A 115,343-nucleotide genomic window follows, 5' to 3' on the forward strand; every position below is an offset into this window, starting at 1 on the left:
GATTAATGCTTCGAGTTTCAGTAAAAAAGAAATAGGCACTGTAATAACTGAAATTGACACATCTTACTCAAATATTGACAAGCAAAATATTTTTGATAAAATCAAGACCGAATTTGAGGAAATTTTAAATAATTCGGATTATGAAGGTATACTACGAGTATTCAACCTTAAAAATGCAATCATTCCTGAATCAAAAGTCTGTTCTTTAATTAAATTAAACAATAGAGAATCATATTTGAAATTGGTTATTACACTACTAAAAAAACGTAATACAATAAGTGAGGAAATAGCAAATGATATTGAAAGTAAAATAATAAAAAACGCCACATAACACCGTATATAAGCTATGGCTTGGTCTGTCCATATTTGGAAAATCTACGGATTTCCCAAAGTTAGTTTATATTTGGAGAGGTCTGTGCCAAAACACGCCACAGCTCATATACAAACACGTTGGCACAAATATGAAAAAACAATTCCTGATAATAATTACTTTATTAATTTCAACTTTTACCTTTGCTTGTAGTTGTGAAATTCCAAAACCAATTCTTGAATTTAAATCAGCCGACTATGTTTTTAAGGGAAAAGTCGTATCTAAAGTTTATGCAATCGATTCTTTAAATTATACAGTAACATTTGAGGTTTTTGAACACTATAAAAAGGGGAAAAAACCAAAAAGGTTGGAATTTACTTTTTCATCTGAAGGAGAATATACAGGAGAATTTACATCTTGTGACTGGCACGTAAACAAAAATGAAAAATGGCTTGTTTATGCCTACTATTCGAATAAGAAACTAACTTTTAGTTATTATTGTTCAAACTCTAAACGAATAGATAATTGGAATATTTCAAAAAATGAACAACGAATTTTAGATTACGGAAATTCATTTAAGTTAGAAAATTACATTTATCAATTTGAAAGCGGATTTAATATTACAAAGCCAATTGCAAATATTGATTCTATTTTTAAAAACGGGAAAATTAAGAATTATACAAATCCATACACTTGGCTAGAATTATTTATAGATAAAAAAGGAAATCTTAATTTTGTTACAGCAGGTTTGAATTATGAGTTTAAAGCTGATTCAATTTATAACTTGAAGACAGAGTTTAAAATAAAATTAAAAAAGCAAGTGACTGAATTCGAAAAAGATGCAATGGAATTAATAAGAAAAATGCCAAAATGGGAAATAAAAAGGCATATAAAAAGTAATATTCCTGTATCACAAATTTGTCATTTAATAATTCAATTTGACAAAGAAAAAAAAGAATGGAGTTACGAATTATAAAATACTTGTGCCAACACCATATATAATTTATTGCTAGCTTTTTGCTTACTTACGAAAATCCTCGCGTATTTTCTTTGTCCTTAATTATTTAGTAAATTTATTGCTAAACCACGCAACTAACCTTGCACAAAACCGCTAGCAAATATTTATGAAAAAAACGATTATAATAATTATAATTATTCTAGGGAATTTTATTTCTTTTAAATCATATTCTCAAAATACTAGTTATATAATAACTTCGTCAAATGATACAATTAACATAAGTAGATTTGATATTTTGAACAGAAGTATAAAAGTGAAAATTAATAAAAAGAAAAAAAAATATAATTATAAAGATATAATTGCAATATATGACTTTAAGAAAAAAATGTTTCTTGAAAAAATAACTCCAAAAAATGTAGAGTATAAAGACTCTTATGGAGAAACCTTCTTTGCTGAAAGACTAACAAATGGAAAAATATTGATTTACAAATATTTAACAAATAGATCTCACTCTCATCTATCAGCTCCTAACGCTGAAAAAAAAATAAATTATATTGAAGGAAATAATCCAAAAGGGAGTAATATTACTGTTCCATTTGTAAAAAGAGGTAATACTGACAGATTTGGACGTAGCTCATCTATTGGAAAAACCTATTCTTCTGGAAGTAGTAGAAGTTTTTTTTCTTATTATATAGGAATTAAAGGTTTTAAACAAAAATTACTATGCTATAATGAGATACAGATGACAAAAAATACACACAAAATATTAAACTCATATTTAAAAGATAACAATATTATACGTTTGGCACTTGAAGACCTTTTCTTTTCTGAAGAAGAAGTTAAAGAAAGTTCAATAATTGAATTAGTTAATAAATATAATGAACAGATGCCAAAAAGGAAATAACATTAGCCAACATCCCAATATGATAAATAAAAATTCTAAGAATAAGATTTATAAATTCTTAAAAATTTGAGAACATTTTTAATTTTTTCTATCATTTTTACACCAGCATCAGTTTACCAATAACTTCTTCTCCTAATTCTTCGTTCATCATTTTTATAATTTTTTCTTTTCCATAACTTAACTCTTCTCTTAAAACAGAAGATTTTAACTGAATAATTAGCGTTTTATTATTCAACCTAACAGAAGTTGTGTGTGTTGCTACTCCTGGTCCCATCATTTTAAACCAAGTTTCTTCTACCTTAATTTTTTGCATCCCTTTACTCAAGTTATTTTCCTTGATAAAGTTTTTCATTAAATCTTCTATCGAAAAAGAATCGTTTTCTCTTTTTGCCATACTTTGGGTTTTAAGGTTTAAAGTTTAAAGTTTAAAGTTTAAAAATATTGATTTTCAATTCAAAACTCTGAACTCTGAACTCTGAACTCTGAACTCTGAACTCTGAACTTAAAGCTTAAAAATCTGATATTCTTTAGTTCCTTGTTTTAAAATATTTTCAGTTCTATCTGCATGTGTATCTGTAATAAAAATCTGTCCAAACTCATCATTATTTACCAAATCAATAATTTGCGAAACTCTATTTTCATCTAACTTATCAAAAATATCATCTAATAATAAAATAGGTAAAACATTTGATTGTTGTTTGATAAACTCGAACTGCGCCAATTTTAACGCTATTAAATACGATTTTTGCTGACCTTGAGAACCAAACTTTTTAATAGGATATTCGCCAATCTCAAAACTTAAATCGTCTTTATGAATTCCTGAAGTGGTGTATTGTAGAATTTTATCTTTTTCTAGTGATTTTTTCAGTAAATCTGTCATTTCAAAATCATGCAACTGACTTTTATAGTTTAAGTTCACTTGTTCTTTATCACCAGAAATTATTTGATATTTTTCATTAAAAATCGGTATAAATTGTTCTAAAAAATCTTTCCTAACCTTATAAATACGAGTTCCATATTCAGAAAGTTGTTCATTATATACACTCAAATTTAAAGCATCAAAAGTTCGATTGGCTGCAAAATATTTTAACAATGCATTTCTTTGAGAAAGTACTTTGCTGTAAGAAATTAAATCTTGTAAATACGTTTTATTTTGTTGAGAAATTACACCATCAATAAATTTTCTTCTGGTATCACTGCCTTCTGTAACCAAATCTCTATCTGCTGGAGAAATGATCACCAAAGGAAACTGACCAATATGTTCTGAAAACTTACTATAGGCTTTGTCATTTCTCTTTAAAACTTTCTTCTGACCTTTTTTTAAACTGCAAACAATTTTTTCATTTCTATCATTTAAAAGATAATCTCCTTCAATCATAAAAAAACTTTCTCCATGCTTTATATTCTGAATTGCGACAGCATTAAAGTAACTTTTTGTAAAAGAAAGGTAATAAATGGCATCTAAAACATTGGTTTTACCAACACCATTAAACCCAACAAAACAATTTATTTTCTCTTGAAAATCAAACGTTTGCAAGGCAATATTTTTAAAATTAACTACTGAAATTTTTTGTAAATACATGAATTTAAAACAAGATTGAAAATGAATTGCAAATTATTGAAAATTTAGCGAATTATAGGCTTTTAAAATCCAATTAAAAAAACTATTTTTGTCGCCACTAATTTTTAAGGAAATAATGGCAACATACAAGAAAAAATACAAACCAGAAGGTAAAAAAGAAGAACAAACTGCACAAGAAATGGAAAGCACAACAGCTGAGGTTTTTAACACTTTAGATGAAACTGCTTCTAAATCTGAACAATGGATTGAGAAAAACAGTAAAGTTTTATTTGGTAGTTTGGTAGCAATTGTTTTGGTTTTTGTAGGCTATTTAGCATATAATAATTTTGTTGTTGAACCTAATGAATTAGAAGCTTCTAACGAATTGGCGTTTCCAAGAAAATATTTTGATGAAGCTGCAACTGCTGGTTCAGGTATCGATTCTTTATTAACGTTAGGTTTAGAAGGTGCAGATGGTAGATATGGTTTTTTAGATATTGCAGATGTTTATAGTGGAACTGATGCAGGAAACTTAGCAAATTATTACGCTGGTGTTTCTTACTTACAAATGAAAAACTACGAAAAAGCAATTGAATATTTAGAAAAATTTAATTCTGACGACGAAATGTTAGGTCCAGTTTCTTTAGGTGCTATTGGTGATGCTTTTTCTGACATCAATCAACAAGAGGATGCTTTAGAATACTATGAGAAAGCAGCAAATAAAAAAACAAACGAATTTACGACACCATTATTTTTATACAAAGCAGGACAAACTGCAATGCTATTAGAAAAATATGGTAAAGCAGAAGAATTATTCTCGAAGATAAAAGAAAACTACCCAACATCTGACCAAGGTAAAGATGTGGAGAAATTTATCAACGCAGCAAAATATGCTAAAAAATAAATTATGAGTTAAGAGTTATGAATTAAGAGTAAAAACTCTGAACTCTGTGCTCTAAACTCTGAACTTGAATATATGGCAACAACAGATTTATCTTATTACGATAAAGCAACAATCCCAAATGCGAAGTTTTTTCGATTTGGGATTGTTGTTTCAGAATGGAATCCTGAAATTACACAAAACCTAAAAAAAGGCGCAATTGAGACTTTGTTAGATTGTGGAGCAACCAAAGAAAACATTATTTCTTGGGATGTTCCTGGAAGTTTTGAATTGGTTTACGGTTGTAAAAAAATGATTCAATCTCAAAAACTAGATGCAATTATTGCGATTGGCAATGTAATTCAAGGGGAAACAAAACATTTCGATTTTGTTTGTGAAGGTGTTACACAAGGCATCATCGATTTAAATGTTAAGTTTGATGTTCCCGTAATTTTCTGTGTTTTAACAGACAATACAAAACAGCAATCTTTAGACAGATCTGGAGGAAGTTTAGGTAACAAAGGCATTGAATGTGCTGTTGCAGCCGTTAAAATGGCAGCTATTAAAAACTTAGATAGATCTTCTGGAAGTGTTGGTTTTTAAGGTAAAGAAAACCTAAAAAAACACCAAGAAAAATAATATTGAGTTAATTTGTCATTTCGCCTTTAGGAGAAATCTCATAAATCTCTCAATTTTGTGTTCGCTATTTTATGTGATTTCTCCTTCGTCGAAAAGACAAAACTGAAAGTGAAATAGATTAAGGAACATTGTATTTTTAAGAATACTTTTAACATCATTTCTTGATGTATTCCTTTTATTTATTTAATTTTGAGTTCAGAAATTTTGGTCTGAATTTTGATTGATACCTAGTCTAATTTAAAATTAATATTATGTTTGGAAATGCTTTTAAAACAAGATCATACAATGTTTTTGATTATAAACCTAGGTACTATAATGAGAGAAAAGAAAGAATTAAAAAGCTTGAAGAAAAATACGCTAAAAATAGAGCGTTAGGAATTGATGAAAATTTATCTCGTGTAGATTTTTCACCTAACAATTTAAGAAAAGCTTGGAAAAGAAGTAAATCTCCAATATCTAATCGTAAATCAACATTAAGACTAGCTGTAATTATCACAATTCTTGTAGGTATTGCTGCTTATATTTTAGACTTTCATACATTATTTTAATGTCAGATATTATTCAACTTTTACCAGACCATGTAGCCAACCAAATTGCTGCTGGAGAAGTCGTGCAAAGACCAGCTTCTGTGGTAAAGGAATTGTTAGAAAACGCTATTGATGCTGGTGCCACAAGTATAAAACTGCTTTTAAAAGACGCAGGTAAAACTTTAATTCAAGTTATTGATGATGGCAAAGGAATGAGTGCCACAGATGCTAGAATGTGTTTTGAAAGGCATGCAACTTCAAAAATTAAAAAAGCAGAAGATTTATTTAATTTATGCACCAAAGGTTTTCGAGGCGAAGCTTTAGCATCGATTGCAGCAATTGCGCATGTTGAATTAAAAACCAAACAAGAAAACGAAGAATTAGGAACTTGCCTAAAAATTGAAGGTAGTAAAGTAATTTCGCAAGATTTTATTTCTACTTCTCCAGGTGCAAGTATTGCTGTAAAAAACTTATTTTACAACATTCCTGCTCGTAGAAATTTCCTAAAGTCAGACACTGTAGAAACCAGACATATTATAGACGAATTTCAAAGAGTTGCTTTGGCACATCCTGCAATTTCGTTTTTAATGCACCACAATAACAACGAAGTTTATCATTTAAAAGAAGGCAATTTAAGACAGCGAATTGTAGCTGTTTTCGGCGCTAAAATGAATGAAAAACTAGTTCCCATAAACGAACAAACTGATATTTTAACCATTCAAGGTTTTGTGGCAAAACCAGAGTTTTCAAAGAGAAAAAGAGGTGAACAATTCTTTTTTGTGAATGATAGATTTATAAAAAGTTCGTATTTAAATCATGCAGTTGCCAATGCTTTTGATGGTTTGCTGGAACATGGTTCACATCCCTCCTATTTTTTGTATTTAGAGGTGCCTGCAAGTTCAATCGATATCAATATTCATCCTACAAAAACAGAAATTAAGTTTGATAATGAAAAGGCCTTATATGCCATGCTAAGAGCGACTGTAAAACACAGTTTAGGGCAATACAATGTTGCTCCTGTTTTAGATTTTAACAGAGATGCTAATTTAGATACTTCTTATCATCAAACTAAAAATATTGTAAAGGGTTCCACACCAAAAATTACAGTGGATCCGGATTTTAATCCTTTTAAAGAAGCTAAACAAAAAGAAATTACATTTCCATACAAAAGAGAACAAAACACGCAAAGTTGGGAATCATTATATACTTCTGTTGCTATTACTGATGAAGAAAAGCAAGAGGAGTTATTTAATCATCAGCAGGAAATAAAAACACAAAAAACGTTTCAAATTCAGCGTAAATATGTGTTGAGTTTGATAAAATCTGGTGTGGTTTTAATCAACCAATCTTTGGCTCATCAACGTATTTTGTATGAAGAATTTTTAGAAAGCATTACTGTAAAAGAAGCGAATAGTCAGCAATTATTATTTCCTGTAAAAATATCTTTTTCATCACAAGAAATAGAAATGATTTACACCATTAAAACCGAATTAGAGAATGCTGGTTTTTCTTTTGATGAATTTACAAAAGACAGTGTTACCATCAAAGGAATTCCTGTTTCTGTTACCGAAAGTAAAATCACTATTATTTTAGAAGAGTTACTAAATGATATAAATTTAGAAGTACCAGACAGCAGTTTTAGTCATTTTGATGTGATGGCTAAATCTTTTGCAAAAACATTATCTATAAAAACAGGAACGCAACTTTCTGAAAAAGAGCAAGAAAGCTTGGTAAATAATTTGTTTTCTTGTAAAGAACCTACTATTTCTCCTTTTGGAAAATCAACATTTAAAACGTTGACGTTAAACGAAATAGACACTATTTTTAATCGCTAAAAATGAATAATAAACTAACAGGTGTCATAAAACATCTTATCATTATAAACGTAATTGTATTTCTTGTTCCGCAATTATTACAATTAGATTTAACCAATATGTTGGCACTGCATTTTCCAGAAAATGAAAATTTTGGTTTTTGGCAATATGTAACGCACATGTTTATGCACGGAAGTTTTCCACACATTTTATTTAACATGTATGGTTTGTGGGCTTTTGGAACTCCTTTAGAACAAATGTGGGGAAAAAATAAATTTATATTTTTCTACTTTTCTGCTGGAATTGGAGCTGGACTTATTTATACTTTAGTTAATTATTATCAGTTTAATAGTGCATTTGAAAAACTATTGGAATTAGGCTCAACAAAATCAGAAATAATGGAGCTAATGAATCCTACTTTAGTTTATCAAAATGAATATTTACAAACAGTAAATTCATTATACACAACTCCAGCAGTTGGAGCATCTGGAGCAGTGTATGGAGTTTTAGTGGCTTTTGGTTTGTATTTTAAAGATGCAAAATTAGCATTGATATTTTTCCCAGTGCCAATTGCCGCAAAATATTTTATTCCTGTAATGATTTTAGGTGATTTATTCTTTGGAATGACAAAATATTCTGTGGGTAATATTGCACACTTTGCGCATATTGGAGGTGCACTTATTGGTTTTATCATCGCTTATTATTGGAAAAGAAATCATTTTAAATCGATATAAATGAGTTTTGTAGACGACATAAAAAGAAGATATATTTCTGGAAATATAGTTGAAAAACTAATCATTATAAATATTGCTGTTTTTATTTTAGCTTTGTTAATGAGCGTATTTTCTGGTCTTTATAATAACGAAGCTAGTTTTATTACTACGTGGTTTTCTTTAGACGATGATTACAGCTCTCTCTTTACAAAACCTTGGTCTATAGTTTCTTACGGATTTTTACATGCAGGTTTTATTCATATCTTATTCAATTTAATTGCTTTATATTTTATTGGGAATCTCTTTTTAGAATATTTTACACAGAAACAATTATTAAGTTTTTATTTAATTGGTACTTTTTTTGGAGGCGTTTTATACCTGGTAAGTCAAAATTATTTTCCGCTTTTTGAAGGAAGAAATTCTTATTTAGTAGGAGCTTCTGCAGGAGTTTCTGCGATTTTTATAGGTATTGCAACTTACATTCCAAATTATCAACTTAAAATACGTTTTATAGGTTTTGTAAAATTGTGGCATTTAGCTGCAATTTGGATTGGCTTGGATATTATTGGTTTAGTTGGCACAAATGCAGGTGGAAGTTTCGCACATTTAGGAGGCGCTTTATTCGGTTTTTTATATGTTCGAAAAGCAAGTAATAAAGATATTAAACTATTTGACACTCTTGGAAATCTATTTAAAAAGAAAGAAAAACCTTTAAAAACGGTTTACAAATCGAAAGAAAAAAAGCAAAAAACTTCAAATACAAATTTAAATCAACAACAAATTGATGCAATTTTGGATAAGATTAGCAAATCTGGTTATGACACATTAACAGCATCAGAAAAAGAATTTTTATTTAAACAAGGCAAAAAATAGTTCCTAACCAACTTCCCCAACTGTGAAAAAGTTATCATTTATAAATAAAATTATTTATATTCTTAATTCGTTGTTCGCAACGTTTTTATTGTTGTCTTATCTTTTGCCTTTTGTATCTCCAAACACAATGCCGAGTTTTGCAATTCTGAGTTTGTTAGTGCCTATTTTAATCTGTGTTAATATAATTTTTTTAGTGTATTGGCTCATCAACCTAAAAAAACAGTTGCTTTTATCAACTATAATTTTAGTGATTGGTTGGTTTTTTACACCTCCATTTTATAAACTTACAGAAAATACATCGTCTTTAAATGATGATTTAAAAGTGATGACCTATAATGTAAGAATGTTTAACCATTGGAAATGGATTGATGATGAAACTATCCCTAAAAAAATTAATGCTTTTATTGAAGATAAATCACCTGATATTTTATTATTTCAAGAATACTACAGTTTAGAGAAACAACAGTTTTCATATCCTTACAAATACATAAAAACAAAAAACGAAAATGCAAAAATTGGCTTGGCTATTTACTCTAAATTTCCAATAATAAATTCAGGTTCTTTACAGTTAGAAAACACATCAAACAATATTATTTTTGCAGATATTCTCAAGAAAAAAGATACTATTAGAGTTTACAACTTGCACTTACAATCTTTACAATTAAGACCTGATGAAGAAAATTTTGGAGAAGCAGATTCAGAAAAATTACTAGCAAGATTAAGAGATGGTTTTAAACAACAAGCTTTACAAACTGAAGTTTTTTTAGCGCATGAAAAAGGTTGGAAAGGTAAAAAAATTGTTGCTGGCGATTTCAATAACACTTCTTATTCTTGGGTGTATAATCAAATTTCAGAAGATAAAAAAGATGCTTTTATTGAAGCTGGTAAAGGATTTGGAAAAACATTTAATTATTGGTTTCCTATGAGGATCGATTTTATTTTAACGGATGAAAATGCAATCATTAATACATTCCATTCTTTTTCAGAAAAAAATTCAGACCACTTTCCTATTCTTGCTAAAATAAATTGGTAAACTCCAAATAACTAAGCTTATAATAACTATTTATAACTTCTTTTCTTCATTAATGCTTGACTTTTACTTTCTATGGTAGATTTTAATAAGCTAGCCAAATAATAAAAAGGCTTTTTAAAATTCGCAAATCGTAATGAATAATGACTAAATTTTAATAATTTATGAAATTCATTTTTTATTTCTTCCTCATAATTCCTTAGAAAATTTTCACTAAAATTATTTTGAAGTAAACACTTTTCTATATTTTTTGCAGCAATAATTCCAGACATCATTCCTGTACCAATACCTTCTTTGTAAAACGCATTAGACAAACCTGCTGCATCTCCTACCAACAAATAACGATCTCCCACAATTTTTTGAGTACCAAAATGAAACGGAATCGTCCAACCTCGCCAAGAACCAACTTTGGTTGCTCCTAAAAATTTATCCTTTACTTTATTATGGGTTTTTATAATATGTTCTATCTCTTCAACTAAATTGATTTGATGCTTTTTAATTTGATCAGACCTACCACCTAAACTTACGTTAACATGACCATCAGCCAATGGAAAAACATAAAAAAATAAGAGAACATTTTTATAAATTAACCTGACTTCTGCATCGTTTTTTAATGGTAAATTTTTAACATCTTTAAAATATGCACAAACAAACGTGGACATTAATTTACTGTTTGGCTTATTTTTCGCTAATTTTCTAGCCACAATAGATTGTGCTCCATCTGCACCAACAATAACCTTCGATAAAATTTCCTTTCCATTTTTTAGCGTAAGAAAAACACCATTTTCTCTATTTTCGATTGTTTTAACAGCACTTCCGAAATTTTTGTGAGCATACTTTTCAGACAAATGATTCACTAAAAAATCATCAAAATCGATTCTTTTAGCATAAGAAATCACCATATTTCTATCGTTACTTTCTTTAAAATTCACTCGGAAATTATCTGCTATATGTAACTGAATATTCTTGCTATGTATAAATTTAGGATTTTTTAAAAAGTTTTGAAATAAATTTCCACCTAAAAGCTCCATAGACTTATAGGCGTATAAAATTAAGCCATCACCACAAGTTTTATCTCTTGGAAATACTGCTTTGTCAATAATATAATGATGAATTTTTAAATTGGACAACATCATAGATGTTGCAGCACCTGCAGGACCTGCTCCAATAATACACACAGCTGTTTTTTCAATAGTTTGCATAGTCATCACAAATATATAAAAGAAAAATTCTAAATCTTCTTTTCAAATCCATATTCAAGTTCAACTTTACAAATACGCAATTGGTATTTTTTATACCATTTTTCTCTACCTAAGTTTCTAATTTCTGTATGTTCAATATTATTTTTCCAGGCAGTAATATCCTCTAAAGATTGCCAATAAGAAACTGTAATCCCTAACTCACTTCTTGCAGATTCAATTCCTAAAAATCCTTTTTGAAGTTTTGCTAAAGCTTCCATTCTTTTGGCTGTTTCTCTATAGTTTTCTTGATTATCAGTCAGTATTGTGGTAAAAATAACAGCATAATAGGGCGTTTTTAAATTATCAACAATCATAATTCTAATTCGTATTTTGTTTCTAGTAATTGTAAACCTTCACTTATAAATTTCTTGACAATTTTAAAGTCTAATTTTTCTAAAATCTTGACAGAAGCTTTATTTTCATCAACAACATAGCCCACTAACTTTTTAAATTTTAATTGTTTACAATATGCAATAGTTCCTTTGCAAACCTCAAAACCATAGCCATTTCCCCAATATTTTTCTAAAAATCGATACCCTATTTCATCATCAATTCCATCTTTTACCAAGGCTAAAGTGCCTATAAATTTTTTATCGGATTTTCTTTCAATAGCATAAATCCAAAAATCGTTATAAGTTTTTTGGTATCGTTCTATTAAATCTAACAACTCTATTTTATTTTCAGAAAGATTTTTAACTTCTCCAGTTGCATATTTTAAAACATTTTGATTACTTTCTAGCTGATGAAAAGGTGCTAAATCGTCTAAAATCAGTTTTCTAATAAGTAGTCTTTCCGTCTCAAAAATCATGAATAATGTTGTAAATTTGCGGAATCAAAATATTATTTCAGTAAGTCTAAAGTTTTTATAAAAAATTTAAAAACTAAAACGAATTAATAGAATTATAAAACCTCGATGATCGAGTAAAAGTACAAGAATGATTGCAGATAAAAAAGTAGCTTTTTATACATTAGGTTGCAAATTAAACTTTTCTGAAACCTCTACAATAGCACGTAATTTTGTAAACGAAGGTTTTGAACGTGTTGATTTTAATGAGGAAGCAGATATTTACGTAATAAATACCTGTTCTGTTACAGATAATGCTGACAAACGTTTTAAAGCCATTGTAAAAAATGCCTTAAAGAAAAACGACGAAGCTTTTTTAATTGCTGTAGGTTGTTATGCACAATTAAAACCTGAAGAATTAGCGGCTGTTGATGGTGTAGATTTGGTTTTAGGTGCTACTGAAAAATTTAATGTTACTTCTTACATTAACGATTTAACTAAAAATAACGTTGGTGAAGTGCATTCTTGTGAAATTGGTGATGCCGATTTTTATGTAGGTTCTTATTCTATTGGCGATAGAACTCGTGCCTTTTTAAAAGTACAAGATGGTTGTGATTATAAATGTACGTATTGCACAATTCCTTTAGCTCGTGGAATTTCTAGAAGCGATACTTTAGAAAATGTGATTGAAAATGCCAAGGAAATAGCATCCAAAGGAATTAAAGAAATTGTTTTGACAGGTGTGAATATTGGCGATTATGGAAAAGGTGAATTTGGCAATAAAAAACACCAACATACTTTTTTAGATTTGGTAAAAAAACTAGATACTGTAAATGATATTCATCGTTTGCGAATTTCATCAATAGAACCTAATTTACTAAAGGATGAAACGATTGAATTTGTTTCTGAATCTGAAACTTTTGTGCCTCATTTTCATATTCCTTTACAGTCTGGAAGTGATGCCTTGCTTAAGAAAATGAAACGCAGATATTTGCGTAAAACCTATACCAATAGAGTTGCAAGAATTAAAGAAGTAATGCCAAATGCTTGTATTGGTGTTGATATTATTGTTGGTTTTCCTGGTGAAACAGATGAATTATTTTTAGAAACCTACAATTATCTAAACGAATTAGATATTTCTTATTTACACGTGTTTACCTATTCTGAAAGACCCAATACTGAAGCTGTAAATTTAGGTGGTGTCGTTCCTAAAAAAACACGTGCAAAACGTAGTAAAATGCTGCGTGGTTTATCAGCTAAAAAAAGACGTTCTTTTTATGAAAGTCAATTAGGGAATTCCTTGACTGTTTTATTCGAAAATGAGAATAAAGAAGGGTACATCAATGGATTTACAGAAAATTACGTAAAAGTAAAAACTCCTTGGAATCCTGAACTTGTAAACAAATTGCACAAAATAACTTTAACTGAAATTGATGACGATGGTTTGGTTAGATTTGATTTTGTAAAAGATGCAATTGCCATATAACTTGGCATTAATTTTGAGCTAAAAATAATTAATAATTTACGTATAAATTATTACAAAAACCTACATTGATTACATGTCGAAAACTCCCATATATTTTATGCCAGGATTAGCTGCTGGCCCAGAAATTTTTTACAATTTAACATTGGATCCAGCAATTTACGAGTTTCATTATTTAACCTGGAAAAAACCTTTGGCTTTAGAAGAAAGTATTGCTAATTACGCCATGAGAATGACAGAAGAAATTCATCATGAAAACCCTGTTTTAGTAGGCGTTTCTTTTGGCGGAATTATTGTACAAGAAATGAGTAAGTTTATTGATGTTAAAAAAATTATTATTATTTCTAGCGTAAAATCAACAGGAGAACTTCCAAAAAGGTTTAAAATAGCCAGTAAAAGTAAAATCTACAAATTATTTCCTACGCAAATTGTAACGAATTTTGAAAGTTATGCAAAATATTTTGTTGGAAAATCATTAGAAAAGAAAGCAAAGATTTACAAGAAATATCTTTCTGTTAGAGGGAAAACCTATATAAAATGGTCTATTCATAATGCAATTAATTGGAGACAAGAAAAACCGATCGAAGGAATTGTGCATATTCATGGAGAAAAAGACGAAATATTTCCTATTAAAAGTATTAAAAATTGCATCAGAATTAAAAATGGAAACCATTCTATGATTATTTTAAAAGCTAAAGAAATAACAAAAATAATTCACGAAAATTTAACTTGTTAAAGCTATTTCTTATGCGTACTTTTATTGTGTAAAATTAAACTATCATGAATAAATCATTCAGAATTATATCTCTTTTAAGCGTTGTTTCAATTACTATTTTATTTATAAATGCCATGAATAAAGATGAAGTAAAAGTTGAGCCAGCTTCAAACACACATAAAAGCTACAAAATAAAATCTTTGACATTGCCTACAAATTTAAATTTGGCTGGTGAGCGAGTTCCTGTAGAAATACCTGATGTTAAAGAAAGAATGGAAAGGGAATTGTTGGTAAATACCTATTGGCAATCTAATGGTTTATTACTTTTAAAAAGAGCAAATAGATATTTTCCAATTTTAGAACCTTTATTAAAAAAATATGGTTTGCCAGACGATTTTAAGTTTTTAGCCTTGGCTGAAAGTGGTTTTACGGATGAAACCTCTAATGTTGGTGCAGCAGGAATGTGGCATTTTATGAAAGGAACAGGGAAAGAATATGGTTTGGAAATTAACGATAATGTTGATGAACGATATGATATTGAAAAATCTACAAAAGTAGCTGCTGAATACTTAAGAAGCTCTTTTGAACGTTTTAATTCTTGGACTTTGGCAGCAGCTGCCTACAATGCTGGTAACTATGGGGTTTCTAGAAGATTAGAAGCACAAGAAGTTACCAATTATTATGATGCTAAATTACCAGATGAAACTGAACGTTATGTGTTTAGAATTTTGGCATTGAAAGAAATTATAAACAATCCAGAAAAGTATGGTTTTGTTTTTAATAAAGAAGATTTATATACTTCTCAAAAAACAACAACTGTAAAAGTTGATACAGCTATTACAAATATTACTGCTTTTGCCAAAAGATATGGTATGAATTATAAAGAGTTTAAAATTCTTAATCCTTGGTTAAGAGAGCATCACTTAAACAATAAAAGTAGAAAAATGTACGAAATTAAAATTCCTGTAAAGTAGTTTTTATACAATAACATTTTTAACTCTACCTACCAAACCAGATTCTAATTGTACTTTTATTCCATAAGGGTGTTGTATAGATTTTGTTAATATTTTAGCAACAACACCTTTCGTTAATTCGCCACTTCTTTGATGTGGTTTCTGAACAATTTCTACAAACAAACCTATTTTAATGTTTTCTCTTTTTCTACCATCAATAATCATAACTTAAATTTTTATAAAAATAAAAAAAGCCTCGCAATTTTGCGAGGCTTTTAGATAAAAATTTAACTAGTGTAATAAAATATATATTATAATACTCTTACGTTTACTGCGTTTAATCCTTTTCTTCCATCTTGTAAGTCAAATTCAACTTCATCGTTTTCACGAATTTCATCGATTAATCCTGACACATGTACAAAATGTTCTTTGTTTGATCCTTCTTCAGTGATAAATCCAAATCCTTTAGATTCATTGAAAAATTTTACGGTACCTTTATTCATTATAAAAAAATTATTGTGTTGTTAAATTAAGTCCTAACAACGTTTTATTAAAGTGCAAATATAATGCCAATAAAAATATAAAACGATAAAAACTTTAAATTATTTATAAAAAACTTTTAAAAACTGTTTTTCAACGCTTTAACCTCATTAAATTCGTTTACAATTTCGTCTAAAACATCCTTAGCTGATTTTATTTCGTGGATTAAACCTGCTATTTGCCCAATTTCAAGTTCTCCATTCTCTAAATCACCCTCAAACATTCCTTTTTTGGCTCTTGCTCTTCCTAATAATTCTATTAATTTCTCTTTCGTTGGATTTTGCAAATACAATTCCTGAATTTCTTGATAAAATTTATTCTTTACCAATCTTACTGGCGCTAATTCTTTCAAGGTTACATGTGTATCTCCATCTTTTACATCAACAATTGTATTTTTAAAGTTGATGTGAGCAGAAGATTCTAAAGTGGCAGCAAACCTACTTCCTATTTGAACAGCATCTGCTCCTAAAACCATTGCTGCTAACATTCCTCTTCCTGAACCAATTCCTCCAGCTGCAATTACAGGAATTTTAACCTGTTCTTTAACCATTGGTATTAAAGTGAAGGTTGTAGTTTCTTCACGTCCATTATGTCCTCCAGCTTCAAAACCTTCGCAAACTACTGCATCTACACCAGCTGCCTCTGCTTTTAAAGCGAATTTTACAGAGCTTACAACATGTACCACTGTAATTCCTTTTTCTTTTAAGAAGGATGTCCAAGTTTTTGGATTTCCAGCAGAAGTGAACACGATTTTCACTCCTTCATCAACAATAATATTCATGATTTCCTCAATTTGAGGATATAACATTGGCACATTTACACCAAAAGGCTTGTCTGTTGCTTTTTTACATTTTTGAATATGTTCTCTTAAAACTTCAGGATACATAGATCCAGCTCCAACTAAACCCAAACCACCAGCATTCGAAACCGCTGAAGCTAATTTATAACCTGAAACCCAAATCATTCCTCCTTGAACAATTGGATATTTTATATTGAATAATTCTGTGATTTTATTTGTCATATCTAGATTTATGAAATTACTCCTGAACCTAACAATTCTTCGTTTTTATACCAAGCTACAAATTGCCCTTCTTGAATTGCAGATTGTTTGTTTTCAAACTCTACATACAAACCACTTTCAACTTTGTACAAAGTCGCTTTTTCTAAAATTTGTCTATATCTAATTCTTGCTTCAACTTCCATAGTCTCTCCAACTTTTAAAGTTAAATCTTCACGAATCCAATGGATTTCATCATTAGAAACAAACAATACATTTCTATATAAACCTGAATGATTTTTTCCTTCTCCAGTGTAAATTATATTTTTAGTTACATCAGTTTCAATAACATATAAAGCTTCTTTTGTACCACCAACATCCAAACCTTTACGTTGTCCTTTTGTAAAATAATGTGCTCCTTGATGTTTCCCTACTACTTTTCCATCTTCTTTTTGATACGAAAACTTCTTGGCAAAATATTTTAATTCAGCCTCCTTATTTTCAAAAGTTGGAGTTTCTTTTACATACTCAGAAAAATCTGAAGGAATTGTTACAATAACACCTTCTTTTGGTTGTAATTTTTGTTGCAAAAATTCTGGTAATCTTACTTTACCAATAAAACACAAACCTTGCGAATCTTTCTTTTCAGCTGTAATTAAATCGGCTTCTTTAGCAATTTCTCTTACTTCTGGCTTTGTTAATTCACCAATTGGAAACAATGCTTTTGCCAATTGTTGCTGAGAAAGTTGACATAAAAAATACGATTGATCTTTGTTAGTATCTTTTCCACCCAATAATTTATAAACGGGCTTTCCGTTGATAATTTCCTCGCCTTTTCTACAATAATGACCTGTTGCCACATAATCTGCACCTAATTTTAAAGCGATATCCATAAAAACATCAAACTTAATTTCTCTGTTGCATAAAACATCAGGATTTGGTGTTCTTCCTTTGGAATATTCATCAAACATATAATCTACAATGCGTTCTTTGTATTGTTCACTTAAATCTACTACTTGAAAAGGAATCCCTAATTTTTCTGCAACAATCATGGCATCATTAGAATCCTCTAACCAAGGACATTCATTAGAAATTGTCACAGAATCATCGTGCCAATTTTTCATAAAAAGTCCTATAACTTCAAAACCTAGTTCTTTTAATAAATGCGCTGTAACACTAGAATCTACTCCACCTGAAAGCCCAACAACTACTCGTTTCATTTTTTATTTTTGAGAGTGCAAAGTTACGAAAATTGAGTGGAAATATTTAGGTACAGATATTATGGATTTTACAAAACTTTTGACACGAATTTCACGAATTTTCGCTGATTATTGTGAGTAAATATCTCAAGGATTTTCGCTAATTATTGTGAAAATAAAATATGGAAAATAGAGACACGAATTACTCAAATTTCATAGATTTAAAAAAATTGTAAAAATGTTACACCTAAAATATTACACAAAGATGCACAGAGAAAAAAAAACGGAGATTCACAGAGATATTTGAAAAAAAATTACATTTTAACCATTTTTTTTTTAAATAATATTAAAACTTACCTTAAACTTAAACTTGCTAAATTTCCCCTGAGTTTATATTGAGCGAAGTCGAAATAGGGAATTAAAAGGGGCTTTCTAATTCTTTCTAGTAAACGTTTTTTTCTTATTCATCTCCTCATCAGAAGCAACTTCACCATCAATATAATATTCCCATTTACCAACTCTTTTTCCGTTTTCATAAACGCCAGTTTCTTTTAAAAGTCCTGTAAGTTCAAAGAATTTAGCAACGCCATTGGGTTTTCCGTTTTTATACGTTACTACTTCAATTAAAATTCCATTACTAGAATATTTTTGAGATTCACCGTTTTTTAAACCGTTTTTATATTCAGTAATTTCAGCAGGTTTTCCATTTGGATAATAGTTAAATAATTTTCCTTCCAATTTTCCATCAACATACATTTCTTTTGACATGATTTTACCATCAGGAAAAAAATATTCCCACTTCCCTATTCTTTTTCTATTTTCCATAAAACCTTTGCTTTGTAAAACACCTTTCAAAGTAAAAAACTCTACCAAAACTTGGTTATTATTAGATGAATAGGTTTTAATTGTAGTTGGATTTCTAGAATCTGTAATATCATAAAACTTAAAAACACCAATTTCTTTTCCGTTTAAAAATTCGCCTGTATATCGAATTCTTTTATTTGGATAATATTTTGTCCAAACACCGGTTCTTTTATAATTTTCATCAAATTGATTGATTTTTTGCGCGTTTGTAATTTCACTCATAAAAAAACAAGCAAAAAAGGAACAAACAAAAAAGAGTCTTTTTATATTTAACATTTCAATAGAATTTTAAACAAATATACATTAATAGTGCCAGAATCAAATTTACAATTCGTAACAAACCAGCTTTATAATTTAGGGAATGCTGGTAAAGAAAACCGACAACGAGTTGCAAATATTGTGTTGGAAAATCAACTTTTAATGAAAGATTTGGTTACCATCACTTTTAAAGTTGATGATAAAATATCTATAAAAGCTGCTTGGATTTTAGAATGGATTTGCACTCATCATCATTTAGATTGGATGATTCCTTATTTAGAGGAGTTTTCATCAAAAATAAACACCTTAAAATATGATAGTGCTATAAGACCTTGTGCTAAAATTTGCGAACATTTAGCAAATGCTTTTTACACATCCAAAGAAAATGATATCCAAAAAAACTTGAAAAATACTCAGATTGATAACATAATTTCTTGTGGTTTTGACTGGTTAATTACTCCTCAAAAAATTGCTGTGAGAGCTTATACAATGAATACTTTATATCTTTTTGGATTAAAGAAAGATTGGATTCACCCTGAATTAAAACACCTTATTGAAACTAAAATTATTCATGAAAGTAAAGGTTGTAAAGCTCGTGGAAAACAGATATTAGAATTGATTGCAAAACGCAGAAAGTAGACACGAATTTTCTATTTTCTCGAATAATATTTTGACACGAATTACACAGATTTACACAGATGAATTTTACACAATCTAATCAGTGAAAATCCGTGAAATCTGTGTCACTCTTTTCATCAGGTTTGATTTTATGAAATTCGTATCTAAAAAAAATAATTTGATTGTAGAGTTTCTTAGATTCTAGATTTTAATTAAAAATTTTTTACTTTTTTTTGCCACGAATTCACGAATTAAAAAAAATATCATTGAAAATGGAATTTCACTAATTTTAAATCCTTTGGATTTTTTGAGTTTAGAGAACATCTCCAAACTAAAAAGAAAAAATTCGTGAATTTGTGGCATTAGAACTTTTATTTTTTATCATATGTTTTTTTTGCGGAATTCGTGAAATTAGTGTCTAGAAAAAGATAATTCGATTCTAAATTTTAATTAAAATTTCTGATTTTTTTGCCACGAATTCACGAATTAAAGAAAATCATCCTTGAAAATAGGATTTCACCAATTTTAAATCCTTTGGATTTTAAATTTATAAAATTAAAATTTGATTTAAAGAAAAATTCGTGAATTCGTGGCATTAGAACTTTTATTTTTTATTATATATTTTTTTTTTTTTTGCGGAATTCGTGAAATTAGTATCTAGAAAAAGATAATTCGATTCTAGATTTTAATTAAAATTTTTGACTTTTTTTGCCACATATTCACGAATTAAAAAAAATATCATTGAAAATGGAATTTCACTAATTTAAAATCCTTTGGATTTTTTGAGTATAGAGAACATCTCCAAACTAAAAAGAAAAAATTCGTGAATTCGTGGCTTTAGAACTTTTAATTTTTTTGAAATTATTTTTATGAAATTCATAAAATTAGTGTCTAAAAAAACAATTCAAATCTACTGAAATCCTTATTTTTGCATCTAACAACACAACTAACATGAACTTGACACAATTAAATGCGATTTCTCCAATTGATGGACGTTACAGAGGTAAAATATCGAAACTAGCAGACTATTTTTCTGAAGAAGCCCTAATAAAATATAGAGTACGTGTAGAAATTGAATATTTTATTGCACTTTGTGAAATCCCTTTGCCACAATTAGCTGATTTTAACACTAATTTATATGAGGATTTACGTAAAATTTATACTAATTTTACTACTGAAGATGCTCAGAAAATAAAAGATATTGAAAAAATAACGAACCATGATGTAAAAGCAGTTGAGTATTTTATCAAGGAAAAATTTGATGCGTTAAGTTTACAAAAATTTAAAGAATTTATCCATTTTGGATTGACTTCTCAAGATATTAATAATACTGCAATTCCTTTATCAATTAAGGAAGCTATGAATGATGTTTTTGTTCCTCATTATTTTGAGGTTTTAGAAAAACTTCAGGAATTAGTTGTGGAATGGAAAGACATTTCTATGTTGGCGAGAACTCATGGTCAGCCTGCTTCACCAACAAGATTAGGAAAAGAAATTGATGTTTTTGTAGTGCGTTTAAAAGAACAATTTAATTTATTGAATGATATACCAAGTGCTGCAAAATTTGGTGGTGCAACTGGTAATTTTAATGCACATAAAGTTGCTTATAAAAACATCGATTGGAAAGCTTTTGGAACTGAGTTTGTGCAAGAAAGATTAGGGTTACAACATTCTTTTCCAACCACTCAAATTGAACATTATGATCATTTAGCTGCGTTGTTTGATACGTTGAAACGTATCAATACAATTATCATAGATTTGGACAGAGATTTCTGGACCTATGTTTCTATGGATTATTTTAAACAAAAGATTAAGGCTGGTGAAGTAGGTTCTTCTGCAATGCCACACAAAGTAAATCCGATTGATTTTGAAAATTCTGAAGGAAATTTAGGAATTGCAAATGCCATTTTAGAACATTTATCAGCAAAATTACCAATCTCTAGATTGCAACGTGATTTAACTGATAGTACAGTTTTAAGAAATGTTGGTGTTCCTTTTGGTCATACCATTATTGGTTTTACATCTACCTTAAAAGGATTGAATAAATTATTGTTGAACAAACAAAAATTTGTAGACGATTTAGAAAATAATTGGGCTGTTGTTGCAGAAGCAATTCAGACAATTTTAAGAAGAGAAGCGTATCCAAATCCTTATGAAGCTTTAAAAGGTTTAACAAGAACTAATAGTAAAATCAACCAAAAATCAATTGCAGATTTTATTGATACTTTAGAAGTTTCATCAACCATAAAAGAAGAATTAAAAGCAATTACACCAAGTAATTACACAGGAATTTAAATCGATAAAAAACATATGGCAAAAGACCTTGGTAAAATTATTGAAGACGCAATTAACAAAGCTATCAAAGACAGAGGCGAAGTTAATGTACTGATTGCTGGGAAAACTGGCGTTGGAAAATCGACTTTAATAAATGCTGTTTTTCAAGGTGATTTTGCAACTACTGGTCAAGGAAAACCTGTTACACAAAAAACGCGCGAAATTAAAAAAGACGGAATTCCGTTAACATTATTTGACACAAGAGGTTTAGAATTAGAAAAATATAAGGAAACTTTTGAGGAATTAGAAACGTTTGTAAAAAACAGAAACAACGATTCTAACCCAATGAAACATATTCATATGGCTTGGATTTGTATTGATGAAGGTTCCAGACGTGTAGAAGATGCAGAAATTGAATTGTGTAATTTACTTTCTAAATATATGCCAGTAATTGGTGTAATTACAAAAGCAGTTTCAGACCAAGGTTTTAGAGCAAAAGTATTGGAACTTTTGCCTAATCTTAAAAATGCAGTTCGTGTAAATTCAATTTCGGAAGTTTTAGATGATGGACATGTAATACAAGCTTCTGGTTTGGAAGATTTGGTAGATTTAGCCATGGAAATTGTGCCTGAAGCTCAAAAACACGCTTTTGTTGCTGCTCAGAAAGTGAGCTTAAAGCAAAAAAAAAATAAAAGTCACGCCATTGTTGTAGCTGCAGCAACTACTGCTGCTGGAACTGGAGCTGCACCTATTCCCTTTTCTGATGCTGTTGCATTAATTCCAATTCAAGTGGGCATGTTAGCAAGCATTACTGCTGTTTTTGGTTTCGAATTGAAAAAAGCATTTTTATCAACATTAGTTTCATCGACAATTACAGCAGGTGGAGCAACACTTTTAGGGAGAACAATCATATCGAATTTATTCAAATTATTTCCAGGAGTTGGTAGTATTGCTGGTGGTGCAATTGCAGCATCTACAGCATCTGCATTAACAATTGCTTTTGGTGAAGCGTACATTTCTACCTTAAGCTACGTTTTAAAAGATAAAGAAATATCTGAAGTAAATGAAACCGATATTTTAAGTGAATTTAGAAAACGGTTTAAAAAATCAAAAAAATAAATATATATAATGACTCAAAATAGTAAAAGTACAATCCGTTTTTTTTCTATCATCTTTATGCTCGTTTTTGTTATTACAAGTTGTAATTCAGGCGTGGAAGATAATTCAGATAAATTTAAATTAGGTGTTTTTGAAATTCCTGCTGGTAAAGATTTTGTAAAAGAAACCATCATCAGAAAAGATAGCATTCAGATTAGTAAATATGGAGACCATATTGATACACTTTCAATTGAATGGAAAAATAATTTTTTCTACACATTAAAGTATATCAATCCTAAAAACGATTTACAAAAAGACCCAATGTATGTTCAAATAAATAAAATCAAAGAAGATTCTTATGACTTTACTGTAAAAATCGGTTTTTCGAAATTTTCAAAAAAAGGAACAATTTATAAAGTAAAATAAAATGGAAATATTTTTACAAGCAGAAACTTGGGTTTCTTTGTTAACGTTAACTTTTTTAGAAATTATTTTAGGAATTGACAACATAATTTTTATATCAATTTCAGCGAATAAATTACCGGAAAATCAAGTTAAAAAAGCCACAATGTTAGGGTTAGCTTTGGCAATGATTACAAGAATTGCGCTTTTATTTAGTGTATCTTACTTAATTGCCATGAAAGATCCTTTCTTTTCTGTGGATTTAGGTTGGTTTAAAACAGGTTTAACTGGCCAAAGTATTATATTATTTTTAGGAGGAATTTTTCTGTTGTATAAAAGTACAAGTGAAATTCGTGAAAAAATGGAAGATACAAATGAAGATAAAGTGATAAAAACACCAAAAGTAATATCTTTTAAAAACGTAATTTTTCAAATTATTTTGATTGACATCGTTTTTTCTTTTGATAGTATTTTAACAGCTGTTGGTATGACAAATGGTATTGATGGCGCTTTAACAATTATGGTTATTGCAGTAATTATTTCTATTTTAATTATGATGCTTTTTGCACAACCCATTAATAAATTTGTGAATAGAAATCCAACTATCCAAATGTTAGCATTATCGTTTTTAATTTTAATTGGGTTTATGTTAATTACAGAAGGTGCACATTTATCGCATACTGAATTTTTTAACAAAACTGTAGGCGCAATTCCAAAAGGATATTTGTATTTTGCAATCGCTTTTTCATTAGGTGTGGAAATGCTAAATTTAAAATTAAGAAAAAAGAGCGAAAAACATTAAAACAGCTAAAAAAAATATAGGCATATTACTACTGTTAATTTTTTTATTACCAGTAAGTATCAACTCATTGCATGATTTAATGAATCATGAACATGCTGTATGTAACTCTAAAACTGTAAAACATATTCACGAAAAAGATATAGATTGTGAGCTTCATTTACTGAAACAAAGCAACTCTTTTTTAGCTGAAAATACATTCGAAATTTTAACACAAACTATTATCACTAAGAATAATAGTATTGCATATAATTATTTAAAAAACCATTCACAATTATCGTTTTCATTAAGAGGGCCACCTCAAAGTATTTAAATTAAGTCTATTAATTTACATATTGAAAACAAAAAATAATGAAACTATTTTATTATTGTGTTTTTGTGTGTTGTTTATATGCAACTGCATCAGCACAAAATTGCACTCTTTCTTTTAAAGGAAAAGTTACTGATTTTCACGATAGTTCTATAATAATTGGAGCTTCTTTACAAATTGAAAACACCAACAAATATGCCACCACAGATTTTGATGGCTTATTTGAATTCAACAACATTTGTGAAGGAAAATATATTGTTATTATAAAACATGTTGCTTGCGAAACCAAAAGGATCAACATCAACATTAGCGAAAATACATTTAAAGAAATTACTTTAGAACATCACTTAAACGAGTTGAATGAAGTTGTTGTTAAAACGAACACTAAAACTGAAATAACAAGTATTGAACAATCTTTGAAAAAAGGTGTTATAGACAATTTTACAGACAAATCTTTAGGAGATGCTCTAAATACTTTAAGTGGTGTATCCTCTTTAAATACAGGAAATTCTATTGTAAAACCCATGATTCATGGGTTACACAGTAGCAGATTGTTATTAATTAATAATAACGTAAGAATGTTTGACCAAGAATGGGGAGATGAACATGCACCAAATATCGACATTAATGCTAGTGAAAAAGTTACGGTTGTAAAAGGCGCAAATACTTTAAAATATGGTAGTGATGCCATTGGCGGTTTAATTTTAATTGAGCCAAAAAAGTATGCTGTTATAGATTCTCTTTTTGGAAGCACAATAACTTCTTTTAACTCTAATGGTTTAGGTGGTAATATAAATTCGGAAATTGTAAAAACCTACAAATCTGGTTTGTATGCAAAATTACAAGCCAATTATAAACAGTTTGGCGATTTTAAAGCTCCTGATTATTACTTAACTAATAGTGGTTTAAAAAGCATCAACACTTCTTTTAGAATCGGTTACAATGGTTACGAAAAAGGTTTTAGTGCGTATTATAGTTTTGTTGATAATGAATTTGCCATTTTACAATCTTCTCATATTGGGAATGTAAATGATTTGGTAAACTCGATTAATAACAGAGAACCAAGAGTAATTGAAGATTTTTCTTACGATATAAATTTTCCAAAACAAGAGATAACGCATCATTTAGCAAAAATTGAAGCGTACAAAAGAATTAAAGGTTTAGGAAAATTATCGATTCAATATGATTTACAAATTAATAGACGAAAAGAGTTTGATTTAAGAAGAGGAGACAGAAGAGATACACCAGTTGTCGATTTACGATTATTTACAAACTCCTTACAGACGGATTTAGAAATAGATTACTCTGATGCACTAAAATTAAACACAGGTATTTTAGCTCGTTATCAACAAAACGATGCAGTTGCAGGAACAGGAACCAATCCTTTAATTCCTGATTTTGATAAATATGAAGCTGGCGCTTTTGCAACAGCCAATTATAAATTAAATGTTGATACTGAATTGAGTGCTGGTGTTCGATATGATTTTTCTAGAATAGAAGCCAGAAAACAATACAATGTTACAGATTGGCAAGAAACCTATAATTATGATGAATTGTTTCCAGAATTTGAAACAGGCGAAATTCGTGGAACTACCATTTTTACTAGACCAGAATTCTCGTTTCATAATTTTTCTGCTAGCTTAGGTTTTAGCAAATCTCTTGATAATGATATTTCGTTATTTATCAATTATGGTTTAGCTTCTAGAATGCCAAATCCATCAGAATTATTTAGTGATGGTTTGCATCACTCTGCAGCTCGAATAGAAACTGGTTTGCTAACCATCAACAAAGAAATTGCCAATAATTTTATTGTTTCTTTAGAACGAAATAATGACAACTTTGGGTTTGTAATTAGTCCTTATTACAAACACATAAATGGTTTTATTCAGTTGATTCCTGTGGGCATTACCACAACTATTAGAGGGGCGTTTCCTGTTTGGGAATACAACCAAGTTGATGCAAGAATTTTTGGAATTGATATTGATGTAAACAAAAAAATTAGTAAAAAATTCAATTTTAAAGGAAATGTAAGTTTATTAAAAGGCGATAATATATCAGACGATATTGCATTAATCAACATGCCTTCAACAAACTTTACAAATGCTATTTCTTATAAAAACGAAGAATTGAATCAATTAACAATTAGTTTACAAAACAGGACAGTTTTACAACAAAATCATTTTCCAGATTACAATTTTAACACTTTTAATGCTATACAACAACAAGACGTTTTTGTAGATATTAGCTCAACACCTCCTGCATATTCATTATTTAATATTCAAACATCTGCAGTTTTTAAAGCTTTTAATAAAGGAAGCCTAAAATTAGAATTTAATGTAGATAATTTGTTTAATGTTTCTTACAGAGAAAACTTAAACAGACTCAGATATTTTGCTGATGAATTAGGGAGGAATTTCAATTTAAAAATAAAAATAAATTATTAAAAAAACACACATTATGAAAACTTTAAAATCAAATACAATAAAATTATTCGCTTTATTATTTATCTCTAGTGTTGCACTTTCTAGCTGTTCAGAAGATCATGATGATGATCATGACCATGGATCCGAAGGAGAATTAATTACAACAGTAACCTATACTTTAACAAATGGTAATGATATTGTAAATCTTGTTTTTACAGATTTAACAGGAGGTAGTTTAGATGATGCAACCTATGATGTTTCTGGTTCTTTAACTGCAAACACAACATATACTGGTGTTCTTAAATTAGAAAATGCAACTGAATCGCCTGCAGAAAATATTACTTTAGAAGTAAAAGCAGAAGGAGATGAACATGAGTTTTTCTTTGCATCTAGCATTGCTGGACTAACATTTGAAAAAACAGATACAGATATAAATGGAAATCCGATAGGAATTGAAACTTCTGTAACTACTGGAAGTGCAGGTTCAGGAACATTAACTGTAGTTTTAAAGCACGAACCTACAAAACCAAATAACGGAACTTCTGCAAATGCTGGTGGAAGTACAGATGTAGAAGTAACTTTTAATATTGCTGTTCAATAATAAAGACATTATTTTACTAAAAAAGCGGCTAATTTATTAGCTGCTTTTTTATTGGCTATTATTCCGATTATTCTCTATAAATTTATCCTATTTTAAAATTATTTATATGGCTGAAGAAATCTTATTAAATGAAATTATTATTGGTTACAGAAACTTAATTGCAGAACGTTATCAATATAAAATTTTAAAAGAAAAGTATGATTTTCCAGAGACAATAAATGAGGAGGTTGTAGAAGATATTAAAGCCTATTTTTTAACGTATGTGTACCCTGATTTAGAAAAAAGAGCCGAATTAAATGAAGCCTTTAGCACTTTAGACGATTTTATAAAACATCCTGAAAAATTATTAAATTTAGTATTGCCATCTTTAAAATTAATTTTTACGCATGGCAAGCATTTACCTAAAATTTTTAATGCAGGCTTAAAAGCAATGAAATCTTTTAGAGGAGCTACAAAATTTGAAAATGCAATTGTTCAAAAAGCAAAACAAGAAAATAGTAAACCGCCTTTTACAACTAAAAAAATCAACAAACTTATTCAACTTTTGCCTTATAGCGAGTTGGAAGAGTTTATGAAAAATACCGAAACTTTTTTCAATATTATTTATGACAAAGAATTGGTAGAAAAAATTAAGGAAATTATTAGTTTTTTAATCTCAAAGATGAAAAGCAAACCTAAAGTATTCTCTATTAAAGAGATTAAAGGTTTAAGTTTAGCATTAGAAACCATATCGAAAGGAGAAGAAATGCTAAATAAAATAACACTAAAAGATCAAGAAATTTTAATTGGTTTTGTGTTGCAAATAGAAAAAGATCATTTACAAGCTATTTTTAAAACTCATTAAAAATTAAATTTAAGAAGATAAAAAACACAAAAAAGTATTCGCAATTAAAACAACATTGCCTATTTTTGCCAAAAAATAATTTGTGCTGTTTTATAACTTTATAAGTGATAAAAATGCTCGCTAAAAAAGCATTTTTATGTCTAAATTACCAAAAGAAAATCGATTTATTGATGTCTCTGATTATGGAAGACCAATTGCGAGAATTATTGCAAACTCTTTAAAAGAAACTTCTTATACTCCAATAGATGTTACAATAGCCTTTGTAATTTCTGGTTTAATTGCTGTGTATTGTATTTTTAATGGTTATTATTTTGCAGCAGCTTTCTTTTTAATTTTTAAATCTATTTTAGATGCTGCAGATGGCGAATTAGCAAGATTAAAAGAAACACCTTCTTATACTGGCAGATTTTTAGACTCTATATCTGATATTATCCTGAATTTTATCATTTTTTACACACTTTGGATTATAACAGATACCAACGTTTTATTTGCTTGTCTCGCTTTTTTCGGCATTCAATTACAAGGAACGTTGTACAATTATTATTACGTAATTCTTAGAAATAGGTTTGATGGAGATACCACAAGTAGGGTTTTTGAAAATAAAACACCTATAGCTTTGCCTGGAGAAAGTCAAAAAAACGTAAATATACTTTTCTTTTTATACAAAGCTTTCTATGGCATATTTGACAAAATAATTTATGCTTTAGATAAAAATGCTTCTCAAGGAAAAACACTTCCAAATTGGTTGATGTCTTTAATTTCTATGTTTGGTTTAGGTTTTCAACTTTTAATAATAAGTGTTCTTTTAGTTCTAGGATTAAAAGAAATTATTATTCCTTTTTTTATAGGATATTCTGTCTTAATCTTTCTTTTTATATTTATAAGAAAAAAATTTTATTAGCTTACATATTTTGTTTTCTTTATAGTACTTAACGTAATAAAAGCGCCTAAAAAGAAAACACCTAAAGCCAACACACTCGATTGAATTGTAAAGAAAGAAGTTAACAAACCAAATGTAACCATGCCAACAACCAAGGCAATTTTTTCTGTTACATCAAAAAAGCTAAAGTAAGAGGCTGTATCATCTGTTTTTGGTAATAATTTAGAGTATGTAGATCTAGCTAAAGATTGAATTGCCCCCATTACCAAGCCTATTAAAGCTCCTAAAATATAAAAGTAAAGTTCGATGTTTGGTGTATCTTTTGTTAAATTAAAACCGATAAAACAAACCAAACCCCAAATTGCAATGGTAATTTTTAAAGTTTTTATATTCCCGATTTTATCAGAAAGTCTAGAAAATAAAAAAGCTCCAAAAATTCCTACAAACTGAACTAATAAAATAGTTCCGATTAAATTAGCAGTTTCTAAGCCTAAAATGGTTCCGAAAATACCTGCCATTAAAATTATGGTTTGTACACCAATACTCAACATAAAAAAAGCAATTAAGAAAGTTTTTAACTCACTATACTCAAATAATTCATTGGCTACTTTTTTTAATTCTTTAATTCCCTTTGTAAAATAATTATCTTTTGGTAACGTAACTTTTTCTGTATCTGGTAGTTTTCTATACGTAATTTGAGCAAAACCTAACCACCATAAACCTACTAGAACAAACGAAATTTGAGAGCCAAATTGTTTATCATAAAATCCAAAAACTTCAGTTTCAATTATAACTAAACATATTCCTAGTAATAAAATAGAACCTGAATACCCCAACATAAAACCTTTTGCACTTACTTTATCTTGCTGTTCAGGATGTGCAACTTCTGGCAAATACGCATTGTAAAAAACAATACTTCCCCAAAAACCAATACTCGCTAAAATGGTAAATAAAATACCAACCCATAAAGTTTCTTTTCCTGTAAAAAAGAACAGACACATTACTGATATAGAGCCCAATAAGCAAAACCCTCTTAAAAATTTCTTTTTATTCCCTGCATAATCTGCAATACCAGATAACATTGGCGACATTAAAGCCACCACTAAAAAAGAAAAAGCCAAAGCATAATTATACAAAGAAGTAGGATTCCAAAGCATTCCTAAAAACTCTATTTTTCCAAAAGTATCTGCAAATCCTTCAGAAGCTGTTAAACCAGCATAATAAATAGGAAAAACTGCAGTACTAATTACTAACGAATACACAGAATTTGCCCAATCATAAAATGCCCAAGCGTTTATTAATTTTTTATCCCCTCTTTTTAACATGAAGTCGTTTTTTAATGATTAAATCTCGTTTTAAAAAAACGAAAATGGCAAAAATTATATTTTTAGTATTCTTTTTTAGTATTTCAAAAATTGTCTCACTAAAAAAGCCGTTCAATAAAATATTGAACGGCTAAATATATGAAATCTAAATGCTATTTAATTAATTCATTTGCGTATTTCCTGTTTTATTAAATTTAGCTGCATATTTTCTAGCAGTTGGTAAATAGGTTCTCAAATCTTGAATTCTAGATTCATTTGTTGGGTGTGTACTTAAAATTGCTGGCTGAGAACTTCCTCCAGATCTTTGACTCATTCTTACCCAAACTTCAGCAGCTTCTGTACCATCATAACCAGCCATAATCATAAAAACCAACCCTAACCTGTCTGCCTCTTGTTCGTGAACTCTACTAAACTTTAACATTCCCAAGCCAGAACCAACTCCAAATGCTGTATTCCAAATTTGTTGTGTTTGTGAGCTTTCTCCAGAAGTTCCTAAAGCAACTGCTAAACCACCTATTTGTTGCAATTGTCCTTGAGACATTCTTTCTTGACCATGTTTTGCAAAAGCGTGTGCAACTTCATGCCCCATAACTGCTGCTACTCCATTTTCATTATCACAAATTGGCATAATACCCGTGTAAAAAACAACTTTTCCTCCTGGCATACACCAAGCATTTACAGTTTCGTCTTGAATTAAATTAAATTCCCATTTATATTGATTGGCATCTTCTGCCATTCCATTTGCTCTCATAAAACGATCTACAGCAGCAGAAATATTTTGACCAACATTTTTAACTTGATTCGTCATTTCTCTATTGGTAGATAGTTTATTTTCTTCTAAAAAACCTTTGTATTGCGCAAAACTTGCAGGTAAAACCTGGGCATCGCTTACAAAATTTACACGCTTCCTTCCTGTAATTGGCACAGTACTACATTCTGTAAATAGAAATACAAATAATAATAAGGTTGTTATTTTTTTCATTTTTAAATATCTTTTGATTTTCGGTAGCAATTTATTAATTATTTAATTAATATTTGTGCTTTATTAGTTCTTAAAGTAACTTCAATACATATTATGGAATCTTTTTTCGATAAAGAAAAATTAACATCAAGCTTAAAAATTCCAAAAGCAGTTCAGTTTTTTTTTAAAACTACGTACTTTTTTTCTGAAAGCATCACTCTATATTTTGCTTCAAAATTATTTACAACGCCCATCAATTTTAAAACACCTAAAAGGGAATTAGGTATGGAAGAAGCTGCACAGAAAAAGACATTGCATGTTGCATCTATAAAAAAAGACATTCATATTTTGTCTTATGGTTATTCAGATAAAAAAGTTTTATTTGCTCATGGTTGGGCAGGAAGAAGAACTCAACTATTTTTGATTGCCAATTTGTTACTAGAAAAAGGGTTTATGGTTATTGCTTTTGATGCACCTTCGCATGGAAAATCAACAGGAAAAACAACGAATATATTAGAATATATAGAAAGTATAAAAGCTATAAACAAAGAGTTTGGTCCTTTTGAAGCTGCTGTTGGGCATTCTTTTGGAGGAATGGCAATTACGAATGCACAAGCAAATCAAGAAATATTTAAATGTTTGATTACAGTTGGTTCTGGTGATAAAATTGAAGATATTTTAATTAATTTTGCACAAAATATAGGTCTAAACACAAATTTTGGTCATCAGCTTAAAAAATATTTTGAAAAAAAGTGGAACATCAAACTCGTTGATTATGACACGAATGAAGTTGCAAAAAAAATAAACGTTCCTGTTTTGGTAGTTCATGATGTTTTAGATGGAGATGTGGCTGTAAGTTGTGCCATAAATATTCGTCTAAATTTAAAGAAAGGAAAATTGTTAATTTCAGAAGGATTAGGACACACAAAAATTCTTCGAGATCAAGAAACAGCTAACAATATTATAAATTTTATAAAACAAAACAAATGAAAAAATTAGCAAGTATATGTATTTTAGTATTGATGATCAGTTGTGTTGGAACTGCGCAAAATTCATCCAAAGAAAAAAAGACATATAAAGTAGAAAAAACAAGTGCTGAATGGAAAGAGCAATTATCGCCAATTGCCTATAATGTTTTACGCGAAGCTGGTACAGAAAGACCTTTTACAAGTCCATTAAATGATATAAAAAAGCCAGGAACTTTTGTTTGTGCAGGTTGTAAAACACCTTTGTATAAAACTGAACATAAATTCGATTCAGGAACTGGTTGGCCTTCTTTTGACAGAGCTATAAAAGGCAGTGTAGAATTAGATGTAGATTATAAAATTGGTTATGCAAGAACCGAATTAAAATGTAATACTTGTGGTGGTCATTTAGGGCATTCGTTTGATGATGGCCCTCAAAAAACTACAGGAAAACGCCATTGTATTAATGGTGCTGCTTTAGAGTTTATTGCAGAAAAATAGGTTATAAATCTCTTTTAAAATTATTATAAATACCTTCAAATATTGTTTTGGAGGTATTTGCTTTTTACATCGTAAGTGAAGCATGATTTTTACTATACTTAAAGTAAATTTATTTCTGTTTATAAAAAAGCAAATTGAAAATCTATTTTTATTTCTTACATTTAAAGTCTTAATATCAAGTTGATGGATAAAATTGAAATTGCAGATTTATTAGAAGAAAAACATAAAGATTTGTTTTTATGGATCAACAATCAGCCTATAGAAATTTGGGAAAAAGGCCCAAAAGATAAATGGACAGCAGGTCAACATATTCAACATTTGGTTGATAGTTTGCAATTGTTAAATAACGCGTTAAGTTACCCAAGGTTCTTTTTAAAATATAAATTTGGTTTGGCAAACAGACCTTCTAGAGACTATAAAACTGTGGCAAAAAGGTATGATGACAAATTGGAAGAAAATCAAGATAGAGCTACAAAATTTAATCAAAATTTAAAAAAACCAACGTTAAAAGGAAGAGAACATTTATTAACAAGGTTGCAAATTCAGCAGAAAAAATTGCAATATAAAACTAAAAAAATAAGTGAGAAAAATTTAGACACGTTGGTAATTCCTCATCCATTAATGGGAAAAATGACTGTGAGAGAAATTATTATGTGGACAGCTCATCATACAGAACATCATACAGAAACCTTAAAATTATTATATTAATTGACTAAGATAATTCGTAAACCCTATTTATTTTTCTTTGGATTATCGATAATAACATTTATAGCTAGTTTTATTTTTAGTGATAAAAGTTTAGATTTTTCATTTTACGACACTTATTTTGGTATTTCGTATCAATATTTTTGTCAATTTTCGGCCATTTTTTATTTGATGATAGCCTTGAACTATTTTGCGCTACATTGGACGGAAAAACAACCCATAAAATGGTTAACAATAACTCATATAATTTTTCAATTACTCTCTCTACTCCTTTTGTTTACAAAAGATCATTGGAATTGGATTGGCGATACAACTTCAACAAATTATAATATTCCAAATAACAATGCTAATTTTTTAGTATTCTTATCCATCTTTTTATTTATAGTATCCATTTTTATTCATTTAGTGAACTTTTTTGCAAGTCTGCTTTTAAAAAGAAATTAATCTTTTATAAGCGAGTTGTTATAATTATATTTGTATCTACTAAAAAAGAATACAAATTATGTTTAATAATTTAAGTGAAAAACTAGATAAAGCCTTACACACCTTAAAAGGTCATGGGCAAATTACAGAAATAAATGTTGCAGAAACTTTAAAAGAAGTTAGAAGAGCACTTTTAGATGCCGATGTTAACTTTAAAATTGCCAAAGAATTTACTAAAAAAGTACAAACTGAAGCTTTAGGACAAGATGTTTTAACAACTTTAAATCCTGGACAATTAATGGTTAAGTTGGTTAAAGACGAACTTACAAAATTAATGGGTGGTGAAACTGTTGGTATTAATTTACAAGGCTCACCAACTGTAATTTTAATGTCTGGTTTGCAAGGTTCTGGAAAAACTACTTTTTCTGGAAAACTAGCAAATTACTTAAAAACCAAAAAATCTAAACAAGTTCTTTTAGTAGGTTGTGATGTGTATAGACCTGCAGCAATTAACCAATTACAAGTTGTTGGAGAACAAATTGGTGTAGAAGTATATGCAGAAGTTGGCAACAATAACCCTGTAGAAATTTCTAAAAACGCCATTGCACACGCAAAAGCAACTGGCAAGAATGTTGTAATTATTGATACTGCTGGACGTTTAGCTGTAGATCAAGAAATGATGACAGAAATTTCTAACATTCATAAAACTGTAAATCCACAAGAAACTTTATTTGTGGTAGATTCTATGACTGGGCAAGATGCTGTAAACACTGCAAAAGCATTTAACGACATTTTAAATTTTGATGGTGTTGTACTTACAAAATTAGATGGAGATACAAGAGGTGGTGCTGCATTATCTATTAAATCTGTAGTTGATAAACCAATTAAGTTTATTGGAACTGGAGAAAAAATGGAAGCCATTGATGTTTTTTATCCAGATAGAATGGCTGACAGGATTTTGGGAATGGGAGATGTTATTTCTCTTGTGGAAAGAGCCCAAGATCAATATGATGAAGCAGAAGCAAGAAAATTACAGAAAAAAATTGCTAAAAATCAGTTTGGTTTCGACGACTTTTTAAGTCAGATTCAGCAAATCAAAAAGATGGGAAGCATGAAAGATTTAATGGGCATGATTCCAGGAGCAGGAAAAGCAATGAAAGATGTAGATATAGATGATGATGCTTTTAAAGGAATTGAAGCAATAATCCATTCTATGACTCCTGCAGAAAGAAGCACACCTTCAACAATAAATGCTAGCAGAAAAAAGAGAATTGCAAAAGGCTCTGGAACTTCAATTACAGAAGTAAACCAGTTGATGAAGCAATTCAACCAAATGAGTAAAATGATGAAAATGATGCAAGGTGGAGGAGGCAAAAAGATGATGCAAATGATGAAAGGGATGAAGTAATTTGAAGTTAGGAGTTAGGAGTTAGGAGTTAGGAGTTAGGAGTTAGGAGTTAGGAGTTAGGAGTTAGGAAAAATAAAAAAGAACTTTGCGCTTTTGCCACTTTGTAAGAAAAATTTAAGGTTTAAACTTTTAATCTTGAACTTTGAACTTTGAACTTTGAACTTTGAACTTTGAACCTTGAACCTAATTACGTTAATAATAAAACAAAACATTTAATTCAGAACACTCTTAAATTAAATATTCTATAAAAAACATGACAATTTTAGACGGAAAAAAAACAGCAGCAGACATTAAAGAAGAAATTGCTTTAGAGGTTCATGAATTAAAAAATAATGGACAAGACTCTCCACATCTTGCTGCCATAATTGTTGGGAATAATGGCGCTAGTATCACTTACGTAAATGCAAAAGTAAAAGCTTGCGAACGTGTTGGTTTTGAATCAACATTAATAAGACTTCCTGAAGATATTACAGAAGAAGAACTACTAAATGAAATTGCAGTTTTAAATGTTGATAATGATATTGATGGTTTTATAGTTCAATTGCCTTTACCAAGTCATATAGATGAACAAAAAGTAATCATGGCAATTGATCCTAATAAAGATGTTGATGGTTTTCATCCAACAAATGTTGGTAAAATGGCTTTAAACTTACCTACTTTTATTTCTGCAACTCCTTTTGGTATTTTAGAATTATTGGATAGATATAATGTTGAAACCTCAGGAAAACACGTAGTTGTTTTAGGAAGAAGTCATATTGTTGGTAGCCCAATGAGTATTTTACTGTCACAAAAAAGAAAGGTTGGAAATGCAACTGTAACTATGTGCCATAGTAGAACTAAAAATTTGAAAGAAATCACTTTGCAGGCAGATATTATAGTTGCTGCCATTGGAATTCCTGAATTTTTGAAAGCAGATATGGTGAAAGACAATGTAACAGTTATTGATGTTGGAATTACAAGATTGGCAGATTCTAGCAAAAAAAATGGCTATAGATTAGCTGGTGATGTTGCCTTTGAAGAAGTTGCCAAAAAAGCTGCATTTATTACACCAGTTCCTGGAGGAGTTGGCCCAATGACAATTGCTATGCTACTAAAAAACACATTATTGGCTTGTAAAAGAAGGAATTAAAAATAAAAACTAAATGGAATATAAAAAGACCAGTGATCACTTTTTTGAATATTTTCAAGTACTAATTGGAATCTTTTTAACTAGTTTAGGTTTAAAAGCTTTTTTATTACCCAATGGTTTTTTAGATGGTGGAGTTACAGGAATTGCGCTGTTGGTTAAAACTCAAGTAGATATTAACATGTCTTATTTACTGGTTATTATAAGTATTCCATTTTTAATATTAGGCTATTTTACAGTATCTAAAAGAATAGTTATCAAATCTGTTATTAGTATTCTTGGTGTAGCTTTATTTATTCATTTCGAAAACTTTCAAACCATTACCAATGACAAATTACTAATCTCCATCTTTGGAGGATTATTAGTTGGCTCTGGAATTGGTATTGCTATTAGAAACGGTTCTGTTTTAGACGGTTCAGAAATTCTTGGAGTTTTTATTAACGATAAATTCGGAATAAGTATTGGACGTGTTATTTTAGTTTTTAACATTATATTATTCTCTATTACAGCTTTTGTAATTTCTATTGAAATAGCACTCTACTCTATTTTAACTTATATTATCGCTGCAAAAGTTACAGATACAGTTATAGAAGGTTTTGAAGATTTTATTGGTATTACCATCGTTTCTAAAAAATACGATTTAATTAAAGTTGCAATTTTAGAAGAATTAGGCGTTGGTTTAACTGTTTATAAAGGGAGTTCTGGTTTTGGTAGTAAAGGTCATGCAGAAGACTTTGATATTATTCATACTATTATTAATAGAATTGATATCAAAAAAATGTACTCAACTATAAGCGATATAGACAAAGAAGCTTTTATTGTAGAATTTGATGTAAATAATGTAAAAGGTGGTGTTTTAAGACATTATTTAAATAAAAAGAAAAATGCAAAATTTTTAGACTTGAAATCTTCAGTTTTAAACGAAGAAAAATAAGTAATAAATTAAACTAAAAAACGCTATTTAAATTAATTTAAATAGCGTTTTTTTTATTATGTTTTTAACCTTATTTAATAGCCGGATTTAAATAATCTGGTAATGTTGGGTTGTTTGGATCACTAAAATCGTTTGTTGGATCTCCATCATTATTAGCATCTTCATCTTTTGTTAAAACTCCATCTCCATCATCATCTACATCAAAATAATTAGGAAAACCATCTCCATCAGTATCATCATTATTAACATTGCCATCATTATCTAAGTCTTCATCAATTGTAGGTATTCCATCATTATCATGATCTGTATCCTCAACAAAAGTTAACAAATCTATATAAAATAATAAATTTGTATCGACTAAATTATTGGTATAATTTTGAACATTAGAAGATGGATATGCCAATCCTGAAGGAATAAATAACACTCCTTTACCCCCATTTAAATAGGTAATAGGGCCATTAAAAACTCCTCCAGTTGCTGGATCTTTTTTTAATTCACCTCCTTTTAAGTTCGTATAACCATAAGACCAACCTTTAATTACAGATAAAAGATTAAACCATGTTCCAGTTGTATTACTATCAAAATTAAACTCACTAAAAGTTGAACCAGACATTGTTCTTCCTGAATATTTTACAAAAACAGAATCTACAGAAGTAGGTTTTCCTTTATCAGGATCTGCACCAGAATTTCCTTCCTTAGCAACATAAACATACAATTTATAATCAATCTCATTTTCTGTAACAGACATTGTTTCTAGTTTATTATCCTCAAAAATAGGAGTTTTACCAGTAACAAGTGGTTTTACAGAATCTACATCTAAATCATAATAATGGTTCTTTAAAAACTTTACCAAAGAATCATTATCTGATAACGCTAAAGCTTTATGATCTATATCAGCAAACGGATTGTTCACCCCAAAGTTATCATCTCCACAAGCATAGATAATGGTTGCTATAAATACAATTGCAAATATGTTTTTTATTTTATTCATTTATTCATAAAATTAGTGGGCGCAATTTACCATTTTTATACCTTTGTAAAAAGATAATAGATAGATTTTAACTTTTTTTTTATGAGAATAGACAGATACTTATGGTGCATTCGTTTTTTTAAAACAAGAAGCATCGCTACAACCGCTTGTAAAAAAGGGCAAGTTAAAATTGATGGTACAAATTTAAAACCTTCTAAAGATATTTTTGGAGGCGAATTGATTGTTGTCAGAAAAAATCAAATTAACTATCAAATAAAAGTTTTAGATTTACCACCAAGCAGAGTTGGTGCAAAATTGGTTGATATTTACAGAAAAGATCTTACACCAAAAGAAGAATTTGAAAAGAACGAACTTTTAAAATACTCTAAAGACTATTATCGCAAAAAAGGAGCAGGAAGACCAACCAAAAAAGATCGTAGAGACATAGAAGATTTTACAGAAGACCCTTTTGAAGATACCACAGAAAACTTATGAAAACAGAAAACAATATTATATTAGATACCCTTCAAATTAATCAAAAAATTAAAAGAATTGCGTATCAAATTTACGAAAACAACACCAACGAAAAAGAGGTTATTATTGCTGGTATTGTTGGTAATGGATTTGTTTTTGCTGAAAAATTAGTGGCTGCTTTACAAGAAATTTCTACTTTAAGAGTAGTTATTTGTGAAGTAAACATCAACAAGAAAAAGCCTTTAGAAGCTGTTTCTACTTCTTTGGCTGTTGGCGATTACAAAAATAAATCATTAGTTTTGGTTGATGACGTTTTAAATTCTGGTACAACTTTAATTTATGGGGTAAAACACTTTTTAGAAGTACCTTTAAAGCGATTTAAAACTGCTGTTTTAGTTAATAGAAATCATAAAAAATATCCTGTAAAAGCAGATTTTAAAGGTGTTTCTTTATCAACTTCTATCAAAGAACACGTTCAGGTTACTTTTTCAGAAAAGGAATCAAGTGCCTACTTAGTTTAACAATATAGCTAACTCTTTTGCGATTTCTTTTTTTGTTTTATCATCAATTTTGATTGTCATTTTTGCTTGTTCGTAAAAAAAACGTCTTTCAAAAAGGTGTTTTGCAACAAATTCAGGAATTTTATCATCTTCTAAAGAAGCAATTATAGGTCTTTTTGCTTTCTTTTGAATCAATCTTTTTACCATTGTAGGAACATTACCTTGTAAATAGATAGATGTTGTTGCCTTTTCATTAATAAGATTCATGTTATTTGCATAACAAGGAGTGCCACCTCCTAAAGAAAGTATAAAATCTTCTTCTTTAAACAAGATTTCTTTTAAATATTTACTTTCTATATTTCTAAAATAAATTTCTCCTTTTTGTTTAAAAATTTCGGCAATTGTTGCTTCTTCTTTTTGAATAATATAGTCGTCTAAATCTATAAAATTCATTGTCAAACGTTTAGATAGTTTTTTACCAATGCTAGATTTTCCTGAGGCCATATAGCCCAACAACACAATTTTCATTTCTTATAATTTTTTACAAATATCGCTAAAATTTATTCAATTTTATATTTCTAGTTTAAATGATAGGTAGTATATTTGCACCTCATTTAATTTAAGACTTGGTAGCTCAGTTGGTAGAGCATCTCCCTTTTAAGGAGAGGGTCCTGGGTTCGAGCCCCAGCCCAGTCACAGATAAAAAAAGTTAAGCGAAAGCTTAACTTTTTTTATTAAAGTTCATACCAAAAAAAATCGGTAAATTATTATTTTTTGCGCACGTGGCGAAATTGGTAGACGCGCAGCCTTGAGGGGGCTGTAAACGCAAGTTTGTGGAAGTTCGAATCTTCTCGTGCGCACTTTTTAAAAATGAATTATTTTTAAACTTCTTCACAAAAAATTAACCTTTTTAAACTGTTTTATACTTAATTTTGTTTTTATGCAAAGAAACCTGTTTATTTTGTGCTTATTCTTAAGTTTAAGTGCCTTTTCTCAAAAAGATAGTATTCCAAACACAATGCTAAAAGGTCAAATTATACATGCTATTGATGATAGTGTTTTAAGTGCAGCACATGTTTTAAACTTAAATACTGTTCAAGGTACAATTACTAATGATAAAGGTTATTTTGAATTAGCCACTAAAGTAAATGACACGATTTTAGTGTCTTATTTAGGATACTCATCAATTAAAATAAAAATTACCAACGATTTATTAAAAGCAGACAATGAGTTAGAGATTGCTTTGTATGAAAAACCCGAAGAAGTTAAAGAAGTTATTATAAAATCGACCAAATTAATTGGTGTTTTAGAAATTGATGTAAAACAAGTACCTAAAGACAGGTTTACAAGAATTCATATTAATGGACTGCCACAAACCTATGAAGTTGGAAAACCAAACAAAAAAGATTTCTCTTCTCCTGTTGCTGCACTCTTTCAACCTGTAGATTTCTTATATAATCTTTTTGGTAAAAAACCAAAACAACTAAAAAAGTTACAAAAACTAAAAAAAGAAGACGATTTACGTAAAATGTTAGCTGGTAAATTTGATAGAGAAGTAATGATGGAGTACCTACAAATGGACAGCCAAGAGTTATCTGAACTTTTAATTGATTGTAATTATTCTGAATATTTTATTAAAAAAGCATCTGATCTGCAAATGATTGAAGCTGTCTTATCTTGTTACGAAAATTACAAAGCATTAAAAAAAGGAAGTATTCAACGTGATAAAATTCCTTCTAAAAACTAATTGCTAGTTTGTTTTCTTGTTTATTTAAATCACTATTTTATAAACTGAAAAGAGTCAAAAACAAACTGCTTTTGACTCTGATCAACTATTAAAACTAACTAAAATTCTTCTAAAGATTTTAGCTCTATAATAGTAAGACGATTCTAAATATAAATCGTTACAAATATTTAACTGATTTACAGAAGTTACATAAACTTACAACAGCTCAAGTAGCTATTCTGAAAGAATTCATCTTTTAAAAACCACATCTCCTCTATTACTATTCTATATGAGTTAAATATTTTATAGATAGTTATTATAAAATAAATTGTTTGTGATTAATTTTATATTCTAATTATAAAATTAACCAGTATGAAATCTAAAATATTCTTATCAATAATCATTGCTATTGCATTTTTTGTGGTCTTTTATTACGTTTTAAAATTCGTATTAATAACATCCTTAATAATTGCTGCAGCCATAATAATTTTACCAATTCTCTACTTTACATTTAAATCTGGGAATAGTAATTCTTAAAATTTAAGCAAAAAAAATCAGTCAAAATTTTGACTGATTTTCTTATAATAAATTATATAATTCTTACTGATTTCCAAGTATAATTGGCATTCCTGATTTACCAGAACCAATAACAACTACTTTGCTATTTGGCGATTTAGAAAGTTGAATTGTAGCTTCAATTCCTTTTTCTTGTAAAATCTTGTCGGTTAAAGACTCACTTAAAATCTTGTTTGCAATCGCTTTTCCTTCTGCATCAATTTTTTGTCTTTCAGCCTCTTTTTTTGCTTTAGATAATCTAAACTCATATTCTAAAGACTCTTGCTCTTGCTTTAATTTCGTTTCAATTGCAATTCTAATAGTACTTGGTAATTTAACATCTTCTACCAAAACCCTTTTTACAGTTAAATACTGATCTTTTAAAACCAACTGAACTTCATCTAAAATTTCTTGCTCAATAACATCTCTTTTGCTAGAATATAATTGCTCTGGCGTATAACGTCCTACAACACTTCTTGCAGCTGCATTTACTGCAGGATCTAACAATTCGCGCTCATAATCTTCACCTTTTGTTTTAATTAAACTTCCTAGATTTTCAAATTCTGGTTCGTACCAAATCGTTCCATTTACTTTTACCTCTAATCCGTTTACAGAAAGTACATTCATTTCATCTGAAATAGATTGCTGACGCACTTTTCTTACAATCATTCTATTCCAAGGTGCTACAATATGAAAACCTTCTCCATAAGATTTCTCTGTATTGATACCATCACCCAAAGTTTCAAAAATTACACCTCCTTCTCCAGGACCAATAGTTACTGTAGATTTTGAGAATAAGATAATCACTGCAATTGCTATAATAATAAAGAAAACTCCACCTTTTGGGAAGTTAAAATCCATTTGGTTATTTGCCATTTTTACTGTTTTTTAAATTTTATCAAATTTACGACTTATAACTATCAATCACAATCGATACTAATTATAAATTTCTTAAATTTTTCCATGGTATTTTCTAAGAAACCATTCCACAGTAAATAAGCCAATTACAATAAATAAAATCCATCTCCAGTCAATTAAATTTTCTTGTTTTATGGATGATTTTTGAACCGTATAAAATGATTCGTTATCTATTAAATTTTTAGAAATTTCATCAACTTGATTAGTAAAAAATAGCTTTCCTCCTGTTTTATCTGCTAACTTTTGTAGTTTATTTACATTCGCATTTGTAAACTGTTCCTCAACCTCATAATCCGTTATTTTAAAACGCCCATTTTTATTGATATTCTGACCAGCAACTGAAACTTTATAAGTGTAATTTCCAGAAGCAAGATTCTCAATTTCAGTTTGATAAGAATTATTAACCAAAGAAAAAGGAACTTTTAAAACATTGTTTGTTTCTGTATTTGTAATACTAATTTCAAGAGATGCTCTTGCATCAAATTGATAATTTTTGTCCGTATAAAAAGCTGATATACTAATGGTTGAGTTTGCAGGATATAAACTTTCTGCATTTACTTCTAAACGATTTCTCTTCTTGTTTGATGCTAAATACTGCACCAAATTCCCCATAAACTTATCAAAATCTTCGAAAGAATTTGTATTTAAAAAACTAGCTGCTCGCCATTTCCAGATACCTTCTCCTAATAGTATGGCAGATTTTTGATCATTCATATCAAAAGTTGCTAATAAAGGTTGTTGGGTTTGAACACCGTTTATATTTTGAGAAAACAAAACTTGATGTTCTTTGGTAATGGTAACTTCTCCAAACTTATCTAACAAAGGTGGATAATTAACAAAGCCAATATCTTCTTGTAAAAAAGTTAAAAAAGCATCGTTATAAATTGCAGCATAATTTTCAGTTTGATTGATGGCATTTTTTCTAAAACCTAGTAATTTTTGATTGATAAAATTCCAATCTGTGTTGGCACCAGAAACAAACAAATAATTGGTATTATTCTCTTTGATTTTTTCAAAAACCGAATTAAAACTAACTGTAGGCTGATACAATATAACCAATTGATAATCTTGCAATTGCTTTGTAAATTTATCGATAGTAAAAACAGTTACAGAGCGTTGTTTGTTGCTTTCTATCGATTTTTTAAAAGCACCCAAATCAGGATGTAAAACACTTGTTAATAACAACACTTTTGTTTGCTCATCTATAACTTCTACAGAAAAACTTTTACTATTATTTTTGATGTTTTTTTCATTATCAATTTTTGCAATAGACGCAGTATAATACTGCACACCTTCTTTAATTGATGTTAAATTTGCTTGTAAAGTAGCCGATTTTTTATCCGAAGAAAAAGAAACATTTTTTCTAAATACAATTTTACCTTCATTAACTATTGAAAATTGCGTGGTTACATTTTCAGTACCTTCATAATTTAAAATAACTTCTACAGGAAATTTATTTTTAATATAACTGTATTTATTAACGTTTAACTGGGTTATTTTAACATCAACATATTTTGTAGTGTCTCCAATAACTATTGGGTAAATTGGCTGTTTACTATTGATAAATTCGTAATCTTGACCAATGGTTTGGTTTCCATCAGAAATTAAAATTATAGGCGAAATTTTATCTTTCTGTAAATTTTGTACTCCAAGAATTCCATCAGAGATATTGGTTTGTACATCTTTAAAAGAAAGGCTATCTAAAACTTGTAAGGAAGTTCCGAATCTAAATTTTTCGATATCAAATTTGCTTTGTAATTTACGATCACCATCAATTGCCTTCATAAAATCAGCTACATTTTTATCTTCTTTAAAAAATGAAGTTGAAATTGAATTATCGACCAAAACAGATAAAACAGGTTTTATATTGGTGATTTCTGTTTTTTCTATAATAGGATTTATGAATAATAATAGCAGCAAAAAAAGACTTACTGCTTTTAAAACAAATAAGATAGGTGTAACCTTAATCCTATTTTTTATTTGATAATAATATTGAAAATAGGCTATTGAAACACTCAATAACAAGGCTAAAAAACTGTATAAAATTAAAGTTGATTGCAAACTTATTTTTTATGGGAAAGATATAAATAACTATCTACAAACAAAAAACCTACAACGTTAAATGTTGTAGGTTATAATTATAATTCAATTATAATAGGGTTTTAATTTTAAAGGTATTAAAATGTAAAGGGGTTTAGGGTGTTTAGAGGTGTTTTATTTTTAGGGTAAAATTTTTATAGGGATTTAGGCTATATAATGATATTTCATATTTTGTTTTACATAAGTTTTAAGAATTCCCATAGAATTTAACTCATCTAAAATATTATATATTTCAAGTATCAAAGATACATTTTGCGTTTTTTTTAAAATTTCAAAACTTGTTAAATGCTCCTTTTTTAGTTCATTTATTATTGTTTGGTGTGCTACTGAAAGTTCTTTTGTGTACATAGTTCTTTATATTACACTGCAAAGATACATTGACTTTAAAGTCAGAATAAAATATTTAGATAAGTCCTAATTTTCTTTAGATAACTGGAACAAAAAGTTCGATAAATAAAAAAAATACCTGTTCAAAAAAACAGGTATTTTAAAATATTATATAAATAAAGTTCTTATTAAGTTAGCATTCCACCGTCTACAGATAAGGTTTGGCCTGTAATATAGCTACTCATATCCGAAGCTAAAAACACACAAGCATTGGCAATATCTTGTGGACTTCCTCCTCTTTTTAATGGAATTGAATCTCGCCAACCTTGTACCACTTTTTCATCTAAATTATCTGTCATTTCAGTTTCAATAAAACCTGGAGCAATAACATTACTTCGTACGTTTCTTGAACCTAATTCTAAAGCCACAGATTTAGAAAACCCAACAATACCCGCTTTTGATGCTGCATAATTAGTTTGCCCAGCATTTCCTTTTAAACCAACAACAGAACTCATATTTATAATAGAACCTGCTCTTTGTTTCATCATTGGTCTTATCACAGCTTTTGTTAAGTTAAAAACTGATTTTAAGTTTACTTCAATTACTTTATCGAAATCATCTTCAGAAATTCGCATTAATAAGTTGTCTTTTGTAATTCCAGCATTGTTTACTAAAATATCGATTGTACCAAATTCAGCTAAAACTTCTTTTGCTAATTCTTGAGCAGCATCAAAATTTGCTGCATTCGATTGATATCCTTTTGCAAAAACTCCAAATGCTTTTAATTCTGTTTCCAATTCGTTTGCTGCTTCTACTGATGAACTATAGGTAAAAGCTACATTTGCACCTTGTTTTGCAAATTCTACAGCAATTCCTCTACCAATTCCTCTTGTTGCTCCAGTAATTATTGCTGATTTGTTTTCTAGTAATTTCATATTGTAAAATTGTTTGTTCTTCGTAAGTTTGGTTTATAGTTGTAAATCAAATAATTGAGAAATTCTTTTTCACTTATTAGTTTTTCTTAATTTTAACACATAGAAACATAGTTCACATAGCTCTTTATTGACCATATTTTAGTTTGTTTTTAGTTAAAAACTATCAGTAAAACCTTAATTATTTCGTGATTTTTTGAGCTAAATTTTCAGGCCAAATAATAAATCTACCATATTGTCCTTCTTTTTCAATTCCTCCTATTTCTTTTCCACTTTTAGTTATTATCCAATTATCATCTTTTTTAAACATTAATTTATTTTCTGAAAACCACTTATTAACTTTTCTACTACTTATGCCCGTTAATTTTGATAACTCTTTTGTTGTTAAAAGTTTATTATTATTAGAAATTTCTATATTTGATTGTTTTTTTTGTTCAGAATTTGAACTTTTTAATTCCTCTGGAATTGAAGTAAATTCAAATCTTTCACTAGTCTGATCTATAAAATCTATCTCTTTAAGAGCATCTTCAAATAATTCTTTGTCAGATTCGTCATTTAAGTCGATTAAAACCCCCATTTCTTTGTTGTTATTCATTGAAAACTCATACAAATTGAGAGAAGTAATTATCATTTTGTTATCATTCAAATAACATTTAGCATGTAAATCTTCATTATATTTTAAAATGACAAATCTTAAACTTTGTAAGAACTTCATTTCTTTAGGGTTAAGCTCTTGCTTTCCAAAAATGACTGTTGTTATTTTATCTTTACTATTTCGATATGTTAGTAACTCTTTAAAATCTTTTGATAATTTTAAATATGGTGAAATCAAAATTAACTTTTGATCAGCTTCTTTAATTAAGTCTTCTATTTCTGATACTGCTTTTCTTGTATTTAAAAATTTAGCCATTTTGAATCGTATTTTTGAAAAATAGAAATATTAAATTTCATTTTTTTCAGTCTTGTTAATAGTATTTTACATAAAATGATATTCATCAAATATAAAAAAGAAATTCCTGAAACATTGAAATAGATTCAATATAATCAGGAATTTATATGTTTAAAAATAATTTTTAATTATTTAAGAACGCTTGCTACCATTTCTCCAATTTTTGCTGGCGAACTTACAACGTGAATTCCATTTTCTGCTAAAATTTTCATTTTTGCTTGTGCAGTATCATCTGCTCCACCAACAATTGCTCCAGCATGACCCATTGTTCTTCCTGCAGGTGCAGTTTGCCCAGCAATAAAACCTACAACTGGTTTTCTGTTTCCATCAGCTTTAATCCATTGTGCAGCTTCTGCTTCTAAGTTTCCTCCAATTTCACCAATCATTACAATTGCTTCAGTTTCTGGATCGTTCATTAGCATTTCTACAGCTTCTTTTGTAGTTGTTCCAATAATTGGATCTCCACCAATTCCGATTGCAGTTGTAATTCCAAAACCTTGTTTTACAACTTGATCAGCAGCTTCATAAGTTAAAGTTCCTGATTTAGAAACGATACCAACTTTTCCTTTTTTGAAAATAAACCCTGGCATAATACCAACTTTAGCTTCATCTGGCGTAATTACGCCTGGACAATTTGGCCCAACCAATCTTGTATCTTTATCTGCAATATAAGCTTTAACTTTTACCATATCTGCAGTAGGAATTCCTTCTGTAATACAAATAATTACTTTGATACCTGCATCTGCAGCTTCCATAATTGCATCTGCAGCAAAAGCTGGAGGAACAAAAATAATAGAAGTATCTGCCCCTGCTTTTTCTACAGATTCTGCAACTGTATTAAAAACTGGTTTGCCTAAATGCTCTTGACCACCTTTTCCTGGAGTTACACCTCCAACAACGTTTGTTCCATAATCAATCATTTGACCAGCATGAAAAGTTCCTTCACTACCTGTAAAACCTTGTACAATAATTTTTGAATTCTTATTTACTAAAACACTCATGGTTTATATTTATTTATCCCATTGTCCTTTGGACATTTCCCAAAGGGAAAATTTGATGGAGTTTGATTTAATTTATTTGACAAAAATAGTTCTTTGTTTACTTTTATAAAAAACTTATCCGTTTTTTATTTTTCTTTTAACAATCTTTTTAAGCCTGCAATTTGTTTTAATTTTTCTCTTGATTCTTCAATTGGAGTTCCAAAATAACTTTTTCCTCCTGCAACTGATTTTGTAACACCAGTTTGCCCTAAGATTATAGCGCCTTTACCAATTGTAATGCCACTATTTGTGCCTACTTGTCCCCAAATTGTAACTTCATCTTCAATTATAACACAGCCTGCAATACCAGTTTGTGATGCAATTAAACATTTCTTACCAATTACAGTATCATGCCCAACATGCACTTGATTGTCAATTTTAGTTCCTTCTTTAATAGTTGTATCTCCTGTTACTCCTTTATCAATAGTACAAGAAGCACCTAAATCTACATTATTTTCAATAACAACTCTACCTCCTGAAATTAATTTATCATAACCTTCTGGACGTTTTTTATAGTAAAAAGCATCTGCTCCTAAAACCGTATTTGCATGAATGGTAACGTTATCACCCAACACTGAATTATCATAAATAGTTACATTAGGATGAATAACACAGTTTTTACCGATTTTTACATTGTTTCCAATAAAAACATTAGGTTGTATCACTGTTCCTTCTCCAATAATTGCACTTTCTGCTATACTTTCTTTGGATGCAATAAAAGGATTAAAATGTTTGGTTATTTTGTTGAAATCACGAAAAGGATCATCAGAAATTAACAAAGCTTTTCCTTCAGGACAATCTACTTTTTTATTGATTAAAATAGTTGTTGCAGCAGAATTTAATGCTTTATCATAATATTTAGGATGATCCACAAAAACGATATCTCCTTTCTCTACAACATGAATTTCATTGATTCCTAGAATCTCAAAATTTTCATCACCAATAAAATCGGTGTTGATTAATGAAGCAATCTCTTTAAGAGTTTGTGGTTTATTGAATTTCAAAATTAATTTTTAAGTTTAAATGAATTCTGAATTAATTGAAACGTATTTTTATATTTTTTATAGCGATCATCTACAGTCCAAGACATGAGCATATACATTTTTGCATCACTTTCTACAAAACCAATTAAATAATTTGCGTTAATACCATCAATAATTCCATTAAGTTCAAATTGTTTGGCTGTTAAATTTTTAAGTTTAAAATCCAATTCTTTAACTTCATCAGAATTTAAACTTTCTTGAAAACTATTTACTTGATACTCTGAATAATTTTCGATAACTGTTAAAGAATCATTATAAATACCAATTTCTTTAAAGGCATCAATAAACTCTTGTTTGTCCTCATCAATTACAATGGTATACGTTTCTTTGTAAATGTTTGCATATTGAAAAGAAGCATCATCATTTAAAGATTTCATTTCCTTCATATAGTCAGGAACAGAAATTGAGTAATCATTATTAATAGAAACCTCAACTAAGTCTTTAGCAGAAATGTCTTCTTTACTCAAAGAAGCTGCAGAATCGATTATTTTTTTACAGGAAACTATAGAAAAACAAATCGCTAAAATAAATATGATACTTTTTTTCATAGCGTTATTTTAAGCAAGTAGTTTTCAAAATCAGTTTCCAGTAATTTTTTTTACTGAGACTGTTACTGAAAACTGCCACCTATTTTCCTACTCTTTAATACGTTCTTGGTACGTTCCTTTTGCAGTTTCTATTTTAATTTTATCGCCTTCATTAATAAATAATGGGACATTTACTTCTGCACCAGTTTCTACAGTTGCTGGTTTTGTAGCATTTGTAGCTGTGTTTCCTTTAATACCAGGCTCTGTATGTGTAACTTCTAAAATAACACTTTGTGGCATTTCTACAGAAAGTGGCATATTATCTTCAGAATTGATGATAATTGTTACGATTTCGCCTTCTTTCATTAATTGTGGTGTATCTAAAGCAGCTTCTAATAATCTTATTTGACTGTAGTCAGCTTCATTCATAAAATGATAAAATTCACCATCATTGTATAAATATTGAAATTTATGAGTTTCTACTCTTACATCATCAATTTTTCTACCAGCAGGAAATGTGTTATCAATTACTTTTCCATTCGTTACACTTTTTAATTTTGTTCTTACAAATGCAGGTCCTTTTCCAGGTTTTACATGTAAAAATTCCACTATTTTATAGATATCACTATTATATCTAATACACAATCCGTTTCTAATATCTGATGTTGTTGCCATTTCTTTATATATTTAGGTTGTACTTTTGCACAAACCTTTAAGTTTAGTTTATCAATTTTAATTTACGTTAAAATATCCTTTCATAATTCCTCTATGAGAATCTTTTATGAATTGAATAATTTCATCACGTTCTGGAGTTGCTTCCATTTCTGCTTCAATAATATCGATTGCTTGTGTATAATTATAGTTTTTCTGGAATAAAATTCTATAGATATTCTGAATTTCTCTAATTTTTTCAGTTGAATATCCTCTTCTTCTTAAACCTACTGAATTAATACCAACATACGATAAAGGCTCTCTTGCAGCTTTTACGTAAGGAGGTACATCTTTACGAACCAAAGAACCACCAGTTACAAACGCGTGTTTACCTACTGATGCAAATTGATGCACAGCAACCATACCTGCTAACACAACATTATCGCCAATCGTAACATGACCTGCTAAAGTTGTATTGTTAGAGAAAATACAATTATCGCCCACGTAACAATCATGAGCAACGTGACAATAAGCCATGATTAAGCAATTATTACCAATTACTGTTTTCATTCTGTCTTTTGTACCTCTGTTGATGGTAACACACTCTCTTATAGTAACATTGTCTCCAATTTCTACAGTAGTTTCTTCATCATCAAATTTTAAATCTTGTGGAATTGCAGAAATTACTGAACCAGGAAAAATTCGACAATTTTGCCCAATGATTGCGCCTTCCATAATTGTTACATTAGACCCAATCCAAGTTCCTGAACCAATGGTTACATTATTATGAATAGTTGTAAAAGGTTCTATTACAACATTTCTTGCAATTTTTGCTTGGGGATGTACATACGCTAAAGGCTGATTCATATTTTATTTTTTTCTAGCAATTTGTGCCATTAATTCTGCTTCTGCAACTAATTTACCATTGGCATACGCATATGCTTGCATATGGCAAATTCCTCTTCTTATTGGGGTAATTAATTCTGCTTTAAAAATTAAAGTATCTCCAGGCAACACTTTTTGCTTAAATTTTACATTATCCATTTTCATGAAATATGTTAAGTAATTTTCTGGATCTGGAACAGTGCTTAATACTAAAACACCTCCACATTGTGCCATAGCTTCTACTTGTAAAACTCCTGGCATAACTGGAGATCCAGGGAAATGACCCACAAAGAAATTTTCATTCATGGTAACATTTTTCATACCCACAACATGTTTGTCTGATAGTTCTATAATTCTATCAATCATTAAAAATGGTGGTCTGTGAGGTAAAATGTCCATTATTTGATGAATATCTAATAATGGTGGTAAATTTAAATCGAAAGAAGGAACATAATTTCTCTTTTCGGTTTTAATAAGTTTCGCTAATTTTTTAGCAAACTGTGTATTTACCAAATGCCCTGGTTTATTAGCAATTACTTTTCCTCTAATTCTTGTACCAACCAAAGCTAAATCTCCAATTACATCTAGTAATTTATGACGCGCAGCTTCATTTGCCCAATGTAAAGTAAGATTGTCTAAAATACCATTTGGTTTTACAGAAATATTATCTTTTTTAAAGGCCTTTTTAAGTTTTTGCATCGTGTTTTCTGATAATTCCTTATCAACATACACAATTGCATTATTTAAATCGCCTCCTTTTATCAAATCGTTTTCTAGTAACATTTCAATTTCATGTAAAAAACTGAATGTTCTAGCGCCTGCAATTTCTTTTTTAAAATCAGCAATATGATCTAAAGTAGCATTTTGAGTTCCTAAAATTTTAGTACCAAAATCTACCATTGTTGTAACTTGATATTCGTCTGAAGGCATTAAAATAATTTCGCTTCCAGTAACATCATCCTTATAAGAAATAATTTCTTTTACAACATATTCTTCAATATCTGCATCTTGCTCTTCTATACCCGCTTTTTCTAAAGCTTCTATAAAGTATTTTGATGAACCATCCATAATTGGTGGTTCAGAAGCGTCTACTTCAATTAGTAAATTATCAATATCTAAACCAACTGCAGCAGCTAAAACGTGTTCTGATGTTTGTATTTGAACGCCGTTTTTTTCTAAATTTGTACCTCTTTGGGTAGTTACCACATATTCTGCATTTGCTTCAATGATTGGAGAGCCTTCCAAATCTATTCTCTTAAAAGCAAATCCATGATTTACTGGAGCTGGTTTCAACGTCATTGAAACCGTGTTTCCTGTATGCAAACCTACACCTGAAAGTGTAACTTCGTTTTTTATTGTTTTTTGTTTTTTACTCATTATTTCCAATTTTTTGAGCTTGTAATTCTTTCTCAATTTTACTTAATGATGATGCTATTTTAGGTAAATTTCTAAAATAAACATAGCTTTTTGTGAAATCTTGAATTTTAAAAGCAGGACTTCCGTTTAAAATTTCGTTGTTTTTTACATTCTTTGAAATACCAGCTTGCGCTAAAATTTTAACATTATCGCCAATTTTAATATGACCAACAATACCAACTTGACCACCAATCATACAGTTTTTACCTATTTTAGTGGAACCTGCAATTCCTGTTTGTGATGCTATAACCGTATTTTCGCCAATTTCTACATTGTGCGCTATTTGTATTTGATTATCTAGTTTTACACCTTTTCTAATAATAGTAGACCCTAAAGTAGCCCTATCTATGGTAGAAGCAGCTCCAATATCTACATTATCTTCTATAATTACATTACCTATTTGTGGTATTGCTGTAAATTCTCCTTTTTCATTGGGTGCAAAACCAAAACCATCAGAACCAATAATACATCCTGAATGTATTTTGCAGTTGTTACCAATTTGAGTTTCGGAATATATTTTTACACCTGAAAAAATCACACAATTATCACCAATAATTGTGTTATCTCCAATATAAGAGTTTGGATATATTTTTACATTATCACCAATTACTACATTTTCGCCTACATAAGAAAAGGCTCCTAAATATTCGTTTTCTCCAATTTTTGCTGATGCTGAAATATAATGTGGCTGTTCTCTACCTTGTTTATTATTTTTTACTTCGTTATAAAATTCTAATAATTTTGAAAAAGATTTATAAGCATCTTCTACTTTTATTAAGGTTGGTGTTACTTTTTTTTCAAGCAAAAAACTTTTATTTACAATAGCTACTGAAGCGTTTGTAGTATAAAGATATGTGTTATATTTTGGGTTCGATAAAAAAGTTAAAGAACCTTTTTCTCCTTCCTCTATTTTAGATAATTTAGAAACTTCCTCATTAGGATTTCCTTCAACTTCACCTTCTAAAATATCTGCTATTTGTTGTGCTGTAAATTTCATTAAATGCAAAAGTATAAAATTTAAAGGTATTTGGCTAATATCATTTATACTTTGGGTAACAAATAAAGTATTTTACAACTGGTTTTGTTAATGCCTGTAAATTTAATTGATCGGATGCTTTTGCAATATCTTTTAACTTTCCTTTTTTATTTAAAATAAGAATTGGCAATTCCGAATTGTAAGCTTGATTGATTATTGTTTGGGAAAACACAAAATAGCTCGTTTCTTTTGCTGATAATTTTAACTTTTTAGAGAACTTTTGAATTTTCTTTTGTACCTCAGCTTCTTCAAAATTAGTTTTCTGAATTTCGATTCTTAGCAACTCTCTATCAACAATCATTTTTGATAGTAAAGACAACACTTTATCTGTATGATTTGTCCATTCTTTAATGGCCGATAAAATATCATAATCATCTAAATTAGAAAACATCTCTAAAGTATCGTCTGTAAAATTATCCTTATTTATTTGATTGTATAAAAAGTATTTTAAAGCAGAACTTGCATATAAATCAATACCATTTTCTGCTAATTCTTTTGCTCTTTTTAAAACATTTACCAACATATTTTCTGCAACCAAACCTGTTTTATGCAAATACACTTGCCAATACATTAAACGTCTAGCGATTAAAAATTTTTCTACAGAGTAAATTCCTTTTTTTTCAATTACCAACTCGTCATCTTTAACATTCATCATAACAATTAACCTGTCTGATGAAATGTTACCTTCTGTAACACCTGTAAAAAAACTGTCTCTTTTTAAATAATCTAATCGATCTATATCTAGTTGACTAGAAATTAATTGATATAAAAATTTACGGTGATATTTCCCTTCAAAAATTGTGATGGCTAGGTCTAATTCTCCATCAAATTCTTCATTTAATTTTTTGATGAATTTTAACGAAATCTCTTCATGAGAAATGCCACTAACAATACTGTGCTCTAATGCATGAGAAAAAGCTCCATGACCAATATCGTGTAATAAAATAGCAATATATAAAGCAATTTCTTCGTCTTTAGAGATTTCAACTTGTTTAAAACGTAAAACCCTAACTGCTTTTTGCATTAAATGAATACAACCAATTGCATGCTGAAAACGTGTGTGATTTGCTCCTGGATATACCAAGTTAGAAAAGCCCATTTGTGCTATTCGTCTTAGTCTCTGAAAATAAGGATGTTCAATAAGATCAAAAATGATGGAGTTTGGAATTTGAATAAATCCATAAATAGGATCATTTAATATTTTTAACTTATTAGGCGTTTTTTTCTTCAAAATTGATACTTTTTTAAGAGGATGCAAATTACGATATAATGCTTTAAACTTGAATGTTTTGCTTATTAATATTTTTAAATGATAAAATTGCTTCTTATCAATTAAAATGAAATTTATCAAACATAAAAAGTTTTATGAAAGCAGCATTTTATAAATCCTAAAATTGGCAATATTTTATCATTATTAACATCAACAAAAAATAACAAAAGGGTATATTTAACGTTAGAAATTTAGAATTTAAAAACGAACTATGAGCAGCATACAAATATTATGGGTAGATGATGAAATTGAATTATTAAAACCTCACATTCTTTTTTTAGAACGCAAAAACTATAAAGTAACCACTTGCACAAATGGTGCTGATGCCATTGATTTGGTTGATGAACAAAATTTCGATATTGTTTTTTTAGATGAAAATATGCCAGGATTAACGGGTTTAGAAACACTATCAGAAATTAAACAAAAACAGGCAAATTTACCTGTAGTGATGATTACAAAAAGCGAGGAAGAATATATTATGGAAGAAGCCATAGGTTCTAAAATAGCAGATTATTTAATAAAACCCGTAAATCCTAGTCAGATTTTATTGAGTTTAAAGAAAAATCTAGACAACTCACGTTTGGTTTCAGAAAAAACTACATCTAGCTACCAACAAGAATTTCGTAAAATTTCTATGGATTTATCAATGGTGAATTCTTATTCAGAATGGATTGATTTATACAAAAAACTAGTTCATTGGGAATTGGAATTAGAAAACATCAGCGATCCTGGAATGTTGGGAATTTTAGAAAGTCAGAAACAAGAAGCTAATAATCAGTTTTTTAAATTCATTAAAAAGAATTACGAAGATTTTTTAACAGCTCATGACAAACCTACTTTTTCGCACACACTTTTTAAAGATTATGTAGCTCCAGAATTAAGCAAAGACCAAGGTATTTTATGGGTTGTGATTGATAACTTACGTTATGATCAATACAGAATTTTAGAACCTTTAATTAATAATTTCTATAAAAAAGATAAGGAGCATTCTTATTTCTCTATACTACCAACAGCCACTCAGTATGCTAGAAATGCAATTTTTTCTGGATTAATGCCATCAGAAATGGAAAAACGCCATCCTAATTATTGGAAAAACGATACAGATGAAGGTGGAATGAATTTGTACGAAAATGAGTTTTTAACGGCGCAAATAAAACGTTTAAGTTTAGATATTAAACATGAATATTATAAAATTACGTCTTTAAAAAGTGGAAAAGAATTAGCCGATAATTTTAACGGAACCAAGCAAAACGATTTAACTACAGTTGTCTATAATTTTGTAGATATGCTTTCACACTCTAAAACAGAAATGGAAGTAATTAAAGAATTAGCTGGCGATGATAAAGCTTACAGAAGTTTGACCTTAAGTTGGTTTAAAAACTCTCCTTTGTTTGAAATTATTCAAAAAGCGCAAAATTTAGGTCAGAAATTAATTATTACTACAGATCATGGAACCATTAATTGTAAAAATCCAACCAAAGTAATTGGCGATAAAAATATCAGCGCTAATTTACGTTACAAAACAGGTAGAAGTTTAAGTTACGAAGAGAAAGATGTCTACGCAGTCAGAAATCCAAAAGACATTTTTTTACCAACTGTAGCAATGAATAGTCCATTTATTTTTGCAAAAGAAGATTTGTTTTTCGCCTATCCAAACAACTTTAATCACTTTGTAAAATATTACAAAAACACCTATCAACATGGAGGTGTTTCTTTAGAAGAAATGATTATTCCTTGTGTTGTTTATAGTCCGAAATAAAAAAGTTGGCAGATTGCAGTAGCAGTTTTCAGTTAAGATTGCTATAATTTTAAATATAGTAATTAGAAGCTATTTCCAGCTTTCAGCACTCGCTTTTTTGACTGAAAAAGGCAAAAAGAGCTCAAACAAATATTTCAATCTGGACTAAACCTGTTTGTCAACTGAATTGTTTTATTCAAACTATTTTCATTTATAAGAGCTATATTTTCTATTGTTTCTACGTTGTTAAAATTAAAAATTAATGAAAAAACGAATTACATTTTTACTTTTCATATTTTATGTAAATTGTAGTTTTTCACAAGAAAACAAACTCTCAACTGCTGCTTTAGAATTAACAAAAGACAACGTAGTTTATGATCCAGGTTATTTTTCAATTAAATATCCAAATGGAGATGTGCCAAAAGGAAAAGGTGTTTGTACAGATGTACTAATTAGAGCTTACCGAAAATTAGGAATCGATTTGCAGAAAGAAGTTCATGAAGATATGAAAGCAAATTTTAATTTGTATCCCAAAAATTGGGGATTAACAAAACCTGATAAAAATATAGATCATAGAAGAGTGCCAAATTTAATGACGTTTTTTTCAAGAAAAGGAACTGTAAAACTAATCACTAAAAATCCTAAAGATTACATACCAGGAGATATTATTTGTTGGAATTTAGGAGGCGCCATTACCCACACAGGAATTGTTGTCAATAAAAAATCGGCAGACAACAAACGTTTTATGATCGTACATAATATTGGAGCAGGTCAAATATTAGAAGATTGCTTGTTTGATTTTAGGATCATTGGGCATTATCGATATTTGAATTAAAAAAGTGGAAATCATTACTGTTTTCCACTTTCTTTAATTGATTATTTTTAAAAGAACTATGATTATTTAAAAACAATCTTCTTGAAACCATAATTTGTCTCTTTAGAATAAACTTTTAAAAATATAATACCTGCTTTTACATTCAAATTTAAGTCAATTACATTTTTCCCTATTGATAATTGATATTGATTTCTATAAACAACTTTACCAGTTACATCAAAAAGCAGCGTAGAAACTTGTTCATTTTTATCACTAAAAACGGATATATTAATATCACCTTTTGATGGATTTGGAAATACTGCAAATTCCTTATTGAAAGATGAAGAACCTCTACCTCCTTCTTCTTGTGATTTAGTAAGTGTAATTGTAACAATTACCTCTGCCTGAGATGCATCTCCTGTTTTGTCTGTAATCCTATATCTAAACTTGTCTATTCCAGTAAAGCCTGTTTTTGGAGTATATTCAATAGTATTGCCAACGATTACAATATCACCACCTTTATCAGTTTGAGCTCCAAATAGCGATATTGGGTTATGAGCTTCTATAGGACCATCTGATCCAAAACTGTCTGCTCCAGAACCATTGTCATCTAAAATATTAATAACATTATTGGTACTATTTAAAAGTACTGAAACTGCATCATCTTGAGCAGATGGAGTATCACCTGTATTAGCATCATCTACTGTTACTGTAACTATAGCTGTAGCAGTATCTCCACTTGCATCTGTAATGATATAATCAAATGTATCTGTTCCATCAAAGCCTGCTAGTGGTGTGTAATCTACCTTCCCTGCATTCACAACTATAGTTCCTCCTGCTGTGCTTGTCGCTGATGGCAGTGTTATTGGTGTTGCCCCTGCTCCATCTAAACCAAAGCTATCATTGGCCAATACATCTATAGGTGTTGCTCCACTATCTTGAGCAACTGTTACTGCATCTGCAACTGCTGTTGGCGTTGCTTGCTCTGTTACTGTTACAGTTACCTGTGCTATTGCTGTTGCTCCTGTTGCATCGTGAATCATATAATAAAAATGGTCTACTCCTACATATCCTGTGTTTGGTGTGTATTCAATCACATCGTCTAATGGGCTTGGTGTACCATTGGTAACTATGGAAATAGTACCTTGCTCACTATTTCCTGATAAGTTTCCATCTATCAAAGTCAATCCATCGTCAAGCGCTCCTTGTGCACCAAAACTATCTGCTCCTGAACCATTATCTGCGAATACATTTAATGAGGTTGTGCTGTTTTGTACTACACTGATAGCATCTGCCTTTGCTGTAAATACACTAGCAGCGACAACTGTGGCTTCTACTACCACTTTTACTGTGGCTGATGTTGTATCTCCACTTCCATCTTCAATGGTATACTCAAAAGTATCTGTTCCTGAAAAACCTGCTAATGGTGTGTAAGCTACTTTACCTGCATTCACTACAATAGTACCTCCTGCTGTACTTGTTGCTAACGCAAGAGTTAAAGGTGTAGCTCCTTGCCCATCTGCTCCAAAACTGTCATTGGCTAACACATCTATTGGTGTTGCTCCACTATCTTGGGCTACTGTGGCTGCGTCTGCTACTGCTGTTGGCGTGGTAATTTCTCCTACTGTTACTGTTACTATTGCTCTATCTGCATCTCCTGTGGTATCTGTAATCGTATAGCTAAAAGTATCGACTCCTACAAAACCTATTCTTGGTGTATAGTTCACCACTTCGCCTACTAATACTAACTTCGCTCCATGATCTGTATAAAATTGTGATAATGCTATTGGATGATTTGTATTTGGACCATCTGATCCGTAATCATCGGCTCCTGAACCATTATTTAATAAGATACTTATTGGGTTGTCTATCGAATTTTGAATTACAGTTACTGCATCGTTTTGTGCTGTTGGTGCATCATTGGAGTTCACTAGACCCACAGTTACAGTTACTGTAGCTGTTGATACATCTCCTGTTGCATCTTCAATGGTATACTCAAAAGTATCTGTTCCAGAAAAACCTCCTAGTGGTGAGTAAGCTACTTTACCTGCATTCACGACAATAGTTCCTCCTTGGTCACTTACAGCTAATGGTAAGGTTAATGGAATAGCTCCAGGACCATCTGAGCCAAAACTGTCATTGGCTAACACATCTATTGGTGTTGCTCCACTGTCTTGTAACACACTTACTCCATCTGCTGTAGCTGTTGGTGTATCAATCTCTGTAACTGTTATTGTTACAATCGAGATTGAGGTATCTCCTGAAGTATCAGTGATCATATACCTAAAGATATCTGAACCTATAAATCCTGATTTTGGTGTGTATAAAATCTCATCATCTAAGGGACTGGCTGTTCCTTTGTCGTCTACACTAACCGTTCCTCCTAAATCACTTGGACCTGATATCTGCCCATTTGGTAAGGTTAACCCATTGTCAATAGCGCCATCTGAACCAAAATCATCATTATCAATAACATCAATGACATTATCTGTGCTGTTTTGAGCAAAAATTGCTGTGTCTGGTTGAGAAGTTGGAATTGCTAAAGTATTTACAGCAGCATTTACAGTTACGGTTACGTTGGCTGTTGATTCATTGCCACTTGAATCGGTAATAACATACTCAAAAACATCTATTCCTGTAAAAGTGACAGCTGGTGAATATAAAATTACATCATCAGAATATTCAGAGGCAGTTCCATTATCGCCTACAAATAAAACTCCTCCGTTTGCAGTTGTACTTGCAATACTTCCGTTGGTGAATTTTAAAGGAACTACAGAACCAATTCCATTAGAACCATAATCGTCGTTGTTTAACACTGGAATGCTATTGTTGGCTGAGTTTTGTTGAATGCTAATTGCGTCGGCTGCAGCTGAAATAGTATTTACTTGAATTGCACTTACTGAACCTTGTAAACTACTTTCTACTGCAATTCCAAAATCGGATCCGTCATTAGGAGTTACTTCAAAACTTATGTATTTTCCAATATCTGCATTTGTTAATGTGTACGTTGTATTGGTTGATCCATTTATGGCTGACTTGTTTAAACCTGCATTATCATCTGACGCATACCATTTGTAGGTGGAACCATTTTCTGGATTAGTATCTGCATCTGTATAATCGTATGTTGCTGATAATTCTTGGCCTACTTCTAGAATTCCTGAAAAAGTTACGTTGGTTGCTATTGGTAATGTGTTATTTTCTATTTTAAAAAAATATGTTGCACCAGAATAATCTCCAATATCGTCATCTCCAAAAGCACCAATTACAGAAAAGTTTCCATGTATTGCAACGCTTCTTCCAAAACCATCAAGTATTCCTTGGTCATAAGCTATAAGCTTAGACTCCTCTATCCAAGTACCATTTGAAAGTTTAAAAATATATGATGATTCACTTGATAATGTACCTACCACAATTTGACGTTCATCAATAGCAACAGAAACTCCAAAACCATCAGACTCTGATGCATCAGAAGCTGTTAATTTACTTTCTAAAATCCAATTTATTCCTGAACGTTTAAAAAGGTAGGCTGCTCCAGAACCATGGGCTATTTCATCATCAGCCCAAGAACCCACAAGAGCATAATCCCCATGTATACTAACTGAATTACCAAATAAATCGCCTTCAGCTCCATTAGAAGCTAAAAGTTTAGCTTCTTGAGACCAATTTGTTCCTGAGCGTTTAAATATATATGCAGAACCTGATTGAGCACCATTATCATCGTCAAACCTTGCACCTACTATAGCATAGCTACCTTCTATTGAAACAGACAATCCAAATATATCATCTACATCTCCATCACTACTAATTAATTTTGTTTCTTGAGACCAAGTTGATCCTGTGCGTTTAAAGATATAAGCTGCACCTGCATTACTTCCATTATCATCATCATATAATGCACCAACAACAACATACTCACCATTGATATCCACAGAAATACCAAACCGATCACTAATACCTCCATCAGAAGCCAATAACTTTGCTTCTTGTACCCAAGTATTTCCTGTTCTTTTAAAAACATAAGCAGCTCCGGCTTCATATCCATTTTCATGATTATAATGTGCCCCAACAACTGCATAATCTCCGAAAATAGCTACACTTCCTCCAAAAAGTTGGTTTGCCGCACCATCTGAAGCTGTTAATTTAGTTTCTTCAATCCAATTTTCACCTGAACGTTTATAAATATACGCAGCTCCTTTATTGGATAAATCGCCATAAGCACCTACAATTGCATAATCGCCATAAATGGCAACATCGCCACCAAAGTAGGCTCTTTCTGTACCATCTGAAGCAATAACTTTAATAGTTCCATTTGTATTAACTTCATTGACAGGACCTTGCAAAGCACTCTCTACAGTATCACCAAAAGAATACCCATCATTTGGGGTGACTTGAAAGCTGATGTATTTATTTTCATCATCTGAGGTTAATATATACGCTGCATTGGTTGCATTCGGGATGGCGATTTTGTTTGTACCATTTATATCATCCGATCGAAACCATTGAAATGTTGACCCGTTTTCTGCATCATTGTCTGAATCTGAATAAGCGTAAGTTGCTGTTAGTTCTTGGCCGGTTTCTAAAGTTCCTGAAAAAGTTACATTTGTTGCTGTTGGGTTTTCATTGAATATTTTAACAGTAGGTTTACTGCCATTTATAGTTTCAGTAAATGCAAAAAACAATTTATTATTTGGTGATAAAGATAATTTTTGCCATGAAGTTTGATTATTAGAAAAAGTTTGATCACCTAAAAATTTCCATTCATTATTATTATATTTCATAACTGAAGACTTACTGTTGGATCTCAAAGAAGCATCAAATGAAGAACATAAGTCACAGAAAGAAATTATAGGATTGTTATCATTATCAATAATAATATCTACAAAACCAACAAAACCGTTAGGACTAGGAGAACCAATGTTATTCCAGTTAACACCGTCAAATGACATAATAGTCGCTTTCTCTAAATTACTATAATCTCTAAAAATCACATAAGGTTTATCGTTATTATCCAATGCAAGTGCTGTATTTAAAACTTGACCTGAGGAGAAACCTGCATTTCCAACAAATTCCCAATTTGCTCCATTATATTTCATTACAGAAATTCTATCTGAAACACCATGATCAGGAAAAGATACAATAGGAATATTACTACTATCTATCTTAAAATCAATATGAGAGACATTATCTGTTGTAAAAGCCTTTACTCCTAAAACTTCCCAGTTATTCCCATTAAACTTCATTACTGTAAGTCCTTGATTAGCTGGTGCTAAATCAGAAAAAACAACATACGGGTTATTATCATTATCAAATTCCATTTTGAAGTATGAAGCTCCACCATCAGAAAAATTTGGAATCCCCACATTCACCCAGTTCTGACCATCAAATTTTAAAACGTTTCCCTTATTTGTGATACCATCTAAATAAGCAACATAAGGAACATTATTATTATCCAATTTTAAAGTTAAATGAGTAACAGTGTTGATTGTAAAACCTTTCATACCAACATACTCCCAATTTATACCATCAAATTGCATTACGCTAGCTTTTGATGAATTAGCATCGTCTCTAAATGCAACAAAAGGAGTTTCATCTGAACCTATTTCTAAATTCAATAATTGTGAAACGCCATCGGAAAACCCAGCAACACCAACTGTTTGCCAGTTACCAGTAATCTGTGGAATTATAATTGCTTGAATTGGTCCTTGCAAAGCACTTTCCTCTGCATCACCAAAAGAATACCCATCTCTTGGTGTTACTTGAAAACTGATGTATTTGTTTTCATCATCTGAAGTTAATGTATAGGTTGTATTTGTGGCATTTGGGATGGCTATTTTGTTTGTGCCATTGGCATCCTCTGAACGAAACCATTGGTAGGTTGAGCCGTTTTCGGTGTCATTATCAGAATCGGAATAGGTGTAGGTTGCTGTTAGTTCTTCGCCTAATTCTAACGTTCCTGTGAAAGAAACGTTTGTAGCACTTGGGTTTTCATTGAATATTTTTACTGTTGTTTTATTAAAGTTTTGGAAATATTGGTCTTGATACCCTATATAAAGTTTATCTAAATTATTTATTGCTAAACTCACATAAGATGAACCTCCATCAGAACCACCATTAGAACCAACATTAAACCAGTTGGTTCCATCATATTTCAACACTCTTGTTTTAAAAGAATTAGTACCATCAGCATAAGCAACATAAACATTATCATTGCTGTCAATAACTAAGCTTTGAAAATCTGCACGACCTTGAGATACACCTTTAACTCCTAAAGGCACCCAGTTATTTCCATCAAATTTCATTACAGCTGTCTTTAAAGACAATCCTTCATCCCTATACGCAACATATGGAGTATTATTACTATCAATGGCTAGACTCTGAAAATTAGTGGTACCATCAGAAAAACCTTTATTTCCAACCACAACCCAATTAGCACCATTATAGGTCATTACTGTGGTTTTAGAGTCATTTGCACTATCTCTATATGCTACTATTGGGGTATTATTATTATCTATAGCCAAACTAATATCACTTGCACTACCTTCAGAAAACCCTTTTATTCCTAATGGTTCCCAAGAGGTTCCATTAAACTTCATTACAGTTGTTTTGCTACCATTAGCACTATCTCTATAAGCAACATATGGAATATTGTTATTATCAAAAGCTAAGCTGTTAGCAAAAGCTTTACCATCAGTAAACCCTTTAATACCAACCACAACCCAATCTGTTCCATTAAATTTCATTACTGTCATTTTAGAACCATTCGCTTCATCTTTATAAGCAATAAAAGGAATATTATCATTACTGATTACTAAATCGGGGTGAGTTATTGCACCATCTGAAAAACCTAAATTACCTAATGGTATCCAGCTTGAATCATCAAATTTCATAACTGATATTTTCTGTAAATTAGCATCATCTCGAAATGCAATAAATGATGTGTTATTATGATCTATTGCTAAACTTTGATAATAAGCATTATCAGCTGAAAACCCTCCAACACCAACAGTTTGCCAATTGCCAGGAATTATTTGAGGAACTAAAATTGATTGAATTGGGCCTTGCAAAGCACTTTCAACTGCATCTCCAGAAGAATACCCATCATTTGGGGTGACTTGAAAGCTGATGTATTTGTTTTCATCATCTGAAGTTAATGTATAGGTTGTATTTGTAGCATTTGGGATGGCTATTTTGTTGGTGCCATTGGCATCCTCTGAACGAAACCATTGGTAGGTTGAGCCGTTTTCGGTGTCATTATCTGTATCTGAATAGGTGTAGGTTGCTGTTAGTTCTTCGCCTATTTGAAGCGTTCCTGTAACAGATATGTTTGTAGCTACTGGTATTTCATTTATTACTTTAACAGTAGTTTTAGAAGCATTTGAACCATCTGAATACACCATGAATATCTTGTTATTTTGGTCAAAATCGATGTCAACTTTTCTATTAACTCCATTTAAAAATCTTTCATCGCCTACAAAGCCCCATTGATTGTTGGTAAATTTCATTACCGTAGTTTTACTTGTTGGGTTATCATAACCTTCAGAAAAACCAACATAAGGAACATCATTATTATCAAAAACTAAAGTTGGGTCTCTTGTATCTTCTAATGAAAAACCTCGTTCTCCTACAAGATTCCAATCTGTACCATTAAAAGTTTTTACTGTTGTTCTAAATGATTGCTTCACATCTGTATAAACTACATATGGTGTATTATTTGCATTAAAAGCTATCTTAGGGTAAAAAATTTGATCTTCTGAAAAACCAGGACTTCCCACATATACCCAATTATTTCCATCAAACTTCATCACAGAAGCATCATTGCCTTGGCTACCATCTGCAATAACTATATGAAGAACATCAGTAACATCTACCCCAATACTAATATCATAAATTGAGCTTATTGTAAAACCATCTGTACCCACATTTTGCCAATTTTGACCATCAAACTTTAAAACACCTGCTTTAAATGAATTGGCTTCGTTACGATAAGCTAAATAAGGTACATTATTACTATCAAAATCTATACTTTGAGCACTAATTCTTGCATTTAAAAAACTTAAATCTCCAACTTCTTCCCAATTATTGTTTTCTAATTTATAGACTGCTATCCTATCAATATTTGACTGAGTTTTTTGCAAAGCTATGTATGGCACCCCAAAATTATCTATAGATAAAGATATTTTTTTAACAACAACTTCTGGTATTTGACTATTACCAACATTAACCCAGTTATTATTTTCAAACTTCTTTAAGGCTATTTTTCCCTGATTAGATTGCTCTAAAAAAGCAACATAAGGTGTGCCATTAGAATCTAAGGTTATTTGATGAAGGTCTGTGTTATTCTCTGAAAAACTTTCATTACCAATTGTTTGCCAACTACCTCCTAGGTTTGGTACTATAGAAATGTCTTTAACTGGTCCTTTATTACTCGTTGACCTAGTAACGCCTGAAGAAATACCATCGCTTGGAGTTACTTCAAAACTTAAATATTTCCCTACATCATCGTTAGTTAGTGTATAATTTTGATTAGTTGCACCAACAATTAAAGTTCTATTTACATCTACAAAAGCTCCTTCGTATTGATCTGAACGATACCATTGTATGGTAGTACCGTTTTCTGGATCGTTTTCTGTATCTTGATATGTATAAAAAGCTGTTATTTCTTCCCCTTGTTTTAATGTACCGTCAATTCTAATCGTTCCAATTGTTGGTGCAGTATTTACAAATATGGCTTGAATTGGCCCTTGCAAAGCACTTTCAACTGAACTTCCAAAATCAGTTCCGTCATTTGGAGTTACCTCAAAACTGATAAACTTACCAATATCTGCATTTGTTAACGTATAATTTTGATTAGTTGCTCCATTTATTGCAGCTTTGTTTAAACCAGCATTATCATCTGAAACATACCATTTGTATGCTGAACCACTTTCTGTATCACTATTTGCATCAGAATAATCATATGTTCCAGATAATAGTTGTGCTTCCTCTAAAGTCCCTGTAAATGTAACATTTGTTGCTGTTGGAACATTATTTACAAATATGGCTTGTATTGGTCCTTGCAAAGCACTTTCTACAGCAATCCCAAAATCAGTTCCATCATTTGGGGTGACTTCAAAACTAATATATTTGCCAACATCTACATTTGTTAATGTATACGTTGTATTGGTTGCTCCATTAATTGCTATTTTATTCAAACCTGCATTATCATCTGAAACATACCACTGATAAGTTGAACCACTTTCTGCATCACTATTTGCATCAGAATAAGTATACGTTGCTGATAATTGTTGTGCTTCTTCTAAAGTTCCTGTAAAAGTTACGTTTGTTGCTGTTGGTGCAGTGTTTACAAATACAGCTTGAATTGGCCCTTGCAAAGCACTTTCAGCTGCAAACCCAAAATCAGTTCCGTCATTTGGGGTGACTTCAAAACTTATATACTTGCCAATATCTGTATTTGTTAATGTATAAGTTGTATTGGTTGCTCCATTAATTGCTGTTTTATTTAAACCTGCATTGTCATCTGAAACATACCATTTGTATGTTGAGCCACTTTCTGTATCATTATTTACATCAGCATAATCATAAGTTGCAGATAATAGTTGCCCTTCTTCTAAAGTTCCAGCAAAAGTTACGTTGGTTGTTGTTGGTGGTGTATTTCCTAACTCGTAAAAATATGCAGAACCTGAATTTGAACCATTGTCATCATCAAAATCAGCACCTATTATGACTTTGTTTCCACTAATTCCTACTGAATTACCAAAATTGTCGGACCAAGTACCATCAGAAGCAGTTAATTTTATTTCTTGGGTCCAAACATTATTTACTAAACTATAAATATAAGCAGCACCAAAATTACTTGAGTATTTAGCACCTACAATGGCATTGCCGGCAATAATTCCAACTGATAGGCCAAAATAATGACCAACATTGCCATCTGAAGCTGTTAGTTTTGCTTCTTGAGACCATGTATTATTTGTAAAACTAAAAATATAAGCTGACCCTGAATTAGAACCATTATCATCATCTCCATAAGCACCAATAATGGCATTATCATCACTTATAGCAACTGATTCACCAAAACCGTCAGCAGTAGCTCCATCTGAAGCTATTAGTTTTGCTTCTTGAGTCCAAATATTATTTACAAAATTAAAAATATAAGCAGAACCAATGTTATCATCATTGTCAGAACCTATAATTGCTTTGTCCCCACTAATTGCCACTGAAAAACCAAAACGGTTATTAGCAGCTGCATCTGAAGCTATTAACTTTTGTTCTACTGACCAAATATTACCATCAAAATTATAAATATAGGCAGAACCTGAATCTGGGGTAAAGTTATCTTTATTATCTGCAAATGCACTAATAATTGCCTTGTCTCCACTAATTGCCACTGAAAAACCAAAACGGTCACCACTAGATGGATTTGATGCTTTTATTTTTTGCTCTTCTGACCAAATGTTGCCATCAAAATTAAAAATATAAGCAGAACCGGAGTTTGCAAGATTATTAAGATCTCCATGTGCACTAACAATAGCTTTGTCTCCACTAATGCCCACTGATTGACCAAAAAAATCATTAGCAGCTCCATCTGAAGCTGTTAATTTTGCTTCTTGAGTCCAAATATTATTTGAAAAACTAAAAATATAAACTGATCCTGAATTAGAACCATTATCATCATCTAGATAAGAACCAACAATAGCTTTGTTTCCATCTATAGCAACTGAAAAACCAAATTGATCTTGAGAAGCACCATCTGAAGCTGTTGCTTTTATAATTTCATTCCAGTTTTGTGCAGAAAAATTTAATGTAAAAATGATAAATAATAAAAAGGGTAGTCTTGTTTTCATAACAAATATTTTTTAAAGGGTTAAATTTCCAAAAATGGGTATTAATACAAAATAAATCAATACCTATAAGTAGGTAATATCTTAGCTAACAAAAGTACTTTAGCATAACTCAAAAAAAAATACCCCAAAAAGGGTATTTTTTAGATAGAAAATATTATAATTATAATAAATCCATAACCATAGAAAACTTAACCAATTCTTGTAATGAATTGATGTCTAATTTTCTGTAAATATTTTTTTTATGCGTAGAAACTGTATGTTTAGAAATAAATAATTGGTTACCAATATCATTATTAGAAACACCATTGCCTATCATTTTTAAAATAATTTTTTCTTGTTTGGTTAAACTTTGATAACGTTGCCAAAACACCAAACTATTTTTAGATTCAGGTAAAATATTTGCAAACATTTTAGATACACTAGACATGTTATCTGGAAAAAAAGAGGTGTTTATAGTTATATTTTCGTCTATTATGCATTTATTAGTTATAAAATGTGTCATTTTTCCGTTTAAAGAAATACATTGTAAATAATTGCAAACAGCATCTTTATCGTCTTTTAAAAGAAATTTTTTAGCTTTATTTTTTGCCAAATCTAATAAAGTAGGATCAGAAATTTCTGGTAAATAATTATGCCCAATAGTTAAAAGGGTATCTATTTCTTTTCCTTTGCTAAAAAATAAATCGCTAAATAATATATAGTTAAAAGTTGTTTTATCATTTATATAAAATGGAATGGTTATAAAATCTTTAAATTGATTAAATTTTTTATTATCATTTAAATATAAGTTTCTTAATCTGAAGATAAAATGTTGATTTTGAGAGAACACTTCTTTTTCTGTATATAACTTCATATTAAAAAAACTTTTGAAGTTATATCCATCATGGTTCTTATAAATAAATCAGGTTTTTCTAAACTCGGATAATGCCCACAATTATCAAAAAATATAAGTTCGCAGTTATTTTTACACTTCTTGGTTACTTTTTTTAAGTAGTCTTTATTCACAGATGGATCTTGCTGCCCAGCAATAATAAATTTAGGAACTTCTAATTTTGTAAAGATTTCATACTCATCTGCTAAATTGTTCCCTAAAATATCTTCAGCTACCATTTTTCTAACTAAAGAATTTGTTTTTTTAAAATCAGCAATAATAGCAGTTGTGCTGTCTTTATTATACACAGCAACATTTGAAGCTTCAGTTATAGCCTCTTCAGTAGGGTTTTCTGTTAAAAAAGTATGTAAGGCTGTTGCAGGTAAAAAAGCTTCTTCGAAATTAATTGGTTTCATAACTGGTGGCGTCCCAAAAATGACCAATCCTTTTAATTTTTTAATTTCATTCGCTATTTCTATGGCTAAATGTCCACCTAAAGAATTACCAACTAATAAAATCTCATCATCAATAGTATTGATAAAAGCAATTAATTTTTCTTTAAAAAAAGATATCGAAAAATCTGTATGATTTTTATAATTTTCAAGATTACTTCCATGACCTGGAAGATCTACTGCTATTTTGGTTTGTTTTATAAATTCACTATGTAAGAATTCTTTAAAAACAAAACTTGAAGAGGAATTTCCGTGGATACAAATAATAATACCAGGTTTTTGACCTAAGTTATTGATACTTTTCATATAGCTTTTTTTCAAAGTAAAGAAAAATAAAGCAGAAATCAAAAAAACAACCCTATAAATCAGGTCATTATAAATTAATAATTTTGATCAACAAACAATAATGAGTTTTTTTTATATATTTTACATTAAGTTTTTAAATTTGTTTCTATGAATAAAAACTATTCTTTAGAGAACTTATCTGAAATTGCTTCAGAAATTATTGCATCCGCAGAAAATAAAACTTTATTGTTTTTTGGAGAAATGGGCGTTGGTAAAACTACGCTCATTAAAGAAATATGCAAAAAATTAGGGGTTATAGATGGCATCTCCTCTCCTACTTTTTCACTAGTGAATGAATATCAAACTAAAAATAATGAGAAAGTTTTTCATTTTGATTTTTACAGAATTACAGATGAAGAAGAAGCTTTAGACATGGGAATTGAAGAGTATTTTGATAATAATGATTGGTGTTTAATTGAATGGCCAAAAAACATCGAAAATTTACTACCTTTAGATGCTGTTGAAATTCATTTATCAATTTTAAATGATGGAAAACGCAACATTCAACTAAAATAAAACTAATTTTTATGAGTCAATTTTCTCCTTTTAGTAAAGAAGAATTACTACCACAAGCAGAAATGCTAGAAATTAAAAAGAGAAAAGGGGAATTATTTATTGGTTTGCCCAAAGAAACTTATATAGGAGAAAAACGTGTTTGCCTAACACCAGATGCAGTTACAGCTCTGTGTACTCATGGCCATAGAATCGTGGTAGAAACTGGTGCTGGAGATGGTGCAAATTTTACTGATAAAGAATATTCTGAGGCTGGTGCAAAAATTTCTTACAATACAGAAGAAGCTTTTAAATGCAATATTGTTTTAAAAGTAGCACCACCAACTGAAGAGGAAATTGCCTATTTAAATCCGCAAACTATTTTAATTTCATCTTTGCAATTAAAAACACAGTCTAAAAAATATTTCGACTGTTTAGCAAAAAAGAAAATTACAGCAGTTGCTTTCGATTATATAAAAGACGAACATAACTCCTACCCTGTCGTAAAATCTTTGAGTGAAATTGCAGGAACAGCATCCATATTAATTGCAGGCGAATTAATGAGTGGCACCAATAAAGGAAATGGATTATTGTTTGGTAATATTGGTGGAGTTCCACCAACAAGTGTTGTTATTTTTGGAGCAGGAACAGTAGGCGAATATGCTGCAAGAACTGCCTTAGGATTAGGAGCTAGAGTAAAAGTTTTCGATAATTCAATTTCAAAATTACGAAACCTACAACATTGCCTGTCTGCACCAATTTACACATCAACTTTACAACCTAAATCTATTTCGAAAGCGTTAATGAGATGTGATGTTGCTATTGGTGCTATTAGAGGCAAAAACAGATCGCCTGTTGTGGTTACAGAAACCATGATTGAATCTATGAAAGAAGGTGCAGTAATTGTAGATGTTAGTATTGATAGAGGTGGATGTTTTGAGAGCTCAAATGTTACTTCTCACAACGCACCAACCTTTGTAAAACATGGTGTAATTCATTATTGTGTGCCTAATATTCCTGCACGTTATTCAAGAACAGCTTCTGTTTCTATAAGTAATATTTTTACTCCTTATTTGCTAGATATTGCAGAAGAAGGTGGGTTTGAAAATGCAGCTCGTTTTGATAAAAGCTTAAGAAATGGCATGTATTTTTACCACGGAATTTTAACAAACAGAACAGTGGCAGAATGGTTCGATTTGCCTTTTAGAGACATAAATTTATTAATTTTATAACATAAAAGTAGTTCTTCATCAATTTAATTTCATAATAATAAGAGTGTTATTTTTTTAAGTGACACTTTTTTTTCATGAAAGTGTAACAATCCTATTTTCTAAAAGTCTTTTAATAAAACAACATCTTCTAAAACTTTATAAAATGAAATATAGAATTATTACCATAACTTTTCTTTTTTTATCGATTACGTTATTTGCTCAAAAAACAGTGGAAGCGTCTGATATTATGAAAGCTATCAAAGCAGGAAAATCAATTTCTTATCAAAATGCAAAAATAGTAGGAACTTTAGATTTTACTTTTATGGAAGAAGCTTCGGAAAAACTTCCTAAAAAGAAAAAAAGTTTTTGGTGGGGAAATGGAAGCTCTAGCAATGATGTAAAAAACAAAATTGATGTTGAGGTTTCTTTTGTAAACTGTACTTTTAAAGATGATGTTTTAGCCTACATTCCAAATGATGATTCTGGTTACACATTTACTGCTGATTTTGAGCAATTAGCGATTTTTAAAAATTGTAACTTTGAAAGAAAAGCAATGTTTAAATACTCTCGTTTTGAAAGTGGATCAGATTTTTCTGGCTCTAATTTTAATGATGATACTACTTTTAAATTTGCAACTTTTGAGAAAGAGACAAGTTTTGAAAACACAAAATTTACAGAAACTGCTACATTTAAATATACCGAATTTAATAGAAATGTAAGTTTTTCGAATTCAGTTTTTGAAGATGAAGCCATTTTTAAATACACAAAATTTAAAGACGGAGTTTCTTTTAACAGTACAAATTTTGAAGAAGATTTAGATATTAAATATATGGAAGTTTCTGGTAATTTTGATATTAGCAAAATGAAAGTTGGTTTTGATATCGATTCTAAATACACAACTATTAACGGAAGAAGTTTTAATAAATACCTTTTAGAGAGTAGAAATTAAGTATCAAAAAAATAACTAATTTAAAAAAGGCTGGCAATTTGCTAGCCTTTTTTGATAATATTAAAATCGACTTTTTATGAAATTAAAAAATATCTACAATTTATAAAAAGCAATAATTAAAGTAAATTCATCAAAAAAACCATCAAAAAATAAGTAATTCATAATAAAAAAAGTCATTAAATAAGTATTTGTGAAATTAAAGGATTTTTACTATTTTGCAATACACAAAATAGACTTTATGCCAACAGAAATCAAGAGGTTATTCGATTTTCCTTATTATCAATTAGAGACTTACAATCTAAAAAAAGCATTATCCACTAAGTATGATGGAAAATGGGAATCTATTTCTACTCAAGAATATATAGATCAATCCAATCAATTAAGCAGAAGTTTATTAAAATTAGGGGTACAACCCAATGATAAAATAGCTATTATTTCTACAAATAATAGAACAGAATGGAATATTTGTGATATTGGCGTTTTACAAACTGGCGCCCAAACTGTACCTATTTATCCAACAATTTCTAAGGAAGATTACGAGTATGTAATCAATCACTCTGAAGCAGTGTATTGTTTTGTTTCTGATGTTGATGTTTTAGATAAATTAAATCAAATTAAAGGAAATACAAAGCTTAAAGAAGTCTTTACTTTTAATGATATAAAAGGAGAAAAAAGTTTTAAAGAACTTTTAGAATCTGGTAAAGATACTAGCAATCAAAACGAAGTTGAAGCTAGAAAAAAAGCCATAAAACCAGAAGATTTGGCAACTTTAATTTATACATCTGGAACCACAGGAAAACCAAAAGGAGTTATGTTATCTCACAACAACATCGTTTCTAATGTTTTAGCAAGTCAAAAAAATGTTCCATTAGAGTTTGGGAAAGACAAAGCTTTAAGCTTTTTACCTGTATGTCATATTTTTGAACGTATGATTTTGTATCTATATCAATATTGTGGTACAGAGATTTATTTTGCAGAATCTATTGAGAAACTTACAGAAAACGCACAAGAAGTAAAGCCAGATGTAATGACAGCTGTGCCAAGATTGTATGAAAAAATTTACGACAAAATTATCTTAAAAGGTGAAGATTTATCTGGTATAAAAAAGAAACTATTCTTTTGGGCTGTAAATTTAGGTTTAGAATACAAACCTTATGGTGCAAATGGTTGGTGGTATGAAAAACAATTGGGTTTAGCTCGTAAACTTATATTTTCTAAATGGCAAGCAGCTTTAGGGGGTAATTTAAAATTAATGGTTTCTGGTAGTGCAGCTTTACAACCACGTTTAACAAGAATTTTTGCAGCTGCAGGAATGCCAATTATGGAAGGTTATGGTTTAACAGAAACATCTCCTGTAACTTCTGTAAATTTTATGAATGTAGATGGAGTTAAAGGATTTAGAGTTGGTACAGTTGGTAAAGTTATTGATGGTGTAGAAGTAAAAATAGCAGAATCTGGTGAAATTTTAATAAAAGGACCTAATGTAATGCAAGGCTATTATAAAGATCCTGTAAAAACAGCGGAAGTTCTTAAAGATGGTTATTTTCATTCTGGAGATAAAGGTGAACTTGATAAAGATGGTTTCTTAAAAATTACAGGTAGAACCAAAGAAATGTTTAAAACTTCTGGAGGTAAATATGTGATTCCTCCATTATTAGAAGGAGAGCTAAAACAATCTTTATTTATAGAACAAGTAATGGTTGTAGGTGAAAATGAAAAAATGCCAGCAGCAATTATTCAACCTAATTTTGAATATTTAAAAGATTGGGCAAAAGACAATAATATTTCTTTTACTACGAATAAAGATTTAATTACAAACGAAAAAGTAATAGCAAAAATTCAGGAAGCAGTTGATAATTGTAATTGCCAATTTGGAAAATGGGAGCAAATTAAGCGCTTTGAATTAACGTCAGATGAATGGTCTATTGAAGGTGGTCATTTAACACCAACAATGAAAATGAAAAGAGCAGTAATCGTAAAAATTTATAACGATTTATATGAAAAAATATACAGACCATAAATTGTAAATAACTAAAATTTAAAGTTGATTTTTTTTTAAAAGACGAACTTTAAAAGCATAAAAAAATCCCAAGTTTTAACTTGGGATTTTTTATATAGTACCTGTAAGGCTAAAAAAAAATATTACACTTTAATTGAACAACCAATAGCAACAGTTGTTGTTTTCTCTATCTTTTTACCAGTCAATAAAGCATCTAAAGCATTTTCTACATATTTTTCTGTTACAGCATCTGCGTCTCTTGAACTGTTATCAATGGCTCCAATATATTGAACTTTCATATCGTTTTTTGTAACGATGTAAACATGTGGCGTTTTTGTGGCTCCAAATCTTGGATATACTTTTTGCCCTTCATCTAACAAATAAGGAAAATTAAAACCTTTTTCTTCAGATCTTATTTTCATTTTCTCAAGACTATCTTCTGGCATCGTAACAGGATTGTTTGGATTGATAGCAATTACAGGATAGCCATAATTTTCATATTTGTCATTTAAAGCGATTATTCTATCTTCATTGGCAACTGAATATGGACACGTATTACAAGTAAATATGATGACAAAACCCTTGGCATCATCATAATCTGATAATGATAAAAAATCACCATCTACATTTTTTAATTTAAAGTCTTTTATGGTATCTCCAACAGCATAACCTGCTGCAGGTTTTAACGTAAAAGCTGCTGTTGCAAACGCAAGCACCGCAAGTAATAATATCGATTTAATTGTTTTCATAATTTATGGTTTTAAAAAAGTTTTTAATTCAGTTTCTAACATTGTATAATCAAAAGATTGTTCGTAAAATTTTCTAGTATTTTTATTATAAATTAATGTTGCTGGCAAAGCTCCAGACCAAGTTGAATCGATGGCTTTTATCCAAACATTTTCATCAATATCATTTAATAAAACAACCTCAGATTGCAATTGTTTTTTATTGATAAAAGGAATTAGTTTTTTTTCAACTTGTTTTGGGAAATCTAAACTTACTAATAAAACCTCCACATTTTTAGAAACATAGTCTTGTTTTATATTCTCAAAATACGGTAATTCTTTTACACAGGGTGCACACCAAGTTGCCCAAAAATTTACAATGTAAGTTGTATCATCATTTTTTTCTAAATAAGGTTTTAACTCCTTATAATTTACTGTTTTTACGGTTGTTATTTTTTGCCAATTATTATCAGTAGTATTAACAACATTCGTTTTAGAACCCTCTTTTTTGCAAGAAGAAATTATCAGTAAAATTGAAAATATAAATAGTGCTTTTTTCATCTTTATAAAATTACATCAATTTAAAATACAACTACAATAATTAACGCATAATTAACAAAAAAACCTCGTAACAATTTAGTTATGAGGTTTTTCATCAATATAAAATTACATCAATTTAAAATAAGTTAACAGTCATTTGAAAGTAAACACTTTTAATTTCAAGCAGCTAAAAAGGCAATCATTAACAAATTATAAATGTAAAAGATTTATTTTTTTAGAGCATGAGTTTTCCCCTTTGGGGAATTAAAGGGGCTTTAGTCGTAAATATCATTCAAAACTTTAGCTAAACGGATTCCGCCTTTTTGTAATTGCGTTCTTACAGTTCCAAAATGATCGTAAGAATAATTATAACGTAAATTCTCTCCTACTTTTACAGATTTGTAAACTTCTTTGGTAACTTCATGTACCTCATTTACCCAATCAACAACAGAACCTTCTTTAATAAATTCTATTTGTTTTTTTGATAAATCATCTGCGTTTTCGGCTAATTCAATATAACTCATATTCCAATCTTCAATCATGTTGGTGTCCCAAACTCGGTGTAAATTAGATCCGTTTCCAAACCATTGTACTTGCACATCATTACCACCTTTATCTTCTCTTCTTCCAATATGCATTGGCTGGTGTAAATCGCCAACTAAATGTACTAACATTTTTAAATGAAAAACCTTATCTTCTTCACTACTGTTTTCATCTTTTAAAACTGTTTTACATTTTTCGATTCCTTGCACTAAATCTCCTTGAGGATTTTTTTCTGCTTCCTCATATGTTTGGTCCAAATCCATATTTACATAATGCCAAACGTTATAATCTCTATATTTTCTATCAGATTTAATTTCGTCTGCATAAGTAGAAACAAAGGCTAAACTTTGTCCTTTTAAGAGTTTATCAATACATTTTTTTGTTCTTCTTGTCAAATGCTTTTCAGCAATTTTTCCAGTAACTCTATGCCCATTTTGTCCCCAGAAATAAGCTTCATCAGTTGAGGAAGTCGTCATCATTAAAAATGGTATTAATAATAAAAGTTTGATTTTCATATGTGTAAATTATATATTTATTTTCAACAAAAGTATAAAAATAAATGCTTAAAAATTTGGAAAAATCAAAAATTAACTTATATCTTTGTGATATCAATTTAATATCAAACTAAAATCATTTACTTATGAAAGCTGAAAAAATTATCAAACTTGCCAACGGTTACCTAATGTTGTTTGTCGTTTTAATCCTATTTTTTGGAGGAATTATCATGACTATAGTGCAACAAACACCCGTTTATTTTCCTCTAATAATTATAGGTTTTATTGGTTTTTTTGGATTTATTCTGGTGAATCCAAATACATCTAAAGTTATTTTATTATTCGGAAAATACGTGGGAACTATCAAAGAAAATGGCTTGTATTGGGCAAATCCTTTGTATAGAAAAAAAACAATTTCTTTAAGAGCTAGCAATTTTGATAGTGAGCGATTAAAGGTAAATGACAAATTAGGAAACCCTGTAATGATTTCTACCATTTTAGTTTGGCGTGTTACCAATACGTATAAAGCAGCTTTTGATGTTGATAATTACGAAAATTTTGTACGTGTGCAAACAGATGCTGCTGTTAGAAAATTAGCAAGTATGTATCCTTATGATAATTTTGCGGATGAAGGTCATGATGAAGATATCACCTTAAGATCTAGTGTAAACGAAGTTTCTGAAGCTTTAGAAAAAGAAATTGACGAGCGTTTAACCATTGCAGGAATCGAAGTTTTAGAAGCTAGAATTGGGTATTTAGCCTATGCCAATGAAATTGCTTCTGCCATGTTAAAAAGACAACAAGCAACAGCTATTGTTGCTGCAAGACATAAAATTGTGCAAGGTGCTGTTGAAATGGTAGAAATGGCTTTAAATGAATTAAACAGGAAACAAATTGTGGAATTAGATGATGAACGAAAAGCAGCAATGGTTAGTAATTTATTAGTGATTTTATGTGGAGATAAAGAAGCTTCTCCTGTTGTAAATGCTGGTACTTTAAGTCATTAAAGCCCATCTTAATCTTCCCAAAGGGAAGAAACTCATACTCTAAAAAAAAACGAATGTCATTTCGCCTTTATGGAGAAATCTCAACTTTGAAACTAATTTAAATAATGGAGAAATTTGTAATGCTAGATGGTTATATTTCTATGGATAACAAACAATTATTCTTAGATATTAATAGAACAAAAAACGATTTAAAATCTAGAGGAGGCTGGTTAGGTGTATTTTTTGTTTTTGTTTCAATAAGCGTTTTACACACCTTTAGAAAAATGGAGTTATTAAAAAATTTCTTTGACTATTTTGATTTTGGCTTAAGAATCATTGGGGTACTTGGTATTCTTGCTGCACTTTATTATCTATTTTTTTTAAGAAAATCTAAAAAGAATTTAATTATCAATGAAATCATAAAAATAAATATTGATAAAAAAGAATTTGAAACAGAAATATCTTTAGTGTTCACCAATAAAAGAGAATATGATATTAGTTTTAGAAACCTAGAAAATCAATTAGAACCGTTTTTGGAACAAATTAAAAAAAGAAATACAAGAATAATAATTAATGATTTATAGCTTGAAAAACTCAAAGTCTTTTAAAATAACTAACGGATTTCTGATCATAAATAATTCTTATTTAAAAATTAAGTATAGAAAAGGAAAATATGCTTTGGATGTTTTAAAATTCTTTGGTAGTATTTCTTTAATTGCTTTGTTTCTAGATAAATTGAAAGACTATGAAAACATCATTGGAGTTTACGAAAATGCTAAGTTTTGGTTTTTTGCATTAGCATCTGTATCTTTAATTTACTTGTTTTTTGAATTTATCTTCAGAAAAAAATGGATAAATACGCTAGAAATAAATGACCTTTTAAAAGTTGAAATTGGTCACAATAAACGTGAAGAAAACATAGATGAAGACAGTAAAATTGAAATTACATTTTACACGAACAATGGCAAACAGAAATCAATTGAGTTGAAAAAACAACATAATCAACTGAATCAATTTTTAGAAATTTTACAAAAAAGAAATACAAGAATAAAAATAGAACAACTTTAAATGAACAATAAACAAATTTATGCAATCGCAATTGGTGTTTCTCTAGGAACTTCTATTGGTACAACAGTTGGTGCTGTTACTGGCAACATAGCAATGAGTTCTATTTACGGCTCAATGATTGGAACTATAATTGGAGTTGTTGTGGCATTTACAATCTTAAATGAAGACAAAAACGAAAACCCATGAAAGAATATAAAGTAGTTACACCAAAATTAGGCTGGAAAAATAGAAACCAAAAATATGAAGATTGTTTAAATCAATATGCAAGAGAAGGTTGGACTGTAAATACAATTTTTCAAAATACAGGTGGCATTTTATTTGAAAGAGATAAAAACAGATAATATGAAAGAATATAAGTTTTTAAAACAAAAAATGAGTTGGTCTAATAGTCAAAATAATTTTGAAGATGAAATCAACTCGCATGCAAAACAAGGTTGGAGAGTAATTAATGTTTACTGCAACACAAATGGTGGTGTTTATGCACTTTTGGAAAAGGATAAAAACAGATAAAAATGAAAGTTTTTAAAGAAGAGCAGCGTTTTACGCAAACTTGGCTAATTATTATTCTAATAATTTCTATTGGTGTTCCGTTTTTATTTGGTGTTTATGGAATTATGCAACAGATAATTTACAAAAACCCTTTAGGACAAAAACCAATGTCAGATGCAGGATTGATCATTTTTACAATTAGCATGTTCATCTTAACAGTCCTTATTTTCTTTATAAAACTTACCACAAAAATTGATGAAAAAGGAATTCACTATCAATTTTACCCTTTTCATTTATCTGTAAAAACAATTTCTTGGAGCGAAGTTTCCAAAGCTGGTGTTAGAACTTATTTGCCAATTAGTGAATTTGGTGGTTGGGGTTTAAGAGGTGGTTTTTTCTTCAATAAAGGCAAAGGAAAAGCTGTAAATATTTCTGGAGATATTGGTATTCAATTAATTCTTAAAAACGGCAAAAAATTATTAATTGGAACACAAAAGGAAAGTGAAGCAAAAAGTGTTTTAGAAACCTATACATCAAAAATCAATTAAAATGATACGTATTATAACTTATTTCATCATATCAACTTTTAGTATTGCAATTTCTTTTGCGCAAGTAAAATCCGAAGAAATTACAATCAATAATATGGCAATTCAATTACCAGGAACTTTAACATATCCATCAGAAAAATCGCCTTTAGTAATTTGGGTGCATGGTTCTGGAGGTGTTGACAGGAATGGAAATCAACCTCAATACATTAAACAATTCAGAGACAAAATCAATAAAAATAATATTGCCTTTTTTTCTTATGATAAAAGAACAGCCAATCCAAAAAATGCAACTTTTTTACAAGAAGATGGTATTTTAATTGCTGATTTTGTGAGCGATGTTAAAGAAGTTGTCAATCATTTTAAAGGTGATGAGCGTTTTACAGAAATTATTTTGGCAGGGCATAGTCAAGGTTCTTTAATTGCAATGATGGCTTTAGATAATGTTGATAGATACATATCAATTGCTGGTGCAGGAGAAACCATTGATAAAACGTTGGTAAGGCAAGTTACTGCACAAAGTGCTGAATTTGGTAAACTCACTGAAACGTATTTAAAGGAATTAAAAGAAACAGGAGAAATTACAGAAGTTGATCCAAATTTACTATCGCTTTTTGCAAAACCAAATCAACCTTTTTTAACTTCTTGGATCGAGTTAAATCCTTTAGAAGAAATTAAAAATGTAACCATCCCAACTTTACTAATTAATGGTGATAAAGATATTCAAGTGCAAGTGTTAGATGCCGAAAATTTAAAAAAAGCAAAACCAGAAGCAACCTTAGTCATCATAAAAAATATGAATCACGTTTTAAAAGATATTCAAAAAGAAGAAGACAACTTAGCTTCCTATTATTCTGCTGATTTTCCAATTTCAGAAGAATTAATAAAAACGATTGTAGAATTTATCCATAAATAAAATTCCAATTTAAGGAAGTAAAAAGGAGAAAAATGGCAAAAAAGAAAGCTTTCGCGTTGCGAGTTAATGAAGATATGATCAAAGCTATCGAAAAATGGGCTGCAGATGAATTCAGGTCTACAAACGGACAAATAGAATGGATGCTCATGCAAGCTTTAAAAGATGCAAAACGCGAACCTAAAAAGAAAGAAGAATAGAATGTTATTAAAAATACTTGTTCTATAGAAAAAGACTTTAAAATTTCTGAGAAACAAAAACATTAAATTTAAACGCTCATTTTTTATAGAGCGTTTTCTTTTTTATATATTGTTGCCAAATTCAAATTCAATAAATCTTACACAATGAGAAAACTACTAACCTTACTTTTTTTATGTACTACTTCCCTACTCTTTTCTCAAGAGTTTTCTATGGATTTAGTAAAAAACATGAAACCTAGAAATATTGGACCAGGAGGAATGTCTGGTCGTGTAACATCTATAGATGTTGTAGAATCTAATCCAGAAATTATGTATGTAGGTACTGCTTCTGGAGGTATCTGGAAATCTACTTCTGGTGGTGTTAAATGGGAGCCTATTTTCGAAAATGAACTTACAGCATCTATTGGTGCAGTTGCTATTCAACAATCAAACCCAAGTGTAATTTGGGCAGGTACAGGAGAAGGAAACCCAAGAAATAGTTTAAATGGTGGTTTTGGAATTTATAAATCTTTAGATGCAGGAAAAACTTGGCAAGCTATGGGTTTAGAAAAAACACGTCATATTCATAGAGTTATTATTCACCCAACAAACCCAGATATTGTTTATGTTGGTGCAATTGGTTCTCCTTGGGGAGAGCACAAAGAAAGAGGTGTTTACAAAACAACTGATGGTGGAAAGTCTTGGAAACAAATTTTATATAATAATGATAAAACTGGGGCTGCAGATTTAATTATGGATCCAACAAATCCAAATAAATTAATTGCTGCAATGTGGGAACACAAACGTGATCCTTGGTTCTTTAAATCTGGTGGAGAAGGTTCTGGTTTATACATCACACATGATGGAGGAGAAAACTGGAAAGAAGTTACTGAAAAAGAAGGTTTTCCAAAAGGTGATTTAGGTAGAATTGGTGTGGCAATTGCACCTAGCGAACCAAATACAATTTATGCTTTGGTAGAAGCAAAAAAGAATGCATTGTATAAAAGTGAAGATGGAGGTTTTAAATGGAGAAAAATAAATGATAAATCTGATATAGGAAACAGACCTTTTTACTATTCAGAAATTTATGTAGACCCACAAAATGAAAATCGTGTGTATTCTGTATTTACCTATGTAAATGTTTCTGAAGATGGAGGTAGAAACTTTAAGCAATTAATGCCTGCTTATGGAGTAGATAATGGAGTGCATCCAGATCATCATGCTTGGTGGATTCATCCAAACAATGGCAAATTTATGATTGATGGTAATGATGGTGGATTAAACATTACCAAAGATGGAGGAAAATCCTGGAGATTTATTGGTAACATTCCTGTTGCTCAGTTCTATCATATTAATGTAGATAATGAGTTCCCATATAATGTTTATGGTGGAATGCAAGATAATGGTTCTTGGAGAGGCCCTGCTTATGTTTGGAAAGATCAAGGAATTAGAAACAGTTATTGGCAAGAAATTTCTTTTGGTGATGGTTTTGATGTAGTGCCAGATAAAGATGACTCAAGATATGGTTGGTCTATGAGTCAGCAAGGATCTGTAGTAAGGTATGACCATATTACAGGTAATAATTATTCTGTAAAACCAACACATAAAGACCCAAATGTAGAATTACGTTTCAATTGGAATGCAGCAATAAATATGGATCCTTTTGATAATAGTACTCTGTATTTTGGTAGTCAGTTTGTACATAAATCTACAGATAAGGGCTTAACTTGGGAGGTTATTTCTCCAGATTTAACAACAAACAATCCAGAGAAATTAAGACAATCTGAAAGTGGTGGTTTAACTATGGATGCAACTGGTGCAGAAAATCATTGTACAGTTTTAGTAATTGAGCCAACTACTTTAGAAAAAGATGTTTTATGGGCTGCAACAGATGATGGCCAAGTTCATATTACGAAAGATGGTGGTGCAAACTGGACAAACGTTGCTAAAAATATTAAAGGACTACCAGAATTTAGTTGGATTACACAAATTAAAGCATCTAATAAAAACAAAGGTGAAGCACTTTTAATAGCTAATGATTACAGACGTTTTAACTACACTCCTTATGCGTACAGAACTAAAAATTACGGAAAAACTTGGGAGCGAATTGTAGATGAAAATGATGTACAAAGTTATACACTTTGTATCATTGAAGATCCAGAAAATGAAAACTTACTATTTTTAGGAACAGATGATGGTTTATACATTTCATTGAATGCTGGTGAAAAATGGACAAAATGGACAAATGGTTTCCCAACTGTTCCTGTAAAAGATTTGGTAATTCATCCAAGAGAACACGATTTAGTAATTGGTACTTTTGGACGAGCTGCTTGGGTTTTAGATGATATTAGACCTTTAAGAGCTTTGGCAAATAAAAATGCAACCGCTAAAAAATTACATTTATTTGAACCTCCAACTTCGTATCAACCTGCAACGCAACAACCAACAGGAAGTAGATTTGGTGCAGATGCCATGTATCAAGGAGAAAATAGAAATGGTGGTGCCATTATTTCTTATTATGTTGATGTTCCTAAAGCTGATAAAAAAGAAGAAAATGAAGACAAAAAAGAAGATGATGAAATCCTGAAACAAGTTCAGGATGACAAAAAAGTCAAGTTTGATTCTATTACATTAGAAGTTTTTGATGGTGAAAGACAAATTAGAACGCTAAAATTTAAAGCTCCAAAAGAAAGTGGCGTTCATAAAACCACTTGGTATTTAAGAGAAAAAGGAGTTGATAGGGCTTCAAGAAGTATCAGAAAATCAACCAGAGAACCATCTGGTGTAGAAGTGAAACCAGGTGTTTATCAATTAAAAATGACTTTTGGTGATGTAGTTGCAGAACAATCTATAAAAGTAGAATTCGACCCTAGATTAGAGATTTCTCAGGAAGCTATCAATCAAAAATACAATGCCAGTAAAGAGCTTGAAACTTATCAAGAAAAAATTGCTGCAATTGTTAAGCAATTGGTTGAAAGTAAAAATACGGCAACTTTTATTAAGTCAGATTTGTCTAAAGAAGATAAAGTTAAATACAAAGAGGAAATTAAATCATCAACTAAAATTATTAAAAAAGTGGATAGTTTACTAGCAATGTATTTAGGTACAATTGACAAAAGACAAGGGATTACAAGAAATCCAGAAGTTACCGTTAATCAACGTTTTGGGCAGGCAAGTAGATACATTCGTTCTCGTTTTGGAGAGCAAACATCAACAGAGCAAATATTAATGAATCAGTTTGTTGAAGAGTTTAAAAAGGCAGTTTCAGAAACAAATACGTTCTTTAATAATGATTGGATTGCTTATAAAAAATCTGTAGAAAATATTAATATTTCTCCTTTTAAAGAAACCAAAATTTATTCAGCAAATTAGTATGATTAAAAAACTTGTAGTTCTTTTGGTCTTCACTTTAATGATGTTTAAAGTGAAGGCTCAAAATGCTGAAAATAAATTAGGGGCTTGGTACATGTACAATGGTTCTCATAAATTAACAGAGAAATATTCGTTGCAAACCATGGCGCATTTTAGGTATTTTGAAGTTGCTAGCTCTTTTCAACAGGAGATTTATAGATTAGGTGTTAATTACAAATTTAATCCTAAAATGAATCTAACTTTGGGTGCAAGTTATTCCACAGGAGATTTGGCTTACGATGTTGAGTCTCCTTTATTATACGAGTGGCGTTTGTATGAAGATTTTAACATCAACAGTAAATGGAGAAAATTTAAAGCAAGACATCGTTTACGTTTGGAGCATAGATTTATTCATAAAAATATAAATACCGACGAAACTCAAAATTGGTTTCGTTATGATTTAAATGTAAATTACCCCATTACCGAAAATTGGAGCGTATATGCTTTTAATGAAATCTTTTTGAACTTAGATAGAAGTGAAATATTTGCTCAAAACTGGACAGGTGCTGGTTTTCTTCGAAAAATAAATAAAAACTTAAAAGTTAAATTTGGATATTTTCAAATTAAACAAAATAGCAGAACTCTAAAAAGAGTTCGAGTTGGTGTACTTTTAAACACAGATTTCTTTTAAAATTATATATAATGTCTGAACCCATATTTACAAATGATGCCATTGTTTTTGGTGTTTTAATGATTTCTTTAGGATTTGTTTTTTACACAGAAAGTAAAACTTCTGGGTTTTGGTTCAAGTTTTATAAAATTGTGCCAGGTTTATTTATGGCATATTTTATTCCTGCAATTTTTACAACAATTGGTTTGATTTCTCCTGAATGGGAAACTACAAATTCAGTTGGCGAAACCGTTTCTGGAAAATCAGAATTATATTATGTTGCAAGTCGTTTTTTATTACCAGCAGCACTAGTTTTAATGACGTTAAGTATCGATTTAAAAGCCATTTTTAACCTTGGTTCTAAAGCCTTGATTATGTTTTTTACAGGAACTATTGGTATTGTTATTGGTGGTCCAATTGCCATTTTATTAATTTCAATTTTCTCGCCAGAAACAGTTGGTGGTGCAGATTTTGATGCTGTTTGGAGAGGACTTTCCACACTTGCAGGAAGTTGGATTGGTGGTGGTGCCAATCAAACTGCCATGTTAGAAATTTACAAGTTCAACCCTGCAAAATATGGTGCTATGGTTTTTGTTGATATTGTAATCGCTAATATTTGGATGGCAGTAATATTGATAGGAATAGGCAAAAAAGACAAAATCGATAAATGGCTTGGTGCAGATACTTCTGCAATCGAAGAATTAAAACAAAAAGTAATTCTTTTTTCTGATAAAGTAAAAAGAAACCCAAGTTTAACAGATTTAATGATTATGCTAGCCATTGCTTTTGGTACTGTTGGTTTTGGGCATTTTGCTTCAAAATATTTGGGCGCTTTTTTCAGTGATTTTGTTGCTTCGATTGCCTCTCAAACTTGGCGAAATATTTTCTCATTTTTAGGTTCAAGTTTTTTCTGGTTGATTAGTATTTCTACAATAGTTGCTATTATTTTATCATTTACAAAAGCTAAAAATTACGAAGGTGCAGGAGCCAGCAAATTAGGAAGCGTTTTTATTTACATTTTAGTTGCCACCATTGGTATGAAAATGGATTTATTAATGATTTTAGACAATGTTGGCTTAATTGCTATTGGGTTAGTTTGGATGTCGATCCACGCAGGTTTATTAATTTTGATTGCCAAATTAATTAAAGCTCCTTACTTCTTTTTAGCTGTGGGAAGTCAGGCAAATGTTGGTGGTGCAGCCTCTGCTCCTATTGTTGCACAAGCTTTTCATCCATCATTAGCCACTGTTGGTGTTTTATTAGCTGTTTTTGGGTATGCTATAGGAACCATTGGTGCAATTGCTTGTACTATTTTGATGGAATTATCAGCAACTTTATAAAAAAAATCAGCATATTTGCACTCGAAAAATAAACATCAAATGAAAAAAATTCTTGCAGTTTTAGCAATCTCTGTCTTATTATATGCTTGTTCCTCAAAAAAAGATGGAAATATGATTGTAGAAGGACAAATTAAAGGACTTAAAAAAGGAAAATTATATTTACAGAAAATGGTAGATACTGTTTTGGTGTCTGTAGATTCTGTTGCTTTATTAGGTACAGATACTTTTAGATTGACTGATAATGTAGACTCACCTGTTTTATATTATTTAACTTTTGATGGCAATACCACAGATAAAAGAATTCTTTTCTTTGGTGAAGCAGGAACTATTACCATTAATGATAAAGTAGAAGTATTTGGATTTAATCCAGAAATAAAAGGCTCAAAAAATCAAGAAATTTTAGATAAATATAACTTGGTTAGTAAAAAATTTCAAAGTCAACGTTTAGAATTTATCAAAAAAGATTTTGATGCAAAAAGGGCAAACGACAAAGACTTAATTCAAAAACTTGAAGAAGATTACAAAAGAATGGTAAGAAGAAGAGTTTTATACACTACGAATTTTGCACTTTCAAATGCAGATACAGAGGTTGCACCTTATATTGCTTTAACAGAAATGTATGATGCAAGTTTACAAATGTTAGATACAGTAAACAATAAATTATCTCCTAGAGTAAAAGATTCTGAGTATGGAAAGCGCTTTCAGGAATATTTAGACAACATAAAAGCGAATCAAGAAAATTAGATTTCTTTTATTTTACAAACAAAAACGAGGAAGTAATTTTAAATTACTTCCTCGTTTTTTGTTTTTAAGATATTCATGTTACTAAACTGTAGTGCTTTAAATAACACTTAACTAAGTGAGAATCTTGATAAATAAGTTCTATAAAAAGTATCTTTAAAGTCAAAACAAAAAATGCGTAAAGTAGACTTTAACAAACTTTACAAATTATAATTATGAATACAATTTTTATAATGTACATCTATTTTAAAAAAAATATAATCCTACTTAATTACAAAACTTGAAATACAGATTACTAGGTTTATTCTAAAACAAAAAAACCGAACATTGCTGTTCGGTTTTTAAAACTAAAATTTAGTTACAATAACTTATACTTACTGCTTGATAAATTTAGCAGTTCCTGTTGTGTTACCAACATTGTATTTCACTAAATAAATACCAGATGATAAGTTAGATATGTTTATTGAAGTTTTTGTGTCATTTACATCTACACTCATTACTTTTTTACCTAAAACATTAAATATATCTGCATTCTGAATTGTTTCTTTAGCAGAAATATTTAATCTATCAGTTGCTGGATTTGGAAACATTGAGAATCCTAATAATTCATTACTTTCTGTATTAAGAGTAGAAGCTTTGTAAAAATAAATATTATCAAAATAACCCAGTTTTGTTCTTAAATCTGAAGAAGCACCAATTTTAAACTGAAAAAACGTAGTAACATCAAACCCTTTCCCAGCGAAAGTAGCTAAAGGAATATCTATACTTTGCCAAGAATCAAAAACTATAACCTCATCAACCACTTCAGAAGCATTACCTGCACTGCTAACAGTAGTTCCAAAACCATAAAAAGCCTCAGAATTTGCTCCACCAGTTCTAGATATCAAATCTAAATAAAATTGATGACCAAGTGAACCTGCTGCCTCACTACTAGGAATGAAATAATCAATATGAACCGTATCATAATCAGAAACATCTGTGGTAGTAATTCCTCCAGATGTAATTCCACCTCCCCAACCAATCGCAAGATTGATTTTAGCTACATTATTTACTGCTGAAGTTGCATCTAAATCTGGAAAAGTAGGTGTTGCACCAAAAAAATCATCAGCATTCCAGAAATTTGTAAATGTACCTGTGTCTGTTATATTATCTTGTAAAGCTAAATGAGTTCCATAAGTTGAAGGTGTTGGAGATGCATTTGGTAACGTAGCCACAATAGATACAGTATAAGTTTTAGTATCTGTACCATTTGATGCGGTTACAACTACAGTAGCATCACCTGGCACTGATGTTGCTTGATTTATAACTGCTGATGCTCCAGAGTTTGTTGTTGTGGCATCTGTAATACTTGGTGCAGTTGTTGTACCTATTTGAACTTCATAAGTATAAGAAGTAGTTGCAGCTGAAAAACCAGATATAGTTACTCCTTCAACTTTTAAATCGCTTAAAGTAGCATCTTTTAATGGATCAGCAGGTGGCTTTGAAAAGAACAAATTATCGATATAAATTTCATCTGTAGTTCCATTACCTCCATCAAATTTTAACTGTCTAATAGTACTTAAATCTGCATTTGGCCATTGAGACAAATCAATCTCTAAAGATTGCCATTCTCCTGGTTTTGCTGCAATACTTACTGCTTGTTCTCCACCAGCCCAAATTAGAGAAAAACCAACAGTTGCATTATTAGTCCAAATATCAATATGTGCCTTTTCAAATCCTACAAGATTTTGTCTATTATTGTCAAAATCTATACCTTGATAATTAAAGCTTGGTATTTTTATAGCCAAATCACCAGCAATAGCTGGAAATTCTACTCTACCAGAAGTCTCACCCCAATTAGGGTTTAAATTAGCGGCAATATCAGCATACACTTTTGTATTGGCATCTGTAGTTTGTGTAAAAATTGACACAACATTTGCTGCATCTCTAGCAGAAGGTGCATCAGGTGCTGTAGTTGGTGCTTGTGAAAACCCAATTGAAGTTATCAATAAGGCTAATAATAAAGTAATTTTTTTCATAATTATATATTTTAAGATTATTAAACAATATTAACCCTAATATACGCAATTTTATCATTTTATACCTCAACAAGAAACATACAACACATAAAATCTGGAGTTATTTTAATTAACTTTATTAAAAAAACCCGGTATATAAAGGTTTTTCAAATACATATATAAAATGTTAATTTTTAATCAATTAGAAGGTTTTTTTTTCTTGTATAGGTAATGTATGGTTGTAAAAAGAGATGTTGGGTTCTTTAAAAATGAAGTATTGTTTTATGGATAAAAAAACTCTATAAATAATATATCTATAGAGTTTTAAATAATATAAGTAGAGTGAAAAATCTAAAACTTCAATTTTTCATGTTTATCCCAAAGTCCCCAATAAGCACCAACAACACCTTCTGCTCCAACTTTCCAAGATTCATCAAAAGATGAAAAATAAAATATCTCTATATCATCTTTATTTGCCCAAGCTTGTGAATTGATAAAATATTTCATGGCGTTTTCTTCAGTAGAATGTGCGCCTCTTAAACTTTCTCCTTGACTTGGCCAGCCTGTTTCAGTAATAATTACTTTTTTTCCATGTCCAGCAGCACTTGCTTGACTAAACATATTTTGCATATGATTTAAAGAATGTTCTATACTACAACCTTCCCAATAAGGATAACAGTTTGACAAAATAACATCACAAGCTTCAGTAATATTTGGTCTGTGAGAAAACTCATAATACGCATCAACATAACCAACAGGAATGTCCATTCCTTTTAAAGCCTCTTTTACTCTGTATATATAAGCTAACAATTGTTCTTCTGTTAAATCTTTTCTGTACATTACCTCATTACCCACTGCAGCAATATCTACACACCCTTCTTTAGCTAATTGAATTAAACCTTCTATTTCTAGTTCGTTTTTATCCATATCATCACCTAACCAAGCACCAACCATGTTTTTTATTCCATGTTTTTTAGCCATTCTTGGTATGTGTTCATTCCCTTCTATACAAGAAAAAGAACGAATCCATTTTGTGTATGGTTTTAAAATTTTTACTCTTCTTTCTACTTGCTCCTCAGTAATTGTATCTCCTGGTTCTTGACCATCTTCGTACATACTAAAACAGATTCCATGCATTCCTTTTGCCAAAGTAGTATTCCAAAGTTTTGCTAAATCTTCAGTTTCCTCGTATTTAGTAAAATCTACTCCAACACTTTCGGTAAAATCTAGACTATTAGAATTAGATTCTAAATTTTTAGACGAAAATTTACGTTCTTCTCTATATGACATTATGTTTGGTTTTAATGTGTAATTCTAATATTATTAATTGTATTTCATTTTTTCATCTTTATCCCAAATACCCCATCTTGCTCCTAATTCTCCTTCTATTTTAACTTTCCAAGATTCATCAAAAGAAGAGAAATGAAACATCGTAATATTTTCATTTTGAGCCCATTCTTGGGTTTGAATAAAGTATTTCATAGCATTTAGCTTTGTAGGATCTGCTTTTTGAACTGCTTCACCTTGACTTGGCCAACCTGTTTCAGAAATAATAATTTCTTTACCTTTTGCTATTTTTTCTGTTATAGCGTATATCTGTCTTAATTGTAAGAGAGCATCTTCAATACTTGATCCTTCCCAAAAAGGATAACAGTTTGCTAGTATAATATCTGAAGCATCTACTAGATTAGGTCTTTTGGAGTATTCATAATAGGTGTCTACATAACAAACAGGAATGTTTAAACCTTCTAATTCCTTTTTAACCCTGTTGATGTATTCTATAATTTCTGCTTCAGATACATCTCCTCTTAGTAAAACTTCGTTACCAACAGCTGCAATATCTACAGCACCTAATTTTGCTAAACGAATTAAGCCTTCTATTTCTTTTTCGTTCCTATTTTTATCTTTTCCAATCCAAGCACCTACAATGGTTTTTAGTCCTTTTTGTTTTGCAATTTGAGGAATCAACTCGTTACCATTTGTACAAGAAAAAGAACGAATAGAAGTTGTATACGGTTTAATAATATCCATTCTTCTACTAATTTGAAGCTCACTCAAAACATCATTAGCATCTTGCCCTTCTGTATAAGGACTAAAGCACAAACCTTTTAAACCATTATGTAAAGTTTTAGAAAATAAGTTTGCAATTCCTTTTTCTGATAGGTTCGAAAAATCAATACTTTTATAGTCACTTAAAGGGATGTCTAAACCTAATGCCGCTAAATTTCCTGCTCCATAACCTGATGATGTTTTAGGAGCATTTTTAAGAATTTTTCTTTTTACTAATTCTGCGCTAATTTCTAAAGATCGTTCTTCTGTTAAGTTATACCCTCTCATAATCAACATGGCTCCAAGAGTTCCCAAAATTGGCAAGCCTGAATAGAATAAACGAATACCTGTAATTGAAGCTTCAGAATTTACGGTATCTGGCACAAAACCAACTAAAGTCATAATTGCACCTGTCAACAAACCAGCAATTGCAAAACCAAATTTAACCATCCACCAATAAATTGCTCCGAAAACTCCTTCTCTTCGTTTTCCTGTGTTTAATTCATCAATATCAATTACATCAGAAGTCATTGACATCATTAAGGTAAATAAACTCCCAATACCAAAAGAGAAAAAAGGCAATGCAAACAAAAATAAATAAGGTTTTCCTGGAACAAATAAAAACCAAAGCATTATATATCCTAGTACAGAAATTCCTTGAGAAATCATAAAAGCTTTCTTTTTACCAACGGTTCCTGATAATTTTGCTACGATAGGTATTACTAAAAAAGTAGTTGATAATGCACCAATACTTCCTAATAATGTTGGCCAAAGACCAGCTGCACCAGCATCTCCATTAAAAAGATAATAAACAACTATAAAAAATGAAAAACCGGCAACTACGTTAAAAGCATTGTAGATTAAAAATGTTGAGAAACACAATTTTCTAAATTGTTCAATTTTAAAAGCTTCTTTAAAATTTTCTATGATTTCTTTTAAGCTTCCTCCTATTGTTTTTAATGTTAAAGGCGTTAGAGTATCATCATCTATAGTCGATTTACTTTTAATAAAAAAAGCTGGTATCATTGCACAAACAGCAAAAATAACACCCACCCAAATCCCTAAAGTTCTAGTTGTTTCTGTGGTATCTCCAAACCAAGAATCATCATACATAACCACCCAAAACCAAGGTGCAATAACCCAAGCCCACTGACCAATCCATTGTGCAGTTGCCATAATATTTGTTCGTTCATGAAAATCATCACTCATTTCATAACCCATGGCAACATAAGGAACAGAAAAAATAGTTAATCCTAAATAAAAAACTAAAGACCAGATTAAAAAATAGGTGAAATTATAACTCACACCATCTACCACATACAATTGCCATAGTAATGAAAATGAAATACCCATTATTAAAGCTCCTAGTAAAACATATTGTCTTCTTCTACCCCAAATAGATCTTGTATTATCGGATATAAAACCCATGATTGGATCTGTAATTGAATCGAAAATACGAGGAAGAAAAAATAAAATTCCCCACATCCAAGTTGGGAACTCGTAATTTTGAATTAAAACAACCATAAAAATTCCCAAAGCAGCTGGAAACATTTGATTTGCCAACATTCCTAATCCAAAAGCAATTTTTTGTCCCATAGGCACTTTACCTGATTTCGTTTGATTGTTACTCATAATTTTATGATTAAGTTTTGTTGATTAGTTTTTAATTACAAGAGTCTGAATTGCTTGTCCTTGAATTGGTATTGTTACATGTTTATCCTTTAAAGATAAATTGATATTTTTAGAAGTTTTTCCTTCATTAAATACAACAACTGCAATGGTTCCATCTTGGTTTTCTGCTGCAGTTACCATCAAATCATTATCAGAGTTTTCTAGGTTGATAATTGATGCTTCTGGTCTTATAAATCTACTAAAGTGCGATAATGTATAATAAATTGGTGTAAAATAAACCTCGTCATTTTCTTCATCAACAATAATTGGAGCCACACACCAGTTTTTAAACCAATTTGGTCCTCCTTGTTTGTTTAAAACCATATTCCAATCTATCCAACCATCTACATAATTGTTTAAACAACCAATAATATCTCTTGCATATCTGTTTACAGGTGCATATTTTGGGTGTAAATGTTTGTCTTTTTCTGGAGCCCAATCCCAACCCCAATCTGTTGCTTCTTTTTTCCAATACCATGCATCATCTTTCCATTTTGGAATTTCTGAATCCACACAAGCTTCTGACTGAATTAAGTGTTTATTAGGTGCTTTGTTATGCGCATATTGCAATTCCTCTGGAAAAATTTCATACGTACTTGCATACCAATGAATAGCTGTTCCATCAAAATATTTTGATGTTTCCTCATTTTTATATTGAGAATCTATCCATTCTTTTAAATGTTCTCTATTTTGATCATAACCTAAAATTTTTGCTTCTGGATGTGTTTTTTCTAATTGTGGCCCCAAATGGTTTTGCACAAAATTTGTCATTTCATCTGGTGTATAATGCATGGATTCCCAGTTATTTCCATTTCCAAGAGGTTCGTTTTCTACTGTAAAACCCCAAATATCAATTCCTTCATTTTTATATGCTTCTGCATATTTCGAGAAAAATAACGCCCAAGTATCATAATATTCAGGTAATAATTTACCTCCAACCCATTCTTTGTTATCTTTCATCCAAGGAGAAGCTGTCCAAGGAGAAGACAAAATTTTAAAACCATCTTTAGATACTTTCATAGCATCTTTTATAAACGGAATTATATCGTCTTTATCTTCTTTAATTGAAAAATGTTCTAATTCTTTATCATCTTCAATTGGCGCATACGAATACTGACTTAATGAAAAATCAGAAGAATTCATGTGAGTTCTTGTTAAAGAGTATTTTGCGCCACTTTCACCAAAATAAGCTTCAATAATGGAGTCTCTATTTTTTTTGCTAATTTTGTTTAACAAATACGCAGAAGATTCTGTAAACGAACCTCCAAAACCTGTTATGGTTTGTCTTTTTTCTGCAGGTAATAATGTTATTTGAACTAACCCATCTTGATTTTTATCCGAAGAAAAATTAGTTACCTTGGTTAAATTATTTCCACTTGCAGAAGTTTCGTAGACATCTACTTTTAAAGTATTGTTTTTTGTGTTACAACTCATAATAATTACGAATAAACTAAAAACTAAAAATTTAATTGTTCTCATTATTTATATTTTTTATCCTAAAACCTTAAATATTTAAAGTTTGTTTTTCAACTTATCTTGGGTATTCTGTATTTGGTACTAAAACTGTTTTCATTAAAGCATCTTTATCTCCTTTAAAAGTTTTGGTAATGGATTTACCTCCTCTTTTTAAACCTTTAAAAGTTCCATTATCAACCAAATCCCAAAGTGGATATTTTGCTTCGCCTTTTAAAGTGAATAATCCAAAGTGATTTTCTGAACCTTCTGGATTTCCTGCATCTTTCCATTGTTCGTCAAAAGCTTCAAAATAGAAACAGGAAATACCTGATTCTTTTGTCCATTCTCTTAAATGTTTATAATACAAACCTTGCTTATATTCGTCACTTGCTCTCGAGCCTGGTTCTCCATATTGTCCATCAGAAATAGATGCCCAACCAGTTTCACCAATATGAATTGTTTTGGTTGAATCGATACTTTTTACATAATTAGACACATTTTTATATTGTGTTTTTGCAAAATTCAAAGAGCGAATCATGGCAAAATCTATTTTTTCTTGGTCAGATAATCCTTGTTCATGAGCTGGAACTCCCCAAAATTCTGAATTATAATGTGTGTTATGATACGCATACGTGTGCATAGAAACATAATCTACAGCTTTAATTAAATCTTCTAAATCTTTAACTCTATAACTTGGGTCTCCTCCACCCCAAGAAGCAAAATCATCTGAACTTGTAATCCATAAGTCTTTAGACAACTTGCCTTCTTTTTTAAGATTTTGCAAATGATTTACCCATTTTAAAATTACATTTGGACGCACAAAATAACTTTCTGCCCAACGAATCATGGCTTCGTTTCCTACAGCAATTACCTTTACAATGTCTGGATATTTGTTTGCCAAAGCAACTGCTCTTTCTATTTCTCCTTTATTTTGTGGGCTTTCAATATCGTGATTTGGAGCTTTGTTGGTCCAAGCATTTAAACAATCTATCCAAGCACCCAGCATTACGTACATTTCAAAAGTTTCGTCTTCTTTCTTTAATTGGTGAATGGCTTCTAAAACATTTTTTGCATGAGGTAATTTTGGTTGTACATTATAAGTTCTAATAATTCTGATACCCATGGCATGCATCAATTTTAAATCTTCTTTTAATTGAGCAATCGTAGGTTGTGCTTCTCTTGATTTTTCTCTGTAACCTCCATAAGAAATTGCTACATATTCTGGATTCCCAAGAATATCTTTTGCTGTTAATGCTTTCTTCATTATTGTCTTTTCTGCTGTTTTATTTTCTTTATTTGAGTTACATCCAACGCAAATTATCAATACTAAAAGAATTACTATATTTTTTATTGTTGATGTCATTTTGCGAATGTTTTTAATATTTTTATATTTTTTTATATGATAAACCAAATCCAAAAGGAAATAATGGTTTTATTGAATTATCCCAAAAATTAGGGCCATATTTTCCTTTATAATCTTCCACTGATGTTGGCCAAGAATGTGGTAATTTTCCTTTAAAATTATAATCGCCAAAAAGTACTTCTGCTACTCCATCTCCTTCTGAACCTACTAACCAAGCTGCTACAAAAGCATCTGATTTTTCGATTTGATCTGTTACCACCAAAGGTCTTCCTGAAACTAAAATTACAATCGTTTTTACGCCTTTTTCTTGGTATGTTTTTATGTATTGTTGATGTGCTGTTGTCAGCATTAATTCCAGTTGATTCGATTCGTGACCAATATCTCCAAAAAATTCTGCATACGGATTTTCGCCAACTACAATAATGGCTACATCTGCATCAAATTGTTTTTTTGTTGCGTCTTTATCATACACAACTTCGCCTTTTGCCTGTTTTTTAATTCCGTCTAAAATAGTAGTTGCTCCTTTGTAATTTCCTTTAGTTCCTTGCCAATGAATCGTCCAACCACCAGATTGTAAACCAGCTGAATTTGCGTGTTCACCAACCACAACAATCTTTTTTGTTTCTTTTGATAAAGGCAAAATTTGTGCATCATTCTTTAACAAAACTAAAGATTCTCTCACTGCTTGTTTCGCAATTTCCCTGTGTTTTTTCGAGCCAATTTCTTTGATCAAACTTGCATCTGGAAAAGGATTTTCAAACAAACCCAATCTAAATTTCTGACGTAAAATTCGTCTTACAGCATCATCAATTCTGGCTAATTTTACAGATGCATCTTCAACTCCCGCTTTTAAACCTTTTTGAAAACTATCTAAATCGCCATCAACAGCCATTACAACATCTATTCCTGCATTTACAACCTCATTTCCATTGAAACGTGAATAGGCTTTCCAGTCAGAAACAACAATTCCATCGAAATTCATTCCAACCTTTAACGTATCCGTTATTAATGCTTTGTGATTATGCATTGAAGTACCTGTAATTGAGTTGAATGAAGACATGACTGCTCCAACATTTTCTTTTACAGCAACTTTATAAGGAGCTAATAGTCGTTCTTGTATTTCTTTGGCTGATAAAGAAGTTTCTCCTCCTTCAACTCCAAAATCTGTGGAACCATCACCCACAAAATGTTTGGCAGTTGCCATGACTGTTTTTGAGTCTGATAAATTTCCTTGATGCCCTTTTATAGAAGCTTTAGTTAACTTTTCTGTTAATGCTGTGCTTTCTGAAAACGCTTCATAAACACGTCCCCATTTTTCATTATAAGGAATGGCTATACAAGGTGAAAACACCCAATTAAAACCTGTTGCTGCACTTTCTAACGCCGTAATTTTTGCGATTTCTTCAACCAAATCTGCATTTTGAGTTGCACCCAAACCAATATTATGAGGAAAAATTGTTGCACCTTCAAAAGTATTTTGTCCATGAACAGCATCCACAGCAAATAATAAAGGAATGCCCAATCTTGAACTTAAAGCTTTCTTTTGTAATGCTGTAAACCTTTTTTGCCAATCTAAAGCCGTTTTTCCTGGAGTTGGCCCTTCTGTATGAATAATTGAACCTATAAATTTTTCAGAAACATGAACATCAGCATTTTCTTCAAAATGCCTAATCTGAGACATTTGTCCGATTTTCTCTTCTAAAGTCATTAACTTTAGAAGAGAATCTATCTTTTGTTCTATTTGAGTTTCTTTACTTGTGTTCATTTTGGTTTTACAGGAAAAAATCAACAATAAAAAACAACCAATTACAAATTTGAAATCGCTGTTTTTCATCAATCTTATTTTATAATTGAAACTTTTATATGCTTTATTTTGTCAGTTCTATCAAATAATAATGAACTAGTTGTTTTGTCTAATTCTAACGTATCTAAACTTTTTGTTGAGCCATCGTTAAAAACAATCGCTACATTTTCAGTTTCTGATAACTTATAAATTACTGGAACTTGACAGTATGTAAAACACAATTGATTTTTATCGATATTCAATGTTTGTTTATCACCTGAAACAGTTACATATTCAAATACTTGTGCTTTTTCTAAAAACTCCGATTTTTTTAATAAACGAGGTTTAAAAATAACTTTACTATTTTTTACAAAAACACCTAGTTCACCAAATCTACACACCAAATCTTCTTTCACTTGACCTGTCATTCCTGGTTGTTGTGCTCCTTTTCCTGCTGGTGTGTGAGAATACGCATCTGTTGGAAAAGCTCCATATAATTTTGGAGATTTATGAACGCCAACTCCTGCATTTATTTCGTAATAATGATCAAATAATCGACCAATAATTTCGTCGCTTTCGTTTGTATTTACTGCTAACAAGCAATTCTCTTGAACTGCCACTAGTAATTTAGAAACCATGTGCCAATAAATAGACCCTAAACCTTCATACCCAAAGAAAGTTCCTGAACGACCTGTAAAAGATTTATGGTCAAAAATATCTTCGAAAATTGCTAACACTTTTTTGGTGTCTTTTTCAACCAACAATTTATAATCATCAGAAAGATTTTGTAATGCTTTTTTAACGCTTTCTGCATTGTTAAAGTTTCCATTAAAATGATAATTTCCTAAAACATCTTTTTCTACTAATTGTTTGTTGTTATCTGCAACTAACTTTTGTAATAATTCAGAACTTTCAACTTGCTCAGAAGCAATGTTATTTTTATCTGTAAATCTTGGTAAGTTTTTATTCGGATATAAAATATAACTGTATTGATCTGGTCTAAACAAAGCTGAGGCTTTTAAACCATCTAGTAAAGCTAACGCTTGTTTTGGCGTTAAATAACCAGAACTTAATGCAGAAACTTGCCCTTCTAACATTTCTGATAAATAAGAAATAGAAACTTCATCCTTATTTTCAATCGTCATTAAATTATACGCATGATACATATTATCCGAACGTTTATTCGCTCTAATACTATGTTCTAAATAATTTTTAGTGATGGCAAAAAAGTGTAATAAGGCCGTTTTAGAAACTGCTGATTTTTTTGTTGAAAATCCGTTTTTATAGATAAATTCTCTATACTCACTTGCAGGTTTCCCTAAACCATCTAAAACTCTTTTGCGTTCGTTATTGGTAACATTTCTTGATAAAATAGTTGCATTGGCATCCAATGTTTTTAAAATATCGTTGAATAAAGAAGCAACTTCATCAGAAATTTCGATGTTATTTACCTCCGCATTTTCTACAACACCTTCAAAGAAATTGATGAATCTTCGCAAATAATATAAGGTTACCATAGAAACGCCATTCCCAACCAAAGCGTTGTTGGCGTCATTCCATTCTGGTCTTTGTGTGTTTAACCAAATTCCTCCTTCTGGAATAAAGTTAGATACTTTTGCTAAAACAGTTACAAGTAATTTTTCAATTAAATTTACTTTATAAGGCTTGTTATTTTTATCTCTTAACAAAGAACCATCAGCACCAATTTTTGCTCTTCTTTCTTCGATTTTTGCTTGTAATTGATGATCAAAATCAATCGTGTCTTTTGAGTTTTTTAAAATATCCTCATAACTTTTTATTTTATAAGGCACGTTTGCGTATACAAAAATATCATCATTAAATAACTCAGCTAATTTAGCTGGATAATGTTTTTCGATAAACTCTAAAAACTTTAATAAATAGATAATTTGATGATCTCCCCAATAACCAATATAACTCCAAGGATCATGTTCTTCAATTACTTCCCAATCAAAACCATCTTTGGTAACTCTGTAAGGATTGTAGCCTTCAAAAGTAGTTGCGTTTAAGAATTTATGAATCATACTCTCAATAAATTGAGGATATGAATGCGCTAAAACTTCCCAATTCTGAAAAATATCTCTCCAGTTTCCTTCGTAATCTAAAATTTTAGAACCGTCAATTTCACTTTTTGTGTTGATAGAAAACTTGTTCCAAGGTCTACTTGGATCTCCATGTCTTCTACTAAATTTTAAGGGTAAATATTCTAAACACAAACGTTTAAAATCTTTATTAGCATCCTTATCTGCTAACTCTTTGATAAAATCTAACGTAAATTCTTTGGGTAAGTTTTGTAATAACTCTTTTTTATCTGCAAATAATTGTTTGTTTGCTTTTGACAAATAGGTTACAAAATCATCTTTTTCAATGGTATAATTGTCATCAAAAATACCACCTCTCATAATATTAAAAAGTGTATTTGAAAAATGTCTTGTGTTGATTAATTTATCATTCGATAATTGTAAACCATCAGAAGACGCTACCAATTCAATTAGTTTTTCGGTTCCAATTTCGATACTTTTATTCAGCTTTTCTTCTAAATTATCGTTGTTTTTTATCATTTCTGATAAACGTGCAACATCAGAAACTGTTTGATTTACGTTGGCAATTTGTAACCAAGATTTTTCTTTTTGAGCAGCTAAATGTATATCTGCATTTAAAAGATAAGCTCCTTTTTCTGCCTTTACATCTACTTCCTGTTCTAAATCTATTCCTCTTCTAAAATTATTAATTTGGGTAGAAGACAATAAATAAATTGGATTTTCCAAACCTAAAGACCAGACTAAATTGGCTTTTAAAGCTTCACTTGGCTCAGCTTTATCAACAATAATAGCACTTAACGCATAAATACCTAAACCTGAATCTTCTTCTAATTCACATTTTTTATAAGCATCTACCAAATTACTACGAATTCCTTGAATGTCTGAACCCACTCCATAAGGCAACAAATCTTGAAAACCATCTAACAGAGAAATTTCTAAATTTTCATCAGCATTATTTATTAATGTTGCTTTTCTAACAAAACCAAACTCATCACTTGAATTCCATTCATATGTAAAAGTGATGTTTAAATCTTCATTTACTTCTTCAAAAATAATTTTGTTTCCGTAAATGTTTTTGTATAAATTTCTTTTGATGTTGTAAATCCCTGCTTGTCTTTCAGAAAATGGTTCCCATAAATGGGTTTTATCATCTTTGGTAATTCTAAAGATGGACTTACAACCTGTAGTTTCTGCTAATGCTGTAATTTTATCATCTGTATAATAAGGAAAAAGTGAATATTCTGCGTTTTTTCTACCAGCAGTTAAACCTCCATTACTAGAGATAAACATCCAATGATTGGAATCAGATACAATCGTCATAAAAAAAGGACGCATTGTGTGGCTGTTTGATATCTTGTAAAAAGATTCGTTATTTAGGGTTACTAATTCTCCTTTAACCTCTACAGTTGGGTTCTTTGCAATATTGTTACTCATTATAAAATAATTCTAAAACATACCTTTGGGTATGAAAAACAATGTTTTTATTTTTAAATTTTTATGTACTTGAAAGCTATACTTCCAAATAGATAGTATTTCAATTCAATTAGATTAATAACTCTTACTTAAAAGTATCATTTCTTAACCTCTTATTTTTATTGTTGTATTATATCATCAAAATAATACACATTACCATTACAGACTGCACCTCTGTTAAAATATATAATCATATTTTGATATGTACCCGTGTTTACATTAGAAAAATCGAAAGTTAATTCTTGCCATTTGCCTATTTCTGTAATACTTGCTACTCTTTCTTGAAAAGGATTTACGTTTGGAAAAGGTTGAAACTCTAAACGTAAAGTAACATCCGTTAGTTCTGTTGCTGCAAGTACTTTTATTTTAAAAACTTTATTAGTAGCTGTTGCAAAATTTAAAGGCACTTTTAACAAAGTTCCTGCACCTGCAAAATCTGCACAGCCAGTAGATCTTGTATATGCAAAAACGTTACAGCTTGAGTTTACAGCATCTAAAGTTGGGTTGGTTACAATATTACCACCAATATTACCAAACGCGCCAAAAGCAGCATCTCCGTTTGCGTTTAAAAACGTCCAATTTAAATTGCCATTTGCTGGGTTTATATTTTCTGAAGTTTCATCTACACAACCATCAATAATAATCGAATCTTGAAAAACACTTGTTTCACCAGAATCATTTTTTGCAGTTAATGTTATTGTATAACTCCCATTTACATATGTTTTTACAGGGTTTATTAAGGTTGATGTTGTACCATCTCCAAAATCCCAAACATAAGAAGTTGCATTTTCTGAAATATTGATAAAAGTTATCGTTTTTTTATTTTGAGTTCTTGTAAATCTAGATAACAAGGTTTGATCTACTGTTGTTGTATTATCATCTTCATTACAAGATATTACTACTAAAAGTGATACAATTAATAACGAAAAGATGCTTATTTTTTGAATTAAATTTTTCATACTTTTTTTTTAATTATAAACTCTAACATAATCTACTAACATTCTTTGAGGAAAAATGGTGTTTTCATTTGGTGAACCTGGCAAATTACCACCAACAGCCACGTTTAAAATAATATGAAAAGGTCTATTAAAAACCCATTCTCCAGAACCATTTGTTTCTTCAGAAACATCAGCAGGTGTTAAGGATTGATATAAATCTCCATCTACATACCAGTTGATTGAATTTGGACTCCATTCCACTCCAAAAATATGAAAGCCATTATCAAATCTATCATTTGCAATTTCATACTGTTTGGTGATAGAATTTGCTCCAGAAAATCCTGGTCCATGTATAGTTCCAAAAACAGTGGTAGGTTCATCACCAAGATATTCCATAATATCAATTTCACCAATTTGAGGCCAAACTAAGGATCCATTTTCATCATCACCTAAAAGCCAAAATGCTGGAAAAATACCTTTTCCTGTTGGAAGCTTTATTCTAGCCTCAAAACGTCCATATTTTTGATCTAACTTTCCTTTTGTAGTAATTCTTGCAGATGTGTACGATTTTCCTTCAAAATTTTCTTGTTGTGCTGTGATAATTAAAACACCATTTTGTACAGTAACATTTTCTGTTCTAGCTGTATAATTTTGTAGTTCGTTGTTTCCCCAACCTGGAATTCCTTGTGCAGTTCCATCGCCTGTTAAAAGGTTCCAATTTGCAGCATCTGGAGATCCATCTGTATCAAATTCGTCTTGCCAAACCAAGTTATTTAGTGTTGCTACAGTTTGCGTTTCATCTGTATCGCAACTTGTAAAACCTAGTACACTAAAACAACATAAAGTTAATAGTTGTAATTTTCTTTTATATATATTTTTCATTTTTTCTGATTTTATCTTCTTAATTTGTATAAAAATACACGTTATCTACCCAAATATTAGATACTGTATTGTCTGATATAAAAAACAATTGTCCTAAGTTAGTTCTGCTATTAAAACCAGGAAAACTTGATAAAGGAATATCTAAACTAATCCAACCATTAGCATCTGCATTTCTTAAAGCAGTTGCATTTAAGGTAAAAGTTCCTCCAGAAGTAGTTCCTGAACCTGTACCACTTTCTAATTGAATTCTTATAAAATCACCATTATCGATATTTTCTCTTACATTAATATCGATATGCAACTTATTGGTTGCACTTACATCTATATTCGAAACAGTTTCATACATCCCTATACTTACAAAATTTAAAGAAGTATAATTGATAATATTATCTAAATCTCCATTGGCAAAAGGTGCTTTAATATCTACATTATTTGGATCAGATCCTGCACCACCTTCTGTAGTTTGAAAAGGAGCAAAAAAACCATTATAATGCCTTACAGGAACATTTGAATAAGCATCACTAAAAATAGATACCACATTATTTGTTGCTGCAGGAATTGGTGCGTGAGGAAAATCTCCTTGACCGTTTATAATTAAAGCTCCTGTTGCCATAACATTGGCAACTTCTGCAGTAACTTTTGCTGTTCCTTCTCCTGTTATGGGTGTTATGATTTCTCCAGCTTCATTTAATCTAAAATTACCTGTTACACTTGAATTATCCGTTTTAAAATCAAAATAATTTGGTGAAATTGTAATTGTTTGTGAGTTACCTGTTGGTAAACTATAAATAGCGCCTAAACCTGTAACTCTTTGATTAACTCCTGTAAAAACATTTACGTTAACTTCGTTGCCATTTTGAATAAAGTAATTCTGTAATTTTAAGGTTCCTAATTTTTCGAATTTAATTTCATCTATCCAAATCGTAAAACCTACACCATCTGTACTTGCTGTACCTGCAGAAAAAACGAACATACCTCGTTCTTGAGTTAATCTGCTTGCATCAGGAATTGGGATAATTACTTTTCTCCAATCTGTTGATAATTGTTTGTTTGCGATGCTAACTGGAAATTGATCTTCTAAAAAATCAGTTCCAAAACCTAATAAATCTACATTTGCTGTTGTGGAACCTTTCATCCAAAAGGTTAAAGCATCGTAACCAGATAAATCTCTACCTGCTCCTCGATCTCTAAAAATTCCACCAATAAATCCGCCATTTGGATCGTTAGGTGCTGGCACATCAATTCTTATAGAACTTGTTCCTTCGTAGGCAACATTATCATCGGTTCCAAAACCTTCAGTATTTGCGCCTCCAGCAGGATCAAAAGAGATAAAAAATTCATCTGTTAGACCTGCAGGAGCATCTGTAAAAACATTCGGATTTGTTTGAAATGTTGCTAAAACTGCTTCATCAGAAATTTCTCTTTCACAATTTGAAAATAGCAAAAGAAATAATCCCAATAAGAGTGTTGTTTTTAAGTACGTAAATTTTATTTTTTTCATTGTTTTCATTTTTTTATATTATAATGACAACTTATAGTATTGATTATTTGTAAAAATATATGTTATCTAAATAAACATTTCTCAAGGATGAAAAATTAATATTTTCATAGATAATTTGTCCCATATTATTTTTGTTTGCTAAAGTTAAAGGAAACTCAATAGTAATCCACTCATTAGCAACTATTTTAGATGACTTTCTTACAAATAATTGCTCTCTAGTATCATCTCCTCCACCATCTTTTTGATCAGGTCCAAAATCTACCACCGTTATTAAAAAATCGAAATTAGCAGGAACCTGCCCTGGAATGTACATATTTAAATGTAAATTAGACTTTACTGAAACATCTTGAGTAGGATTTGAAAACCTATTTCCTACAAAATTGAAGTTTGTATAATTTAAAATTTGATCTCCATTTATATTAAAATCCGCAGATAATGTTGTTTGAAAAGGTTGCCAATATCCGTTGTAAAAATCAATATTTACATTCTCATAATGATCACTAAAAATTGAAATAACATCTTCTGGATTTCTAGTTGGAGTTGGTGCTAATACAAAAGCTCCACTAGATTTAATTTCTAAAGAACCTGCAGCATCTAAAGTTCCAAGTTTTGCAGTTATGATTGACGTTCCATCAGAAATTACATTTACCAAACCATTTGCATCGATAGTTGCAACACTTGGGTTTGAGGATGAAAAATCGAAATAATTTGGCGATACAGATACAGTTTGATTGTTACCAGATGCTAAATTAAATGTTTGCGTTAAGCCTGCCACTTGAACATTAACTCCTATATAGGAATCCGTTATAATATTTTGTCCATTTTGAATTGCTGGTCTTGGCTGTGCAATTGTTCCTAATTTTTCAAATTTTAATTCATCAATCCAAAAAGAATAGCCATCACCATTTTCTGGACCTTCTGAAAACCACATCAATCCGCTTTCTTTCGTAAGTTTGGATGCTGTAGGAATAGGAATACTATATTTTACCCAATTTGTAGTTAATCTTAAACCATTAATATTGACTTGATATTTATTTTCGCCAAAATCTTGACCGAAACCAATTTCATTGATGGTTGCTGCTTTTGTAGATTTTGCCCAAAAAGTAAGTGCATCATAGCTCGATAAATCTCTTCCTCCATTATCATCTCTAAAAATTGCACCTGCATAAGCACCTTCAGGATCTCCTTCATTTGGCACATCAAAACGCATAGAAGCTGTTCCTTGATATTTTGTTTCTGTATCTACACTAAAAGCACTGAATTTAGAATCTAAATAAGGATAATAATCTAACCCTGCACTAAAACCATCGATAAAAACCTCTGGATTGGAAGAAAAAGTTGCTATTACAGCTTCATCAGAAATTTCTCTCTCGCAACTTGTTATCATTAAAAATAATACAACAAAAAGAAAAGTAACTTTAGAAGTTAAATATTTTATAGTTTTCATCTTTTATGGCGTTATTTTCCAATATTAATGTGGATATAAGTTCTAATTTCCCATTCTGAACCATTTGGAAAACCTACTGGACTTAAGATTGGAGCAGTTGCAAACTCTCCAGCAGTTTCGTTAGGAGAATATCTTGGTGAAAACTCATTTAACGATCTCCAAGTTCCTCTTAAACCAACCTTCGTATCTGGTAAAATAAACCAACTTGGTTTTCCTATGGATGTTGAAACATCTAACATTAATTGTAAAGGATATGTTAAGTTAAAATCTCTATGGTAATCAAAAGGTCCCCAGTCGTTCACTTTAACCATTCCAGTTATTTTCATTTTATTTAAGATCATTCTTAAATCGGCTCCACCTCTGTAAATAAGTCTTTCACTATCTCCATTTGCTTGCCCTGTTCCATAGTACAAATTAGCAATTAAGCCTAAATCTGGATGCACTTTAGACACAATTCTTGAATGTACTTCCCATAAATCTTGTGCTGGTGCAGATTGCTCGAATGGAAAGAAAGTACGATCTGCTAAGAAACCAATGGCTGCATCTTGTGTTGTTGGTAAACTTCTATATACAAATCCTAAATTCATGGCAAATTTTGCATCTTCTACCATATCATTATTAAATTCATACATATAGGTTGCTGGTGTAGGATCGAACGTAAAAAGGATTTCTCCTGCTGTCATTTCTCTATTTCCACCTCTTACAGCAAAAGGATCATCGATAACATTTCTTAATCTTCCTGGTGCATCACCTCCATTTGGCATGGCAGCAACTAATGGTTTTTGATATAAAAAGTTTGGAGCAATTTGAAATTTACCACCAAAATTATAAGCAATTCCACTTAAAAAATTTGTCATGTTTCCACTTCCAGAATCTTTTAATTTCCATCCTGTAAAAACTAAAGTTGGGTCTCCTCCTCCATTTGCAACTAACCCCATTACAGAACCTTGTGCATAAAAGTTAAAACCACCATCAGAAAAAGTTAATTTTGCTTTTCCTCCCCAATTATCTTTCGATTGAATTTTATCGTTTACAACTTGTCCGTTTTCATTTATATCTTGATATCTCCTACCATTTAAAGGACTACCACCCCACATTGCACCAAGTGTAATACCGACTTTACTTATTTTTCTTTCGATAGCAAAAGTTGCTCTTTCAGTTGGCAATGGAGGAATAACCCCAGATCTTGATTGCTCTGGATCTAAAATTCTACTTCCTGTTGCATCAATTCCACTTCCTTGTACAATATCTTTATGATAAATTGCTGATAAACCATAATTACCAACTTGTTTTTGATATTTTAAAAACACTGCTGGGTTTGCTCCCCAAAAAAGTTGTGGTCCAAATGCAGCTTTTAATCCTTCTAAAGCGCCTTTACCATCGACTTCTACACCTAAAATTTCTCCATTATAAATATCTAAATTTGGCCCATAATACGCTTCTGGATACAAGTTAAAGAAATCACCTTCATAACTCCAATGATAATGCCCAGTTCTATAAAAACCTCTCATATCAAAATCTTTGGCATTCCATTCAAATTCTGCATTATACACTCTTAAGCGATTATTATCTGTAATAGTTGTAACACCATTTGGAGTTTCTACTTGAATTGGTCTTCCTACGTTTTCGTAAAAAATATCATCAATTGGGTTTCCTGCAACGTTTCCTAAAATGTTAAAATTAACTTCGGCTTTCATATTTGCAGAAGGTTGCCCTTTTACACCCACATAATACGATTGCATGTGATCAAACCCACGTCTATCTGGAATAGTTTGTCCTGTTCCGTCTGAAAATTTTGGCGTTGTTAAAAGAGTACCTCCAGTATTAAAAGTTGTAAATTCTGCTCTTAAGTTACTTATTTGAATTTTTTCTGTACTTCCCATTGATGCTTTATCTCCTCTAGCTCTTAAAACAGCATCCATTAAGTTGATGTTTTGAAAATGATTTTCAACGGTTATAGGTGTACTTTCGAATACATTCAGTTCATGTGCCTCTTTTAAAGCGTAATATGCTGCTCTTGGGTACAAAGTGTATAGACCTCTAATATCTGTTTGTCCTTTTGCAGCAATTCCAAACCATTCCTCATTCATATTTTTGTCATTTGGAGCTGCTTGATCTCTGCTATATCCATTACTTGCCCAAGATGCTCTTGTATCGTGTACATCTGCATTTTCACGATCATCAAAACCAGCTTTGAACCATCCATCACTAGATTGGAATGTAAAACCACCAATAGAGTTTTCCGCTTTTCCTAAACCATAAGCATTTTCATATATTTCTCTCCAATTATTAACCATATAATAGGCTTGCATTAATTGATCTTCTTTATTGTCTTTTGCATTAAAGGCATCAGAACCAAACTCAGTAAATAAAATTGGCTTGTTAAATTCTTTATCAATTCTAGAAAACGCATCAGAAAACGATACTCCTCTATACATATTGGTTCCATAAATGTCTATATTTTTACATTCATCAGCAACAATATCTAAATATAATAAATCTCCATTACAAATACCAATTGGATGCGATGTATCTACTTTTTTCATTGCTAATGCAGCATCATTAAAAGTTTTATACATGGCTCTTGCCTCATTTCGTTTTGCAACATCATCATCATTAATAATAATACCTTCATCTGTTTCAGAACCTTCCCAAGTTAAATGGTAATTGTTTTCATTACCCAACATAAAAAGTAACAAACCAGGTGTATCTTTATATAAATTTAACATGCCTACTGCTTCATCAATAAGATGTTTACGAACCTTTGGATCTGAATACAGTGTTTTTGGATTATATACACCATCTATAGTAGTTCCATATGCACCAAATTGATGATTGATCATTGTATAGATTCCAAAATTCTCATAGATATACGTAATCCATTTTGGAGGCATACCAATATATGTTCTAATGGCATTTACACCCATATTTTGCCATAAAGGCATTTCTTCATCTAAACCAGCTTTGATAATATCGTCTGATTTTTCCCAGAATTTTGCATCTAAGACATTGTAGCCAATTGGCACATAATCCCAGTTAATTCCATTTACCATAAATGGTTTTCCGTCAACGGTTAGCATCATTCCTTTAGCATCATTTACAATAGATACTTTTTGGGATTGAGAATACATACTAAAAGTGAATAAGAAAAGTAACAATCTTAAAAAAATGTTCTTCATAATTTTCTTTTTTAAATTTAAGATTGTGCTTTGAGATCAAGGGAATAAAAAAGCAAAATCAATTATACTATTTGAATTGTTAGTGAATTATAAATTTAAAGATTTTTTTTTATCAAATTGACAAAAAAAACCTCAACAAAAAATATACATGATAATTTTTCATCTAAAACGTTGCTAATAGTGATATTTAGAGAAAATAAAAAGTGACTCGCAATTAACATTTTAAACAATGTTGTGGTATTGTATTGTAAAATTAGACCATGATGTGGTATATTTTTTAGTATATTTTTTTTGTTGTACTTAAAAATTGACCAAAAAAGTGTTTGATAATTATTTTTTAAATTAATTAAGTTGTCAGTTTTAATTCTAATATTCTCAAAAACAACTGTTCTTATATATTGCTGATGGTCAAACTTGAATACTTAAAATGGTTTAAGTATTAATTATTGTTGATTATTTATATTTTGTTGTGCAGTCTAGTTTCTATTATAAAGACTTTAAAATTATAAGCAATTAATCCTCTTTGTCCGTAAAAATTGATACAGACTAGCTACATCATTTAAAATAATAAAAAATAGTGATTAAAAGGAATACTATTGATTCTAAAATATATAGATACTTTTAAAATTCATCAGTATTTATGAGTAATTGAAACATACCTCAATTATTCAAATAAAATACTAACTGCAACAATTATAACTATAACAGCTTTTAAAACACAGGAAGTTACGAATAAAAAAACCAATAAAGGCAAAAAGTCTTTATTGGTTTTAAGTTATTTAGAAGTAATACTTATTTTACTCTACTCTATTTCAATTATAAACCACCAATCAAACTGGTTATTACCATCTGTAGTTTTTAACATTAATTCATTTGGGACATCTCTTGCAAAAATTTCATATTGAAAGTTACCTCCAGTATAATAACCTATAAAAGCATTAGAAGATAAATTAATAGTTTCTACACCTCCTGGAGCTGTTAATTGAAAAGAACCTGTATAGTCTGCATAGGCATAATTTTCAATATCGGCTCCGTTAACAGAACCTGCTGTATTTGGACCTAATCCATTTATTATTAATGGATCTCTCCCAAAAACATCTCCATTTGTAATGTGCATAAAAGTTCCATCAGAACTGAATACATATCTATCATCATACATACCAACACCCGCTTTTTCATCTGGACCAGCTCCAAAAAACTCTGATGGAATTGTTCCTCCAACTGGACCTAACCCAAAATGCTTATCTTTTGATGCTTTAATCTTCCAAGTTCTTGATGTTACTGCGTTTGGATTTGCTGGATCAAAATTAAATAGTTTTGATTTTAACTCTTCTGGAGCTGAATATGTTGCTAAAACATCTACTTGAATTGTTTTGCTAGAAGATACACCTGCAGTTCCTGAAGCTATTACAGTAACTGTATACGTATTTAAACCTAAATTGCTAAATATAATATCTTGCTCCCCAGTTAATGTTACATACTCTGTTGCTCCATAAACAAATTTAAATGACAATGCATTGTCTGCAGTTGCTGTAAATTTTACTTCTCCAGTACCATCTCCATTAGGGTTTGCTGCATCTGCTCCAGCAATTTCTGCTGTAATTTGTATGTTAGATGGCGTTATTATATCACCAAATGAATAATCATCTTCTTGACAGCTATACAAAGCAATCATTAAAGAAAATAGAATTATATAACTATTTTTTATGTTTTTCATTTTTATGTTTTTTTAAGAATTAACTTTTGTTTGATTCGTTATTTTAATTGATTGTTAATACAACATTATCAATATTAACTAATCCATTTTCTCCATTTAAATCAAATAAAACACGAGCGTCTGTAGCTCCGAAAGTATCTGAAGATAATGTTAGTGTATAATTTGTTCTTGTTGTTGTAATATCTACTGATTTTGAATCATTTGAAAAATCTCCTCCACTTAGCCCAATACCTCCAATAATAGATCTATCTACATCAGACCAAGCATCAAAAGTTAAAGTATAGGTATTACCTTGTACAATTTCTAATTTCTGACTTACATTAACAAGAAATGGCTCATTTGGATTTGCATTTGTAACATTTTCAGAATAATACGTATTTCCTCCAACTGTTACTACTGGTGCTGCACTATTATCATCTACACCCACTAACCAAGAGTCACTTCCGTTTTCAAAATCTCCATTGGTTAATAAATTATCTACTTGTAATTTTAAAGAAACATCATCTATATTCACTAAGCCATTATCTCCATTTAAATCAAATAGAACACGTGCATCAGCAGCTCCAAAAGAATCTGAAGATAATATTAATTCATATTGTGATTTTGTAGTTGTAATGTTTACTGATTTTGAATCATTTGAAAAATCTCCTCCACTCAATCCAATACCTCCAATAATAGATCTATTAGTATCTGACCAAGCATCAAAAGTTAAAACATAAGTATTTCCTTGAACAATGTTCAATTTTTGACTAACATTTACTAAAAATGGTTGAGTTGGGTTTGCTCCTGTTACATTTACAGAATAATAAGTATTTCCACCAACAGTTACAACTGGTGCAGAACTATTATCATCTACACCAACTAACCAAGAATCACTTCCGTTTTCGAAATCGCCATTGGTTAACAATCCACTATCAAAAGGGGCAGCTGCTGGTGCTTTATAAAAGTAAAAGTTATCAATATAAACTACGCCTGCAACACCATCTGAATCTATTAATAATTGTGTGATTTTTTCTTTATTAGATAAATTTCCTCCATCAAAAGCGGCCATATCTATTTCAATACTTTGCCAAGATCCGCCTTCTGTTGTTCCTAAAGAAACTTCTGCTTCTCCACCATCTACAGTGTTTACAATTTTTACAGACAAACCATTTGTTATTCCTTCTGGCACCCAATAATCAATGTGCATCATTTCCATTGAGGAAACACTAACACCTGTATCATAGTTGGTAACCATTCCTAAAAAATCTAAATTAGTAAGCTTCCAAACATTATTACCATCTATTGTAGTAGCTTCAAAATTTGTAGCTGACCAATCTGTTGGTAATTCATTTAGAGTTACGTTTGTATATTTATCACTAAAAATAGACACAACATCTGTTGCCTCTCTATTTCTAGGAGTTGGAGCTGCCACCAAAGGTGCTAAAATTTCTGTAACTTCAAAATCTTCTGTATATTCTGTAGTCGCTATTGCACCACCTTTTACAACTACTCTTGTTGTGTAAACCCCAGGGGTTTGATATTGATAATTAATAGTCTCACCAATATTTGCTGTTGCTGCAGGTTGATTAACACCTGTTTCTCCTGAATAAAACTCATACATTGTAGCAAAATCTGCTGTTGCTGTAATGTTTACTTGCTTTGATATTGCTGCATCATTCTCTAGAGTAACGACTACATTTTGTGGCGCTTTAAAAGAAACTACTAAAGGTTGTGTAACTTCGGTTTCATCCCCTTTTAAATTAGATGCAACAATTGTAACATTGTAAGAACCTTCTGCATAAATTTTCTTTGCATTTTCTCCAGGTAACAATGTTACTGAATCTGAATTATCTCCAAAAAGAACTTTAAAACCAGCAGCGCCTTCTGCTGTTGGTGTAATTGTAACTGCTCCTGTATTATCTTGAGTAATTTCGAAGGTAGCACTAACGTTTGTTGGCGGCAATATTGCATCTGTAAATGATGTATCTCTTAAATCTTCCTCACAAGCTATTACTAAAAATAGTAAGAAAAAGATTTTGTAAAAGTTTTTAATATTTTTCATTATAATATTTTTTATAAAATTTAGTAATTAGGATTTTGATCCCATCTATTTCCTGCTAATTGAATTTCTATAGCAGGTATTGGAAAAACTTCATGTTTACCAGTTTGAAAACCATCAATTTCTTGAGCAGCTCTTCCTGTTCTAACTAAATCGAAAAAACGATGCCCTTCACCTACCAATTCTACTCTTCTTTCATTTAATATATTATCATACAAAGTAGTACCTGTTGCTGTAATATTATTAGTTGCGTTTCCAAAAGCTCTGGTTCTTACTCTATTTAAATACGCCTGTGCTTTTGTATCGTTTGGTGTAGAACTTTTGTTAAAAGCTTCTGCAGCCATTAGCAACACATCTGCAAAACGAATAGCTCTGTAATTATTAGGGTTTGTTAAGTTCCTATCTCCCTGTGCTGAATTACTTCTTACTCTAGGAATATACTTTCTATTAAAATAACCTGTATGCTCATTTCCTGTTCCAAATGTTGCTCCTGTACTTGCTGCCCATGCATCAATATCTAAAATTGCAACATCTTTTCTTAAATCTCCAGCTTCGAAAGCATCTACAACTTCTTGAACTGGTACGTTAAAACTAAATCCTGATGAAAAATCTGGACCTGAATATGCTCTAACTCCATTAAAACCGACTGCTACATTACCTTCACTACATTGTAAGCAACCAAAACCAGCTCCTTGACCTTCAAAATATTGAACTTCAAAAACAGACTCTATATTATTTTCACCTACTTCTTCAAAAATTGTGTTATAATCTGAAACTAAGTCATAAGGACCATTTAAAATTAAATCGTCTAAAACAGCTGCTGACTCATTATATTTATTTTGATATAAATACGCTTTCCCTAATAAAGCTTGTGCAGCACCTTTTGTAACCCTACCTGGTTGAGACTGTATGTATGGAAGATTATTAGCAGCAAAAATTAAATCTGCTTCTATTTGCGCATATACCTCTGCTTTAGGTGTTCTATCAATTGTAAATTGTTCTCCAAATAAAATTCTTTTATCTACAGCTAATGGAACATCTCCAAACCATTTTACGAGTTCAAAATAATAATAAGCTCTTAAAAAAGTAGCTTCTGCAATTATTTGCTCTTTGCCTACAAAATCTGTTTTATCCTTAAATTCAAGAATATAATTTGCTCGGTTCACACCTGCAAACATCCAATTCCAAATATCTCTTAATTGAGCATTAAGAGGAGTATGAATCATGTCATCTACTTCCTGAATACCAAGAACGTCTGTCGCACTTTCTCCACCTGCTAAAGAGTTGTCTGAAGCTATTTCTCCTAACATTACATTTAAATAAGTAGATTGTAACAAATCGTAAGCACCAATAATTGCGTCTTCGTAATCTTCTTGTGTGTTAAAGAAATCTTCTGAATTGGTTGATGTTGGTTTTACATCAACAAAATCATCACTACAAGAAAAACTAAATCCGGCTACAAGTAGTAGTAAAGTATATATTTTTATGTTTATTTTTTTCATTATTTATTTTTTAAAAATTAACATTTATTCCTAATAAGAATGTTTGTGGACTTGGGTAAAAACCTTGATCTATTCCTCCACCAATTGGAGCTCCATTAGATGTTGTTGGATCATAACCTCTATAATTACTTATTGTAAATAAGTTGGTTGCAGAGACAAATAATCTTACTTTATCAAACTCTAATCTTTCTAAGGTTTTTTCTCCAACAGTATAACCAAATTGTACACTTTGTAATCTTAAGAAAGAACCATCTTCCACATAAAAATCTGAAAATAAATTGTTACTAGTTGCTCCTGTTGTAACTCTTGGAAAAGAATTGCTTGTTCCTTCACCTGTCCATCTATCTAAAAAATAAGCTGGTCTGTTTGTTAATGGTAAAGTTCTTTCATAATTTCTTACGATTTCGTTTCCTAAAGACGCAAATGCGTAGGCGTTAAAGTCGAATCTTTTGTAGTTGAAGGATAAATTTAATCCCATTGTTATGTCTGCAATCGGATCTCCAATATAGGTTCTATCATCAGGATCTATAACTCCATCTCCATTTGTATCTACAAATCTTAAATCTCCAGGTGCTGCATTTGCTTGTGTTGCATGTGCATTTACTTCTGTTTGATTTTGAAACAATCCATCTGTTTGGTATCCGTAAAAATATCCGATAGGAAAACCAGCTTCCATTCTTGATGGTGGTTCTTGACCAACTCCAAAACTTCCACCTTCTATTATTCCTGTTTGATTTCCAACAAAAGTAACTTCGTTATTCAGCTTTGTAAAGTTGTAGTTTACATTGTATCTAAAATCTTCAGAGATATTGTCTTTGTAACCCAAA

100 protein-coding genes and 2 tRNA genes (2 of these 102 only partly in view) are annotated in these 115,343 nt (G+C 30.4%); 53 read left to right on the forward strand and 49 right to left on the reverse strand.

Going from position 1 to position 115,343, the window contains the following annotated elements; all coding sequences use genetic code 11:
- From P161_RS0116890 to P161_RS0116900, 3 genes are all read left to right on the forward strand, one after another.
- Positions 1-331 carry the 3' portion of a DUF4435 domain-containing protein gene (locus tag P161_RS0116890; protein WP_026778069.1) on the forward strand. It extends 1,280 nt beyond the left edge of the window, so 331 of the gene's 1,611 nt are visible here — the last part of the coding sequence; the start codon falls outside the window, past its left edge; it ends in the stop codon at positions 329-331.
- A gap of 130 nt (positions 332-461) precedes the next feature.
- Entirely contained in the window at positions 462-1,286 is an 825-nt protein-coding gene (locus P161_RS0116895) for a hypothetical protein (RefSeq protein WP_026778070.1), read from the forward strand.
- A 295-nt stretch (positions 1,287-1,581) separates the two neighbouring features.
- Positions 1,582-2,172 (forward strand): hypothetical protein, encoded by a 591-nt coding sequence (locus tag P161_RS0116900; RefSeq protein WP_155810495.1) that lies wholly within the window; start codon positions 1,582-1,584, stop codon positions 2,170-2,172.
- A 97-nt stretch (positions 2,173-2,269) separates the two neighbouring features.
- On the opposite strand, the gene P161_RS0116905 is transcribed toward P161_RS0116900, so the two are convergent.
- The gene (locus P161_RS0116905) at positions 2,270-2,566 is read right to left on the reverse strand and encodes a DUF721 domain-containing protein (protein ID WP_026778072.1); all 297 of its coding nucleotides are present in this window, start codon (positions 2,564-2,566) and stop codon (positions 2,270-2,272) included.
- A gap of 108 nt (positions 2,567-2,674) precedes the next feature.
- Positions 2,675-3,754, reverse strand: coding sequence for a DNA replication/repair protein RecF (locus P161_RS0116910; protein WP_026778073.1), 1,080 nt, complete (start codon positions 3,752-3,754; stop codon positions 2,675-2,677).
- Positions 3,755-3,869: 115 nt separating this feature from the next.
- On the opposite strand from P161_RS0116910, the gene P161_RS0116915 reads away from it, so the two are divergent.
- The 7 genes from P161_RS0116915 to P161_RS0116945 all read left to right on the forward strand — a co-directional run bounded on the left by P161_RS0116915 (position 3,870) and on the right by P161_RS0116945 (position 10,212).
- The gene (locus P161_RS0116915; protein WP_026778074.1) at positions 3,870-4,637 is read left to right on the forward strand and encodes a tol-pal system YbgF family protein; all 768 of its coding nucleotides are present in this window, start codon (positions 3,870-3,872) and stop codon (positions 4,635-4,637) included.
- Positions 4,638-4,709: 72 nt separating this feature from the next.
- On the forward strand, positions 4,710-5,216 hold the full coding sequence (gene ribH, locus P161_RS0116920) for a 6,7-dimethyl-8-ribityllumazine synthase (protein ID WP_026778075.1): 507 nt from the start codon (positions 4,710-4,712) through the stop codon (positions 5,214-5,216).
- A 287-nt stretch (positions 5,217-5,503) separates the two neighbouring features.
- Positions 5,504-5,800: a hypothetical protein gene (locus tag P161_RS0116925; RefSeq protein ID WP_026778076.1), complete on the forward strand. Its 297-nt coding sequence runs from the start codon at positions 5,504-5,506 to the stop codon at positions 5,798-5,800.
- On the forward strand, positions 5,800-7,614 hold the full coding sequence (mutL, locus tag P161_RS0116930; protein WP_026778077.1) for a DNA mismatch repair endonuclease MutL: 1,815 nt from the start codon (positions 5,800-5,802) through the stop codon (positions 7,612-7,614). Before P161_RS0116925 ends, mutL begins: the two co-directional genes overlap by 1 nt.
- Positions 7,615-7,616: 2 nt before the next feature.
- A complete protein-coding gene (locus P161_RS0116935) occupies positions 7,617-8,327 on the forward strand; it encodes a rhomboid family intramembrane serine protease (RefSeq protein WP_026778078.1) in 711 nt (236 codons plus the stop codon).
- Positions 8,328-9,179, forward strand: a complete 852-nt coding sequence (locus tag P161_RS0116940) for a rhomboid family intramembrane serine protease (RefSeq protein WP_026778079.1) — start codon at positions 8,328-8,330, stop codon at positions 9,177-9,179. It abuts the gene before it with no gap.
- A gap of 127 nt (positions 9,180-9,306) precedes the next feature.
- Positions 9,307-10,212, forward strand: a complete 906-nt coding sequence (locus P161_RS0116945) for an endonuclease/exonuclease/phosphatase family protein (RefSeq protein ID WP_231494760.1) — start codon at positions 9,307-9,309, stop codon at positions 10,210-10,212.
- Between the two features lie 26 nt (positions 10,213-10,238).
- Here P161_RS0116945 and P161_RS0116950 read toward each other — a convergent pair whose 3' ends face one another.
- From P161_RS0116950 to P161_RS0116960, 3 genes are read right to left on the reverse strand one after another with little or no spacing between them, the layout of a single operon-like run.
- Positions 10,239-11,411: an NAD(P)/FAD-dependent oxidoreductase gene (locus tag P161_RS0116950; protein WP_197026362.1), complete on the reverse strand. Its 1,173-nt coding sequence runs from the start codon at positions 11,409-11,411 to the stop codon at positions 10,239-10,241.
- A gap of 29 nt (positions 11,412-11,440) precedes the next feature.
- Positions 11,441-11,764: an antibiotic biosynthesis monooxygenase gene (locus tag P161_RS0116955; protein WP_026778082.1), complete on the reverse strand. Its 324-nt coding sequence runs from the start codon at positions 11,762-11,764 to the stop codon at positions 11,441-11,443.
- The gene (locus tag P161_RS0116960; protein ID WP_026778083.1) at positions 11,761-12,258 is read right to left on the reverse strand and encodes a GNAT family N-acetyltransferase; all 498 of its coding nucleotides are present in this window, start codon (positions 12,256-12,258) and stop codon (positions 11,761-11,763) included. Before P161_RS0116960 ends, P161_RS0116955 begins: the two co-directional genes overlap by 4 nt.
- A gap of 127 nt (positions 12,259-12,385) precedes the next feature.
- On the opposite strand from P161_RS0116960, the gene mtaB reads away from it, so the two are divergent.
- The 3 genes from mtaB to P161_RS0116975 all read left to right on the forward strand — a co-directional run bounded on the left by mtaB (position 12,386) and on the right by P161_RS0116975 (position 15,406).
- Positions 12,386-13,720 carry a tRNA (N(6)-L-threonylcarbamoyladenosine(37)-C(2))-methylthiotransferase MtaB gene (gene mtaB, locus P161_RS0116965; protein ID WP_026778084.1) on the forward strand — a complete coding sequence of 445 codons (1,335 nt, stop codon included), beginning with the start codon at positions 12,386-12,388 and terminating at the stop codon, positions 13,718-13,720.
- A 97-nt stretch (positions 13,721-13,817) separates the two neighbouring features.
- Positions 13,818-14,453: an alpha/beta hydrolase gene (locus P161_RS0116970; RefSeq protein WP_231494761.1), complete on the forward strand. Its 636-nt coding sequence runs from the start codon at positions 13,818-13,820 to the stop codon at positions 14,451-14,453.
- Between the two features lie 44 nt (positions 14,454-14,497).
- A complete protein-coding gene (locus tag P161_RS0116975) occupies positions 14,498-15,406 on the forward strand; it encodes a lytic transglycosylase domain-containing protein (protein WP_026778086.1) in 909 nt (302 codons plus the stop codon).
- 3 nt (positions 15,407-15,409) lie between these two features.
- Here P161_RS0116975 and P161_RS0116980 read toward each other — a convergent pair whose 3' ends face one another.
- From P161_RS0116980 to P161_RS0117000, 5 genes are all read right to left on the reverse strand, one after another.
- Entirely contained in the window at positions 15,410-15,610 is a 201-nt protein-coding gene (locus P161_RS0116980) for a YwbE family protein (RefSeq protein WP_368086214.1), read from the reverse strand.
- Between the two features lie 86 nt (positions 15,611-15,696).
- The gene (locus P161_RS0116985; protein WP_026778088.1) at positions 15,697-15,888 is read right to left on the reverse strand and encodes a cold-shock protein; all 192 of its coding nucleotides are present in this window, start codon (positions 15,886-15,888) and stop codon (positions 15,697-15,699) included.
- A 116-nt stretch (positions 15,889-16,004) separates the two neighbouring features.
- Complete coding sequence (locus P161_RS0116990; RefSeq protein WP_026778089.1) at positions 16,005-16,946, reverse strand: nitronate monooxygenase family protein; 942 nt, start codon at positions 16,944-16,946, stop codon at positions 16,005-16,007.
- Between the two features lie 8 nt (positions 16,947-16,954).
- Complete coding sequence (mnmA, locus tag P161_RS0116995; RefSeq protein ID WP_026778090.1) at positions 16,955-18,142, reverse strand: tRNA 2-thiouridine(34) synthase MnmA; 1,188 nt, start codon at positions 18,140-18,142, stop codon at positions 16,955-16,957.
- A 411-nt stretch (positions 18,143-18,553) separates the two neighbouring features.
- The gene (locus P161_RS0117000; protein ID WP_231494762.1) at positions 18,554-19,207 is read right to left on the reverse strand and encodes a toxin-antitoxin system YwqK family antitoxin; all 654 of its coding nucleotides are present in this window, start codon (positions 19,205-19,207) and stop codon (positions 18,554-18,556) included.
- Between the two features lie 87 nt (positions 19,208-19,294).
- Between P161_RS0117000 and P161_RS0117005 the strand changes: the two genes are divergently transcribed.
- The 10 genes from P161_RS0117005 (at position 19,295) to P161_RS0117050 (ending at position 29,513) form a co-directional block, all read left to right on the forward strand.
- Positions 19,295-19,882 (forward strand): hypothetical protein, encoded by a 588-nt coding sequence (locus P161_RS0117005; protein WP_026778092.1) that lies wholly within the window; start codon positions 19,295-19,297, stop codon positions 19,880-19,882.
- A 930-nt stretch (positions 19,883-20,812) separates the two neighbouring features.
- Entirely contained in the window at positions 20,813-22,156 is a 1,344-nt protein-coding gene (purB, locus tag P161_RS0117010; RefSeq protein WP_026778093.1) for an adenylosuccinate lyase, read from the forward strand.
- A gap of 15 nt (positions 22,157-22,171) precedes the next feature.
- Positions 22,172-23,254: a YcjF family protein gene (locus P161_RS0117015; RefSeq protein ID WP_026778094.1), complete on the forward strand. Its 1,083-nt coding sequence runs from the start codon at positions 22,172-22,174 to the stop codon at positions 23,252-23,254.
- Positions 23,255-23,263: 9 nt separating this feature from the next.
- Entirely contained in the window at positions 23,264-23,659 is a 396-nt protein-coding gene (locus P161_RS0117020; RefSeq protein WP_081817057.1) for a hypothetical protein, read from the forward strand.
- 1 nt (position 23,660) lies between these two features.
- Positions 23,661-24,437 carry a TerC family protein gene (locus tag P161_RS0117025; protein WP_026778096.1) on the forward strand — a complete coding sequence of 259 codons (777 nt, stop codon included), beginning with the start codon at positions 23,661-23,663 and terminating at the stop codon, positions 24,435-24,437.
- A 79-nt stretch (positions 24,438-24,516) separates the two neighbouring features.
- Positions 24,517-24,747: a hypothetical protein gene (locus tag P161_RS0117030; RefSeq protein WP_026778097.1), complete on the forward strand. Its 231-nt coding sequence runs from the start codon at positions 24,517-24,519 to the stop codon at positions 24,745-24,747.
- Between the two features lie 38 nt (positions 24,748-24,785).
- A complete protein-coding gene (locus tag P161_RS0117035; RefSeq protein WP_036841635.1) occupies positions 24,786-27,188 on the forward strand; it encodes a TonB-dependent receptor in 2,403 nt (800 codons plus the stop codon).
- A 13-nt stretch (positions 27,189-27,201) separates the two neighbouring features.
- Positions 27,202-27,768, forward strand: coding sequence for a hypothetical protein (locus P161_RS0117040; protein WP_026778099.1), 567 nt, complete (start codon positions 27,202-27,204; stop codon positions 27,766-27,768).
- 106 nt (positions 27,769-27,874) lie between these two features.
- Positions 27,875-28,612: a hypothetical protein gene (locus P161_RS0117045; protein WP_026778100.1), complete on the forward strand. Its 738-nt coding sequence runs from the start codon at positions 27,875-27,877 to the stop codon at positions 28,610-28,612.
- Between the two features lie 136 nt (positions 28,613-28,748).
- Positions 28,749-29,513 carry a CDP-alcohol phosphatidyltransferase family protein gene (locus P161_RS0117050; protein WP_026778101.1) on the forward strand — a complete coding sequence of 255 codons (765 nt, stop codon included), beginning with the start codon at positions 28,749-28,751 and terminating at the stop codon, positions 29,511-29,513.
- Here P161_RS0117050 and P161_RS0117055 read toward each other — a convergent pair.
- The gene (locus P161_RS0117055; protein WP_026778102.1) at positions 29,510-30,817 is read right to left on the reverse strand and encodes an MFS transporter; all 1,308 of its coding nucleotides are present in this window, start codon (positions 30,815-30,817) and stop codon (positions 29,510-29,512) included. The two genes, P161_RS0117050 and P161_RS0117055, sit on opposite strands and share 4 nt — an antisense overlap.
- A gap of 160 nt (positions 30,818-30,977) precedes the next feature.
- Positions 30,978-31,799, reverse strand: a complete 822-nt coding sequence (locus P161_RS0117060; RefSeq protein WP_026778103.1) for a M48 family metallopeptidase — start codon at positions 31,797-31,799, stop codon at positions 30,978-30,980.
- Between the two features lie 93 nt (positions 31,800-31,892).
- Here P161_RS0117060 and P161_RS0117065 point away from each other — a divergent pair, with 93 nt between their 5' ends.
- The 6 genes from P161_RS0117065 (at position 31,893) to P161_RS18840 (ending at position 37,840) form a co-directional block, all read left to right on the forward strand.
- Positions 31,893-32,768: an alpha/beta fold hydrolase gene (locus P161_RS0117065; RefSeq protein ID WP_026778104.1), complete on the forward strand. Its 876-nt coding sequence runs from the start codon at positions 31,893-31,895 to the stop codon at positions 32,766-32,768.
- Positions 32,765-33,244 carry a peptide-methionine (R)-S-oxide reductase MsrB gene (gene msrB / locus P161_RS0117070; RefSeq protein ID WP_026778105.1) on the forward strand — a complete coding sequence of 160 codons (480 nt, stop codon included), beginning with the start codon at positions 32,765-32,767 and terminating at the stop codon, positions 33,242-33,244. The genes P161_RS0117065 and msrB overlap by 4 nt, the downstream gene beginning before the upstream one ends.
- A gap of 183 nt (positions 33,245-33,427) precedes the next feature.
- Entirely contained in the window at positions 33,428-33,952 is a 525-nt protein-coding gene (locus tag P161_RS0117075; RefSeq protein WP_026778106.1) for a DinB family protein, read from the forward strand.
- Positions 33,953-34,451: 499 nt separating this feature from the next.
- Positions 34,452-35,780, forward strand: coding sequence for a signal recognition particle protein (ffh, locus tag P161_RS0117085; RefSeq protein ID WP_026778108.1), 1,329 nt, complete (start codon positions 34,452-34,454; stop codon positions 35,778-35,780).
- Between the two features lie 253 nt (positions 35,781-36,033).
- The gene (gene folD, locus P161_RS0117090) at positions 36,034-36,909 is read left to right on the forward strand and encodes a bifunctional methylenetetrahydrofolate dehydrogenase/methenyltetrahydrofolate cyclohydrolase FolD (RefSeq protein WP_026778109.1); all 876 of its coding nucleotides are present in this window, start codon (positions 36,034-36,036) and stop codon (positions 36,907-36,909) included.
- Between the two features lie 13 nt (positions 36,910-36,922).
- Positions 36,923-37,840, forward strand: coding sequence for a YitT family protein (locus P161_RS18840; RefSeq protein ID WP_036841636.1), 918 nt, complete (start codon positions 36,923-36,925; stop codon positions 37,838-37,840).
- Between the two features lie 70 nt (positions 37,841-37,910).
- Here the strand turns inward: P161_RS18840 and P161_RS0117100 are convergent, their stop codons facing one another.
- Positions 37,911-38,831, reverse strand: a complete 921-nt coding sequence (locus P161_RS0117100; protein ID WP_026778110.1) for an FKBP-type peptidyl-prolyl cis-trans isomerase — start codon at positions 38,829-38,831, stop codon at positions 37,911-37,913.
- A gap of 81 nt (positions 38,832-38,912) precedes the next feature.
- Between P161_RS0117100 and P161_RS0117105 the strand changes: the two genes are divergently transcribed.
- Both P161_RS0117105 and P161_RS0117110 read left to right on the forward strand, forming a co-directional pair.
- Positions 38,913-39,305 carry an RNA-binding S4 domain-containing protein gene (locus P161_RS0117105; protein WP_026778111.1) on the forward strand — a complete coding sequence of 131 codons (393 nt, stop codon included), beginning with the start codon at positions 38,913-38,915 and terminating at the stop codon, positions 39,303-39,305.
- Positions 39,302-39,805, forward strand: a complete 504-nt coding sequence (locus P161_RS0117110; protein WP_026778112.1) for a phosphoribosyltransferase domain-containing protein — start codon at positions 39,302-39,304, stop codon at positions 39,803-39,805. Before P161_RS0117105 ends, P161_RS0117110 begins: the two co-directional genes overlap by 4 nt.
- Here P161_RS0117110 and P161_RS0117115 read toward each other — a convergent pair.
- Entirely contained in the window at positions 39,797-40,312 is a 516-nt protein-coding gene (locus tag P161_RS0117115) for a shikimate kinase (RefSeq protein ID WP_026778113.1), read from the reverse strand. The two genes, P161_RS0117110 and P161_RS0117115, sit on opposite strands and share 9 nt — an antisense overlap.
- A gap of 95 nt (positions 40,313-40,407) precedes the next feature.
- Between P161_RS0117115 and P161_RS0117120 the strand changes: the two genes are divergently transcribed.
- From P161_RS0117120 to P161_RS0117130, 3 genes are all read left to right on the forward strand, one after another.
- Positions 40,408-40,480: transfer RNA gene (locus P161_RS0117120), tRNA-Lys, on the forward strand.
- 80 nt (positions 40,481-40,560) lie between these two features.
- A tRNA-Leu gene (locus P161_RS0117125) sits at positions 40,561-40,644 on the forward strand.
- 80 nt (positions 40,645-40,724) lie between these two features.
- Entirely contained in the window at positions 40,725-41,531 is an 807-nt protein-coding gene (locus P161_RS0117130; RefSeq protein ID WP_026778114.1) for a carboxypeptidase-like regulatory domain-containing protein, read from the forward strand.
- Positions 41,532-42,110: 579 nt separating this feature from the next.
- Here P161_RS0117130 and P161_RS0117135 read toward each other — a convergent pair.
- The 13 genes from P161_RS0117135 to P161_RS0117195 all read right to left on the reverse strand — a co-directional run bounded on the left by P161_RS0117135 (position 42,111) and on the right by P161_RS0117195 (position 55,120).
- Entirely contained in the window at positions 42,111-42,941 is an 831-nt protein-coding gene (locus tag P161_RS0117135; protein WP_036841639.1) for a prohibitin family protein, read from the reverse strand.
- A 75-nt stretch (positions 42,942-43,016) separates the two neighbouring features.
- Entirely contained in the window at positions 43,017-45,044 is a 2,028-nt protein-coding gene (locus P161_RS0117140; protein ID WP_026778116.1) for a hypothetical protein, read from the reverse strand.
- 183 nt (positions 45,045-45,227) lie between these two features.
- Positions 45,228-45,431, reverse strand: coding sequence for a hypothetical protein (locus tag P161_RS0117145; protein ID WP_026778117.1), 204 nt, complete (start codon positions 45,429-45,431; stop codon positions 45,228-45,230).
- Between the two features lie 167 nt (positions 45,432-45,598).
- The gene (fabG, locus tag P161_RS0117150; RefSeq protein WP_026778118.1) at positions 45,599-46,345 is read right to left on the reverse strand and encodes a 3-oxoacyl-[acyl-carrier-protein] reductase; all 747 of its coding nucleotides are present in this window, start codon (positions 46,343-46,345) and stop codon (positions 45,599-45,601) included.
- 178 nt (positions 46,346-46,523) lie between these two features.
- Positions 46,524-47,252, reverse strand: a complete 729-nt coding sequence (locus tag P161_RS0117155; protein WP_026778119.1) for a phospholipase D family protein — start codon at positions 47,250-47,252, stop codon at positions 46,524-46,526.
- 167 nt (positions 47,253-47,419) lie between these two features.
- Complete coding sequence (sucD, locus tag P161_RS0117160) at positions 47,420-48,292, reverse strand: succinate--CoA ligase subunit alpha (protein WP_026778120.1); 873 nt, start codon at positions 48,290-48,292, stop codon at positions 47,420-47,422.
- Positions 48,293-48,417: 125 nt separating this feature from the next.
- Positions 48,418-49,335, reverse strand: coding sequence for a UDP-3-O-(3-hydroxymyristoyl)glucosamine N-acyltransferase (locus P161_RS0117165; RefSeq protein ID WP_026778121.1), 918 nt, complete (start codon positions 49,333-49,335; stop codon positions 48,418-48,420).
- A gap of 2 nt (positions 49,336-49,337) precedes the next feature.
- Positions 49,338-49,922 carry a hypothetical protein gene (locus P161_RS0117170; protein ID WP_026778122.1) on the reverse strand — a complete coding sequence of 195 codons (585 nt, stop codon included), beginning with the start codon at positions 49,920-49,922 and terminating at the stop codon, positions 49,338-49,340.
- A gap of 87 nt (positions 49,923-50,009) precedes the next feature.
- Entirely contained in the window at positions 50,010-50,576 is a 567-nt protein-coding gene (efp, locus tag P161_RS0117175; protein WP_026778123.1) for an elongation factor P, read from the reverse strand.
- 57 nt (positions 50,577-50,633) lie between these two features.
- Complete coding sequence (gene lpxA, locus P161_RS0117180; protein WP_026778124.1) at positions 50,634-51,419, reverse strand: acyl-ACP--UDP-N-acetylglucosamine O-acyltransferase; 786 nt, start codon at positions 51,417-51,419, stop codon at positions 50,634-50,636.
- A 3-nt stretch (positions 51,420-51,422) separates the two neighbouring features.
- Complete coding sequence (locus P161_RS0117185) at positions 51,423-52,814, reverse strand: bifunctional UDP-3-O-[3-hydroxymyristoyl] N-acetylglucosamine deacetylase/3-hydroxyacyl-ACP dehydratase (protein ID WP_026778125.1); 1,392 nt, start codon at positions 52,812-52,814, stop codon at positions 51,423-51,425.
- Positions 52,807-53,850: a UDP-3-O-(3-hydroxymyristoyl)glucosamine N-acyltransferase gene (gene lpxD, locus P161_RS0117190; RefSeq protein ID WP_026778126.1), complete on the reverse strand. Its 1,044-nt coding sequence runs from the start codon at positions 53,848-53,850 to the stop codon at positions 52,807-52,809. Before lpxD ends, P161_RS0117185 begins: the two co-directional genes overlap by 8 nt.
- Positions 53,851-53,890: 40 nt before the next feature.
- Complete coding sequence (locus P161_RS0117195) at positions 53,891-55,120, reverse strand: HD domain-containing protein (protein ID WP_026778127.1); 1,230 nt, start codon at positions 55,118-55,120, stop codon at positions 53,891-53,893.
- Between the two features lie 250 nt (positions 55,121-55,370).
- On the opposite strand from P161_RS0117195, the gene P161_RS0117200 reads away from it, so the two are divergent.
- Together P161_RS0117200 and P161_RS0117205 are read left to right on the forward strand one after the other, a co-directional pair.
- Positions 55,371-56,918: a bifunctional response regulator/alkaline phosphatase family protein gene (locus P161_RS0117200; protein WP_026778128.1), complete on the forward strand. Its 1,548-nt coding sequence runs from the start codon at positions 55,371-55,373 to the stop codon at positions 56,916-56,918.
- A 241-nt stretch (positions 56,919-57,159) separates the two neighbouring features.
- Positions 57,160-57,732 (forward strand): DUF1287 domain-containing protein, encoded by a 573-nt coding sequence (locus P161_RS0117205; RefSeq protein WP_026778129.1) that lies wholly within the window; start codon positions 57,160-57,162, stop codon positions 57,730-57,732.
- 62 nt (positions 57,733-57,794) lie between these two features.
- Here the strand turns inward: P161_RS0117205 and P161_RS18845 are convergent, their stop codons facing one another.
- From P161_RS18845 to P161_RS0117220, 3 genes are all read right to left on the reverse strand, one after another.
- Entirely contained in the window at positions 57,795-68,555 is a 10,761-nt protein-coding gene (locus P161_RS18845; RefSeq protein ID WP_036841644.1) for an Ig-like domain-containing protein, read from the reverse strand.
- A gap of 160 nt (positions 68,556-68,715) precedes the next feature.
- Entirely contained in the window at positions 68,716-69,408 is a 693-nt protein-coding gene (locus P161_RS19225; protein WP_026778130.1) for a helix-turn-helix transcriptional regulator, read from the reverse strand.
- Positions 69,405-70,184 (reverse strand): alpha/beta fold hydrolase, encoded by a 780-nt coding sequence (locus P161_RS0117220; RefSeq protein ID WP_026778131.1) that lies wholly within the window; start codon positions 70,182-70,184, stop codon positions 69,405-69,407. Before P161_RS0117220 ends, P161_RS19225 begins: the two co-directional genes overlap by 4 nt.
- Positions 70,185-70,331: 147 nt before the next feature.
- Here P161_RS0117220 and tsaE point away from each other — a divergent pair, with 147 nt between their 5' ends.
- The 4 genes from tsaE (at position 70,332) to P161_RS0117245 (ending at position 74,895) form a co-directional block, all read left to right on the forward strand.
- The gene (gene tsaE, locus P161_RS0117225; RefSeq protein ID WP_026778132.1) at positions 70,332-70,739 is read left to right on the forward strand and encodes a tRNA (adenosine(37)-N6)-threonylcarbamoyltransferase complex ATPase subunit type 1 TsaE; all 408 of its coding nucleotides are present in this window, start codon (positions 70,332-70,334) and stop codon (positions 70,737-70,739) included.
- 11 nt (positions 70,740-70,750) lie between these two features.
- The gene (locus P161_RS0117230) at positions 70,751-71,947 is read left to right on the forward strand and encodes an alanine dehydrogenase (protein WP_026778133.1); all 1,197 of its coding nucleotides are present in this window, start codon (positions 70,751-70,753) and stop codon (positions 71,945-71,947) included.
- Between the two features lie 142 nt (positions 71,948-72,089).
- The gene (locus P161_RS0117235; RefSeq protein ID WP_026778134.1) at positions 72,090-72,875 is read left to right on the forward strand and encodes a pentapeptide repeat-containing protein; all 786 of its coding nucleotides are present in this window, start codon (positions 72,090-72,092) and stop codon (positions 72,873-72,875) included.
- Positions 72,876-73,113: 238 nt separating this feature from the next.
- Positions 73,114-74,895 carry a long-chain fatty acid--CoA ligase gene (locus P161_RS0117245; protein WP_051605792.1) on the forward strand — a complete coding sequence of 594 codons (1,782 nt, stop codon included), beginning with the start codon at positions 73,114-73,116 and terminating at the stop codon, positions 74,893-74,895.
- A 122-nt stretch (positions 74,896-75,017) separates the two neighbouring features.
- Here the strand turns inward: P161_RS0117245 and P161_RS0117250 are convergent, their stop codons facing one another.
- The 3 genes from P161_RS0117250 to P161_RS0117260 all read right to left on the reverse strand — a co-directional run bounded on the left by P161_RS0117250 (position 75,018) and on the right by P161_RS0117260 (position 77,197).
- Entirely contained in the window at positions 75,018-75,623 is a 606-nt protein-coding gene (locus P161_RS0117250; protein ID WP_026778136.1) for a thioredoxin family protein, read from the reverse strand.
- A 3-nt stretch (positions 75,624-75,626) separates the two neighbouring features.
- Complete coding sequence (locus P161_RS0117255) at positions 75,627-76,160, reverse strand: TlpA disulfide reductase family protein (RefSeq protein ID WP_026778137.1); 534 nt, start codon at positions 76,158-76,160, stop codon at positions 75,627-75,629.
- A 254-nt stretch (positions 76,161-76,414) separates the two neighbouring features.
- Positions 76,415-77,197 (reverse strand): S1/P1 nuclease, encoded by a 783-nt coding sequence (locus P161_RS0117260; RefSeq protein WP_026778138.1) that lies wholly within the window; start codon positions 77,195-77,197, stop codon positions 76,415-76,417.
- A 125-nt stretch (positions 77,198-77,322) separates the two neighbouring features.
- On the opposite strand from P161_RS0117260, the gene P161_RS0117265 reads away from it, so the two are divergent.
- The 13 genes from P161_RS0117265 (at position 77,323) to P161_RS0117325 (ending at position 87,461) form a co-directional block, all read left to right on the forward strand.
- Positions 77,323-78,183: an SPFH domain-containing protein gene (locus tag P161_RS0117265; RefSeq protein WP_026778139.1), complete on the forward strand. Its 861-nt coding sequence runs from the start codon at positions 77,323-77,325 to the stop codon at positions 78,181-78,183.
- A 104-nt stretch (positions 78,184-78,287) separates the two neighbouring features.
- Positions 78,288-78,746 (forward strand): hypothetical protein, encoded by a 459-nt coding sequence (locus P161_RS0117270; protein WP_026778140.1) that lies wholly within the window; start codon positions 78,288-78,290, stop codon positions 78,744-78,746.
- Entirely contained in the window at positions 78,736-79,230 is a 495-nt protein-coding gene (locus P161_RS0117275) for a hypothetical protein (protein ID WP_026778141.1), read from the forward strand. Before P161_RS0117270 ends, P161_RS0117275 begins: the two co-directional genes overlap by 11 nt.
- Positions 79,231-79,416 carry a hypothetical protein gene (locus P161_RS0117280; protein WP_026778142.1) on the forward strand — a complete coding sequence of 62 codons (186 nt, stop codon included), beginning with the start codon at positions 79,231-79,233 and terminating at the stop codon, positions 79,414-79,416.
- The gene (locus P161_RS19400; protein ID WP_081817059.1) at positions 79,413-79,571 is read left to right on the forward strand and encodes a DUF4177 domain-containing protein; all 159 of its coding nucleotides are present in this window, start codon (positions 79,413-79,415) and stop codon (positions 79,569-79,571) included. The genes P161_RS0117280 and P161_RS19400 overlap by 4 nt, the downstream gene beginning before the upstream one ends.
- Before the next feature lies 1 nt (position 79,572).
- A complete protein-coding gene (locus tag P161_RS19405) occupies positions 79,573-79,740 on the forward strand; it encodes a DUF4177 domain-containing protein (protein ID WP_081817060.1) in 168 nt (55 codons plus the stop codon).
- Positions 79,741-79,742: 2 nt separating this feature from the next.
- Entirely contained in the window at positions 79,743-80,267 is a 525-nt protein-coding gene (locus P161_RS0117295; RefSeq protein WP_026778144.1) for a hypothetical protein, read from the forward strand.
- A 1-nt stretch (position 80,268) separates the two neighbouring features.
- Complete coding sequence (locus tag P161_RS0117300) at positions 80,269-81,180, forward strand: S9 family peptidase (protein ID WP_026778145.1); 912 nt, start codon at positions 80,269-80,271, stop codon at positions 81,178-81,180.
- 32 nt (positions 81,181-81,212) lie between these two features.
- Positions 81,213-81,377 (forward strand): Arc family DNA binding domain-containing protein, encoded by a 165-nt coding sequence (locus P161_RS19410; protein ID WP_081817061.1) that lies wholly within the window; start codon positions 81,213-81,215, stop codon positions 81,375-81,377.
- Positions 81,378-81,521: 144 nt separating this feature from the next.
- Complete coding sequence (locus tag P161_RS0117310) at positions 81,522-84,728, forward strand: hypothetical protein (RefSeq protein ID WP_026778146.1); 3,207 nt, start codon at positions 81,522-81,524, stop codon at positions 84,726-84,728.
- Between the two features lies 1 nt (position 84,729).
- Entirely contained in the window at positions 84,730-85,398 is a 669-nt protein-coding gene (locus P161_RS0117315) for a DUF2490 domain-containing protein (RefSeq protein ID WP_231494763.1), read from the forward strand.
- Between the two features lie 11 nt (positions 85,399-85,409).
- Positions 85,410-86,717, forward strand: a complete 1,308-nt coding sequence (locus P161_RS0117320) for a DUF819 domain-containing protein (RefSeq protein WP_026778148.1) — start codon at positions 85,410-85,412, stop codon at positions 86,715-86,717.
- 39 nt (positions 86,718-86,756) lie between these two features.
- Positions 86,757-87,461, forward strand: a complete 705-nt coding sequence (locus P161_RS0117325; RefSeq protein WP_026778149.1) for a DUF4369 domain-containing protein — start codon at positions 86,757-86,759, stop codon at positions 87,459-87,461.
- 371 nt (positions 87,462-87,832) lie between these two features.
- On the opposite strand, the gene P161_RS19230 is transcribed toward P161_RS0117325, so the two are convergent.
- The 16 genes from P161_RS19230 to P161_RS0117410 form a co-directional block, all read right to left on the reverse strand.
- Positions 87,833-89,476 (reverse strand): T9SS type A sorting domain-containing protein, encoded by a 1,644-nt coding sequence (locus tag P161_RS19230; RefSeq protein WP_051605793.1) that lies wholly within the window; start codon positions 89,474-89,476, stop codon positions 87,833-87,835.
- Between the two features lie 330 nt (positions 89,477-89,806).
- Complete coding sequence (locus P161_RS0117335; protein WP_026778150.1) at positions 89,807-90,745, reverse strand: glycosyl hydrolase family 17 protein; 939 nt, start codon at positions 90,743-90,745, stop codon at positions 89,807-89,809.
- 33 nt (positions 90,746-90,778) lie between these two features.
- Positions 90,779-93,136 (reverse strand): MFS transporter, encoded by a 2,358-nt coding sequence (locus tag P161_RS0117340; protein WP_026778151.1) that lies wholly within the window; start codon positions 93,134-93,136, stop codon positions 90,779-90,781.
- Between the two features lie 24 nt (positions 93,137-93,160).
- Positions 93,161-94,654, reverse strand: coding sequence for a glycoside hydrolase family 30 beta sandwich domain-containing protein (locus tag P161_RS0117345; RefSeq protein WP_026778152.1), 1,494 nt, complete (start codon positions 94,652-94,654; stop codon positions 93,161-93,163).
- Positions 94,655-94,706: 52 nt separating this feature from the next.
- Complete coding sequence (locus P161_RS0117350) at positions 94,707-95,993, reverse strand: glycosyl hydrolase family 17 protein (protein ID WP_026778153.1); 1,287 nt, start codon at positions 95,991-95,993, stop codon at positions 94,707-94,709.
- Positions 95,994-96,015: 22 nt separating this feature from the next.
- Positions 96,016-97,758: a glycoside hydrolase family 3 N-terminal domain-containing protein gene (locus tag P161_RS0117355; RefSeq protein WP_026778154.1), complete on the reverse strand. Its 1,743-nt coding sequence runs from the start codon at positions 97,756-97,758 to the stop codon at positions 96,016-96,018.
- Between the two features lie 74 nt (positions 97,759-97,832).
- The gene (locus tag P161_RS0117360) at positions 97,833-101,270 is read right to left on the reverse strand and encodes a hypothetical protein (protein ID WP_036841651.1); all 3,438 of its coding nucleotides are present in this window, start codon (positions 101,268-101,270) and stop codon (positions 97,833-97,835) included.
- A 158-nt stretch (positions 101,271-101,428) separates the two neighbouring features.
- Entirely contained in the window at positions 101,429-102,268 is an 840-nt protein-coding gene (locus tag P161_RS19235) for a PKD domain-containing protein (RefSeq protein ID WP_051605795.1), read from the reverse strand.
- A 9-nt stretch (positions 102,269-102,277) separates the two neighbouring features.
- A complete protein-coding gene (locus tag P161_RS0117370) occupies positions 102,278-103,129 on the reverse strand; it encodes a family 16 glycosylhydrolase (protein WP_026778156.1) in 852 nt (283 codons plus the stop codon).
- Between the two features lie 19 nt (positions 103,130-103,148).
- On the reverse strand, positions 103,149-104,630 hold the full coding sequence (locus P161_RS0117375; RefSeq protein ID WP_026778157.1) for a hypothetical protein: 1,482 nt from the start codon (positions 104,628-104,630) through the stop codon (positions 103,149-103,151).
- A 43-nt stretch (positions 104,631-104,673) separates the two neighbouring features.
- Positions 104,674-106,077 (reverse strand): Ig-like domain-containing protein, encoded by a 1,404-nt coding sequence (locus P161_RS0117380; RefSeq protein ID WP_026778158.1) that lies wholly within the window; start codon positions 106,075-106,077, stop codon positions 104,674-104,676.
- 11 nt (positions 106,078-106,088) lie between these two features.
- Positions 106,089-109,256: a glycoside hydrolase family 2 TIM barrel-domain containing protein gene (locus P161_RS0117385; protein ID WP_026778159.1), complete on the reverse strand. Its 3,168-nt coding sequence runs from the start codon at positions 109,254-109,256 to the stop codon at positions 106,089-106,091.
- Between the two features lie 802 nt (positions 109,257-110,058).
- Complete coding sequence (locus tag P161_RS0117390; protein WP_026778160.1) at positions 110,059-110,973, reverse strand: hypothetical protein; 915 nt, start codon at positions 110,971-110,973, stop codon at positions 110,059-110,061.
- Between the two features lie 43 nt (positions 110,974-111,016).
- Positions 111,017-113,017 (reverse strand): carbohydrate binding domain-containing protein, encoded by a 2,001-nt coding sequence (locus P161_RS19970; RefSeq protein ID WP_051605796.1) that lies wholly within the window; start codon positions 113,015-113,017, stop codon positions 111,017-111,019.
- Between the two features lie 20 nt (positions 113,018-113,037).
- Complete coding sequence (locus P161_RS0117405; RefSeq protein ID WP_026778161.1) at positions 113,038-114,516, reverse strand: RagB/SusD family nutrient uptake outer membrane protein; 1,479 nt, start codon at positions 114,514-114,516, stop codon at positions 113,038-113,040.
- A gap of 10 nt (positions 114,517-114,526) precedes the next feature.
- Positions 114,527-115,343: the 3' end of a TonB-dependent receptor gene (locus tag P161_RS0117410; RefSeq protein ID WP_026778162.1), read on the reverse strand. 2,228 nt of this gene lie beyond the right edge of the window; the window shows 817 of its 3,045 coding nt (coding positions 2,229-3,045); its start codon lies beyond the right edge, outside the window; the stop codon is at positions 114,527-114,529.

It is taken from the genome of Polaribacter sp. Hel_I_88 (genome assembly GCF_000687935.1).
Classification (GTDB): Bacteria; Bacteroidota; Bacteroidia; order Flavobacteriales; family Flavobacteriaceae; genus Polaribacter.

Coding starts and splice junctions, on each gene's coding strand:
- P161_RS0116975 (WP_026778086.1), top strand. CDS start 14,498: ATGAATAAATCATTCAGAATTATATCTCTTTTAAGCGTTGTTTCAATT.
- P161_RS0117030 (WP_026778097.1), top strand. CDS start 24,517: ATGAATCATGAACATGCTGTATGTAACTCTAAAACTGTAAAACATATT.
- P161_RS19410 (WP_081817061.1), top strand. CDS start 81,213: ATGGCAAAAAAGAAAGCTTTCGCGTTGCGAGTTAATGAAGATATGATC.
- P161_RS0117355 (WP_026778154.1), bottom strand. CDS start 97,758: ATGAACACAAGTAAAGAAACTCAAATAGAACAAAAGATAGATTCTCTT.
- P161_RS0116950 (WP_197026362.1), bottom strand. CDS start 11,411: ATGCAAACTATTGAAAAAACAGCTGTGTGTATTATTGGAGCAGGTCCT.
- P161_RS19400 (WP_081817059.1), top strand. CDS start 79,413: ATGAAAGAATATAAAGTAGTTACACCAAAATTAGGCTGGAAAAATAGA.
- P161_RS0117105 (WP_026778111.1), top strand. CDS start 38,913: ATGAGAATAGACAGATACTTATGGTGCATTCGTTTTTTTAAAACAAGA.
- P161_RS0117115 (WP_026778113.1), bottom strand. CDS start 40,312: ATGAAAATTGTGTTGTTGGGCTATATGGCCTCAGGAAAATCTAGCATT.
- P161_RS19230 (WP_051605793.1), bottom strand. CDS start 89,476: ATGAAAAAAATTACTTTATTATTAGCCTTATTGATAACTTCAATTGGG.
- P161_RS0117155 (WP_026778119.1), bottom strand. CDS start 47,252: ATGGCTAAATTTTTAAATACAAGAAAAGCAGTATCAGAAATAGAAGAC.
- P161_RS18845 (WP_036841644.1), bottom strand. CDS start 68,555: ATGAAAACAAGACTACCCTTTTTATTATTTATCATTTTTACATTAAAT.
- P161_RS0117100 (WP_026778110.1), bottom strand. CDS start 38,831: ATGAATAAAATAAAAAACATATTTGCAATTGTATTTATAGCAACCATT.
- ribH (WP_026778075.1), top strand. CDS start 4,710: ATGGCAACAACAGATTTATCTTATTACGATAAAGCAACAATCCCAAAT.
- P161_RS0117270 (WP_026778140.1), top strand. CDS start 78,288: ATGGAGAAATTTGTAATGCTAGATGGTTATATTTCTATGGATAACAAA.
- P161_RS0117310 (WP_026778146.1), top strand. CDS start 81,522: ATGAGAAAACTACTAACCTTACTTTTTTTATGTACTACTTCCCTACTC.
- P161_RS0117280 (WP_026778142.1), top strand. CDS start 79,231: ATGAACAATAAACAAATTTATGCAATCGCAATTGGTGTTTCTCTAGGA.
- P161_RS0116935 (WP_026778078.1), top strand. CDS start 7,617: ATGAATAATAAACTAACAGGTGTCATAAAACATCTTATCATTATAAAC.
- P161_RS0117020 (WP_081817057.1), top strand. CDS start 23,264: ATGACTCAAAATAGTAAAAGTACAATCCGTTTTTTTTCTATCATCTTT.
- P161_RS0117315 (WP_231494763.1), top strand. CDS start 84,730: ATGATTAAAAAACTTGTAGTTCTTTTGGTCTTCACTTTAATGATGTTT.
- tsaE (WP_026778132.1), top strand. CDS start 70,332: ATGAATAAAAACTATTCTTTAGAGAACTTATCTGAAATTGCTTCAGAA.
- fabG (WP_026778118.1), bottom strand. CDS start 46,345: ATGAAATTACTAGAAAACAAATCAGCAATAATTACTGGAGCAACAAGA.
- P161_RS0116905 (WP_026778072.1), bottom strand. CDS start 2,566: ATGGCAAAAAGAGAAAACGATTCTTTTTCGATAGAAGATTTAATGAAA.
- P161_RS0116990 (WP_026778089.1), bottom strand. CDS start 16,946: ATGACAAATAAAATCACAGAATTATTCAATATAAAATATCCAATTGTT.
- P161_RS0116960 (WP_026778083.1), bottom strand. CDS start 12,258: ATGATTTTTGAGACGGAAAGACTACTTATTAGAAAACTGATTTTAGAC.
- P161_RS0117345 (WP_026778152.1), bottom strand. CDS start 94,654: ATGAGAACAATTAAATTTTTAGTTTTTAGTTTATTCGTAATTATTATG.
- mnmA (WP_026778090.1), bottom strand. CDS start 18,142: ATGAAACGAGTAGTTGTTGGGCTTTCAGGTGGAGTAGATTCTAGTGTT.
- P161_RS0117320 (WP_026778148.1), top strand. CDS start 85,410: ATGTCTGAACCCATATTTACAAATGATGCCATTGTTTTTGGTGTTTTA.
- P161_RS0117245 (WP_051605792.1), top strand. CDS start 73,114: ATGCCAACAGAAATCAAGAGGTTATTCGATTTTCCTTATTATCAATTA.
- P161_RS19970 (WP_051605796.1), bottom strand. CDS start 113,017: ATGAAAAATATTAAAAACTTTTACAAAATCTTTTTCTTACTATTTTTA.
- efp (WP_026778123.1), bottom strand. CDS start 50,576: ATGGCAACAACATCAGATATTAGAAACGGATTGTGTATTAGATATAAT.
- P161_RS0117360 (WP_036841651.1), bottom strand. CDS start 101,270: ATGAGTAACAATATTGCAAAGAACCCAACTGTAGAGGTTAAAGGAGAA.
- P161_RS0117385 (WP_026778159.1), bottom strand. CDS start 109,256: ATGAAGAACATTTTTTTAAGATTGTTACTTTTCTTATTCACTTTTAGT.
- P161_RS0117135 (WP_036841639.1), bottom strand. CDS start 42,941: ATGGCAAATAACCAAATGGATTTTAACTTCCCAAAAGGTGGAGTTTTC.
- lpxD (WP_026778126.1), bottom strand. CDS start 53,850: ATGAAATTTACAGCACAACAAATAGCAGATATTTTAGAAGGTGAAGTT.
- P161_RS0117035 (WP_036841635.1), top strand. CDS start 24,786: ATGAAACTATTTTATTATTGTGTTTTTGTGTGTTGTTTATATGCAACT.
- P161_RS0117300 (WP_026778145.1), top strand. CDS start 80,269: ATGATACGTATTATAACTTATTTCATCATATCAACTTTTAGTATTGCA.
- P161_RS0116970 (WP_231494761.1), top strand. CDS start 13,818: ATGCCAGGATTAGCTGCTGGCCCAGAAATTTTTTACAATTTAACATTG.
- P161_RS0116895 (WP_026778070.1), top strand. CDS start 462: ATGAAAAAACAATTCCTGATAATAATTACTTTATTAATTTCAACTTTT.
- msrB (WP_026778105.1), top strand. CDS start 32,765: ATGAAAAAATTAGCAAGTATATGTATTTTAGTATTGATGATCAGTTGT.
- P161_RS0116945 (WP_231494760.1), top strand. CDS start 9,307: ATGCCGAGTTTTGCAATTCTGAGTTTGTTAGTGCCTATTTTAATCTGT.
- P161_RS0117185 (WP_026778125.1), bottom strand. CDS start 52,814: ATGAGTAAAAAACAAAAAACAATAAAAAACGAAGTTACACTTTCAGGT.
- P161_RS0117025 (WP_026778096.1), top strand. CDS start 23,661: ATGGAAATATTTTTACAAGCAGAAACTTGGGTTTCTTTGTTAACGTTA.
- P161_RS0116980 (WP_368086214.1), bottom strand. CDS start 15,610: ATGATTATTGATGGTAGAAAAAGAGAAAACATTAAAATAGGTTTGTTT.
- sucD (WP_026778120.1), bottom strand. CDS start 48,292: ATGAGTGTTTTAGTAAATAAGAATTCAAAAATTATTGTACAAGGTTTT.
- P161_RS0117350 (WP_026778153.1), bottom strand. CDS start 95,993: ATGACATCAACAATAAAAAATATAGTAATTCTTTTAGTATTGATAATT.
- mtaB (WP_026778084.1), top strand. CDS start 12,386: ATGATTGCAGATAAAAAAGTAGCTTTTTATACATTAGGTTGCAAATTA.
- P161_RS0117110 (WP_026778112.1), top strand. CDS start 39,302: ATGAAAACAGAAAACAATATTATATTAGATACCCTTCAAATTAATCAA.
- folD (WP_026778109.1), top strand. CDS start 36,034: ATGACAATTTTAGACGGAAAAAAAACAGCAGCAGACATTAAAGAAGAA.
- P161_RS0117075 (WP_026778106.1), top strand. CDS start 33,428: ATGGATAAAATTGAAATTGCAGATTTATTAGAAGAAAAACATAAAGAT.
- P161_RS0117050 (WP_026778101.1), top strand. CDS start 28,749: ATGTCTAAATTACCAAAAGAAAATCGATTTATTGATGTCTCTGATTAT.
- P161_RS0117040 (WP_026778099.1), top strand. CDS start 27,202: ATGAAAACTTTAAAATCAAATACAATAAAATTATTCGCTTTATTATTT.
- lpxA (WP_026778124.1), bottom strand. CDS start 51,419: ATGAATCAGCCTTTAGCGTATGTACATCCCCAAGCAAAAATTGCAAGA.
- P161_RS0117405 (WP_026778161.1), bottom strand. CDS start 114,516: ATGAAAAAAATAAACATAAAAATATATACTTTACTACTACTTGTAGCC.
- P161_RS0117060 (WP_026778103.1), bottom strand. CDS start 31,799: ATGAAAAAAATAACAACCTTATTATTATTTGTATTTCTATTTACAGAA.
- P161_RS18840 (WP_036841636.1), top strand. CDS start 36,923: ATGGAATATAAAAAGACCAGTGATCACTTTTTTGAATATTTTCAAGTA.
- ffh (WP_026778108.1), top strand. CDS start 34,452: ATGTTTAATAATTTAAGTGAAAAACTAGATAAAGCCTTACACACCTTA.
- P161_RS19405 (WP_081817060.1), top strand. CDS start 79,573: ATGAAAGAATATAAGTTTTTAAAACAAAAAATGAGTTGGTCTAATAGT.
- P161_RS0117045 (WP_026778100.1), top strand. CDS start 27,875: ATGGCTGAAGAAATCTTATTAAATGAAATTATTATTGGTTACAGAAAC.
- P161_RS0117200 (WP_026778128.1), top strand. CDS start 55,371: ATGAGCAGCATACAAATATTATGGGTAGATGATGAAATTGAATTATTA.
- mutL (WP_026778077.1), top strand. CDS start 5,800: ATGTCAGATATTATTCAACTTTTACCAGACCATGTAGCCAACCAAATT.
- P161_RS0117260 (WP_026778138.1), bottom strand. CDS start 77,197: ATGAAAATCAAACTTTTATTATTAATACCATTTTTAATGATGACGACT.
- P161_RS0117370 (WP_026778156.1), bottom strand. CDS start 103,129: ATGAAAAATATATATAAAAGAAAATTACAACTATTAACTTTATGTTGT.
- P161_RS0116955 (WP_026778082.1), bottom strand. CDS start 11,764: ATGATTGTTGATAATTTAAAAACGCCCTATTATGCTGTTATTTTTACC.
- P161_RS0117220 (WP_026778131.1), bottom strand. CDS start 70,184: ATGAAAAGTATCAATAACTTAGGTCAAAAACCTGGTATTATTATTTGT.
- P161_RS0117015 (WP_026778094.1), top strand. CDS start 22,172: ATGGCAAAAGACCTTGGTAAAATTATTGAAGACGCAATTAACAAAGCT.
- P161_RS0117265 (WP_026778139.1), top strand. CDS start 77,323: ATGAAAGCTGAAAAAATTATCAAACTTGCCAACGGTTACCTAATGTTG.
- P161_RS0117130 (WP_026778114.1), top strand. CDS start 40,725: ATGCAAAGAAACCTGTTTATTTTGTGCTTATTCTTAAGTTTAAGTGCC.
- P161_RS0117390 (WP_026778160.1), bottom strand. CDS start 110,973: ATGAAAAACATAAAAAATAGTTATATAATTCTATTTTCTTTAATGATT.
- P161_RS19225 (WP_026778130.1), bottom strand. CDS start 69,408: ATGAAGTTATATACAGAAAAAGAAGTGTTCTCTCAAAATCAACATTTT.
- P161_RS0117235 (WP_026778134.1), top strand. CDS start 72,090: ATGAAATATAGAATTATTACCATAACTTTTCTTTTTTTATCGATTACG.
- P161_RS0117255 (WP_026778137.1), bottom strand. CDS start 76,160: ATGAAAAAAGCACTATTTATATTTTCAATTTTACTGATAATTTCTTCT.
- purB (WP_026778093.1), top strand. CDS start 20,813: ATGAACTTGACACAATTAAATGCGATTTCTCCAATTGATGGACGTTAC.
- P161_RS0117275 (WP_026778141.1), top strand. CDS start 78,736: ATGATTTATAGCTTGAAAAACTCAAAGTCTTTTAAAATAACTAACGGA.
- P161_RS0116910 (WP_026778073.1), bottom strand. CDS start 3,754: ATGTATTTACAAAAAATTTCAGTAGTTAATTTTAAAAATATTGCCTTG.
- P161_RS0116915 (WP_026778074.1), top strand. CDS start 3,870: ATGGCAACATACAAGAAAAAATACAAACCAGAAGGTAAAAAAGAAGAA.
- P161_RS0117295 (WP_026778144.1), top strand. CDS start 79,743: ATGAAAGTTTTTAAAGAAGAGCAGCGTTTTACGCAAACTTGGCTAATT.
- P161_RS0117340 (WP_026778151.1), bottom strand. CDS start 93,136: ATGAGTAACAATCAAACGAAATCAGGTAAAGTGCCTATGGGACAAAAA.
- P161_RS0117250 (WP_026778136.1), bottom strand. CDS start 75,623: ATGAAAACAATTAAATCGATATTATTACTTGCGGTGCTTGCGTTTGCA.
- P161_RS19235 (WP_051605795.1), bottom strand. CDS start 102,268: ATGAAAAATTTAATTCAAAAAATAAGCATCTTTTCGTTATTAATTGTA.
- P161_RS0117375 (WP_026778157.1), bottom strand. CDS start 104,630: ATGAAAAAAATAAAATTTACGTACTTAAAAACAACACTCTTATTGGGA.
- P161_RS0117335 (WP_026778150.1), bottom strand. CDS start 90,745: ATGTCATATAGAGAAGAACGTAAATTTTCGTCTAAAAATTTAGAATCT.
- P161_RS0117205 (WP_026778129.1), top strand. CDS start 57,160: ATGAAAAAACGAATTACATTTTTACTTTTCATATTTTATGTAAATTGT.
- P161_RS0117230 (WP_026778133.1), top strand. CDS start 70,751: ATGAGTCAATTTTCTCCTTTTAGTAAAGAAGAATTACTACCACAAGCA.
- P161_RS0117055 (WP_026778102.1), bottom strand. CDS start 30,817: ATGTTAAAAAGAGGGGATAAAAAATTAATAAACGCTTGGGCATTTTAT.
- P161_RS0116925 (WP_026778076.1), top strand. CDS start 5,504: ATGTTTGGAAATGCTTTTAAAACAAGATCATACAATGTTTTTGATTAT.
- P161_RS0117325 (WP_026778149.1), top strand. CDS start 86,757: ATGAAAAAAATTCTTGCAGTTTTAGCAATCTCTGTCTTATTATATGCT.
- P161_RS0117145 (WP_026778117.1), bottom strand. CDS start 45,431: ATGTACACAAAAGAACTTTCAGTAGCACACCAAACAATAATAAATGAA.
- P161_RS0116940 (WP_026778079.1), top strand. CDS start 8,328: ATGAGTTTTGTAGACGACATAAAAAGAAGATATATTTCTGGAAATATA.
- P161_RS0116985 (WP_026778088.1), bottom strand. CDS start 15,888: ATGAATAAAGGTACCGTAAAATTTTTCAATGAATCTAAAGGATTTGGA.
- P161_RS0117380 (WP_026778158.1), bottom strand. CDS start 106,077: ATGAAAACTATAAAATATTTAACTTCTAAAGTTACTTTTCTTTTTGTT.
- P161_RS0117000 (WP_231494762.1), bottom strand. CDS start 19,207: ATGAGTGAAATTACAAACGCGCAAAAAATCAATCAATTTGATGAAAAT.
- P161_RS0117170 (WP_026778122.1), bottom strand. CDS start 49,922: ATGAAAAAAAGTATCATATTTATTTTAGCGATTTGTTTTTCTATAGTT.
- P161_RS0117065 (WP_026778104.1), top strand. CDS start 31,893: ATGGAATCTTTTTTCGATAAAGAAAAATTAACATCAAGCTTAAAAATT.